The 115,343-nt window shown below is 68.6% G+C and carries 97 protein-coding genes and 1 riboswitch (2 of these 98 cut by a window edge); of the genes, 34 read left to right on the top strand and 63 right to left on the bottom strand.

Going from position 1 to position 115,343, the window contains the following annotated elements:
* Positions 1-7,643: the 3' end of a non-ribosomal peptide synthetase gene (locus NF4_RS21195; protein ID WP_063129102.1), read on the top strand. It extends 9,508 nt beyond the left edge of the window; the window shows 7,643 of its 17,151 coding nt (coding positions 9,509-17,151); its start codon lies beyond the left edge, outside the window; it ends in the stop codon at positions 7,641-7,643.
* Positions 7,618-8,340, top strand: coding sequence for a DUF6875 domain-containing protein (locus NF4_RS21190; RefSeq protein WP_063129101.1), 723 nt, complete (start codon positions 7,618-7,620; stop codon positions 8,338-8,340). The genes NF4_RS21195 and NF4_RS21190 overlap by 26 nt, the downstream gene beginning before the upstream one ends.
* Positions 8,341-8,374: 34 nt before the next feature.
* Here NF4_RS21190 and NF4_RS21185 read toward each other — a convergent pair whose 3' ends face one another.
* The 10 genes from NF4_RS21185 to NF4_RS21135 form a co-directional block, all read right to left on the bottom strand.
* The gene (locus NF4_RS21185) at positions 8,375-9,280 is read right to left on the bottom strand and encodes an SAM-dependent methyltransferase (protein WP_063129100.1); all 906 of its coding nucleotides are present in this window, start codon (positions 9,278-9,280) and stop codon (positions 8,375-8,377) included.
* Between the two features lie 301 nt (positions 9,281-9,581).
* The gene (locus NF4_RS21180; RefSeq protein WP_063129099.1) at positions 9,582-10,541 is read right to left on the bottom strand and encodes a helix-turn-helix transcriptional regulator; all 960 of its coding nucleotides are present in this window, start codon (positions 10,539-10,541) and stop codon (positions 9,582-9,584) included.
* Between the two features lie 55 nt (positions 10,542-10,596).
* A complete protein-coding gene (locus tag NF4_RS21175) occupies positions 10,597-11,817 on the bottom strand; it encodes a cytochrome P450 family protein (protein ID WP_198165397.1) in 1,221 nt (406 codons plus the stop codon).
* 403 nt (positions 11,818-12,220) lie between these two features.
* On the bottom strand, positions 12,221-12,607 hold the full coding sequence (locus NF4_RS21165; protein WP_063129096.1) for a hypothetical protein: 387 nt from the start codon (positions 12,605-12,607) through the stop codon (positions 12,221-12,223).
* Positions 12,608-12,691: 84 nt separating this feature from the next.
* A complete protein-coding gene (locus NF4_RS21160) occupies positions 12,692-17,407 on the bottom strand; it encodes a cation-translocating P-type ATPase (protein ID WP_063129095.1) in 4,716 nt (1,571 codons plus the stop codon).
* A gap of 148 nt (positions 17,408-17,555) precedes the next feature.
* Positions 17,556-18,857 (bottom strand): cytochrome P450, encoded by a 1,302-nt coding sequence (locus tag NF4_RS21155; protein ID WP_063129094.1) that lies wholly within the window; start codon positions 18,855-18,857, stop codon positions 17,556-17,558.
* 14 nt (positions 18,858-18,871) lie between these two features.
* Entirely contained in the window at positions 18,872-20,263 is a 1,392-nt protein-coding gene (locus NF4_RS21150) for an NAD(P)/FAD-dependent oxidoreductase (protein ID WP_063129093.1), read from the bottom strand.
* Complete coding sequence (locus tag NF4_RS21145) at positions 20,260-20,478, bottom strand: ferredoxin (protein WP_063129092.1); 219 nt, start codon at positions 20,476-20,478, stop codon at positions 20,260-20,262. The genes NF4_RS21150 and NF4_RS21145 overlap by 4 nt, the downstream gene beginning before the upstream one ends.
* 348 nt (positions 20,479-20,826) lie before the next feature.
* The gene (locus NF4_RS21140; RefSeq protein WP_063129091.1) at positions 20,827-21,495 is read right to left on the bottom strand and encodes a response regulator transcription factor; all 669 of its coding nucleotides are present in this window, start codon (positions 21,493-21,495) and stop codon (positions 20,827-20,829) included.
* Positions 21,492-22,667 (bottom strand): sensor histidine kinase, encoded by a 1,176-nt coding sequence (locus NF4_RS21135; protein ID WP_063129090.1) that lies wholly within the window; start codon positions 22,665-22,667, stop codon positions 21,492-21,494. The genes NF4_RS21140 and NF4_RS21135 overlap by 4 nt, the downstream gene beginning before the upstream one ends.
* 106 nt (positions 22,668-22,773) lie before the next feature.
* Between NF4_RS21135 and NF4_RS21130 the strand changes: the two genes are divergently transcribed.
* From NF4_RS21130 to NF4_RS21110, 5 genes are all read left to right on the top strand, one after another.
* Positions 22,774-23,247 (top strand): hypothetical protein, encoded by a 474-nt coding sequence (locus NF4_RS21130; RefSeq protein WP_198165396.1) that lies wholly within the window; start codon positions 22,774-22,776, stop codon positions 23,245-23,247.
* Positions 23,244-23,768: a hypothetical protein gene (locus tag NF4_RS21125; protein WP_063129089.1), complete on the top strand. Its 525-nt coding sequence runs from the start codon at positions 23,244-23,246 to the stop codon at positions 23,766-23,768. Before NF4_RS21130 ends, NF4_RS21125 begins: the two co-directional genes overlap by 4 nt.
* A gap of 118 nt (positions 23,769-23,886) precedes the next feature.
* Complete coding sequence (locus tag NF4_RS21120) at positions 23,887-24,318, top strand: SRPBCC domain-containing protein (RefSeq protein WP_063129088.1); 432 nt, start codon at positions 23,887-23,889, stop codon at positions 24,316-24,318.
* Positions 24,308-24,643 carry an ArsR/SmtB family transcription factor gene (locus NF4_RS21115; RefSeq protein WP_063129087.1) on the top strand — a complete coding sequence of 112 codons (336 nt, stop codon included), beginning with the start codon at positions 24,308-24,310 and terminating at the stop codon, positions 24,641-24,643. Before NF4_RS21120 ends, NF4_RS21115 begins: the two co-directional genes overlap by 11 nt.
* Before the next feature lie 489 nt (positions 24,644-25,132).
* Positions 25,133-26,515, top strand: a complete 1,383-nt coding sequence (locus NF4_RS21110; protein WP_084533299.1) for a lipase family protein — start codon at positions 25,133-25,135, stop codon at positions 26,513-26,515.
* A gap of 225 nt (positions 26,516-26,740) precedes the next feature.
* Here the strand turns inward: NF4_RS21110 and NF4_RS21105 are convergent, their stop codons facing one another.
* The 5 genes from NF4_RS21105 to NF4_RS21085 are packed head-to-tail and all read right to left on the bottom strand — an operon-like array spanning position 26,741 to position 31,494.
* Positions 26,741-27,859 (bottom strand): branched-chain amino acid ABC transporter permease, encoded by a 1,119-nt coding sequence (locus NF4_RS21105; protein ID WP_084533298.1) that lies wholly within the window; start codon positions 27,857-27,859, stop codon positions 26,741-26,743.
* Positions 27,856-28,740 carry a branched-chain amino acid ABC transporter permease gene (locus NF4_RS21100; RefSeq protein ID WP_063129205.1) on the bottom strand — a complete coding sequence of 295 codons (885 nt, stop codon included), beginning with the start codon at positions 28,738-28,740 and terminating at the stop codon, positions 27,856-27,858. The genes NF4_RS21105 and NF4_RS21100 overlap by 4 nt, the downstream gene beginning before the upstream one ends.
* A gap of 17 nt (positions 28,741-28,757) precedes the next feature.
* Positions 28,758-29,465: an ABC transporter ATP-binding protein gene (locus NF4_RS21095; RefSeq protein ID WP_063129086.1), complete on the bottom strand. Its 708-nt coding sequence runs from the start codon at positions 29,463-29,465 to the stop codon at positions 28,758-28,760.
* Positions 29,462-30,262 carry an ABC transporter ATP-binding protein gene (locus tag NF4_RS21090; protein ID WP_063129085.1) on the bottom strand — a complete coding sequence of 267 codons (801 nt, stop codon included), beginning with the start codon at positions 30,260-30,262 and terminating at the stop codon, positions 29,462-29,464. Before NF4_RS21090 ends, NF4_RS21095 begins: the two co-directional genes overlap by 4 nt.
* Complete coding sequence (locus NF4_RS21085; protein WP_063129084.1) at positions 30,259-31,494, bottom strand: ABC transporter substrate-binding protein; 1,236 nt, start codon at positions 31,492-31,494, stop codon at positions 30,259-30,261. The genes NF4_RS21090 and NF4_RS21085 overlap by 4 nt, the downstream gene beginning before the upstream one ends.
* Positions 31,495-32,491: 997 nt before the next feature.
* Between NF4_RS21085 and NF4_RS38690 the strand changes: the two genes are divergently transcribed.
* The 8 genes from NF4_RS38690 to NF4_RS21050 all read left to right on the top strand — a co-directional run bounded on the left by NF4_RS38690 (position 32,492) and on the right by NF4_RS21050 (position 39,815).
* Entirely contained in the window at positions 32,492-32,647 is a 156-nt protein-coding gene (locus NF4_RS38690) for a hypothetical protein (RefSeq protein ID WP_198165395.1), read from the top strand.
* A gap of 140 nt (positions 32,648-32,787) precedes the next feature.
* Positions 32,788-33,267: a hypothetical protein gene (locus NF4_RS21080; RefSeq protein WP_063129204.1), complete on the top strand. Its 480-nt coding sequence runs from the start codon at positions 32,788-32,790 to the stop codon at positions 33,265-33,267.
* Between the two features lie 116 nt (positions 33,268-33,383).
* Positions 33,384-34,157: a hypothetical protein gene (locus NF4_RS21075; RefSeq protein ID WP_063129083.1), complete on the top strand. Its 774-nt coding sequence runs from the start codon at positions 33,384-33,386 to the stop codon at positions 34,155-34,157.
* Positions 34,154-35,374, top strand: a complete 1,221-nt coding sequence (locus NF4_RS21070) for an adenosylhomocysteinase (RefSeq protein ID WP_063129082.1) — start codon at positions 34,154-34,156, stop codon at positions 35,372-35,374. The genes NF4_RS21075 and NF4_RS21070 overlap by 4 nt, the downstream gene beginning before the upstream one ends.
* Positions 35,371-37,077, top strand: a complete 1,707-nt coding sequence (locus tag NF4_RS21065; protein ID WP_063129081.1) for an ABC transporter ATP-binding protein — start codon at positions 35,371-35,373, stop codon at positions 37,075-37,077. The genes NF4_RS21070 and NF4_RS21065 overlap by 4 nt, the downstream gene beginning before the upstream one ends.
* Positions 37,064-37,624, top strand: coding sequence for an ECF transporter S component (locus NF4_RS21060; RefSeq protein ID WP_198165394.1), 561 nt, complete (start codon positions 37,064-37,066; stop codon positions 37,622-37,624). The genes NF4_RS21065 and NF4_RS21060 overlap by 14 nt, the downstream gene beginning before the upstream one ends.
* On the top strand, positions 37,624-38,439 hold the full coding sequence (locus NF4_RS21055; RefSeq protein ID WP_063129079.1) for an energy-coupling factor transporter transmembrane component T family protein: 816 nt from the start codon (positions 37,624-37,626) through the stop codon (positions 38,437-38,439). Before NF4_RS21060 ends, NF4_RS21055 begins: the two co-directional genes overlap by 1 nt.
* Before the next feature lie 95 nt (positions 38,440-38,534).
* Positions 38,535-39,815 carry an amidohydrolase family protein gene (locus NF4_RS21050; protein WP_198165393.1) on the top strand — a complete coding sequence of 427 codons (1,281 nt, stop codon included), beginning with the start codon at positions 38,535-38,537 and terminating at the stop codon, positions 39,813-39,815.
* 186 nt (positions 39,816-40,001) lie between these two features.
* On the opposite strand, the gene NF4_RS21045 is transcribed toward NF4_RS21050, so the two are convergent.
* Both NF4_RS21045 and NF4_RS21035 read right to left on the bottom strand, forming a co-directional pair.
* The gene (locus NF4_RS21045; protein ID WP_063129078.1) at positions 40,002-41,054 is read right to left on the bottom strand and encodes an alpha/beta hydrolase; all 1,053 of its coding nucleotides are present in this window, start codon (positions 41,052-41,054) and stop codon (positions 40,002-40,004) included.
* Positions 41,055-41,355: 301 nt separating this feature from the next.
* Complete coding sequence (locus NF4_RS21035; protein ID WP_063129076.1) at positions 41,356-41,730, bottom strand: VOC family protein; 375 nt, start codon at positions 41,728-41,730, stop codon at positions 41,356-41,358.
* Positions 41,731-41,797: 67 nt separating this feature from the next.
* Here NF4_RS21035 and NF4_RS21030 point away from each other — a divergent pair, with 67 nt between their 5' ends.
* Complete coding sequence (locus NF4_RS21030; RefSeq protein ID WP_063129075.1) at positions 41,798-42,166, top strand: winged helix-turn-helix transcriptional regulator; 369 nt, start codon at positions 41,798-41,800, stop codon at positions 42,164-42,166.
* Between the two features lie 266 nt (positions 42,167-42,432).
* Positions 42,433-43,014 carry an Rv1733c family protein gene (locus NF4_RS21025; protein ID WP_063129074.1) on the top strand — a complete coding sequence of 194 codons (582 nt, stop codon included), beginning with the start codon at positions 42,433-42,435 and terminating at the stop codon, positions 43,012-43,014.
* 106 nt (positions 43,015-43,120) lie between these two features.
* Here NF4_RS21025 and NF4_RS21020 read toward each other — a convergent pair whose 3' ends face one another.
* The 6 genes from NF4_RS21020 to NF4_RS20995 form a co-directional block, all read right to left on the bottom strand.
* A complete protein-coding gene (locus NF4_RS21020; RefSeq protein ID WP_157120480.1) occupies positions 43,121-43,375 on the bottom strand; it encodes a Fic family protein in 255 nt (84 codons plus the stop codon).
* Between the two features lie 279 nt (positions 43,376-43,654).
* On the bottom strand, positions 43,655-44,416 hold the full coding sequence (locus NF4_RS21015) for an ABC transporter permease (RefSeq protein ID WP_063129072.1): 762 nt from the start codon (positions 44,414-44,416) through the stop codon (positions 43,655-43,657).
* A 9-nt stretch (positions 44,417-44,425) separates the two neighbouring features.
* Complete coding sequence (locus tag NF4_RS21010; protein ID WP_063129071.1) at positions 44,426-45,235, bottom strand: ABC transporter ATP-binding protein; 810 nt, start codon at positions 45,233-45,235, stop codon at positions 44,426-44,428.
* A 9-nt stretch (positions 45,236-45,244) separates the two neighbouring features.
* A complete protein-coding gene (locus tag NF4_RS21005; protein WP_063129070.1) occupies positions 45,245-45,604 on the bottom strand; it encodes a DUF1048 domain-containing protein in 360 nt (119 codons plus the stop codon).
* A 2-nt stretch (positions 45,605-45,606) separates the two neighbouring features.
* Complete coding sequence (locus tag NF4_RS21000; protein ID WP_063129069.1) at positions 45,607-45,939, bottom strand: PadR family transcriptional regulator; 333 nt, start codon at positions 45,937-45,939, stop codon at positions 45,607-45,609.
* 503 nt (positions 45,940-46,442) lie between these two features.
* On the bottom strand, positions 46,443-46,727 hold the full coding sequence (locus NF4_RS20995) for a hypothetical protein (protein ID WP_063129068.1): 285 nt from the start codon (positions 46,725-46,727) through the stop codon (positions 46,443-46,445).
* Between the two features lie 428 nt (positions 46,728-47,155).
* Positions 47,156-47,367: riboswitch (cobalamin riboswitch) on the top strand.
* A 166-nt stretch (positions 47,368-47,533) separates the two neighbouring features.
* Between NF4_RS20995 and NF4_RS20990 the strand changes: the two genes are divergently transcribed.
* The 4 genes from NF4_RS20990 (at position 47,534) to NF4_RS20975 (ending at position 52,433) form a co-directional block, all read left to right on the top strand.
* A complete protein-coding gene (locus tag NF4_RS20990; RefSeq protein WP_439956766.1) occupies positions 47,534-48,529 on the top strand; it encodes a FecCD family ABC transporter permease in 996 nt (331 codons plus the stop codon).
* The gene (locus NF4_RS20985) at positions 48,529-49,299 is read left to right on the top strand and encodes an ABC transporter ATP-binding protein (RefSeq protein WP_063129066.1); all 771 of its coding nucleotides are present in this window, start codon (positions 48,529-48,531) and stop codon (positions 49,297-49,299) included. Before NF4_RS20990 ends, NF4_RS20985 begins: the two co-directional genes overlap by 1 nt.
* Positions 49,300-50,310: an ABC transporter substrate-binding protein gene (locus NF4_RS20980; RefSeq protein ID WP_063129065.1), complete on the top strand. Its 1,011-nt coding sequence runs from the start codon at positions 49,300-49,302 to the stop codon at positions 50,308-50,310.
* A gap of 173 nt (positions 50,311-50,483) precedes the next feature.
* Positions 50,484-52,433 (top strand): cytochrome c oxidase assembly protein, encoded by a 1,950-nt coding sequence (locus NF4_RS20975; RefSeq protein WP_063129064.1) that lies wholly within the window; start codon positions 50,484-50,486, stop codon positions 52,431-52,433.
* On the opposite strand, the gene NF4_RS20970 is transcribed toward NF4_RS20975, so the two are convergent.
* The 9 genes from NF4_RS20970 to NF4_RS20930 form a co-directional block, all read right to left on the bottom strand.
* Positions 52,422-54,707 carry a heavy metal translocating P-type ATPase gene (locus NF4_RS20970; RefSeq protein WP_063129203.1) on the bottom strand — a complete coding sequence of 762 codons (2,286 nt, stop codon included), beginning with the start codon at positions 54,705-54,707 and terminating at the stop codon, positions 52,422-52,424. The genes NF4_RS20975 and NF4_RS20970 overlap by 12 nt on opposite strands.
* Before the next feature lie 314 nt (positions 54,708-55,021).
* The gene (locus tag NF4_RS20965) at positions 55,022-59,266 is read right to left on the bottom strand and encodes an AMP-binding protein (RefSeq protein ID WP_063129063.1); all 4,245 of its coding nucleotides are present in this window, start codon (positions 59,264-59,266) and stop codon (positions 55,022-55,024) included.
* Positions 59,263-59,511, bottom strand: a complete 249-nt coding sequence (locus NF4_RS20960; RefSeq protein ID WP_232330581.1) for a phosphopantetheine-binding protein — start codon at positions 59,509-59,511, stop codon at positions 59,263-59,265. Before NF4_RS20960 ends, NF4_RS20965 begins: the two co-directional genes overlap by 4 nt.
* On the bottom strand, positions 59,501-61,027 hold the full coding sequence (locus NF4_RS20955; RefSeq protein ID WP_063129061.1) for an AMP-binding protein: 1,527 nt from the start codon (positions 61,025-61,027) through the stop codon (positions 59,501-59,503). Before NF4_RS20955 ends, NF4_RS20960 begins: the two co-directional genes overlap by 11 nt.
* The gene (locus NF4_RS20950) at positions 61,024-61,593 is read right to left on the bottom strand and encodes an FcoT family thioesterase (protein WP_063129060.1); all 570 of its coding nucleotides are present in this window, start codon (positions 61,591-61,593) and stop codon (positions 61,024-61,026) included. Before NF4_RS20950 ends, NF4_RS20955 begins: the two co-directional genes overlap by 4 nt.
* Positions 61,590-62,477, bottom strand: a complete 888-nt coding sequence (gene scoE, locus NF4_RS20945; protein ID WP_063129202.1) for a (3R)-3-[(carboxymethyl)amino]fatty acid oxygenase/decarboxylase — start codon at positions 62,475-62,477, stop codon at positions 61,590-61,592. The genes NF4_RS20950 and scoE overlap by 4 nt, the downstream gene beginning before the upstream one ends.
* 197 nt (positions 62,478-62,674) lie before the next feature.
* Positions 62,675-63,508 (bottom strand): ABC transporter ATP-binding protein, encoded by an 834-nt coding sequence (locus NF4_RS20940; protein ID WP_063129059.1) that lies wholly within the window; start codon positions 63,506-63,508, stop codon positions 62,675-62,677.
* Positions 63,505-64,569, bottom strand: coding sequence for a FecCD family ABC transporter permease (locus tag NF4_RS20935; protein ID WP_063814657.1), 1,065 nt, complete (start codon positions 64,567-64,569; stop codon positions 63,505-63,507). The genes NF4_RS20940 and NF4_RS20935 overlap by 4 nt, the downstream gene beginning before the upstream one ends.
* Positions 64,559-65,635: an ABC transporter substrate-binding protein gene (locus tag NF4_RS20930; RefSeq protein WP_063129058.1), complete on the bottom strand. Its 1,077-nt coding sequence runs from the start codon at positions 65,633-65,635 to the stop codon at positions 64,559-64,561. Before NF4_RS20930 ends, NF4_RS20935 begins: the two co-directional genes overlap by 11 nt.
* 197 nt (positions 65,636-65,832) lie before the next feature.
* On the opposite strand from NF4_RS20930, the gene NF4_RS20925 reads away from it, so the two are divergent.
* From NF4_RS20925 to NF4_RS20905, 5 genes are all read left to right on the top strand, one after another.
* A complete protein-coding gene (locus NF4_RS20925; RefSeq protein ID WP_063129057.1) occupies positions 65,833-66,435 on the top strand; it encodes a hypothetical protein in 603 nt (200 codons plus the stop codon).
* A 200-nt stretch (positions 66,436-66,635) separates the two neighbouring features.
* Complete coding sequence (locus tag NF4_RS20920; RefSeq protein ID WP_232330580.1) at positions 66,636-67,355, top strand: sigma-70 family RNA polymerase sigma factor; 720 nt, start codon at positions 66,636-66,638, stop codon at positions 67,353-67,355.
* A gap of 85 nt (positions 67,356-67,440) precedes the next feature.
* Positions 67,441-68,178, top strand: coding sequence for a DsbA family protein (locus NF4_RS20915; RefSeq protein WP_063129056.1), 738 nt, complete (start codon positions 67,441-67,443; stop codon positions 68,176-68,178).
* A gap of 626 nt (positions 68,179-68,804) precedes the next feature.
* Positions 68,805-69,998 carry a thiolase family protein gene (locus NF4_RS20910; RefSeq protein ID WP_063129055.1) on the top strand — a complete coding sequence of 398 codons (1,194 nt, stop codon included), beginning with the start codon at positions 68,805-68,807 and terminating at the stop codon, positions 69,996-69,998.
* 29 nt (positions 69,999-70,027) lie between these two features.
* Positions 70,028-70,789: a 3-hydroxyacyl-CoA dehydrogenase gene (locus NF4_RS20905; protein WP_063129054.1), complete on the top strand. Its 762-nt coding sequence runs from the start codon at positions 70,028-70,030 to the stop codon at positions 70,787-70,789.
* 71 nt (positions 70,790-70,860) lie between these two features.
* Here the strand turns inward: NF4_RS20905 and NF4_RS20900 are convergent, their stop codons facing one another.
* From NF4_RS20900 to NF4_RS20875, 6 genes are all read right to left on the bottom strand, one after another.
* Entirely contained in the window at positions 70,861-71,493 is a 633-nt protein-coding gene (locus tag NF4_RS20900) for a TetR/AcrR family transcriptional regulator (RefSeq protein WP_063129053.1), read from the bottom strand.
* Between the two features lie 58 nt (positions 71,494-71,551).
* Complete coding sequence (locus NF4_RS20895) at positions 71,552-72,412, bottom strand: enoyl-CoA hydratase-related protein (protein ID WP_063129052.1); 861 nt, start codon at positions 72,410-72,412, stop codon at positions 71,552-71,554.
* 5 nt (positions 72,413-72,417) lie between these two features.
* Positions 72,418-73,935 (bottom strand): class I adenylate-forming enzyme family protein, encoded by a 1,518-nt coding sequence (locus NF4_RS20890; protein ID WP_063129051.1) that lies wholly within the window; start codon positions 73,933-73,935, stop codon positions 72,418-72,420.
* 41 nt (positions 73,936-73,976) lie between these two features.
* Positions 73,977-74,843, bottom strand: coding sequence for an SDR family NAD(P)-dependent oxidoreductase (locus NF4_RS20885; RefSeq protein WP_063129050.1), 867 nt, complete (start codon positions 74,841-74,843; stop codon positions 73,977-73,979).
* A 208-nt stretch (positions 74,844-75,051) separates the two neighbouring features.
* Positions 75,052-75,843 carry an enoyl-CoA hydratase-related protein gene (locus NF4_RS20880; protein ID WP_084533294.1) on the bottom strand — a complete coding sequence of 264 codons (792 nt, stop codon included), beginning with the start codon at positions 75,841-75,843 and terminating at the stop codon, positions 75,052-75,054.
* Positions 75,844-75,874: 31 nt separating this feature from the next.
* Entirely contained in the window at positions 75,875-76,816 is a 942-nt protein-coding gene (locus NF4_RS20875; RefSeq protein ID WP_232330579.1) for a PDR/VanB family oxidoreductase, read from the bottom strand.
* Positions 76,817-76,962: 146 nt separating this feature from the next.
* On the opposite strand from NF4_RS20875, the gene NF4_RS20870 reads away from it, so the two are divergent.
* The 3 genes from NF4_RS20870 (at position 76,963) to NF4_RS20860 (ending at position 79,365) form a co-directional block, all read left to right on the top strand.
* A complete protein-coding gene (locus NF4_RS20870; protein ID WP_063129047.1) occupies positions 76,963-77,748 on the top strand; it encodes an SDR family NAD(P)-dependent oxidoreductase in 786 nt (261 codons plus the stop codon).
* Positions 77,749-77,770: 22 nt separating this feature from the next.
* Positions 77,771-78,643 (top strand): alpha/beta fold hydrolase, encoded by an 873-nt coding sequence (locus NF4_RS20865; protein ID WP_063129046.1) that lies wholly within the window; start codon positions 77,771-77,773, stop codon positions 78,641-78,643.
* Positions 78,644-78,714: 71 nt separating this feature from the next.
* Positions 78,715-79,365 carry a TetR family transcriptional regulator gene (locus NF4_RS20860; RefSeq protein ID WP_063129045.1) on the top strand — a complete coding sequence of 217 codons (651 nt, stop codon included), beginning with the start codon at positions 78,715-78,717 and terminating at the stop codon, positions 79,363-79,365.
* Between the two features lie 88 nt (positions 79,366-79,453).
* Here the strand turns inward: NF4_RS20860 and NF4_RS20855 are convergent, their stop codons facing one another.
* From NF4_RS20855 to NF4_RS20845, 3 genes are all read right to left on the bottom strand, one after another.
* Positions 79,454-80,947, bottom strand: coding sequence for an aldehyde dehydrogenase (locus NF4_RS20855; protein ID WP_063129044.1), 1,494 nt, complete (start codon positions 80,945-80,947; stop codon positions 79,454-79,456).
* Between the two features lie 15 nt (positions 80,948-80,962).
* Positions 80,963-81,787 carry a mycofactocin-coupled SDR family oxidoreductase gene (locus NF4_RS20850; protein ID WP_063129199.1) on the bottom strand — a complete coding sequence of 275 codons (825 nt, stop codon included), beginning with the start codon at positions 81,785-81,787 and terminating at the stop codon, positions 80,963-80,965.
* A gap of 179 nt (positions 81,788-81,966) precedes the next feature.
* Entirely contained in the window at positions 81,967-82,902 is a 936-nt protein-coding gene (locus NF4_RS20845) for a GNAT family N-acetyltransferase (RefSeq protein WP_063129043.1), read from the bottom strand.
* A 153-nt stretch (positions 82,903-83,055) separates the two neighbouring features.
* Between NF4_RS20845 and NF4_RS20840 the strand changes: the two genes are divergently transcribed.
* A complete protein-coding gene (locus NF4_RS20840) occupies positions 83,056-84,225 on the top strand; it encodes an aromatic ring-hydroxylating oxygenase subunit alpha (RefSeq protein WP_063129042.1) in 1,170 nt (389 codons plus the stop codon).
* A 106-nt stretch (positions 84,226-84,331) separates the two neighbouring features.
* The gene (locus tag NF4_RS20835; protein ID WP_063129041.1) at positions 84,332-85,501 is read left to right on the top strand and encodes an acyl-CoA dehydrogenase family protein; all 1,170 of its coding nucleotides are present in this window, start codon (positions 84,332-84,334) and stop codon (positions 85,499-85,501) included.
* A 79-nt stretch (positions 85,502-85,580) separates the two neighbouring features.
* Here the strand turns inward: NF4_RS20835 and NF4_RS20830 are convergent, their stop codons facing one another.
* From NF4_RS20830 to NF4_RS20825, 3 genes are read right to left on the bottom strand one after another with little or no spacing between them, the layout of a single operon-like run.
* Positions 85,581-86,453: an SAM-dependent methyltransferase gene (locus NF4_RS20830; RefSeq protein WP_063129040.1), complete on the bottom strand. Its 873-nt coding sequence runs from the start codon at positions 86,451-86,453 to the stop codon at positions 85,581-85,583.
* A complete protein-coding gene (locus NF4_RS37885; RefSeq protein ID WP_157120477.1) occupies positions 86,450-86,623 on the bottom strand; it encodes a hypothetical protein in 174 nt (57 codons plus the stop codon). The genes NF4_RS20830 and NF4_RS37885 overlap by 4 nt, the downstream gene beginning before the upstream one ends.
* The gene (locus NF4_RS20825; protein WP_157120476.1) at positions 86,613-86,861 is read right to left on the bottom strand and encodes a hypothetical protein; all 249 of its coding nucleotides are present in this window, start codon (positions 86,859-86,861) and stop codon (positions 86,613-86,615) included. Before NF4_RS20825 ends, NF4_RS37885 begins: the two co-directional genes overlap by 11 nt.
* 185 nt (positions 86,862-87,046) lie before the next feature.
* Between NF4_RS20825 and NF4_RS20820 the strand changes: the two genes are divergently transcribed.
* A complete protein-coding gene (locus tag NF4_RS20820) occupies positions 87,047-88,234 on the top strand; it encodes a helix-turn-helix transcriptional regulator (protein ID WP_063129038.1) in 1,188 nt (395 codons plus the stop codon).
* Between the two features lie 88 nt (positions 88,235-88,322).
* On the opposite strand, the gene NF4_RS20815 is transcribed toward NF4_RS20820, so the two are convergent.
* Positions 88,323-88,631: a putative quinol monooxygenase gene (locus NF4_RS20815; RefSeq protein WP_063129037.1), complete on the bottom strand. Its 309-nt coding sequence runs from the start codon at positions 88,629-88,631 to the stop codon at positions 88,323-88,325.
* Between the two features lie 361 nt (positions 88,632-88,992).
* Between NF4_RS20815 and NF4_RS20810 the strand changes: the two genes are divergently transcribed.
* On the top strand, positions 88,993-89,511 hold the full coding sequence (locus NF4_RS20810) for a DUF6879 family protein (protein ID WP_063129036.1): 519 nt from the start codon (positions 88,993-88,995) through the stop codon (positions 89,509-89,511).
* 230 nt (positions 89,512-89,741) lie between these two features.
* On the opposite strand, the gene NF4_RS20805 is transcribed toward NF4_RS20810, so the two are convergent.
* The 8 genes from NF4_RS20805 to NF4_RS20770 form a co-directional block, all read right to left on the bottom strand.
* Positions 89,742-92,339 carry a CaiB/BaiF CoA transferase family protein gene (locus NF4_RS20805; RefSeq protein WP_063129198.1) on the bottom strand — a complete coding sequence of 866 codons (2,598 nt, stop codon included), beginning with the start codon at positions 92,337-92,339 and terminating at the stop codon, positions 89,742-89,744.
* Between the two features lie 29 nt (positions 92,340-92,368).
* Positions 92,369-93,817: an aldehyde dehydrogenase gene (locus NF4_RS20800; protein ID WP_063129035.1), complete on the bottom strand. Its 1,449-nt coding sequence runs from the start codon at positions 93,815-93,817 to the stop codon at positions 92,369-92,371.
* A 28-nt stretch (positions 93,818-93,845) separates the two neighbouring features.
* Positions 93,846-95,030 (bottom strand): thiolase C-terminal domain-containing protein, encoded by a 1,185-nt coding sequence (locus NF4_RS20795; RefSeq protein WP_063129034.1) that lies wholly within the window; start codon positions 95,028-95,030, stop codon positions 93,846-93,848.
* Positions 95,027-95,566 carry a Zn-ribbon domain-containing OB-fold protein gene (locus NF4_RS20790; protein ID WP_084533292.1) on the bottom strand — a complete coding sequence of 180 codons (540 nt, stop codon included), beginning with the start codon at positions 95,564-95,566 and terminating at the stop codon, positions 95,027-95,029. The genes NF4_RS20795 and NF4_RS20790 overlap by 4 nt, the downstream gene beginning before the upstream one ends.
* Before the next feature lie 71 nt (positions 95,567-95,637).
* Positions 95,638-95,952 carry a hypothetical protein gene (locus tag NF4_RS20785; protein ID WP_063129032.1) on the bottom strand — a complete coding sequence of 105 codons (315 nt, stop codon included), beginning with the start codon at positions 95,950-95,952 and terminating at the stop codon, positions 95,638-95,640.
* 116 nt (positions 95,953-96,068) lie between these two features.
* Complete coding sequence (locus NF4_RS20780) at positions 96,069-97,556, bottom strand: acetyl-CoA acetyltransferase (RefSeq protein ID WP_063129031.1); 1,488 nt, start codon at positions 97,554-97,556, stop codon at positions 96,069-96,071.
* Entirely contained in the window at positions 97,553-98,590 is a 1,038-nt protein-coding gene (locus NF4_RS20775; protein ID WP_063129030.1) for an LLM class F420-dependent oxidoreductase, read from the bottom strand. Before NF4_RS20775 ends, NF4_RS20780 begins: the two co-directional genes overlap by 4 nt.
* A 45-nt stretch (positions 98,591-98,635) precedes the next feature.
* Complete coding sequence (locus NF4_RS20770) at positions 98,636-99,445, bottom strand: enoyl-CoA hydratase/isomerase family protein (protein ID WP_063129029.1); 810 nt, start codon at positions 99,443-99,445, stop codon at positions 98,636-98,638.
* 129 nt (positions 99,446-99,574) lie between these two features.
* Here NF4_RS20770 and NF4_RS20765 point away from each other — a divergent pair, with 129 nt between their 5' ends.
* Positions 99,575-100,411, top strand: coding sequence for a glucose 1-dehydrogenase (locus tag NF4_RS20765; RefSeq protein ID WP_157120493.1), 837 nt, complete (start codon positions 99,575-99,577; stop codon positions 100,409-100,411).
* A 280-nt stretch (positions 100,412-100,691) separates the two neighbouring features.
* Here the strand turns inward: NF4_RS20765 and NF4_RS20760 are convergent, their stop codons facing one another.
* The 10 genes from NF4_RS20760 to NF4_RS20715 form a co-directional block, all read right to left on the bottom strand.
* On the bottom strand, positions 100,692-101,456 hold the full coding sequence (locus NF4_RS20760) for an SDR family oxidoreductase (RefSeq protein WP_063129027.1): 765 nt from the start codon (positions 101,454-101,456) through the stop codon (positions 100,692-100,694).
* Positions 101,453-103,621 carry a molybdopterin-containing oxidoreductase family protein gene (locus NF4_RS20755; protein WP_063129026.1) on the bottom strand — a complete coding sequence of 723 codons (2,169 nt, stop codon included), beginning with the start codon at positions 103,619-103,621 and terminating at the stop codon, positions 101,453-101,455. The genes NF4_RS20760 and NF4_RS20755 overlap by 4 nt, the downstream gene beginning before the upstream one ends.
* Positions 103,622-103,624: 3 nt before the next feature.
* Positions 103,625-105,259 carry an FAD-dependent oxidoreductase gene (locus tag NF4_RS20750; RefSeq protein WP_063129025.1) on the bottom strand — a complete coding sequence of 545 codons (1,635 nt, stop codon included), beginning with the start codon at positions 105,257-105,259 and terminating at the stop codon, positions 103,625-103,627.
* A complete protein-coding gene (locus NF4_RS20745) occupies positions 105,256-107,487 on the bottom strand; it encodes a molybdopterin-dependent oxidoreductase (RefSeq protein ID WP_063129024.1) in 2,232 nt (743 codons plus the stop codon). The genes NF4_RS20750 and NF4_RS20745 overlap by 4 nt, the downstream gene beginning before the upstream one ends.
* Positions 107,484-109,634 (bottom strand): molybdopterin-containing oxidoreductase family protein, encoded by a 2,151-nt coding sequence (locus tag NF4_RS20740; RefSeq protein WP_063814656.1) that lies wholly within the window; start codon positions 109,632-109,634, stop codon positions 107,484-107,486. Before NF4_RS20740 ends, NF4_RS20745 begins: the two co-directional genes overlap by 4 nt.
* 99 nt (positions 109,635-109,733) lie before the next feature.
* Positions 109,734-111,272, bottom strand: coding sequence for a class I adenylate-forming enzyme family protein (locus NF4_RS20735; RefSeq protein WP_063129022.1), 1,539 nt, complete (start codon positions 111,270-111,272; stop codon positions 109,734-109,736).
* Positions 111,273-111,475: 203 nt separating this feature from the next.
* Positions 111,476-112,726: a CaiB/BaiF CoA transferase family protein gene (locus NF4_RS20730; RefSeq protein ID WP_063129021.1), complete on the bottom strand. Its 1,251-nt coding sequence runs from the start codon at positions 112,724-112,726 to the stop codon at positions 111,476-111,478.
* A complete protein-coding gene (locus tag NF4_RS20725) occupies positions 112,723-113,361 on the bottom strand; it encodes a PaaI family thioesterase (RefSeq protein ID WP_063129020.1) in 639 nt (212 codons plus the stop codon). Before NF4_RS20725 ends, NF4_RS20730 begins: the two co-directional genes overlap by 4 nt.
* 65 nt (positions 113,362-113,426) lie before the next feature.
* The gene (locus NF4_RS20720; RefSeq protein ID WP_063129019.1) at positions 113,427-114,200 is read right to left on the bottom strand and encodes an enoyl-CoA hydratase/isomerase family protein; all 774 of its coding nucleotides are present in this window, start codon (positions 114,198-114,200) and stop codon (positions 113,427-113,429) included.
* A 7-nt stretch (positions 114,201-114,207) separates the two neighbouring features.
* Positions 114,208-115,343, bottom strand: partial view of an aromatic ring-hydroxylating oxygenase subunit alpha gene (locus NF4_RS20715; protein WP_063129018.1) — the 3' portion only. Its footprint extends 49 nt past the window's final position; the window shows 1,136 of its 1,185 coding nt (coding positions 50-1,185); its start codon lies beyond the right edge, outside the window; it ends in the stop codon at positions 114,208-114,210.

The raw sequence follows: 115,343 nt of genomic DNA, 5'->3' as shown, positions 1-115,343 counted from the left end.
CGGAGCAGTCCGCCCTGCTCGATCACCACCACGTGGGCCTGACCGATATCGAACACGCCGCCGGACCGGGGGCGGTGTTCGACACGATGACGGTGTTCGAGTCCTATCCGGTCGACCGCGGCGGAGTGACCGCGCAGACCGATATCGCCGGCCTGCGGGTCGCCGACGTGACCGGTACCGACGCCGCCCACTACCCGCTGGCCGTGGTCGCACACACCGACACCCGGCTCCATCTCCGCGTCCAGTACCTGCCGGAACTCGTCGACCAGGACGCGGCGGCCGCGATATTGCGCCGGATCCTGCGCGTCCTGGACCTCCTCGTCGCAGACCCGGATCGGCCGCTGGGCCGGCTGGACCCGCTCTTCCCCGCGGAGTACCGCGAGCTGCTCTCGGTATCGGGTGATCCGGCGGTGACCGAGCGAGTCCTCCCGGACCTACTGGCCGCCGGCCGGGACCCGGAGGCGGTCGCGGTGGTGTGCGGCGATCGCCGGTGGACCTACCGCGAACTCGATACCGAATCGAATCGGCTGGCGCGGTGCCTGATCGCCCGGGGCGCCGGACCGGAGACCGGTGTCGCCGTGGGGTTGCCGCGGTCGGTCGAGTCGGTGCTGGCGCTCTGGGCGGTGGCCAAATCGGGGGCGGCGTTCGTTCCGGTCGACCCCGGCTACCCCGCGGGCCGGATCGAATACATGCTCGCCGATTCCGGTGTGACGGTGGGGATCACCTCGGCGCGGTGGCAGGATCGGTTGCCCGGCCGGGTGCGCTGGCTGGTCCTCGACGAACCGGCGACGGCCGCGGACGTCGCGGCCGCCGCGGCAGCGCCGGTGACCGATGCGGAGCGCACACTGCCGGTGCGGGCCGATCAGGTGGCGTATGTGATCTACACATCCGGTTCGACCGGGGTGCCGAAGGGTGTGGTCGTATCGCATCGAGGGTTGGCCAATCTGGTCGCCGAACTACAGTCGCGTTTCGGTATCGGGCCGGCCACCCGGGTCCTGCATGCCGCCTCGCCGAGTTTCGACGTGGCGGTCATGGAACAGCTGTGCGCGTTCGGGTCGGGCGGACAGCTGGCGATAGCACCCCCGGCCGCCTACGGCGGCGCCGAGCTGGCCCGGATTCTGCGCCGGGAGAATGTATCCCATGTCGCGCTCACTCCCACGGTGCTGGGGACGCTCGACCCGGCCGGGCTGGAGTGCGTCGAAACGGTCGTGCTGGGCGGCGAGGTACCTCCACCAGAACTGGTGTCGAAGTGGGCACGGGGCCGGACTCTGGTCAACAGCTACGGTCCGGCGGAGGCCACGGTCGAAACCCATACGTCCGCGCTACTGGTGGCGAACGCGGCGGTGACGATCGGTCGACCGCACCGCGGGGTCGGGCAGGTCGTCCTCGACACCTGGTTGCGACCGGTGCCGGTCGGGATCGTGGGCGAGTTGTACCTGGCCGGTCCGGGCCTGGCCCGCGGCTATCGCAACCGGACGGGTACGACCGCGGCGCGGTTCGTCGCCGATCCGTTCGCGGGACCGGGGCAGCGGATGTATCGGACCGGCGACCTGGTGCGATGGTCGCGGCAACCGGACGCGAGTCTGGCACTCGAGTATGTGGGCCGGGCCGATTCGCAAGTGAAGATCCGCGGTTTCCGCATCGAACTCGGCGAGGTCGAAGCGGTGCTGCGGGCCTGTACCGGTGTGGCCCGCGCCGCGGCGGCCGTACACCGCGACCCCGCCACCGGAGACCGGTTGATCGGATACCTGGTCCCCGAACCCGGCGCCGAACTCGATCCCGCCACGATTCTCGCCGATGCCGGCGAGCGGTTGGCCGCGCATATGGTCCCCGCACACGCGATGGTGCTCGACGCGCTGCCGCTGACCGCGACCGGCAAGCTCGATCGCGCCGCGCTCCCCGCGCCGGACTTCGCCGCGGCCCGGGCCGTTTCCCGGGCCCCGGTCACCGGGGCGGAGGAGACGCTGGCGCGACTGTTCGGCGAGGTACTCGGACTCGACGAGGTCGGTGCGGACGATTCGTTCTTCGCCCTCGGCGGCGACAGCATCATGGCTATCCAGCTGGTGACCCGGGCCAGGGCGGCGGGACTGGTGTTCTCGGCAGGCGCGGTGTTCGACCACCGCACGGTCGCCGGGCTGGCCCGGGTCGCGGTGCCCGAGAGCGGTTCCACGGCACCTTCCCGTCCGGCGGAACTGCCGGGCGGCGGCGTGGGACCTGTGCCGCTCACCCCGATCATGTGCTGGATGTTCGAGCGCGGCGGCTTCGACCGCTTCTGCCAATGGGTCGAGCTGACCCTGCCGGCCGGTATCGATGCCGCCGGAATCGGTGCCACCGTCCAGGCGGTACTCGATCACCACGACATGCTGCGGGCCCGGCTGCATCCCGATCCGGCGCATCCGTCGGGCCGGGCGCTGCGCGTGGAACCGGCCGCGGTATCGGCCGCCACACTCATCCGGCACGTGCCGACGGACGCGGCCCCCGGCAGCAGCGAGTTCGCCGCGCTCACCGAGGCCGAGGCGGATGCGGCGGCCGGACGCCTCGATCCCGCGGCGGGCGTGGTGCTGCAACTGGTCTGGCTGGATCCGGCCGGACAACCGGGCCGGTTGCTCGTCGTCGCACACCACCTGGTGGTCGACGGTGTGTCGTGGCAGATCCTGGTGCCCGACCTCGCCGCCGCCTGGGCCCAGGTGCGGGCCGGGCAACGACCGCGCCTCGCGCCCGTCGGTACCTCGATGCGCCGCTGGGCGGATGCCCTGCGCACCGCCGCCGGTGATCACAGCGAACTCGACTGGTGGCAGTCCACCCTGGGCACCGGCGATCCACCGCTCGGCCCACGGCCGATCGACCCGGCCGTGGATGTACAGGCCACCGTCGCCACCGCCGAGATCACGCTGTCCCCCGCGGTCACCCACGACGTGCTCACCACGCTGCCCCGGGCCTTCCGCGGCAGTGTGGACGACGCGCTCCTGACCGGGCTCGCGCTGGCACTGGCCCGGTGGCGGCACCGCCGCGGTGTCACCGGCACCGACACGCTGCTCACACTGGAGAGCCACGGCCGCCACGACACCGTGCTCCCCGGGGCCGACCTCACCCGCACTGTCGGATGGTTCACCACCACCTATCCCGTGCGACTCGACCTGTCCGGTATCGATATCGGCGACGCGTTCGCCGCCGGAGCCGCCGCCGGGTCGGCGGTCAAATCGGTCAAGGAACAGCTCCGGCGGGTACCCCGCCACGGAACCGGCTTCGGATTGCTGCGCTATCTCGACAGTGAGACCGCTCGCGTGCTGCGCGCACTGCCCACCCCGCAGGTGAGTTTCAACTACCTCGGCCGGTTCGACACACTGCCCGTGGCCGCGCAGGCCGACTGGATGCCGGCCGGCCCGCGAGCCGCCGGCGGCGCACAGAATCCGGAGGCACCCGTAGCCGCCCTGCTGGGCATCAACGCCGCCATCACCGACACGCCCGGCGGGCCGGCGCTCACCGCCGCCTGGGAATACCCCACCGGCGTTCTCGACCCGGTCGAGGTCATTGAGCTCATGGAGCTGTGGCGCGACGCGGTGACCGCGCTGGCCACGCACGCGGCCCGCCCCGGCAGCGGTGGCCCGACCCCTTCGGATATCGATCTCCTCGACCTGGACCAGGCCACGATCGACCGGCTCGCGGCCCGGCATCCGGGACTGGACGACATCTGGCCGGTCACCCCGCTGCAGGCCGGGTTGCTGTTCCACGCCCAGCTGGCGGCCGGCGACCTCGACGCCTACGTGGTGCAGCTCTGCCTGGAGCTCGGCGGGACCATCGACGCGGACCGTCTCCAGCGCGCCGGGCGGGATCTCCTCGGGCGGCATCCGAACCTGCGGACCGCCTTCGACCGTGACAGTGCGGGGAAACCGGTCCAGGTGGTGCATCGGCACGTCGACGTACCGTTCGGCCGGATCGGGCTGCCTGGGCGGGACGAGGCGGCGATCGAACTCGAACGGATCATGGCGGCCGATCGCCGCGCCGGTTTCGACCCGGCCGTCCCACCGCTGCTGCGACTTACGCTGATCGATCTGGCCCCGCAGCGATACCGGCTGCTGGTGAGCATGCACCACATCCTGATCGACGGATGGTCGACGCCCCTGCTCATCCGGGAGCTGCTGCAGCTCTACGTCGGCGACGGCGACCCCGCCCTGCTGCCGCCCCCGGTACGCCCCTATCGCGACTATCTGGCCTGGTTGCGGGCCCAGGACCGGAATGCGGCGGACGACGCGTGGGCCCGGGCCTTCGACGGCGCGGCCGAGCCGACCCTGCTGGCGCCCGCCGACCGCGGCCGCCGGCAGACCGCCGCCGGGCGTGAGGTCCTCCGGCAGCTGAGCGAAGACCGCACCGCGGCACTGGTCGCGGTGGCCCAGCGACAGGAGATCACGCTCAACACCATCGTCCAAGCCGCCTGGGCGATAGTGCTGGGGGCCGAGACCGGCCGCGCGGACGTGGTGTTCGGCGCCACCGTGTCCGGCCGTCCCCCGCAGCTCGAGGGCATCGAATCGATGGTCGGGCTGTTCGTCGATACGGTGCCGGTCCGGGTACGTCTCGCCGCCGAGGACACCCTCGCCCGGCTGCTCCGGCGGATCCGGACCGAACAGACTGCGCTGCTGGACCATCAGCATCCGGGGCTCGCCCGGATCCAGAACGTGGCAGGCCCCGGCGCCATCTTCGACACCGTGACCGTCTTCGAGTCCTACCCCATCGATCGGACCGGGCTCTCCGAGGCCGCCGATATCGCCGGGCTCCGTGTCCTGGGCGTCCACGGCCACGACGCCGCGCACTATCCACTCGGCCTGATCGTCGAACACGGCACCCGGCTGCGCCTCGGCTTCGAATACCTGCCCGAACTCTTCACCGCGGAACGGATCGAAGCACTCGCCGACCGGGTACTGCGGGTACTGGACGCCGTCGCCGAACATGTCGATCTTCCGCTCACCCGGCTCCGGCTGCTGTCACCGGACGAGCAGGCCGCCCTGGTACCCGCCCGGGGCAGGACGGGTGCGGCGCCGTCGGTGCTACCGCAGGTGCTGACAGCGGCGATGGCACCCGATACCGAAGCAGTGGCCGGCGACGGCGTGCGCCTGACCTACCGCGAACTCGACGAGCGCTCGAACCGATGGGCGCGGGTACTGCTGGACACCGGAGTCGGACCGGAGTCGTTCGTGGCATTGGTGCTGCCGCGTTCGGTCGACGCCGTCGTCGCCGTCTGGGCGGTCGCGAAAACCGGTGGCGCGTTCGTACAACTCGACCCCGCGGATCCGGACGACCGGATCACCCGCATTCTCACCGATTCCGGCGCCGCCATCGGGCTCACCGCGGCGGACGTCCGGCACCGGCTGCCGGACACGATCGAATGGCTCACCCTCGACAGCCCGTCCTTCACGTCGGCGACGGCCGCGGCCTCACCCGCCGCGATCACCGATTCCGAGCGCACGACCACGCTCCGTCCGGATCACCCGGCCTATCTCATCTACACCTCCGGCTCCACCGGCACCCCGAAAGGCGTGGTGGTCACCCATGCCGGAACCGCGAATCTGGCCGCCGAAGCACGGGAGCGGTTCGGTCTCACCTCCGCCGCGCGGGTACTGGCCGCCGCCTCCCCCGGCTTCGATGTCTCGATTCTGGAATGGCTCGGCGCCGCGGCCGCCGGAGCCACCGCGGTTCTCGCCCCCGCCCGAGTGGTCGCGGGCGCCGAGCTGGCCGCGGCGATCGACGCCGGACACATCACCCATGCGGCGCTCACCCCGACCGTGCTCGCCTCGCTGGACCCCGGCTCGCTCGGCACACTCGAGACCTTGGTTCTCGGCGGGGAGGCGTGCCCGCCCGAGCTGGCGGCCCGATGGACGGCGGGACACACGGTGATCAACACCTATGGAGCCACCGAGACCACGATCATGAGCTGCGCCGCCGCGCCGCTGCGCACCGCGCCGGAGGGTCCCCTCCCGATCGGCGGCCCGATCCGGGGCTTCACCGCCGTGGTGCTCGACCGCGGCCTGCGACCTGTCCCGCCCGGAGCGGTCGGCGAGCTGTACCTGTCCGGACCGGGCCTCGCCCGGGGTTACCACCGGCGCCCCTCCACCACTGCCGCCGGGTTCGTCCCGGATCCGTACGGACCGCCCGGCACACGGATGTACCGGACCGGCGACCTGGTCGCCTGGAACTCCGATGGGTCACTCCGGTATGCGGGCCGCAGCGACCGGCAGCTCGAGATCGCCGGCAATCGCGTCGAACCCGGTGAGGTCGAGGCCGCCCTGCGTAGCGGGCCGGATATCGCCCAGGCCGCCGTCACAGTCCACGACCGGGGTGACGGCACCGGCCGGCTCGTCGGATATGTCGTCCCCACCCCCGGCGCCACACCCGATATCCCCGCCCTGACCACCCATCTCGCGACACGGCTGCCCACCCATATGATCCCGGCGGCCGTCCTCGCCCTCGACCGGCTCCCGCTCACCGCCACCGGCAAGCTGGACTACCGGGCACTCCCCGCGCCCGACCGGCCGTCCGCGGTGTACCGGCCGCCGTCCACGCCGCTCGAGGCCACGGTGTGCGACGCCTTCGCCGGCATCCTCGAGCTGGAACGAGCCGGTGCCGACGACAGCTTCTTCGATCTCGGCGGCAACTCACTGGACGCGGCCCGGTTGGCCGCACGGCTCGGCGAAACGGCCGGTGCCGACGTGCCGCTCCACTGGGTGTTCACCGATCCGACGCCGCAGGCGCTGGCCCGCCGCATCGAGTCCGGCCACCTCGATGACGACGAGCCGGCACCCGAGGACGCGCTCGCGGTGCTGCTTCCGCTGCGCGGCGCCGGAGACGGTCCCCCGCTGTTCTGTGTCCACCCCGCCATCGGTCTGGCCTGGGGGTTCAGCGGACTGGTGCGCTATCTCGAATCCGATCGCCCCATTCACGGGCTGCAATCACCGGCGCTCACCGAACCCGATACGCAGTTCGCCACCCTGGATCGGCTCGCGGACCGCTATGTCCAGGAGATCAGGGCCGTCCAGCCACACGGCCCGTACCACCTGCTCGGCTATTCGCTCGGCGGCACCATCGCCCATGCGATCGCCGTCCGATTGCGCCGGGACGGCGAGCCGGTGGCGACGCTGGCCATGATGGACACGCGCGTCGTCACCGCCGACAGCGTCCGCGCGCCCACACCCACCATCGGAGAGATGCTGACCGAGGCCGGTGCCGCCGACCCGGACTCCGCCGAGCTCACGATGGCGGCCGCGGCCGAGCTGCTGCACCGGCAAGGGGGACTCGGCACCCTCCTGACCGCGGAACACCTCACGCGACTGCACCGCGACTACACCCGCCTGGTCGACCTGACCTGGCACCACCGGCCCGGGCTCTTCGACGGTGACCTGATCTATTTCAGCGCCGCACCGGAGGGCACAGACAGCGGCGCCGCCCCGGCTCTCGCCTGGGCCGACCACATCACCGGCCGGATCACCGAGCACCGTATTCCGATCCGGCACGAAAAGATGACCGCTCCCGACGCACTCCGCGCGATCGGACTCGCCCTCACCCAGCACTTCCACTCCGCCCGGACTTCTCCGTCGCCCGGCCCCGACTCCAGCAAGGACACCGATCATGACCACCGACCGAGCCATAGGTAGACGCTCCGGAATCGAGCCGGCCAGCCTGTTCGCGCCCGACCCGGTGAGCGCCGCCCTCGAGCACCCCCGCACCTCCGAACTCCGGCGGTGGACTCTCGATTACCTGTGCCGACCTCATCCGGACCTCGGCCGTCATGGTCCTGTCTGCCCGTATATGGGCCACGCCGTCGAGCGCCGGTTTCTCTGGGCGGCGTTCTTCGACGGACCCCGGATCGATATCGAGCGCATCGCCGCGATCGTCGACGACCTCTACGAACTGTTCCCCGTCCTGCAGCCCACCGAAGAGCCCCACGCCCGTTTCAAGGCTGTCCTCGTGGTCTTCCCCGATCTCACCGATTACACCGGTATCGAGGCCGTCCAACACGACCAGAAGACCCGTTTCGTCCACGACGGTCTGATGCTCGGGCAGTTCTACCCGGGCTGCACTGTCGCCGGGCTGCACAATCCGCACTTCCCGGCCCTCGATTCCCCGCTCCCCCTGCTCGCTGTCCGGCACATGGTGGCCAGCGACTTCCTGTTCCTCGACACCAGCCAGGAATGGATCGATATCTACCTCCATCTCTTCGCCCCGGCCATTCCCGAATTCATCACCTCGGCCATGGCCGACCGGCTCGTGCACGAACCCACTGTCCCGGAAAACGATCCGGCCGCATCCGAACCCGTGGCTGCGCACAACGCTGCTCCGCGGCCCCCCTGATCACCGGCCGCGCGCCCGCGGCCGGTCACCTGCGCTACGCCGCTCGGCCCGTATTCCGCACCGCGGACAGGTACCGCGGCCGTTCCCAGTGCTGTTCGAGTTCTTCGGGGAGATCAGGAAGAACCAGACCATAGGTGGCGGCCAGATCGTCGGGTGCGGCGGCCTGCACCGACCATCCGTGCCCGCTCAGCCACTGTTCCGGATCCGTTCTGTCGTCGGTGTAGAACAGCTCGGCCGGGTCGATGTCGCCGAACGGATTCTTGTCGAGGTACTTCGTTTCGATCTTGGCGAAATTTCTGCTCGCCGACCCGTCCGGGATGCTCTCCACAGCGATCCGGCTGCCGGCCGGGCTCAGTTCGCCGATATGCGTGAACAGTGCGTCCTGAGCCGCCCCGGGCAGGTACGGCAACAGCCCTTCGGCCGACCACGCCGTGGCCGCGGCCGGATCCGCTCCGGCCGCCGCCAGCGCGGCCGGCCAGTCGGCACGCAGATCCACGGCCACCGTGCGGCGTTCGGCGCGCGGTGTCGCCCCATGTTCGGCCAGTACCCGGTCCTTGAACTCGAGCACATCGGGTTGGTCGATCTCGTAGACAACGGTTCCCGGCGGCCAGTCGAGCCGATACGCTCGCGCGTCCAACCCGGCGGCGAGTATCACCATCTGCGCGATTCCGTCCGCGGCGGCCGACAGGAAGAAATCGTCGAAGAATTTGGTCCGCAACCCCATGAATCCGGGGACGAGCGGAGTGCCGGCGAGGGTCGGCGGATCCGCCAGTATGTCCAGAAAGTGCGGCTCACCGGCGGCGCGGACGAACAGTTCCGCGTAATCGTCGCGGATGAGCGGCTCCGCAAGAGCGGATTCCAGCGCTCGGAATGTCGCTACCCCCAATGCGGTGAGTCCGACACCGGTGACGATATCCCAGACATCTCCTTCGGATCGCACCACGGAACCTCCCGATCGAACGGTGGATACGGACAAGACGATCACGCGCGAAAGAGCACAGCATTTCTGTCGCGGCCCCGAAGAAGAACCGCGAGCGGGTGAGACCGGCCACCGACGATTCTACGTCCGGAAAGGGGAGGTCGCGCTGTCCGACCAGCTATTACTCCGGCACCGCCCGCCCCGGCCCGTCGCGGCGAGGAACGTCCGCGTGTTTCGCGCAGCACCGGTAGAGACCACGGTGCCCCGGAGCGCTACCGCGGCCGGGCCGGCCTCAGGTGCGTACTTCCGCGACGACAGACGATCATCGAGCCTTGTCGCCGACGGCCCGCGCGGCGAGTTCACTGCGCCGGCGCTGCCGGTACTCCCGCGGCGTCTCTCCCGTCGCCTCCTTGAACGCAGTGGAGAACCACGAGGCGTTGAACCCGCACCGGGCGGCCAGATCACCGATCGGCACCTCGGAGTAGGCGGGATCCCCGAGGAACGAGCACGCGGCACGCAGGGCTTCTTCGCGCCGCAGATCACGGAAGGTGATCCCACTGCGGTGCAGGATGGTGCGCACCTGACGGGGCGACCAGCCCAGCGCCGCGGCGACCGCGGGCAGGCGGACGTCGCGGTGACCGATATGGGTGCGCACATACCGCCGCACCTGTTCGGTCACCTCGCCGTGCTGGCCCCGCTGCGGGCTCACCTCACCGACCGACAGCATGCACAGCAGTTCCCCGATCCGACGGCACACCGCGTCGAACTCGCCCGCCGACAGGCCCGCCTGCTCGGCATGGGTGCTCCGGATGAGGGTCCGGGTGATCCGCCCGAGACCGGACGACATATCGAGTTCCGTGGTGTGTGTCCCGAAAGAACCGGCGTGGTCCTCTATTTCGTCGCGCGGCACCTGGAACGCGTAGGCGGACGACCGCGGGATGTGGAGATGACACACCGTATCGAGTACGGTGACCGCTCCCTGACCGGGGCCGGCACCGGTGACACTGCCGTCCCGGTACCGGACGGTGTACGTCCCCTGCTCGGGAAGCACGACCCAGTAGAAATCGTCGCCCGCGACCCGGCGGATATGCGGCCGGGTCCGGCGCGACGTCCGCGATCCGCGTTGATCCCAGCGCAGTAGCCGATAGCCGGTGCTCTCCTGCACCGACATCGTCGCACTCCACCGATCGGGTTCGTGGTAGTCGTGGTCCATCGGCATCAAACTATCGGCGATGGTGGTCCACGATGCCGAACTCCGCGCGGTCACACTGTAGAACTCCACGGTCCCGTCCTGGATGATGCTCCGGCCGGACCGGCCGGCCGGTGGGCTGCTGCGGTCACCGCGGCTCGCCGAGCGAGATCGGGATGGACAGCGGCCCGATGGTGAAGAACGAGGGCGTGTAGGGGACCTCGTCCGGATCGATGGCGAGTCGCAGATCCGGCAGCCGTCGATACAGCGACGCCAGCGCCAGCCGCCCCTCGAGCCGGGCGAGCCCGGCACCGATGCAGTAGCGCGGGCCGTGCCCGAAGCCCAGATGACCGGCCCGCTGGGTGCGGGTGATATCGAATTGGTCGGCCGTTTCGCCGTACTCCGCGGGATCGATTCCGCACGCCTGGTAGACCACGCCCACCGCATTGCCCTTCGGAATCGCCACACCAGCTATGGTCACATCTGTCAGGGTGAACCGCCAGCTGGTCATCATCACCGAATGGCGGTAGCGCACGGTCTCTTCCACCACATCGGCCCACCGATCGCCCGCTTTCGCCAGGCGGAGCTGCTCGGGATCCCGGGCCAGCGCGAGGATGGCATACCCCAGCATATGCACGGTGGTCTCGTGACCGGCGACGAGCATGATCCACAAAACCGCCACCAGTTCCTCGGTGGTGAGCTTGTCGTCCCGCTCCCGCGCCTGCACCAGGCCCGAGGTCAGATCGGTCCCCGGCTCCCGCTCCTTCCGCTCGACCAGGTCGTACAGGTAGGCCTGCAGCCCGTTCTGCGCGGCGAAGGCCTGCTCCGGAGAACTGTTGTGCGCCAGCAGGGTTGCCGTCCAGCCGCGCAAACGGCCGCGGTCCTGTTCGGGGACACCGAACAGTTCACAGATCACCGCCATCGGCAGCGCTTCGGTGAAGGCGGGCACCAGATCGACCCCGTCGCCGGCGGCGACCACCCCGTCGAGAAGTTCATCGATGATCGCCTGGATGCGCGGCTCCAGCGCCAGCACCCGGCTCGGCGTGAACGCCTTGCCGATCAAACCGCGCAGCCGGCGATGGTCGGCACCGTCCTTGGTCGACAGATGTTCACCCTGGACCACCGCGCGCAACGGCCAGTCCTGGGGAATCGCTCCGTTGTGCAGGGCGGGCCAGTGCCGGGGATCCCGGGCGAACGTGGTGTTGTCACCGGCGAGGACCTCGCGTACGGCCGCGTAGGTCAGCGCCAGGTAGCCGGGTACCCCGCCCGGGAATTCGACCTCGACGACGGGCGCGGTCTCCCGCAACCGGCGGCATGTATCGAGCGGATTTTCGTTCACAGCGGGGAAAGCGGGAAGTGTGGTCGACACGTGCATTCCTTTCGACAGGCCCGGGCGTCACCGGATGCTCGCCGAGGAGTATCGCGCTCCGGCGCCCCGGCCGACGACCACGCGGCCCGACTGTGCCCCGAACCCGAAGAAGATGGGCGGTAACCCGAAATACGCAGCCGCCGAGACGGATACCGCCCGGCGCCGGCCGGTTGTCCGCACCGCGACGCGCGGTCGGCGCGACACCGGCGATGCGAACACCGATTACTCCTTCCACGCCTCGACACGGCGTGACGCACGAAACGCCGCTTCCTCGGCGACCGTGTCGTACCGGTGAACTCGGTACCGTGCGGTGATCACGACCGGCTCGACTCCGGCGGGGATATCGGCCGGCGCCGATCGCTCGACATGGTGATCCACCCGGGTCGCCGCTATGACGCCTCCGCTATGACGCGGCCGCGTCGGCGCCCACGCTCTCGGGCCGCGAGGCGGGTTTCCGGAAACGGCCGACGATCAGCCCGGTCGCCGCGAGCGCGCCGGCGATGGGCCACTCGACCGCTCCCGCGACGGTGAGCGCGCCGAGCCCGCCGTAGTAGAGATAGCGGGTGGGCAGGGACAGCTCGACCGGCCCCGCCTTCATCTTGATGCCCTGGCCGGGAATCGCGACCTTGGCATCGAAGAAGGGCAGGGTCAGTGTGGCCGCGGGTGCGGCCTCGGCGGTGGGCTGCCCGGCCGGTTTCTCCTGGGAGCCGGAGGTCTTCTCGCGGGCCGAGCCGCCGGCGTCGGCCGCGGCGGCCCGGGCGGGACTGTTCGCTTTACCTTGTGAAGGCACAGGACACGATCCTCTCGTCGTCGAGAATTACCGGTTCCGGGCTCCCCGGCGCGCGCCGGAGAGGTGTGACAGCGAGCGTGAACGTCATCGATGATCGCGCTCCGGTGGGGTGGGAGGCAACCGATCGACACGATCGATCAGCTCCTCGGTGTGCCGGGCGAACCAGGCCGGGGAGAGCACGACCAGCGCGGTGGCGGCGGTGACCGCCGTGAGCACACCGGCCCAGGCCACCGGACCCAGCGGCGTGCACCCGAAGAACTGGCTGACGCCGGGTATCTCGACGACGGCCACGAGCACCGCCGCGCTACCGACCGCCGTGGCCACCACGAGCGGATCGTCATGCCGCAGTACCAGCGTCTGGGCGAGTTGGGCGCCGACCAGTGCCGTCAACCCCATGGTCGCGGAGCGCCGCCGGGTACCCGGCGTCCATCGGCCGATCGCCCATGCGGCGGTCGCGGCGGCGGCGGTCGCCGCACCACGACGGACTATCGCCTCGACCAATGGGCGGCCGAGCGAAGGAGCGGGTGCGGACAGGACCGAATCCGGATAGCCCAAACCGGTCGCGGCCGGCCCCGCCGCGGCCGAGGTACTCGGCGGTGACACGGCGATGGCGAGCGCCGGGAACATATCCGTGAGCAGGTTGACCAGCAGGAGCTGCCGGGTACTCACCGGGGCGCCGCCGCGGCCGAGGGCGGTGCCGAGGACGGTGAACACCACTTCGCCCGCATTGCCCCCGAGCAACAGAGTCAGGGCATCGCGGACCCCGATCCACATATTGCGGCCTTCGACGAGAGCGTCGAGCAGGGCGGTGAGGTTCTCGCCGGTCAGGACCAGATCGGCGGCCTCGCGGGCGGGTGAGGAACCGCGCCCGGTCACCCCGATACCGGCATCGGCCATCCGGATCGCGGCGGCGTCGTTGGCGCCGTCGCCGACCATGGCGACCACCCGCCCGCATTGCTGCAGGGCCGCGATCACCTGCACCTTCTGTTCCGGGCCGACCCGCGCGAAAACCTGGGCCGAGGCCGCCAGTTCGGCGCGGCCGTTCTCGTCCGCGGCGGCCAGTTCGGCACCGGTGACGACCCGGGCGCCGGGCGGGAAACCGAGCTGGCGCGCGATGGCACGGGCGGTGACGGGGTGATCCCCGGTGATCAGCGCGACGGCGCAGTGGGCGGTGGCCAACTGCTGCAGGAGGGGGCGCGCCGAATCGCGGACGGTATCGGCGAGACCGACGTAACCCGTGATGGTCAGATCGGTGGCCAGTTCCTCGATCCGGTCCTGGTCGAAACGCGTCCCGTCTCCCAACGAGTCGAGTTCGCACTGGGCGACGGCGAGCACCCGCAGGCCCTGATCCGCCAGGTGGTGGACGAGAGCGTCCGCTGCGTCCCGGCCGGAGGATCCGCTGCCGAACCGGCAGCGCGGCACGATCACCTCCGGGGCGCCCTTGAGCACCAACCGTGCCGAGGTGCCCGGTCCGCCGTCACCATCGACGATGACGGCCGCCGCGTAACCGCGGCACGATTCGAAGGGCAGCTCCGCGATCACGATCGGATCGGGGCCGTCCGCCGGCAGGCGGGCGGCCGCGGTGAGGACGGCCTCGTCCGTGGCATGTGTATGCCCCTCCCCCGTGTGCGGGCGGGGGCAGGCCCACCCGGCGGCCCGCACCACCGCGGCCGCCGACGGGTCGGTGATTTCCGGACAGCCCGCACCCGGCGGGAAATCCGGCGGCACCGCCGTCACGACAGCGAGCCTGTTCAGTGTCAACGTGCCCGTCTTGTCGAAGCAGACGGTGTCGACCCGGCCGATGGCCTCCAGCGCCCGGGGCGCCCGGACCAGCACCCCCAGTTTCGACAGCCGGCGGGCAGCGGCGAGCTGGGCCATGGTCGCCACCAGCGGTAGCCCTTCCGGAACGGCTGCCACCGCGATGGCCACCCCGTCGGCCACCGCCCGGCGCAGCGGTCCACGACGCACCAGCGACAAACCGGTGACCACCGCGCCGCCGGCCAGCGTGAGCGGCAGCACCCGGCCGGTGAGATCACGCAGCCTGCCCTGGACTCCGGTGGCCGGTGCCACGCCGGACACCGTGGAGATCGCGCGATTCGCGACCGTGGCCGGACCGGTGGCCACGACGATCGCGCGGGCCCGCCCGGCGACTATCGTGCTGCCCTGGAACAGCATGCTGGCGCGTTCCGCGGCGTGGCCGGCCACCGGCTCGACGTGTTTGAGCACCGGCACCGACTCGCCGGTCATCGACGACTCGTCGACCTCGAGATCCTCGGCGACCAGCAGCCGGGCATCGGCCGGTACCACCTCCGGCGCCCGCAGCTCGAGGACATCACCGGGCCGCAGCCGGGTCGCGGAGACGACACTGAACCGGTCCGAAGTCCGCGCCGCTTCCAGTCGGTTCTCCGTGGCCGCCTTCGGAACGACGACCCGGCGGACAGCCTGTTCCTGTTCGGCGAACAGGGCCGCCGCGGCGTCCTCGGCGCGCAGCCGCTGGATACCGCTGACCAGCGCGTTGACGCTCATCACGCCCGCGACCAGCAGCGCATCGACATTGCTGCCCAAGATCGCGGCGGCCGCGGCGCCGATGGCGAGAACCGGCGTGAGCGGATCACTCAGTTCCCGGCGCGCCGCCCCGGCCAGCCGGCCCAGCAGTGCTGTGGGTACGCGCAGTCGTTCGCCCACCACGCTGTGCGACAGGACGGAGACCCTCCGGCGCCAACCCGGCGCGGGGTTCGGAATCGGGGCCCGCCGGCCACGGAGGACGCGCGCGTACACGATCGCGGGGTCGAGGGCGTGCCAGGCGGTGAGCGGTTGCGGCGGCGGGTCCGGTGACCGCACCACCCGCTGCGCGGCCAGCCCGCACAGGATCCAGGCGGTCGCCCCCGCGGCGTCGACCGGAGCGAGCCACCGGCCCAGCCCGAGTCGGCTCCGCCGGCCGGTTTCCCCGGTCACCACGAGCAGGCCCGCCAATGTGCTGCCCGCCTTTGCCAGGCGCACCGCGGAGTCGATCGCCGGGCGCGCGGCCACGACCGCCGCAAGCACCCGGACAGCGTCGGCGAGGTCGGCGCCGGTGACGAGGTCGGCGGTCCAGGGTGCCGCCGCCGCGGGATCGTCGACGGCGACCCCGATATCGGCGAGCGCCAGGGCGGACAGGGTGTCCACCGCGTCGGCGTCCGGATGCAACGCCGAGATCAGCAGTACCGGGCCCCGGTCGGCGCGCAGTTCCCGGACGAGGTCGAGCAGACCGGTACCGGGGTCGTACGCGGCGGTGACGGAGGCGCCGAGTTCCTCGGTGCCGGCCACATTGCGCAGCACCACCCGCGCACCGGTACGCCGGGCGGTCTCGATCAGCGGAACGGCGCAGGGGTCGAGCTCCCACCCGATCGTCACGGTGGCGACCACCGCGCCGTCGGCGAGCAGGTCGGCACGGTCGGTCCCCGGCATCGTGGAATCCGGAGGTTCGTGCCACTGCAGGGCGGCGCCGGCGAAACCGGTCTCGTCGGCGGACGCGGGGATCTGCTCACCGTGCAGCAGGGCATCGGCGATCTCGAAGATCCGTCCCCGGCGCCACCCCGGCGCCGAGACCTCGACCTCGAGCACGGCCCGGGTCTCACCACGCAGTGCCGCGCCGTCGATGACGACCACCCGGACCCGGTCGAGCCGGCGCAACACCCCCGGGTCCAGCACCAATGAGCCCGCCTTGGCCAATCCCCGGCCGAGGACGAGTGCGTAGGCCTCCCGGCCCATATGCGCCGCCTTCGGAATTCCGGCCAGCAGCGTATCGGCGATATCGTCGGCCGTACCGCCCCCGAGCAGGGTGCCCGCGGCCGCCACCAACGACCCGTTCGCGGCCTGTTCGGCGTACTCCTCGACCGGGCCGGTCGCCGCGGTGACGACCGGGTCCTCCGCCACAGGGCGGGGATCCGAGCCGGCCTGTTCCGCCGCGAAGATCGCCGCGGCAGTCGGGCCGCGCGGCCGGGCGGCGGCCGCGAGCCCGGGTTCACGCTCGCACCAGGTCTGCCGGCGCGTTAGTGCCTCGGAGATCTGGGCGGTTCGCGCGACGAGATCCAGCAGCGGCGCGGCGGGCGCCAGACCGAGCCCGTGCGCGGTGGCGGAGAACATGGTCGTCAGCAGATCGGTGCCGGCTCGTCCGAGCTTGGACTCCAGCAACGCGACGATCCGCGGCTGATGGTTGATCACCGCCGCGGCGGCCCGGGCGGCCCGCGGGGCCCGGGGAAATCGACCCAGCCATCCGATCACCGAGGTACCGATGGCCAGGACATCGGCCACCGCGGCCACCACCGGAACGGCGACCGCCAGGGGGTCCCCGGGATCGGTTGCCGGCCCGCGGTAGTGCGCTCCCGGCTCCTGCCCGGCACTCGGCAGGCCGGCGGCGGGGCGGATCATCCGGCGGATCTCGTCCGGATCGGCGGCCTCCGCCAGCTCGATCACCAATCGTCCGAGTATGTCCTCGACGTGCGCGGACACGACACCGGGTCCGGCGGCGACCAGCCGTTCGAGCTCCGCGGCGCCCTCGGCGGCGTTCGTCCCCGGCAGGATCCGGTCGAGATCGATGTGCAGTCTGCGTCCGGACGCCCACGCCGGCGGGACACCCACCTCGTCCGCGCCCCCGCGCGGTGGACCGCCGAGTACGACGCGGGCCCAATCGCGAACCGGCCCGACTGCCGGACCCACGAGCGCCGGCGCCACCAGCGCGGTAGCGGATCCGATGCGGACGGTCGACGCCATCGCCCCTGCCGCGAGCCGCGCGAACCCACCGAGATCGATACCCCGCATGCGCTCAGGCTTCCCGAGTGATCGGTCGATGCATTCGGGCGAGTGTAGGCGGGGAAAAGGACAGTCCGGGATGCGCGCGCCGCACGTTGCGGTATCGGGACCCAACTGTGCGCGCAGCACGCGGATCACCGATCAGCGCCGATTCGTCTCATCCCTCCGGCCGCAGCCCCGAACCGTCTCGATCGGTGATGTGGTCGAAGTGGACGAGCAGGTGCCGGGGTCCGCGGAAGATCTGGCTGCGCCGGTAGGGCGGCGGATCGACGACCAGGCCGGGAGCGACCATGCGGCGTACGAGAGTTTCCAGTGCGAGGTTGACTTCCAGTCGGGCGAGCGGGCCTCCGACACAGGTGTGGATGCCGCTGCCCCAGCCGAGATGCTCGTTGTCGGGGCGTTGCATATCGAAGCGGTTCGGGTCGGCGAAGCGGGCCGGGTCGCGGTTGGCGGCGGCGTAGACCAGGTGCACCGCGGCCCCCTTCGGGATGGTGATGCCGGCGATATCGATATCGGCGGTGGTGCTGCGGCTGGGGAAGAACTGCACCGCCGCCTGTAACCGCTGCACCTCTTCGATCGCGCGCGGAATCAGCTCGGGCCGGCTGCGTACGCGTTCGTAGGCCCCCGGATTACGCAGCAGGGTCAGCACACAATTGGAAATCGTATTGACCGTCGAGTCGTGGCCGGCGACGAGTAGCAACCTCGCGTTGGACAACACCCGCTCGACGGGCATGGGACCGCCGGGGCCGTCGTCGTGGATCATCGCGGACAACAGACCCGGCCGGGGCTCGCGCCGTACGCACTCGATCAGATCGGTCAGATATCGCGTGAGCGCGACACGGCCGGCGCGGGCCTTCTCGGCGCGCACTTCCCCCTCCGCGGTGGATGCGTCAGGACCCAGATCCGTACCTGTCAGCATGTCGTGGATCCAGACATGGAAGGTGGGCTCGTCGGCGATCGGGATCCCGAGGATCTCGCAGATCACCGTCACCGGCACCGGGTAGGCGTAGTCGTCGACCACGTCCAACCGGGTCCGGCCGCCGGCGGCGATACCGTCGAGCAGTTCGTTGCACAGCGCGACGATGCCGGGTTCCGCGCCCGGGATGACATCGGGTGCATGCGGTGGCCCGAAATGGCGCATCACCTGCCGGCGTGCTCGATCGTGCTCGGGGGGATCGGTCACGATGATGCTCGGTACCTGGTCGTACGCCGGCCTGTCCCGGGCGCCGGACTCCTGGCCGGGGCCCGCCGCGAGGGCAGCGCCCACGGGACTGCGGGAGATATCGGAGCTGACCCGAGGGTCGTGCGCCAGGGCCAGCACTTCCCAGTAGCCGGTCACCACGTACTGATCGTCGGCCACTCGCGCGACCGGGGTGCGGCGCAGCTGGTCGAAGAACGGATATGGGTCGGCGCGGTGTTCGTATTTCATCGCCTCTGCCCAGGCAGTTGCGGCAGTCATGCCTGCTCCCTTGCTCACTGGAACTCGGCGCACCGGGAAGTGGGATCGTGGCCGGTCAGCACCACATCGGGGATTTCGGTCGGCACGCGCGGGTCGGGGAAGCGGGCCGGCACCGGGATCGGGTCGGCGGCCCGGTCGTAGCCCGGCGCCGGTGGCGGGAAGGGCGCTGAGCGTTCGATCATCGCCGCGTAGTACTGCAGCCATTTGCCGTGATCGAACGTCACCGCCCCGACGGTGCGGCCCCGGTGACCGTAGGCCGCGGCGAAACGATAGTCGCCGGGGGAACCCTGGGTGAACACGATTTCATCGGCGAAGGAGCACACCCCGACCCCCTTGATGTTGACCCCGAATTGGGCCGACCAGTACGAGGGCAGCGGCAGATGCGGTCGCCGCTCGGTCTCGAGGCTCAGCATATTGTTCGCCGCGACCTGTGCACCGCACACGGCGTTGTCCCAGTGTTCCATCGAGATGAACTGGTACTCGTACAGCACATGCGGCTGGCGCGCGACGTCCCCGGCCACGAAGATGTTGTCGGTCACCACCCCGTTGATATCGAAGGCGCGACAGCCCGCGTCGCAGCCGACTCCCCAGAAACCGGCGGCCAGCCGCGCGCCCGCCAGCCATTCGACGTTGCGGATCGACCCCAGCGACGCCACCACCACGTCGGCTTCCACCGTGGTCCCGTCCGACAGCCGGGCACAGCGCACTTGCCCATCGGCGTCGCCGTCGAGCGCCTGCACCGACACTCCGGTACGGAGGTCGACGCCTGCGTCGCGCTGCATCCGAGCGGTGATATCGGCGACGACCCCGCCCAGCGGCCCGGCCAGCGGCCCGCCGCCGCGTTCGGTGACTGTTACCGGGAGCCCCAGCGCACAGCACACCGAGGTGATCTCCGAGCCGACGAATCCCGAGCCGACGACCAGCACCCGCTTCGGGCCCTGACGCAACGCCGCCTGTAACCGGGCGGCGTCATCGCGGGTGCGCAGGGTGAACACCCCCTGCAGGGCGCGCTCGGCCGGGTTGGGCCACGGCCGGGCCCGAACACCGGTGGCGATCAGCAGCCGGTCGTAGGGCACCGTGTCCCCGGTGGCCAGCAGGACCTGCCGGTTCACCCGGTCCAGGCCGGTCGCGGCCACACCCAGCCGCCAGTCGGCATCGACGGCGCGCATCCGGGGCAGCTCGGTGTGATCGGCGCGGACCCGGCCCCCGAGGACTTGTTTGGACAACGGCGGCCGGTCGTAGGGCCGGTGCGATTCGTCACCGATGAGCGTCAACGGCCCGCGGAAACCTCGCTCCCGCAGTGCCTCCGCGGCGCGGAGTCCGGCCAGTGAGGCCCCCACGATCACGATGCGGCCCTCGGCCCGGAACGCCCTGACCAGGTCTGCGACCAGCGACGCGGTGCTCACGTCGCCGGCTCCGGCCCGTCGGGGGCGTAGGTTTCCACCAGGATCGCCTGTACCGGGCACGCCGCGGCCGCCCGCAGTACGCGGAGGCGCTGCGCGTCATCGGGGTTGGGGTCGTACGCCAGCGCCTCTTCGCCCAGCAATTCGAGTACTTCCGGCGCCAACGGGACACACTGCGCGTACCCCTGGCACCGGTTCAGGTCGACGACGATGCGCATGATCGAGCTCTCATCCGAGCCGTGTCCCGATATGGCCCTCGAAAACGCCGCGGGCGGTAGAAATGCGCACGCCCGCCGAGTCGACGTGAATGTCCGGTGGACGCTCACGCCCGGATATCAGTGCCGGATGGATACCTCAGCGAGCATTCGAACACCCGATACCGCGGTCCTGTCGATCCGCCGACCGGCAACCACCCGCTACCCACAGTCTCCCACACACCGCTCTGTTCGAAGCCGCCTTTCCAGCTATCCCGCGCACCGGGGCGCACCGCGGTGATGTGGGAACGAGGCGATACTCGACGGCGCGGCGTGGGCGGCGGCGACCACTCACCGCCGATGATCGCCGGTCTACCGGGCCGGATATCTTCCAGGGGTGAGCAGCCCGGACTCGTAGGCGAGGACGACGAGCTGCGCGCGATCCCGGGCGCCCAGCGCCGCCAGCAGACGGCTCACATAGGTGCGGGCCGTGGCCGGGCTCAGGTGCAGGCTCGCACCGATCTCGCTGTTGCTCTCCCCCATACCGACGCGCGCGAGTACTTCCCGTTCCCGTTCGGTCAGCCCGGCGATGAGCTCGGGACGGGTCGAGCCGAGTTCCCGGGCCACGCGGTCGACGAGGGTGCGGGTGATCGACGGCGAGAGCAGCGAGTCACCGGCGGCGACGGTGCGGATCGCGGCGCGCAGTTCGGCGGGACCGATGTCCTTGAGCAGATAGCCGACCGCGCCCGCCCGGATCGCCGCGAAGATATTGTCGTCCTCGTCGAAGGTCGTCAGCATCACCACTCGCACACCGTGCAGCGCGGTATCGGCGGCGATCTGCCGGGTGGCCTGGATACCGTCCGATACGGGCATGCGGAGATCCATCAACACCACATCGGGCCGGTGGCGGCGCACCGCGGCCACTCCGGCCGTGCCCGTCGCCGCCTCGGCGACGATGCCGATATCGCCGTCCCGTTCGGCCAGCGCCCGCAGGCCGGTGCGGACGAGTTCCTGATCGTCGACGACCACCACGCGGATCATTCGCTCACCTCGATCGGGATGCGGGCCTCGACACGGAAACCGGAGCCGGCGTCCGGGCCCGCGGTGAGGGTACCGCCGAGCAGCCGTACCCGTTCCCGCATTCCGGCCAGCCCGTGACCGCGCCCACCGCGGGCCGGTGCCCCTGCCGCGACTGTGCCGTTGTCCCTGATCGTGACACGCAGTAGGCCGTCTTCGATATCGGTCGCGACCTCGGCCCGGGTGGCCCGGGCATGGCAGATCACATTGGTGAGCGCCTCCTGCACCACGCGATACGCGGTCGCGTCGAGCTGTGGCGGCAACCGGCCCGGCTCCACGCGCAGTTCGCATCTCGTATCGATACCCACGTCGCGGGCGGTCCGGACCAGATCGGGTACCGCGGCCAGTGACAGCACGCGCGCCGGATCCGCCTCCTCTTCGCCGCGCAGCAGCCGGACCATGGACCGGACATCGCGCAGCGACCGCCTGCTCGTATCCGCGATGTGGCCGATCGCCAGCCGCGCTGCCTCGTCGTCCCGGCCCACGGCCTCCGCGGCCACCCCGGCCTGCAGCGAGATCACCGACATCGCGTGACCGACCGTATCGTGCAGATCCCGCGACAGGCTCGTCCGTTCCTCCCGGATGCGCGATTCCGCTTGCCGCGCCGACTGCTCCGCGAGCAACCGCATGATCTCCGCCTGCTGCGCCAACCGGTCTCGCCGTGATCGCACGGCATAGCCGAGCGCGATCGCGGTCACGATGAGGGCCGCGTTCGCCACACCTTCGTACCCGAGCAGGTACGCCGCGGATTCACCCTCGTGGATACGGAAGGCCAGTGAGACAGCGAAGACCAGTGCCCCGGCCACCCCGGCCCACCACGCCGAACCCGCGTCGGCCGCGGCGAAGAGCGCGGCGACCAGCGGGACCGCCACACCGATCGGCGGATAGTCCAGGGTGTAGTAGCCGAAAGTGCCGAGTACGGTGGCGACCAGCATGGTGCGCGGAGCGCGGCGGCGCGCGAGCATGAGCGCACCGAAAGCGATGGCGAACAGATACGCCGGCGCGTCCGGAGTCCGGTAGCCGTCGCGGCCGAGCGAGATCACCAATGCGAGCGCGCCCGCTACGGCGGCCCCGAGCAGGGCGTCGTGCGACCACTGCGGCACAGTGTCGCCGCGAAGGTCGGCCCAGGCCCTCATGGCACGATCCTACGAAGACCCGGCCCGGCACCGCATGGGTCCGGAGGCGACAACGCCTGTCGCCTCTCGACGTACCCGGCTGTCGCCGGAACGCGAGGTGAATCGCGTGCCCGGACGGATGCCGGGGCTCGGCACGATCCATACCGTCGAGGACGTGAACGCCCGTATCGCCTCTCCGCAAACCACCGACCGGCCCCTGGTGCTCGGCCTCGGCGCATTCGCGCTGGTCCGTCCCGCGATCCGTATCGTCGAAGACCGGGCCGGACTCGACCTCTCGCCCGCGGCGCCGATCGCGGCGACGATCGCCGTCACCGTCGTCTGGACAGCCGCCGCCGTGCTCACCCGCGTCCGGGACCCCCTGACGACTCTTCTGTACACCGGACTGACCTACGGCCTGCTGTCGATCGTGCTCAGCGCGGTCCTCTCCCCGCTCCTGCTCGGCCATCTCGAAGGTCCGCTCGCCCGGCCCCGCACCATCGTTCCGGTACTGATCGTGAACGCCATCTGGGGGCTGATCGCCGGCACGATCGCGCTGATGATCCAGCGAGCCCGCCGCGACACCACCGGAGGGACACGGTGAAGCGCTTCACTGTTGCGGCGACGGTGCTCGGTGGCTACGCCGTCGTCGCGTCCTTCGTCTTCGCCGCCACCGCGACCGAGACATGGTTGCTGTATCCCAATATCTTCCGTGATGTGCCCGCCTCGCTCGAGCTGACCCAGGAATTCATGAGCGTCGTCGCGGTCGGTGATGTGATGCGTCCACTCGGCGCGGCGATGCTGGGCACCGCACTGATCGCCGGCGCGGTCGCGGTCCGGTACCGCATCGCCCGCCGGTGGCTCGCCTGCTCACTGGCCGCTCTGGTCAGTGGCCAGTTCCTGCTGTCGGTGAGCTACCTGTGGCCCCGCGCCACAATCCTGTTCGACGGCCGCGACGAACACACGCTGGCCGAGATCGAACGTGCCGCAGCAGAATTCGAGGTGGGCCAGTATTTCAGAATCGCCGCGGCCGGGCTGGCGGCGGTGTTCGCGGTACTCGCCGCGCTGGAATGCTACCGAGCGCGGCTGACCGCGCGCCTTCTCGCCGGGACCGTGTCCGCCTGAACACACCACTGCGCCCGGCGGCAGGGCTCGATTCATGGGAGACCGAGCCGCTATTGACGCAACCATTCGGTTGCAATAATCTTATTGCAACCAACTGGTTGCAATAAAGGAGAACGCAATGGGATTCCCCGATCAGATCGTCCGCACTATCGAACTCGCACACCCGCCCGCCAAGATCTGGGCCGCGATCACCACCGCCGAGGGGCTCGCTTCCTGGTTCGGCAACACGGCGACCATCGACCTGCGTCCCGGTGGCGCGGCGCGGATGACGTGGGAGGGTGGGCACACCGCGAATATGCGGGTGGAGCGGGTGGAGGAGCCGAGCATCTTCGGATTCACCTGGCAGATCTCCGGATTGCCCGAGGGCGACCCGCGACGCACCTACGTCGAGTTCACCCTCGAGCCCGTCGACGCGGGCACGCGGCTCACCGTGGTGGAGACCGGTTTCGCGCAACTCCCCGCGGACGAGCATCGGATCGCCTTCGGCGGCAACACCGACGGCTGGGCCAGCGAACTCGCCGAACTCGTCCAGTACCTCGATGCAGCCTGACCAGGAAACCACCGCCGAACGGGTCTTCGTCGCTCTCGCCGATCCGAGCAGGCGATCGGTCCTGGCCGCCCTCGCCACGGGCGGCCCGGCCACCGCGACCGATCTCGCCGATCGACTGCCCATCACTCGACAGGCGATCGCCAAACACCTCGCTCTGCTTTCCGACACAGGCCTGGTGATCGCGGAACCCGGGGAACGGCGGCGCGTCCGGTACCGCCTCGATTCCGCACCCATGCAAGTGGCGCAGCAATTCCTGGCCGCGATGGCGCGAGACTGGGACGGCCCACTCGACGCATTACGTAGACAGCTGGACAACGGGGAATGAGTAGCGGAGCTCATTCAACCCACAGGTAGCCGGCCGCTGCGAGCAGGTCGGCGACCCCCGGCCGGATCGCGGTGGCCGGGAGCCGGGGCCCTCGAGGATGCCGCGGCCGGCACCTTCCGGCTCGGGTCGGTCTTCGAGGGCCCTTCCTGCTGGATCGGCGGTGGTGACTCCGGGAGCTGCGTGCGCCCTCACTCAGCACGAACCGGATGTCCGGGTCGTGCGATTCGCACCACGCGGTGAACGAACGAGTACGTGGCACATCCGAGGTGTTTGTGGCGGATTCACACGGCATCGCGAGACCGTGGTGAAAAGTCCGAACCTGACGCTCGGTGATCGGGCCACCGGCCGGAACGTATATCCTCGAGTCACCCGACCAGCGTGCACACCAACGCATTTCGCCGAGACGAACTGCGGGCGCGCGGCGGGTTTCTGCGTGTCTTCGACGGCGATGACCCGAAGACAGATTCACCGATCTCGAGAGGTAGCTCTATGAATTGGGTCCGTGCGCGAACAGGTCTCGCGCGGGCGCTGACGGGTGTGACCACGGCATGCTGCCTGCTCCTTGCGGGACAGCCGGCGGCGGTCGCCGAGGAGGTGCCGACCCCACCGGTCCCCTCCGGCCTGCAGCGCGGTATCGACGATGCCCTTCCCCCGCCGGCCCTGCCCGCCGCCCCCACACCGCCCATCGGCGATCTGCCGCCGCAACTGGCAGCACTGTGGCACGCGGTGCAGTCGCCGCCGACGGGCGACCCGATCTTCGACACCTGGCCGGCCGGACTGGACCCGCTGGCCGCCGGTGCGGTGATCGAACAGCGGGACATCACCGCGATCGCCGCGCCGCGGATCGAGGCACCGGTGGGCCGCGTCGTGTTGATGAAGTTCCGATCGACGGCCGCGGCGGGTGCACCCTCCTTCGGGACGGCCACCCTGGTGGTTCCGGCGGCGGCGTGGACAGGTCCCGGCAGCCGGCCGGTCCTGGTGGACAACAAGCCGATCAACTCCCTCGGCCTGCGGTGTACGCCCGGGTATGCGATGGCGCACGGCGAGGACGGCACCAGCAGCAGTGCCATCGATGCGCTGACACCGACGACCGCGTCGGCGGTGGACCGTGGGTACGCGGTGCTGATTCCCGATCACGAAGGCCCGTTCATGGCCTATGCGGAACCGAACGTCGCCGCGCACATCATCCTCGACAGCATTCGCGCCGTGCGCTCGCTGCCCGGATCCGAGTTCGGTCCCAGCCGTTTCGCACTGACCGGCTACTCCGGGGGCGCGATCGCCTCGTACGCGGCAGCCATGCTGCTCGACGACTACGCGCCGGAACTGGCCGATGTGGTGGTGGGCGCGTCGATGGGCGGACTCGTCACCGACAACAGGGTCGTCGCGAACAGCTTCGACGGCAAGTTCGCCTCCGGAGTGCTGCTGGCGGTCGTGCTCGCCTATGCCCGCGAACACCCCGAAATCCTCGCCAACATGAACCATCTGGCCCAATGGGTGGCCACATCGCCGCTCAACAATGTGTGCGGTGAGGCGCTCGGCCCGCTGGGTGTGGTCGGGATACCGCTCGAAATCGCCGCGAATATCCCCCATCCGCTCGACAGCGCCGTCGCCGACGATATCTTCGCGCGCACCGATCTCAGCGACCGGACGTCGGCGGTGCCGCTGTACATCTACCACGCCACCCACGACCTCTGGATTCCGCTCGAGGGGGCGCAGCAGCTGCATCGCACTCAGTGCGATCGCGGTGTCCCCGCAGTCTTCCGCAGCGAGCCGGGTGAACACGTGACCGGTCTGACCACGGGATTCCCCGGTGCGTTCGACTGGCTCGACGCGCGCCTACGCGGCGAGCCCGCACCGAACGAGTGCGCCTAGAACAGTCGTCGACGACAGTGGGTTTCGTTCGGCAGAGCCGCGCCGGCGGCCGGCGCGGCTCTCCCGAAGCGGATTCGGCCTACTGTCGATTCGGGCGCGTGACCCGCTGGGCGAAATACGTACGGTCGGCGAGATCCAGGCGAAGCACCCCGGACGATGACTGCCGGCCCGGATACCGCAGCCGAAACCCCGGGGTGACGGCGGCGGCCGGCCGAGCGAGCGTGCTCACAACGTGCGCAGCTGCGTGGCGGCGGATTCGTCGACCTCCCGTTCCTCCACGACCTCGGGTCCGCCGCCCGGCGTGGACGGTCGTGCGGCGCCCGCCGCGGCAGGGCCGCCGCGGCGGCGGCCTGGGATGCGCGCGACCACCGGCCCGAATCCCTGCCGTACGAGGCTGATCACTCCGTAGGGCAGGACGAAGATGAACAGGATCAGCGCCACACCGTAGGTGATTCCGGCGGCCGACTGGTTGATGTCGGCGGTCCACTGCGGAACGTACACGACGAAGAAGGCGCCGAACACCACCCCGGGCACCGTGCCGAGCCCACCGACGACGATCATCGTGATGAAGGCGATCGCGAGCGGCAGCCCGAAGGCCTCCGGGCCCACGTACTGGACCACGAAGCTGTAGAGCACACCACCCACCCCGGCGAGCCCGGCACTGAACGCGAAAATCGTTGTCTTGGTCCGGGTCGCGGGCACACCGAGGGTGGTGGCGACCGCTTCGTAGTCCCGGATCGCGATCAGCGAGCGCCCGATCCGGCCGGTGGCGAGGCGGCGCACCACCAGGTACGCGACGAGCGCCACGACCAGGCACAGATAGTAGACCCACTGGTCCCGGGCCAGTCCGGTGAACTCGGGGGCCTCGGCACCGAAGATATTGATACCCGCCTGCCCGTCGGTGACGTGTTCGAACCGCTTGATGACCGCGGGCGTCACCAGCGCGAGACCCAGTGTGGCGAGCGCCAGCCGGAGACCGTGCAACCGCAGCGCCGGCAGCCCGAACAGATAGCCCACGATATAGCCGACCGCGAACGCGATCGGGATCAGGATCAGATACGGCACCCCGTGGTTCTCCACCAGCACGGCGCTCAGGTACGCGCCGAGCGCGAAGAAGAAGCCGTGGCCCAGAGAGATCTGGCCGGTGTTGCCGGTCAACAGGTTCAGTCCGAGCCCGACGACGATGTACACCAGCACCATCGAGCGATCGAAGTTCACATACGGCGCGGACACCAGTGGCGCCACCGCGGCGACGAGCACGACCAGGATCATCGTGGCGCGAGAGAGCCACACCGGCGCGTCGAGTTCGGCGCGGGGGCGGCGGAGTAGTTCGAACATCCTCATACCCGTGCCACCTTCCGGGCGCCGAACAGCCCTTCGGGCTTCAGCAACAGCACGCCGAGAATGAGGACGAGCGCGACCGCCTGCTTGAAATCGTGGCCGATCCAGGAGATATAGGTACCGGCGAGGTTCTCGGCCACCCCCACGCACAGACCGCCGACGATCGCGCCGACCGGGCTGTCGAGCCCGCCCAGGACAGCGGCCGCGAACGAGTAGATCAGCGACGCCACGAGCATATTCGGCTGGAGGAACAACTGCGGCGCCGCCAAGGACGCGGCGAGCGCTCCGATGGCGGCGGCCAGCCCCCAGCCGATCATCAACATCCGGCCGACCGGCACGCCGATCAGTTGCGCCGAGTCCGGGTTACCGGCGGCCGCCCGCATCGCCAACCCCACCCGCGTCCGTTGGAACAGCACGAACAGCAGCGCGGCGACCACCACGACCGCGCCCACGATCACCACGGACTGCCGGGACATCACGACCGGGCCCAGCGTGATCACCGGCCCCGACACCATTGCCGGGAACTCCCTGCTCTGCACTCCCCAGATCCAGCCGGCGGCACTGTTGAGCAGGAGCATCAGTCCGAGCGTGATGATGACGAGCGGCATATGGTCCGGCGACCCGGCGAGCGGCCGGATCAGCACCCGCTCGGTAGCGGCGCCGGCGAGGAATGCCACCACCATGGCACCCACGATCGCGAGGTACAGCGGGGCACCCCACTGGTGGAACTGCCACGCGAAGAACGCCGAGACCATCGCCATCTCGCCCTGGGCGAAGTTGACGATCCCGGACGCCCGGTAGACCAGGACGATACTGAGCGCGAACGCGGCGTACAGCGCGCCCCACGTCAGCCCGTCCACCACTTGTTGCGCAAAGACTTGCATGAACAGATCTCCTGTGCTCAATAGCCGAGATAGGCGCGCCGCACCGATTCGTCACGCGCGAGGCTCTCCGCCGGGCGCTGGGCGACGACGCGACCGGCGTCGACGAGTACCGCCGAGGTGCCGATGTCGAGCGCGAGGTGGGCGTTCTGCTCGACGACGACAATCGTGGTGCCGGTGTCCGCGTTGATCCGGGCGAGCGCCCGGAACACCTCCTGGGTGATGCGGGGCGCCAGTCCGAGCGAGGGCTCATCGAGCAGCAGCAACCGCGGTCCGGCCACCAGGGCCCGGGCGATGGCGAGCATCTGCTGCTCGCCGCCGCTGAGCCCGGCCGCGGGCCGGCGCCGCCGCTCTCGCAGCCGCGGGAAGAAGTCGTACCACCGATCGATCGCCCGGTCGGTGGCCGCGGTGGAGGTCGTGTATCCGCCGATCCGCAAGTTCTCCTCGACGGTCAGGTCGCCGAATGTTCCTCGTCCCTGCGGCACGTGCGCGACGCCGAGGCGGGCGATCCGATCCGTGCGCAGGCCGGAGATATCGCGCCCGTCGAACACGATCCGCCCGGTGGTGTGCACCATCGCGCAGATCGACCGCAGGATGGTGGTCTTCCCGGCCCCGTTCGCGCCGAGCACCACCGTCACCTCACCGGCGGGCACCGCGAAGTCGATGCCGTGCAGCACTTCCGCGCTGCCGTAGCGGGCGTGCAGCCCCTCGACGTCGAGCAGGTTCACGCCGCACCTCCCAGGTACGCTTCGACGACCTCGGGATGCGCTGCCACCTCGGCGGGTTCGCCCTCGGTGACCTTCTGACCGAAGTTGAGCACCACCACCCGGTCCGAGATCGACATCACCATGCCCATGTGGTGCTCGACGAGCAGCACCGAGAATCCCCATTCGTCGCACAGGGCGCGGACCGTGGCGGCGAGCTCGAGCACCTCCTCGTGGATGAGCCCGTTCGCCGGTTCGTCGAGCATGAGCAGCCTCGGTTGCTGCATCAGTGCCCGGGCGAGCTCGATCCGCTTGAGGGTGCCGTAGGGCAGGTTCCCCGCCGGCTCCAGTCCGACCTGCGCGAGCTGCATCGAATCGAGCAGCGACCACGCCTGTTCGCGTTCGCGACGCTCCTCCCGCCGGGTCACCGGCAGTCCGAGGGCGGTCCGGACGAATCCGGCCCGGGTGCGCGAGTACGCACCGGTGAGCACGTTCTCCACCACCGACATCGTGGGGAACAGCCCGATGTTCTGGAAGGTGCGCGCGATCCCGGCCTCGGCGATCCGGGCCGCGGGCAGGGCCAGCAGATCGGTGTCACCGAAGGTGATACGTCCCGAATCCGGTTGATAGAGGCGGCTGATGCAATTGAACAGTGTCGTCTTACCCGCACCGTTGGGGCCGATGAGCCCGACGATGTGGCCGGGTTCGATGGTGAACGAGGGCCCGTCGAGCGCGACGACGCCCCCGAAGCGCAGGCGCACCTTCTCGACGCGCAGTGCGGGTACCGCCCCGGCGGCAGCTACGTCCGGCACGGTCGTCATCCCTCGGTGCCGCGCGTGATCACAGCGTCGTAGTGCCAGCTGCCGTCGCGGAACGTCATCGGTGCCATGGAGGTGATCACGTACGGGTAGTCCGGCGTGGTGTCGAAGGTGACGCCTTCGATGGACAGGTCGGTGGTGACGCCCCGCATGTTCCCGACCGCGTCGAGGAGGTCGGCGCGCGTGCAGCCCTTCATCTGTTCGAGGGCGGTGACGAGCAGCTGGGCGGTGTTGTATCCGGTGGCCGCGATGGTGTCGGTGGTTTTCACCTTGCCCGCGTTGCGCTCGGCGAACGCCCGCCAGTTCCGCACACCCGGATGGGCGTCGTGCTCGGTGCTGCTGACGTCGTAGATCCAGTAGAAGGAGTGGATCCCTTCCGCGGCACCGGGGCCGGCCGGCGCGAGCACGAAATTCGTGTCGGTGGCGCCCGAGTAGATGTAGGTGTCGGGCTTCCAGCTCAGCTCGTTCGCCTTCTTCAGCGATTGGGTCACGAAGCTCGCGGTCGCGAAGTTGACGAAGACGTCGGCGCCGGAACTCGCGAGGTTGACGATCTGCGAGTCCACCGACGGCGTCGTCTGCTCGTAGGACTGCTCGGCGACGATCCGGGTTCCACTGCCCTCGAGTGCGGACTTCAGTGCGTCGAGGCTCCCGACGCCGAGGCTGTCGTTCGGGTAGAGGACCGCGATCTTCGCCTGCGGATGGTCGCGCCGGATCTGCTCGGCTCGTTCCGACACCTCCCATCCGGTCTGCGGATTCACCGCTCCGGCGACGACGGGACGTTTGTCGCGCGTGGTGAGGAGTTCGTCGGTGCCGGTCATCGGGAACACCAGCGGCACGTTCTTCTGGGTCAGGTAGTCGACGACGGCGAGGATCGAGGCGGTGCCGATCAGATTCTGGATGGCGAACACCTGATCCTGTTCGACCAGCGCCCGCACATTGCCGACGGTGCGCGCGGGGTCGTAGCCGTCGTCCATCGCGGTGTACACGATCGTGCGGGACTTGCCGTCGCCCATCGCGACTCCGCCCGCGGCGTTGATCTCGTCGAACAGCGCGGTCGCCGCGGTGGCCTGCGCACCGGCGACGGACTGCATGAGGCTGGTACCGAACCTGATCTCGGTATCGGTGATGCCGGGATCGCAATCACCCGACACGGTCGCGGTGTCGCGACCCGAACAGGCGGTGAGGGCGGCGGTGGCGCACAGGGCTGTCAGGCCCACGGCGAGAGTACGTTTCATGGTCGCTCCCAGGGTGTGAGGAGATGCGGACGGCAGGGATGATCGCCGCCTCGCAGGCGGTGTGATCGAAGATTCGGGCGAGCCGGGCCGGTGCTTCAGCGACGCGCGATCCGGGCCGGTCGTTCGTCCTCGCTCCCCCGGCGAACCCGATCGCCCGCGTGCCGACCCAGCTCGCATATGTCGGTTACGGATGCGGTCATGCTGCCTCCTCGGCACTTCCCTATCTGACGTGACAGTCATGTCAACTTGGGGAAGTGTGACCGGTAACACGAGACCTGTCAACCACCAGGCGACGGTTCGGACCGCCGACGCGAACGAACACTGCCGACACGGCAGTACGGCTGGGGTACCGACGTCGGGCGCCACCGCTCATCGGCACGCTCCCGCGCAAACCGATCCGCATTCCCCCGACAGAATCGGAGTTCTGGGTGCGGCGCGGCCGAGCATGTTCCATTTGGCTCGGACTGATTGTTATCTGCGACGAGCACCGGACTCGACCCTATGATGATCATTGCGTTTCGGGGGACGAAATCGAGCTGAAAAATCCCGAGCGTGAAGCATTCGCGTGACAGCAACCCATCCTTCACCCAGAAAGAACAATGACTACCTGTTGCCTGCCTTCGCCCGTGCGGAGTCCGACGCCCCTGCCGCCTTCATGTCGTAACAGCAAAGATTGTTTCTGATTACTTGCGCCCCGCCCCATGGCACGGGGCGAAGGAATCGTACTGTCGGCGTCGAATTGCGCAGTTCCTATTTCTCTCGGCGCCGGAGAACGGCCGTCACAACGTCGGAGGAAGACGGGGGCGCGAGCGAAAGGTTCAGGTGGACAACCCTCTTGATGGTCTACGTAAGGCGCTACTCCAGCGAATGGTCGACGCCGCTCGAAGCATCGGAGCGGGCGCGAGCAAAGCGACAAAGGACACCAGTGGTAAAGTTCGCGGCGGGGTAAATCATATTGCCGACGATACGGACTCGAACGCCAGTAAGGGGATTTCACATGAGCGACCCGATTCCGGAACTGGATCGATCCGAGCGCGAGGAGTTCTGGAGAACCCTGGGCTGGAAACCGGATCTTCCGGAGCCGGAACGTCGGCTGATCGAGGAGCGCTGGACGGACGAGGCGATTCACATGGCGAAGTTCTACGGGTTCTGAATTTCGGCGACCGCGAGATCCGTCCCATTGCGGAACATACCCTCCCGGATGATTACGCCGCATTTCTTCGTGAACACGGCCGGAGCACGCCGAAGCTGTACGAATTGGATCCCGCCGACGCCGATTATTTCCGGAGTCAGATGCAAGCGCTGAAGGACGGCAGTCGCTATTCCGCCTCGGTCAATGTGCACAGCCTGGAGGAATACCGCGATATGCGGCTGTTCGTCACAGACGACGGGAAGGCCGGCGGCGCGCTGCGGGGTGACGAACTGTTGTCACTGTGGGCGCACAAGGACGGTGCACACCCACATGTTTCGAGCGCTCTGCTGGGCCTTCGCGTATCCCTGGGTGGACGGATCCTCAACTGCTTCGACACCGTACTACCCGACCTGTACTCCTTTTGTGGCTTCAAGCCGGTCGCACGCCTGCCATGGGACGACCGCTATGCGCCGGAGGGGTGGGATTACGACACCTACAGCCGCTACAACGGGGGGCGGCCCGACGTCGTCTTCATGACCTACGACCCCGATCGTCTCGGCTCGAGATACGAACCGGGCAGCGGAAGCATCGTCGAAAGCTACGACGACGGCGTCGAGGCCGCCCGCCGAGCATACGAATGACCGGCCGTACGTTTCCGGTCAACCTGAGCTTAACCATCGCGGTAGGTTTTCGCCGGGAGCTATAACGAACCCTTGTGCCAGGACACCGATTTCGTGCTCCAAGTCTCCACCGGGCAGTGACCCACCTCGCAGACCGCAAGGACCTCGCCGAACGTCTGCGATATCCGGTCGCCGCTGCCTCGATCGATGCCTCCACCGCGGCCTCGATCGAGGCGCTGTGGTCCCAACTGACGCACTCGGGTGCGCCGACCACACCCGGGCGTACGGAGGAGTTCCTCGTCGGGGACGAGATCTTCGCTGCCTCGGTGGTGCTCGGCCGGTTCGAGACGTGGGCGTGGGCCGATCTGATACTGAGCTCCCTGGCCCGGGAGACGAACCTGTTGCTGCCCGGTACCCGCATCCTGCTGCTGGGCACCGGCACTCGCGCCGACGCGCTGGCGAGTGCGGTCGCGCGCTTCGGCGGTCGGCTCGAAGTCGCTGCCCAGGACCCTGTCGGACTGATCGATATCGCGGGCCGCCACGGCGTTCCGGTATGGACCGTCACGGACGGGGAAATCGTCTCGAGCGGTATCGATATCGTCCTGGTCACCGGACGAAATCATCCCTCGTTGGTTCGTGAGGCGATCGCGCCTGCGCAACGACCGCTGGTGGCCATCGATGCCACTGCTCCCGGGTCGACGGGCGGGTTGACCACTGTCGGTGACACGGTGGGTACGGTCCGCGGCCTGACCGAGTTGTCCGGGGCGCGGCCCATCTTCGTGGTGCCGCGGCCATCGCCTGCCGCTCTGGGCAGTGTCGGCGGGGATATCAGGGCTCTGTACGCGGTATTACGGTCCGCCCTGGAGCCGAGCGATGCCGACGTCGCCTTGGCGGAGGTGTTGCTGGCATGAACTCGGCCGTACGGACGCCCGGTGCGTGGCGGCACGGGCAAGAGAAGATCGACTGGGCACGTCGGTTCATGCCGGTGACCGAAACTCTCGCCGGCGAACTCCTCCGCGCACGGACCCTCGCCGGGCTGCGGGTGGGATTGTCGCTGGTGCTGGAACCGAAAACCGCCAATCTGGCATTGCGGTTGGCCGAGGCCGGCGCCGATGTGTCGGTGGTGTGTCGCGCGGTGAACACTCGTGACGACGTGGCAGCCGCGCTGGACCGGGCGGGTATCGCCGTTTTCGCTCGTTCCGACGCGTCCGCCGCGACCGAGCAGCTGCTCCGGACCGAGTTCCTCGCGCGCCGCCAGCAGATACTCGTCGACGACGGCGCGCGCTCGATCCGCCTGGCTCATTCGGCATCCGCCGATGTCCTCGATGCTCTCCGTGGCGCGTCCGAAGAGACCACCAGTGGTCTGCGCCCATTGCGAGCGATGGCCGGAGCGGGACGGCTGCGGTTTCCGGTGGTCGCGGCCAATGACGCCCGCAGCAAGACCCTGTTCGACAACGATCACGGTACCGGGCAGTCGACAGTTCTCGCCGTCGCCGATCTCCTCGGCACGGTGCTGACCGGAAAGTCGGTCGTTGTCGCGGGTTACGGGTACGTGGGACGTGGCGTGGCGCGTTCGGCGCGCGCCCTCGGCGCGCGGATCACCGTGGCCGAAATCGACCCGATCCGGGCACTCGAGGCGCTGCATGCCGGCTATCGGGTCGCGCCGCTCGTGGAGGCCGCGGCCGCCGCCGACATACTGATCTCCGCGACCGGCTTCGCCCACACCGTGGATGTCGAGCACCTCTCGGCGCTGCCGGATGGCGCGGCTGTCGCGGTGGCCGGTGGTGTCGACCAGGAAATAGCCCTCGAGGCCGCGTTCGCGGCGGGGGCGTCGACGCGGCGCACCGCCGATCGCATCGATGAGATCGACCTGCCCAACGGACGAACCGTCCTCGTCCTCGACAACGGTGGTTGCATCAACTGCACGGCGGGAGAGGGCAATCCGATCGAGATCATGGATCTCTCGTTCGGTGTCCAGTTACTGGCGGTCGAATATCTCGCCCTCGAGGGCAGCGGACTCGCCGCCGAGGTCCATGCGCTCCCGGCCTCGGCCGATACCCGGGTGGCCCACGCCAAGCTCAGCAGTGCGGGGATCCGGATAGACAACACCGGGGAGGCGGTTCGATGAACCCGCTGATCGCGCTCGACGATGTCACCGTCACGTACTCCTCATCCGCGGTGCCCGCGCTGGACGGAGTGAGTTTCCGGATCGATCCGGGAGAGTTGGTCTTGATCACCGGCCCGTCCGGATGCGGTAAGAGCACCTTGATGCGTGTGATCAACGGTTTGGTACCCCATGCCTACAGCGCCGAGGTCACCGGCGCGGTCACCGTGGCCGGTACGCCCGCCTCGACGCTGAGCGTAGGGCAGATCTCCGAAACCGTGGGGACGTTGCTCCAGGATCCGGCGAAACAGGTCGTGGGTCACTCGGTGACCGCCGATATCGCTTTCGGGCCGGAAAACCGCCGGCTCGATCCGGGCGAGATCCGAGCGCGCGTACAACGGGTCGCAGAAACACTGGGGTTGCCCGCGGAGCTGCTCGCCGCGGGAACACACGAATTATCCGGCGGCCAACTGCAACTGGTCGCGTTCGCCGGCATCCTCGTACTGGAACCGCGCGTCATCATCGTCGACGAGCCGCTGGCCAATCTGGACCCCGACGCGGCAGTACAGGTCCTGCGTGCCCTGCGCGAGTATGTCGATCGCGGTGGCGCCGGTGTGGTGATCGAACATCGGGTGGACGAGGTTCTCCCCGTGGAACCGGATCGCGTCGTGTTTCTCGACCGCGGCCGGATCACCTACTCCGGTGATATCCCGGGATTCCTCCGAACAGCCGATCCCGAGGTGGTGCGGTTACCGTTCGACACCCTGGTCGCACGCGCCGACGCCCTCGGCCCCCAGCACCGGCCGGGCCGACGTCCCACCGGCGAGTCGCGCCTGCGATACACGAACGCCCGGTTGGGATACGGGGCCACCACTGTTCTCGACGCTGTCACCGCCGATCTGCTGGCGGGGGAACGTATCGCCGTCCTGGGGCACAACGGCGCGGGAAAATCGACGCTGCTGCGCGCCGCGGTGGGTCTGGTCGAGGTGTCGGCCGGTGCCGTCGAATTGGACGGCCGCCCCGTCGACAGCTACCCGGCAACACAGCTGGCCGCCGCGACCGGATACCTGTTCCAGAATCCGGCGCTGGCGTTCTTCGCCGCCACCGTCGCCGACGAACTGGCCTTCGGTCCACGCAACCTGGGTGTGGCGGCCGGCGAAATCGAGAAGATTTCGGGGCAGGTGCTGGAAATGGTCGGTCTGGCCGACGAGCCGGACATTCTGACCAGGCCTCCGCGCACACTGTCGTTCGGTCAGCAACGCAGACTCGCACTCGCCCTGGCACTGACCCTGCGTCCCCGCACCCTGATACTCGACGAACCCACCGCGGGGCAGGACCTGCGCTCGGCTGCCCGCTTTCTCGATGCCATTTCGACCCTGCCGAGCGTGGACAGCATCTATCTGATCACCCACGATGTAGACCTCGCCCTGTGGCGCTCGGACCGACTGCTCGTCGTCGCCGGCGGGCGGATCCTCGCCGACGGTACTCCGTACGAAATCGTCCACGACGCGTCGCTGTGGCACAGCGGTAGCCCCTCCACCGAGCGCGCGGTACTCCGCGAAACCGATTATGTCCGGGCCGCGCGTAGTTCTCGTTCGGCACCGGGTTCGATACCGCCACCGAACATTCTCGCCCGAGAACTCGGCTCGGCTCGTTCGGCAGAAGAAACCATTTCCGCGGGAAACTCCGCACAGACGAAGAGGAGCACAGCGCATGACCGCGGTTAGAGATGTGATCGGCCGACCCTGGCATGTCGATTCGCGAACCGTGGTGTTCGGAGCGGTCGGCGCGGCACTCTACGGTGCGCTCGGGATATTCAGCTTCATTCTGCCGGGCACGGCGAATGTCGCGATCCGCCCGGCGCTGGCTCTCGTGCCCTTCGTCGGTATCAGGTTCGGGCCGGTTGCCGGTTTCTTCACCGGTGTGGTGGGAACGGCGATCACCGATCAGATCCAAGGATTCGGTTTTCTGACCTTCTGGAACTGGAGCCTGGCCAACGGCCTGATAGGTGTGATCGCGAGCCTGCTCTCCCACTACCTTCCCAAGGTGAAGCGTAAATCGTTCCAGGCGGTTCGCCTGGCGGGACTGACCTTCGTCGCGGTAGCGGCCGGTCTGGCGTTCACCATCACCGAGGTCCTCCTCGGACATACTTTCGTCTACTGGTTCACCGGCGCCTATCTCCCGGCCGTCGCTACAACGGCCACGGTGTCCCTGCTCCTGGTGCCCGTGCTGGACCGGGCGTGGCAGCCGCTGGCGAACCGTGCGGGGCGATAGTGGAGGCTGCTCGTTATCTCGCCGGAGAATCGTTCCTCGGCCGCAGAGACCCGCGGGTCCTGATCGTCGTTCCCGCCCTGACCGTTGTCCTCGTCACACAGATCCGGGATTTCCGGCTCATGGCAGCGGCGGCGGTACTCGCCTTCGCCTTCTACGCGTCCGCCCGGATCCCGTTTCGTGCCGTCCGTTCCAATTGGTTCTTCGTCGGATTTTTTGTATTGATATTCGCGAGTATCAACGGCATCATCGTCGGCGCCAGAAAATATGGTGACACATCGATCGAGCTGTTCCAGATCCCGGTTATCGATGTGAGTATTTCGACGGCGTCCATCTCGTACACGCTCAATATGGCGACGCGCTTCCTGGCGATTGCGATGACCGGTTTCCCCCTGGCTTTCGCCGTACGGCCGGGAGACCTCTCGGTCGCTTTCGCCCGGTTGGGCGTCCCCGCCCGTTTCGCCTACGCCATCGACCTGACGTTCCGCTTTCTTCCGACCACGTCCGCCAATCTGCGGGAAACAATCGCCGCGCAGCGGTTACGCGGCTACGAACCCGCACCGACCCGCAATCCGGTCCGGCGGATCCGTCAACTCCAGCCGTTGATCGTTCCGGTGACCGTGGGTGCGTTCGTCGACGCCGAGGACGTCGCCGATGCGCTGGAGCTACGCGGCTTCGCCAACGGCCGGCGGACCTGGCTCCGGACCCTCCGGTTCGACACTGCCGACCGGACTGTTCTGGCAATATTCGTCGCCGTGGCGGCCGCCGCCACGGCGGCGAATATCAGCGGCGCCATGCCGGGGCTGTGGTTGTGGTGAAGCCGGCCGCAACGGGTGCCGCGGAAACGCGGATACATACCGCCCCGTGGGTTCTCGCCGGAAGCAATCTCGCATTCCGCCACGGGGCCGTTGCGGTGGCTCACGGGAATATCGTGCAGGTGGGCCGGTTCGACGATGTGCGCCGCGACCTGAGTGCCGGATGCACTGTCGTCGAATGGCCCGGCGCACTGATTCCGGGGCTCGTGAACGCCCATACCCACCTGCAGTACACCGATATGTCGGAGCTGGGCACTCGTTCCTACCCCAGTTTCGAGGCCTGGTCGACGGTTTTCGCCGCCGACTACGCGAACCGTCGTCAATGGCGGCAGTCCGCGGAGCGCGGCCTGGACGCGGTACTACGCGCCGGTACCACGGCCGTCAGCGATGTGGTCACCCACGTCGAAGCCCTCGATGTGCTCTGGACGGGCGGCCTGCACGGTATCGCCTTCTGGGAGGTGATCGGCATGCGCTACACCGACTGGACCGATCGCGGCCGACAACGAACGGTCGAGATTCTCGACAGCGCGGCCGCGAGCAGCTACGGCGCTGTCGGTCTGTCGCCGCACGCACCGTATTCGCTGGACGGCCGGGTACTCGCCGAGGTGAGTGCGCTGTCGCGCGCCCGGCGGCAGCGCAGTCATATCCATCTGGCCGAATCACGTGCCGAATACGAATACGTGGTCCGGGCGGCGGGGCCGTTGGCCGATTTCTGGCGCAACCGCGGATACGGCGATTTCTCGCTCCTCCGCCAGGGCGGCGCCGGAACGAGTCCGGTTGCCTACGCCGCGTCGGCCGGTGTTCTCGATTCGTGCACACATGTCGCGCACGGTGTCTATGTCGACGACGACGATCGCGAAATCTTGCGCAGGACAGGTACGGTCGTTGCCCTGTGTCCCCGCTCGAATGCCGTGCTCGGGCTGGACGAGGCCCCGGTGGCCGACTACCTCCGCGAGGGCAACCACATCGCGGTGGGTACGGATTCCCTGTCGTCCAGCCCCTCGCTGGATGTCCTGGCCGATACCGCGGAGTTGTACAGAATCGCCCGTCGCCAGGGCTACCACCAGCGTGATCTACATTGCCGGCTGTTCCACGCCGTGACCGCGGGTGGCGCCGAGGCCATGGGTCTGGCCGACCGTATCGGCAGTCTGGAGCCGGGACGGTCGGCCGATATGGCGGTGATCGACGTCAACGCGTCACGAGCGCACGACATATGTGCCGCAATCGTCGAGGGCGGCGGCGGTATGACCGAGGCGACGATAGTGGCCGGCGAAGTACGCTTCCGGCGTGCGCGGCGGCGAACCGCTACAGCGACGGCCGGCGGTGCCGGCCCGCCGGGTTCGCTGCCCGCGGCTGCCCATACCGATCGCGCCGGCTGACGCAGTACGCCGGTGCAGCGGTCCGCAAGCGCGCTATTCGCTACCCTTCGTGGGAAGGACATATCTGCGCACCGTGATCCGATTGCCACGCTCGCCCTCGTATGTGACCCGAGGTAGAAGTGGGGCTGCTCCGGCGGTGCGTGCGGCCCGGCCTCACTGCATGGCGCGGGCCGTACAGCACGTCTCCTATTCAGGTATCCCGAGTCCCTCGGCGAGGAGCGGCCAGGACCTGTAGAACGCGTCACGCCAGTAACCCCAGGAGTGCGTGCCCGACGGCGCGTAGTCGAAGGTGGCCGGGATCCGGAGCTGCGCGAGCCGGTCCTGGAGGTTGCGGGTGCACCAACCGGTGGCGGCCTCGATGACGCCGCCGACCAGGAGCTGATTGGCCAGGCCTTGCGGTCCCGGCAGCGCGTAGTCGCCGTCGACGGTGTCCCACTGCCCGGGCAGTCCGTTGCCGGTCGAAACGAACAACCTGGTACCGCGCAGGGCCTCGGCGTTCACCACCGGATCGTTGGCGACCCATGCCGGATCGTCGTCTTCGCCGTACATGTTGCGGACATCGCCGCCACCGTAGAGTTCGACGACGAGTTTGGTGAACTGCCGCCCGATGGGGTCCGCGATCTGGGCGCAGCCGCTGTACCCGGCGACGCTCCGGTAGAAGCCGGGGGCGGCCTCGGCCATCTGCAGAATCGCGGTGGCGGTCATCGAGTTCGCGGCGATGGCATTGACCCCGTTGGCGCCCAGTGCTCCGTCGACCAGCGGCGGCAGCTCGTCGAGGAAGAAGGTGCGCCATTTGTTGCGACCGAGCACTGGATCATCGTGCTTCCAGTCGGTGTAGTAGGCGAACGCGCCACCGACCGGCATCACGACATTGACATCCTTGGTGGCCAGGAAATCGCCGACATCGGTATTGGCCCACCAGGTCGCCGCGTCGGTACCCCCGCCGGCCCCGTTCACGAGGTAGAGCACCGGCCGGGGTTGTGAGGCGTCGCGGGGCCGCTGCACCCGAACGGTGATGTTCTCGTCCATCGCCGCGGAGTGGACCAGGATGGTCAGGCTGCGGCCGTCGACTCGACTGGCGACGATTCGCGAGCCGTTCGGAGAGACCGGATCGGCGAGCAACTTCTTGGTGTCGACGATCGGATCGCCACTGTCGGCCGAGCCGTTCCCGGCGCCGAACACCGTGACAGATGCGGCGAACATCGCAGCGGCAACAGCGACCAGCAGTGCGGGCCTCATTCGTCGGCGTATCACATCGAACCCCAGGTCTCGACTCACGACAGACAGTGCGTCGGCCGGGAATGGAAATCTACCCGATGCCGCTGTTGGGCAACCATTCCCGGCCGGGGATCGGGCCCGACGAGGCGGCGAGTCGTCCGCGTACCTGTTCGCCGCGTGGACCGAATCCGTCGCGACCGAACGGGTTCCGAGAAACCCTGCCGTCGGTGACGAGTGCACTCCGCGGCACGGCACCGGAACCCCCGGCCCCGCGACCGCTCGGCACATGCGAATCGAGCACGGCCGGGGCGACCCTCCGGCGTCAACCGAGCACGCGGGCCCGTATCTCCGACGACCATTCGACGTACTCGACGTCGGTACCGTCGGGATGACGAAGATAGGCGAACCGGCCGGTTTCGCTCGGGAACGGACCACCGGTCACGACGGCCGCCGCGGCCGTGAGTCGAGCGATCAACCCGTCGAGGTCGTCGACGATCACCGGCCCGACAGTCGAGCGATACCGGTCGATATGTTCGGGTGGGCCGGCGATGAGCAGGAAATCGCCGACCGCCGCGAGCTCCGCCTGCTCGAACCCGAAGCGCAGATCCGCCGGGGCGCCGACAATTCCCTCGTAGAACGGCAGCGCGGTATCGAGGTCGGCGACGAACAAGCGGGCGTAGGTCTTCAGGATCTGCATGGTCGTGACGCTACGGTGAGACGACCGGCGGCAGCAGTACGCACTCGAAGGTGAGCGGTGGTTCCCGATGCTCGGCGATGACGACGAAGAACAGCGCGCCCGCGCGATCGCGCAGCGGGTGTTCGCCGTGGTATCGACGAAATGGGGCCTGCGTGTGCTGGAGGAGATCGGAGCCGGCCACCACCGGTTCCGGGAGCTGCACCGCGCGGTGGACGGCATCAGCTACAAGATGCTCACCCGGACGCTGCGGGAACTCGAGCACCACGGTCTGATCTCCCGCTACGACCACGGCACCGCCAATCCTCGCGTCGACTACTCCCTCACCGCGGCCGGAACGAGGCTGGTCACCACCGTCCACGCGCTGTGCGATTGGTCGCGCGCTCACCTCGACCGGCTGCTCGAGGCACCCGCGCACCGAGGCGAACCGTTCGCATGACGCCGCCCATGTGAAGCCGGTGCGACAGCACGTCACCCGGGCCACGGCCACGCCCTGCCGGACTCCCGGCCGAACGATCATGCGGGTATCGACGGACGCGCGGCTCGGTGCGACTCCGAGCGCGGCATTCGCCCGCAGGCGATTCGGTTCGTGGCGAGCGGCGATCCATGAGACGTATCACAGGCGCCCGGCACCGGCATTCCGGGCACAGCCTGAGATGATCGAAGGAAACGATACCGACCCGATTCCTCTCCCGGACAGAACAAATGATCTCCCCACCGACCGGATACCCCACCGCCGCGACACGGCTGTGGAACCTGCGTCCATGGCGCGACAGTCCGCTGCTACGCCGCGAGGATCGGCTCCTCGCCTGGCTCGTATGCGGCGTGCTGCTCGTCGCCGCGGCGGCGATCCCGATAGCGGCAGCGGTCGGGATCCATACCCATCGAGTGCTGAGCGGGGCCGCTGCCGAAGCGGCCGCCGAACGGCACCGCGTGCCCGCCACGCTCCGGGACTCCGCGCCCACCCCCAACGAATACGATCTCTACCCGACGACCCCGGCGACATGGTTCGCCGCCGGCGCCCAGCACACGGGCAATGTGTACGCCCCGGCCGGATATCGCCGCGGTGAGGTCGTCGATATCTGGGTGGAGCGGGACGGCACGCACACCACGGCCCCTCCGACCGGTTCCTCGGTTCTGTTCGACGCGGCTCTCGTCGGATTGTTCACCTGGAGTGCGCCTGTCCTGCTCTGCTGCCTTCCGACAGCGATAACCGCTCACCGCCTCCGAATGCGCCGAATGGAGCAGTGGGATATCGAGTGGGCTCGACTCCACGCCGGGTTCTGAGCTCCCCGCCTACACCGCCGTGCTCCCTGGTATCGCCCGACTCGGGCAGCGCCGGGGCCGTCCGCACTCACTTCGACACAGAACCCGGCCGTCGCCGGGTGCGCCGTTACGACTCCCGGCGCACCGCGTAGCGCACGGCCGGCCGCCCGGCACCACTGCCGACGGTGCCGACCGGCGGCGCCAGACCCAACCGTTCGAGATGCTTCAATGTCCGGCTCGCCGAACGTCGTTCGATACCCGGCGCGGCGGCGATATCCGCCGCGGTGACCTCGCCACCGGAGTGGGCAGCGACCGCGGCCGCGAGTTCTGCCAGTGTCGCCCGAGACAGGCCGGCCCGGTGGGCAGCGACGTGCGGGCTCACCGGCTCCTCGGCCAGGTCGTACACCGACCGGACACAGGTGATGGCGACCGCAGCTCGCCGACGCCCTCACCGCGATGGGCGCGGGGATCATGGCACAGCGAGGCGGCCACTGAGCGACGCGCACGGCCCGGCGAGTAGCTACTCGCCGGGCCGTGCTTCGGACCGGGCCGGTGTTCCGCCCTGAGCGATGGATCGGGCGCGGACCCGATCACGCTCGGCCGCGGAACGGGTGATCTCTCAACGCTGCGCGGCCGCACGGACGATCTCGGCCGCCGCGGCTCAGGAGATCTTGCGGCGGTAGGTGTTCATGGCGAAGAGATAGGCGACGACCAGGATGCCGACGCACCATCCGAGGGCGATCCAGATGTCGTTGCCGACCGGCTGCTCGGAGAACAGGGCGCGGATGGCATCGATGATGGAGGTCACCGGCTGGTTCTCGGCGAAGGCGCGAAGCGGGCCCGGCATGGTGTCGGTGGGCACGAACGCCGAGCTGATGAACGGCAGGAAGATCAGCGGGTAGGAGAACGCGCTCGCACCGTCCGGGGTCTTCGCGGAGAGGCCGGGGATGACCGCGATCCAGGTCAGCGCCAGAGTGAACAGGACCAGTATCCCGGCCACCGAGAGCCACGACAGCACTCCCGCGCCGGAGCGGAAACCCATGAGCAGAGCGACGAGCACGACGACCACGACAGAGATCAGATTGGCGACCAGCGAGGTCAGTACATGCGCCCACAGCACCGACGACCGCGCGATCGGCATCGACTGGAATCGCTCGAAGATCCCACTCTTCATATCGAGAAACAGCCGGAACGCGGTGTAGGAGATACCCGATGCGATTGTGATGAGCAGGATGCCGGGTAGCAGATACTGGACATACGAATCCGACCCCGCGTCGATCGCGCCGCCGAAGACATAGACGAACAGCAGCATGAATGCGATCGGCATGATCGTGGTCGTGATGATGGTGTCCACGCTACGCGTGATATGACGCAGGGATCGTCCCAGCAGCAGGGTGGTGTCGGCGAAGAAATGCGTAGTCATCGTAATTCCTTATTTCGTCCGAACCGCGCCGCGGTCATTGCGGGGGGTACCCTCGTCGTCATCGCCTCCGACGAGAGCGAAAAAGATGTCCTCGAGGCTCGGCTGCTTCTCGACATATTCGACTCGGGCAGGTGGGAGTAGCTGTTTGAGCTCGGCGAGGGTCCCGTTGACGATGATCCGGCCGCGGTGCAGGATTGCGATCCGGTCGGCGAGTTGTTCGGCCTCGTCCAGGTATTGCGTGGTGAGCAGCACCGTCGTGCCCTGCTCGGCGAGTTCCTTCACCGCGTCCCACACCTCGACACGCGCCTGAGGGTCGAGCCCGGTCGTGGGCTCGTCGAGGAAGATCACCGGCGGGTTCCCGATGAGGCTCATGGCGATATCGAGGCGACGGCGCATACCACCGGAGTACGTCGACACCTTCCGCGTGGCCGCGTCGGTCAGTGAGAAACGCTCGAGCAGGTCGTCGGCGATGGTGTCCGCGTTCTTCAGGTGCCGCAATTTGGCGATCAACACGAGATTTTCCCGGGCGCTGAGGATTTCGTCGACGGCGGCGAACTGCCCGGTGAGACTGATGGACTCCCGCACGTTGCCCGGTTGCGTAGCGACGTCGAAGCCGTTGACGCCGGCTGTTCCCGCGTCGGCCGCGAGCAGGGTGGACAAGATCCGCACGATCGTCGTCTTGCCGGCGCCGTTCGAACCGAGCAGTGCGAAGATGCTGCCCCGTTCGACGTCGAAGTCCACGCCGCGCAGCACCTCCACCTTGTTGTAGGACTTCTCCAGACCCTGCACGCGGATCGCCGGAGCTTGCTGTGTCGTCATCGAAAGTCCCTACTTTCCTTCTGCGGCGGCGCGCTCGATAGCGCTGTTCAGCCGAGCCCGTTCCCGATTGAGCCAGGATTCCTCCTGGTAGTTCCGCGCGAAGGTCTCGATGAACCCCACCGGGTCGCCTCCGACGACTTCGCGGATAGGGATTTCATCGGCCGCGCTCTGCTCGAACAGATCGATGAGGTCGTCGAACATCGCCACGCCGCCGCCTCCCGTTCCGCCGTACATCAGGTACCGCTCGAAAGCCTCCACCGCGGTGCGATAATTCGGTGGCAGCTGTTTGGACCGCGTTTTGTACTGCCGCCACCGCTTCTTGTCGCCCAGGTCGCCGATCACCTTCGAGGCGAGATCCGATATGTCCATGGCTATTTACCTCCCTGTACACGGAGCTGTTCGATACGTTCAGCGAGGAAGCTCCAGGTCCTCCAGAACTCGTCGAGATATTCCTGTCCTGCGGCGTTGAGGGAATACACCTTGCGCGGGGGTCCCTTCTCCGAAGGAACCTTTTCCACGTCCACGAATCCGCGCTTCTCGATCCTGACGAGCAGGGCGTAGACGGTTCCCTCGGCGATATCGGAGAAACCCTGCTCCCGCAGCCATGCGGTGATCTCGTAGCCGTACGCGGGACGGCCGAGCAGAATCGCCAGCACGATGCCCTCCAGCGTTCCCTTGAGCATCTCCGTCTCCTGTTTGCCCATGAACACCCTTTCAGCTATTCAGTGTCACTTACTACCACTAGATAGTAACACTAAGTAGTACTTCTGCAAGTTCCCTCGGCCACCCCACGCGACCGCGGGCCGAACCGGCCGAGAGATGGACATGCCCGTGCCGGTCGGCGCAACCCGAGCGATCGACTCCGGCACGACTACAGGCTCATCATAAGTAGATGTATACGTACACGCCCGAAACTGAATATACGTATAGCTGCACGTATACGCAAGCCCCAGGTGACAAAGCGTTTCGATGCCTCGTCCGCAGCAGGTCGCGCGACGCCCGGCTCGTCGCGACTGCGCCCGGGCACCTGGGCACACTCGCCGACCATGGCCGGACGAGCGAGCGCACCACCGGTCGATGTCAGCACTTGCACCAGGACGGCGCGCACGGATTTTCGCGCCTTCGATGGCTTGTGCACACCGAGAACGCGGCCGTGGCTGCCCCTGCTCCGAGATAGCCAGCTGCGGCGCCGTCCGGCCAGAGGCGTCTACGCGGCCCCGCTTGTCGCCGCGTAGACCAGCAACGTCATCATCAGCGCGACGACTCCCAGCACCCCGCCTATGAGGGCATCCGTCCGATTGGTCGCGATACCACGATCGACGCGATCCCAGCCGATGAAACCCGCGATCACAGCCGCCAACCCGGCCGGTGCCGTGAAAATTTCGCTCGCGAAAGGAATGAATGCGAACGCGACCGCGAAGATACCGAGCAGCAGAGCCGCCAACCCGGCACCGTTACGGGCGGGCGGGGTGTCGTCCGGATCCGGTGCCATATCGGCGAGCCTAGACCGGATCCGTTCATCGATCCCGGCTCCTATTTCTGCACAGGAGCGGCGGTTACGCTCGATCGGCCGGGAGTCGATTTATAGAAAAGGACGCGTGGTCTTCGGTTCGAGGTGGGCGATGACGGATGGGTGAGGCGGGACCAACCCTGGCGGAGGCCGGATTTCGGGCCGGTAGACCGCCTCTGACACGTAGGTTCGCGGATCGCATCGCACGACAGGCGCTGGGATCGTGGCGCCCATGACCCCTGCTGCCGATAGTCCGCCGTCGTACGTCCGTATACGAGAAGACGTCGACGAAACCCGCGCGCTGCGCCCACACACAACAGGCACTCGGCCGGAAGCCCGAACATCCGGTCTCCTGGCCGAGCCGGCGAGCATCCGGCCCCTGATCGGATTTCGGATGCCCGCCGCCGATGCTACTGTGACCGGGCGCTGGTTACCGTTTGTCCACAACAGGCGGTTCGTAAGAGGGAATCCGGTGGGAATCCGGAGCTGCCCCGCAGCGGTAAGTGGAAACGACCGCGGTCATCAGCACTGGGCTCGCAGCCCGGGAAGCGACCGTCAGTAGGTGACGTCGTCCGGCGTCGTGTCCACGAGTCCGAAGACCTGCCCGCGTGACCGAGCCGCCGGCGCGGTCTCCTGTCGACTCCGAGGGAGCGGTTGACGAGATATGGGTCATGTGGTGTTCGCTTGCCTACGCACAGTCGATCCGGGCAGGTGCGCGTAGAGCCGGACCGATGAGAACTGTCGGCGGGCGGCGGCTACCCGTCACCGCGCTGGTCAGCGCTCTTATCATGGCGCTGACGGTGGTATCGGTACTCGCTCTGGCGCTGGGTGCGGCTCATATCCCCTGGCGCGACACGGTGTGGTTCCTGTGGGCCGAGCTGACCGGGGACACGGTGGTCGCCGCGGAGGTCGCCAACTATCGGATCGTCGTCGAGTCACGCCTACCGCGCGTGCTTCTCGCGGCCCTCGTCGGGGCCGGACTGGGCGGGGCCGGACTGGCGGTCCAGGCGATGGTCCGCAATGCACTCGCCGACCCATACGTCCTGGGTATCTCCTCGGGTGCGTCGGTAGGCGCCACTGCGGTCGTCCTCTTCGGGGTCTTCGGTGCGCTCGGTATCTACGCCCTCTCGACGGCGGCCTTCACCGGGGCACTGGCCGCCACCCTGCTCGTCTATCTCATGGCGCGCTCGGCCGCCGGGCTGGTACCGCTGCGGCTGGTGCTGACCGGTACCGCCGTCGGCTACGGCTTCTCGGCGGCGACAACGGTGCTGGTGTTCCTGGCCCCGCACGGGGACGCCGCCCGTTCGGTGATGTTCTGGCTGCTCGGAAGTCTGGCCGGCGCGACCTGGCAGATGGTTCCCCTGGTCGCCGCCGTGGCCGCGCTCGGGCTGACGGTGATCGCCGCTTATGCGCGACACCTCGACGCGCTGGCGATGGGCGACGAGGTCGGTGCCGCACTCGGGTTGAACGCGTCCCGGTTCCGGCTGCTCATGTTCGTGGTGTCCGCCGCGATGACAGGCTGTTTCGTCGCGGTCTGCGGTGCGATCGGCTTCGTCGGCCTCGTGGTTCCGCACGTCGCCCGATTGCTGGTGGGGGCCGGCCACCGGCGACTCACCGTTGTGACACCACTACTGGGCGCGGTGTTCCTGGTAACCGCGGACCTGGTGGCGCGAACCCTCATACCGCCGCAGGAGCTGCCACTGGGCGCGATCACCGCAGCGGTGGGAGTCCCGGTATTCATCCTGTTGATGCGCCGCCGCGGCGCCCTGATGGAACGTGCCTGATGCGCGTCGACTACCAGGACGTCACAGTCGAGTTCGACGGCACGGCGGTTGTCCGGACGGTGACCCTGGCCGCCGGACCGGGCGAATTCATCGGCATCGTGGGGCCGAACGGCAGCGGGAAATCCACCCTGCTGCGGTGTCTGTACCGCGCGCTGTCGCCGGTGGCCGGGCGCGTCCTGGTCGACGGACGGGATGTATCCGCGATCAGCATGCGGGAGAATGCACGTCAGGTCGCGGCGCTGACCCAGGATTCGAGCACTCCGTTCGATTTCACCGCCGCCGAGGTCGTCGCCACCGGACGCCTGCCGTATACCGCACTGCTACGCGGCACACATCGGCGTGACCGGGAGATCTGCTCGGCGGCGATGGCATCGGCCGATATCGGCCATCTCGCCACGCGCGGTTTCCTCTCGCTGTCCGGCGGGGAACGCCAGCGCGTCCTGATCGCACGAGCCCTGGCCCAGCAACCGCGGGTGCTCGTCCTGGACGAACCGACCAACCACCTCGACGTCCACCACCAGTACAGCGTTCTGTCCGCAGCCCGGGGGCTGGGTATCACGGTGATCGCGGCGCTGCACGACCTCAATCTGGCCGCCCAGCACTGTGACCGGATCTTCGTCCTCCACGCGGGCCGGCTCGTGTGTTCGGGCGATCCGCACGAGGTGATCACCACCGAGGTGATCACTCGCTGGTTTTCGATCGGCGGCCATATCGTCCCGCACCCCCGGCTGGGCGTCCCGCAGATCATCTTCGACGAGAAGGAACAGTAGATGAGATCATTCCGGCCGCTCTCTGCGATCGCTCTCGCCTGCGTGGTGCTCGCGACCGCGTGCGGCGCCGAAATCCAGGAGGCTTCGAAGAACGCGGCCGGAGGGTCCGTGACGGTCACCAATTGCGGCGCACCGCTCACCGTCGACGGCGTACCGGAGCGGGTGGTCACCAACGACACCGGCATCACCGAGATGATGCTGGCCCTCGGCCTGACCGATCGACTGGTGGGTTACACCAGCTACCCCGGCAAGGAACGCGATATCGCCACGTCACCGTGGCGAGCCGAGTTCGAGCGCGTACCGCCGCTGGGTGATGCCTTCACCCGCGAAGTCGTCCAGGCGGCCGCCCCCGATTTCGTCTTCGCCGGCTGGAACTACGGGTTCAAGGAATCCACCGGCCTGACCCCGGACTGGGTGCGCTCGATCGGGGCGGTGCCGTACCAGTTGACCGAGGCATGCCGGCAGCCGGGCACCACGCGCCGGGGAGTGATGGAACCGCTGGACGCCCTCTACGCCGACCTCCTCAACCTCGGCGAGATCTTCGATGTGCGTGAGAAGGCCGACCAACTCGTCGCGCAGTACCGCGCCCAGGTCGCGGAAGCGGCGGGTGGTGCCCCGGCCGGAAAAGATCCGGCCCGGGTGTTCCTGTTCGACAGCGCGACACCGGAACCGTTCACCTCGGGCCGCACCGCGGCACCGTCGCAGATCATTCGGAAAGCAGGCGGTAGGAATATCTTCGATGACCTGAACGACTCGTGGACCACGACCTCTTGGGAGGCGGCGGCACAGCGGGATCCGCAGGCGATCGTGGTCGTCGACTACGGTGCGGGACCGCAGAACTCGGTACAGGCCAAGATCGATCAACTGCGCGCCCAGCCGCTGATGGCCGGCACCACAGCCGTTCGCGAGGACAACATCATCGCCCTGCCCTACGCCGCGCTCGTCGAAAGCCCGCGCAACCCCCGAGCGGTGGTCACCGTCGCCGGCTTCCTCCGTTCCAAGGGCTACTGACCCGGGCCGATGGTCATCGCGTGGTAGACCGCCGGTCCCTCCGCGCTCGTCGCAGTCGACGCGAAGGAGAGCCGCGCCACATCTGCGGCGATCAGGGAACCGTCCGGCCGATCCGTACGACTACCGCTCGGCAGCGAACGGACCGGACGCTCGGCGGTTCGCGGAGAGACAGGATGGGCATCGGGATGATCTCGGCGCGGACAGTATGGGTCGGTACGGCGGCACTTTCGGTGGCCGCGGTGGCCGGTGCCGCGATATCGGCCGGAGAAATGCCCTACGCCGCGGCGGGTACCGCTTTCCCGGGCCTCGCCCAGGCGATCTGCCACACCGTGCTGCGGGCGCTCGCCATGGTGGCCGGCGCGGTCACGCTGGGCGCGCTGGTGTTCACCGTGTGTTGCACCGAGACCACCGGCCGCGGACGGGTCGGCGTGGACGGGTACGCAGGACTTCGCGTCGGCGAACGGGCCGCCACGGTATGGGCGGTGGCGGCGGTGACATTGGTCCCGGTCACGGCGGCGGATATCGGCGGTTCCACGACTCTGGCGTTGTTGCGCGACGGCACCCTGGGCCCCTTGCTGGAGGCGAGCGAGAAGCCCAAGGCATGGGTGGTTGTGGCGCTCTTCGCCGCCGGGGTCGCGCTGATCTCCCGGTTCTCCCTGTCCTGGCTCGGCGCGGCGATGGCGCTGTTGTTCGCCGCGATCGGGATACTGCCGCCGGTGGTCGTGGGCAATGCCGGCGAAGGGCCCGGCCACGACTACGCGACCGGTGCGGTGTTGCTGTTCCAGCCGGCCCTCTCGGTGTGTTGCGGTGTGCTGTGGTGCGCCGGCGCGCATCTGCGGCGCGCCGGCGCGCACCGGGACGCCGTGATCCGGCGGGTCCGGCTACTGACCGGGGGGTGTCTGGTAGTCGCCGCGCTCACCGGCGGGCTGCTGATCGCACTGCTGCTGCCACCGGATCTGCTGGTGACCACCGGTTATGGGCGCCTCGTGCTCGGCGCGGCGGTCTGCGGCGGCCTCGCCGCCGCGCTCGTGTGGCAGGCCGGCCGGATGCGGGCGCATGCCGCGGCGCTGTTCACTACGGCCGGAGCCGCGGCACTGGTCGCGGTGGCGTTGCCGGCCGCCGCGGGAGTGCGGCCGGCGCCGGCCTTCGCGGGCCGCCGGTTCAGCGCGCACGAAGCGTTCATCGGCTTCGATATCGTGGCTCCGCCGACCGCGTGGCGGCTACTCACCTTCTGGCGGTTCGATATCGTCCTCGGCGGCGCGGCGCTGGCCGGGATCGCGCTCTACGCGGTGGGTGTCGTGCGGTTACGTCGCCGGGGCGACGCCTGGTCGGCGCGACGCACCTTCTCCTGGGTCCTGGGTTGCCTGAGCCTGCTCGTGGCGACCTCGTCGGGTATCGGCGCGTACGGGTACGCGATGTTCAGCCTGCACATGATCACCCATATGGCGTTGAACATGGTCGTACCGGTGCTGCTGGTACTGGGCGCGCCGATGACGCTGCTGCTGCGGGTGGTGCCGGCGGCGGGCCGCGGCGAATTACGCGGGCTGCGTGAAGGGTTGCTCGAGGTGTTGCATTCCCGGGCGAGCGCTGTCCTGGCGCATCCGGGCTTCTCCATTCCCGCGTTCGTGGTGACCCTGTACGGGCTGTACTTCACCTCGCTGTTCGAGGACCTCATCAGCTATCACTGGGGGCACGTGCTGATGAACGTCCACTTCCTGATCGTCGGCTACCTGTTCTATTGGGCCATTATCGGTATCGACCCCGGCCCGCATCGGCTCCCCCATCTCGGGCGGCTCGGCATGTTGTTCGCGATCATGCCTTTTCACGCGTTCTTCGGCGTGGTCGTGATGTCGACTGCGTCGGTCATCGGCGGGCGGTTCTACACGAACCTGCAATTGCCGTGGGGTATCGATCTTCCGGCGGATCAGCACGCGGGCGGCGGTATCGCCTGGGTGGCCGGGGAGGTCCCGGTACTGATCGTGGTCGGCGCCCTGCTGACCCAGTGGGTCGCTCAGGACCGGCGGACCGCCGTACGTACCGACCGCAAGCACGATACGTACGGCGATTCCGACCTCGCGGCCTACAACGCGATGCTGGCGGAGCTGGCGCGCTCACGCAGATGACTCGCCGACCCCGCGCCCGTTCGTACCCGACCGGCGCCGGCGCAACCGCAAGCTGTTGGTGACCACGAAGAACGACGAGAAGGCCATCGCCGCGCCGGCGATCAGCGGGTTGAGCCAGCCCAGCGCGGCGACCGAGATCGCGACCACGTTGTAGCCGAACGCCCACACCAGATTCGCCCGGATGGTGCGCAAGGTGGCGTGCGCGAGTTCGACGGCGTCGGGCACCGTGTGCAGGTCGGGCCGCACCAGGATCACGTCGGCGGCCGCGAGGGCGACATCGGTACCGGTGCCGATCGCCAGCCCGAGGTCCGCCGTGGCCAGCGCGGCACCGTCGTTGATGCCGTCACCGACCATGGCCACCCGGTGCCCGGCCGCCCGCAACTGCGCGATCCGGGTCACCTTGTCCTGTGGCAGCAGCTCGGCGAACACCGCACCGACGCCCACCTCGTCGGCGACGGCCTGTGCGGCGAAGGCGTTGTCTCCGGTCAGCATGACGGTCCGCAGACCCAACCGGTGCAGCCGGGCGACGGCGGCGGTCGCCGACTCCTTGATCGTGTCGGCGACCGCGATCACCGCCACCACGGTCTCGTCCACGGCGACGAACACCGCGGTGCGCCCGGCCCGGGCGTGCCGGTCGAGGTCGGCGGCCAGCGCCGCCGGCGGCACACAGCCGAACTCGGCCATCAGCCGAGGACGCCCGACGAGTACCTCCCGACCCGCGACGCGCCCCCGGGCCCCGAGGCCGGGCAGCGCCGCGAATGCCTCGGTATCCGGGAGTTCCCCCGCCCGCCGCGCGGCCTGCGTCACCGCCGCCGCGACGGCGTGCTCCGACGCGGCTTCCACCGCACCGGCCAGCCGCAACGCTTCCGCCTCGTCGATTCCCGTGGCGGTGACGCCGACCACGCGCATCGCACCGTTGGTGACGGTCCCGGTCTTGTCGAAGACGACCACGTCCACATCCCGGGTCGCCTCGAGCGCCCGATGGCCCTTGATGAAGATGCCCGCCTGGGCGCCGCGGCCCGAGGCCACCATCAATGCTGTCGGGATGGCCAGGCCGAGTGCGCACGGGCAGGCCACCACCAGCACCGCGATCGCCGCCGCACCCGCCGCGTCGGCCCCGTGGCCGAGCAGTAGCCACGACGCGAAGGTGGCGGCGGCGGTCACGAAGACGAACGGGACGAACACCGCGCAGACCTGGTCCGCGACGCGCTGCATCCGCGCCTTGCCCTGTTGCGCCTCATCCACCAGCCGGATCATCGCCGACAGTGCGGTATCCGGGCCGACCGCCGTCGCTTCCACGACAATGCGCCCGGTCAGCGAGACGGTGCCGCCGGTCACCCGGTCACCGGAGGCGATCTCGACCGGTATCGATTCGCCGGTCATCGCACTGGCGTCGAGGCTGGTGGCCCCGCCGATCACCGTGCCGTCGGCGGCGACCGTCTCCCCGGGCCGGACGAGAAACCGCTGGCCCGTGCTCAGTTCGGAGACCGGCACGGTGATCTCACGGCCGTCCCGGGTCAGGACGGTGACCTCGTGGGCCGCCAGTGCGGCCAGCGCCCGCAACGCGCCACCGGCGGCGCGTTTGGCCTTGGCCTCGAAGTAACGACCCGCCAGGACGAAGGTGGTGATACCCGCGGCCACCTCGAGATAGATCGAATCGCTGGACCAGATCGCCGCCCAGACGCCGTCCGGGGTTTCGGCACGGGCGGGGCTCAGGTACATGGTGTGCAGCGACCACAGTGTCGCGGTGAGCACACCGACGGAGACGAGCGTATCCATGCTCGCCGCGCGATGCCGGGCGTTGGCGAGCGCGCGCCGGTGGAACGGTGCGGCCGCCCACAGCACCACCGGGACCGCCAGTACGGTGAGCACGAGCTGCCAACCGTCGAAACGAGCGCTCGGGATGAACGCGAACATCACCGACAGATCGGCCAGCGGGAAGAAAGCCAGCAGCGCGACGAACAATCGCCGGCGCAGATCCGTCACCTCCGTGTCCTCGGCGCCCGTTTCGCCGAAGGCGGGACGCTCCGGCGGGGTCGGCTCGGCGGAGTACCCGGCGGCAACCACCTCTTCGCACAGCCGGGCGGGGGTGATCACCGGGTCGGCATCGACGGTCGCCGTACCGGTCGCGTAGTTGACGGCCGCGGTGACGCCATCGATTCTGTTGAGCCGGCGCTCCACCCGGGCGGCGCAGGCCGCGCAGCTCATGCCGCCGACAGCGAGGCGGATTCGGGCGGTGCGGTCGGGCGCGAGGGTATCCGGTGGGGACGGCATCACCGTGCCGTTCCACAGAGACGGCACGGGCCGGGCAACGGACGGATGATCGGTGGTTTCGGCACGATCGATCAGTCGGATGACGGGAGCGCACGGTTCCCGGCCACCGGGGTGATCCCGGCGACAGCACGCGATCCGGTGGTGCGAGAATCGGCGCGTAGCATGCTCGGCGGCACGGGAATCGCTATCCGCTCGGCGAGGGCGGACGGGGACCGGATACGGACCGCCGCGGGTACTGCCGTCCCTGGCCGGTGCCGCTCGGCTCGCTGCGGGCGCGGACCGACTCGCTCGCGGATAGCCGGGACCCGGACCGCTCATCCGATACGCAGCCCGAGGAGCCCGACTACTTCGGCGGCGCTCCGTGCGGGCAGGGGTACCGCGTGGTCGGACACCCAGTCACGGTCGAAACCGGCGAGCTGGATATCGCACCAGCGGAGCACGGCGGTCCGATGCGGCGCGGGCAGCGCCCCGGATGCCGCGACCAGCCCACGCCAGCGGTCCAGGGGGACGGACCCGGCCGAGATGACGGCGCCGAGCACCTCGGTGAGACCGACCGGTTCCGGCCCGAACAGGTCGAGAATGCGGGGCGAGCGGGTGGGTTGCGCGGGAGCGGAAGCGATCACGAGACGGGCGACGTCGTCGGCGCGGACCATCGGCTCGCGCAGCGCGGTCCGCGGCACCGCACCCACGGCCTCGGCCGCCGCGACCAGCTCGTGCAGGAAATCCCTGCGCCCGCCCCGGCTATCCGCCGGATGCGGCAGTATCCGGCCCGGGCGCGCGATGGTGGCCGCGATACCGAACTCATGCGCGGCCGTCGCGAGCAGATGTTCGGCGACCGATTTGCTCTGCGCATAGCCGGTGGGCAGCGTGGACGGTTCCGCCAGTACCCCGCGCCGCCCGGCGGCGGTGGCAGTGGACACCAGGGTGAGCGCGGCCCCGGTCCGGTACGCCAGGCGCACCAGCGCGGCGGTGGACTCCACATTGGCCGGCCGCAGGCCGCTGTAGGCCCGGACCGCGCTGATCTCGGCCGCGCTGTGCACGATCCGGCTCGGCGCAGGGAACGAAGCCGCGCCCGTGGCGTATTCGAGGAGCGGCGTGGTCACGACGCGCATGCGTCCCGATTCCCATGCGGCATCGAAGATTTCCGGAGCGACGACAGCTGTGCAGGCGGTGCGCAGCCGATGGCGGGCGTGCGCGGGATCCCCGGCGCGCACCGGCACCACCACATCGTCTTCGGTGGTGTTCAGGAGTTCCGCGAGCAGATAGGCGCCCAGGAACCCGGTTCCGCCGGTCAGCAGTACCGGACCGGCTGTTGCGGGCATGGGCGGCGCGGTGGTGCGACCCGCCCGCAGAGCAGCACCTTCACCGGCGGAATGCACCCGCGGAGCGCCATGTTCACCGGCGGAGTACACCCGCGGAGCGCCACGTTCACCGGCGGAGTACACCCGCGGAGCGCCACGTTCACCGGCAGGATCCACCCGCAGGGAATCGCCTTCGGCGGCGAGATCCGCCCGCAGACCGGCACGTTCGGCGGCGAGGTCCGGGCCGTCGCGCCGACCCCGGTCCGCCGGTGCGGCCAGGGCCGCCGCGGTGGGCCGGGCGAGCACATCGTCGACCTCCACCGGGACGCCGAGCGCCACAGTGAGCCGGTTCGCCAAGGCGATGGTCTGCATACTGGTGCCGCCCGCCGCGAAGAAATCGTCGGCCGCGGTCAGATCCTCGCGGCCCAGGATCTCGGCGAATACCGCCAGCACCCGCGCGGTGGTATCGCCTGGCGCCGGATCGTCTGCGGTACTCGCGGACCGGTCCGCTTTCAGGTTGCGGGTGCGCGGTAGCTGCTCGACCACGCGCACGCGCGCCGGAACCCAGGCCGGCGGCAGCCGCTCGGCCAATCGCCGCCGCACCGCGGCGCACCAGTCCGGCGGCCGGGGCGCGGTCACGGTGACCAGCGCGTGCAGGGCGAACTCACCGTGCCGGGTGATCACGGCGTCCCGGATGCCCGGCTCGCGGCGCAGCAGGTCTTCGATCGCGCGCACGCCGACCCGCTGTCCGCCGACCTTCACCGTGCCGTCGACCCGCTCGACGAATTCGAGTGTGCCGTTGTCGAGTACCCGGACCCGGTCGCCGGTGCCGAAGGCACGCACGGTGGTCCCGGCGACCGTGATCTCGCGGAATCCGTCGCCCGGCGGCAGATAGCCGTCGGCCAGTGCCGGCCCGTAGAGATGCAGCAGCCCGCAACGGGGGTCCGGGTCGGCGGCGAGCCTGTCCACCGCCAGCGCGGCACCGATACCGGGGAAGAGGGTGCCCAGCGGGACCGGTGGCACCGAACCCGGGACGAGTTCGGTACTCGCGCAGACGATCGCCGCCTCGCTCGGACCGTAACTGTTGTGCAGCGGCGGTCCGCCGCGGGCGTACCAGCGCGATACCAGGTGCGGTGACGCCTCCTCACCGCCGATCACCACGAGCCGCACCGACGGTGGGACGGCGAGCGTGCCCGCGTCCACTGCCACCGCCAGTTCGTGCCAGAACGCGGTGGGCAGGTCCAGGACGGTGGCGCCGGTGCGGCCGGCCAGCGCGAGCAGGGCAGCCGGTGAGCTGCGGTCGGTGGCCCGGGCGGCCACCAGCGCGCCGCCCGCGGCCAAGGTCACGAAGATCTCCTCGGCGCTGGTGTCGGCGTGCAATGGCCCGAACTGCACCACTCGGTCGCCCGGCCCCCAGCGGTAGCGCCGGATCGCATGGGTGACGAAAAGGGCCAGGGCGCCACCGCCGACTCGGACGGCCTTGGGCCGGCCCGTCGAGCCCGAGGTGAGCACCGCATAGCCCGCGCCGGGCGGCAGTGGTCCACCGGTGATCTGCTGCGGCGTAGCGCTTTCCGGCGCCAGGACCACAGCAGGTACCCTGGGCGCCACCTCGGCCGCCAGTGCGGCGAATCGGCCGTCGTGCACCAGCGCCGACGGTTCGAGCGCGGTGAGCAGTTCTCGTAGTCCGGTCTCCGGAAGCGTGAGATCCAGCGCGGCGTGTGCCGCGCCCGCGACCGCGATACCCAGCACAGTGACAATATCGTCGGGTTCGCCACCCGGCGCGACGGCGACCAGATCGCCGGGTGCCACGCCGTGCGTGGTCAATACGCGCGCCCGGGCCAGCGCGGCGGCCAGCAGTTCACCGCGCGTCACGAGGTGGTCGCCGTCGATCAGTGCCGGAGCATCCGGATCGCATCGGACGTGCCGGGCGAACAGCTCCAGCGGATGATCCGGGGGCGCCGTCGCGGGGGACTGTAGTAGCACATAGTCGATTCCGAGATCGGCGACGGCCCGCCCCGCTCCCGTCGCCACCGCCTCGATCATCCGGACCACAGCGTCGGCGTGGGTGTCGAGCTGCGCCGCGCTGTAGCGCCCCGGGTTCGCGTCGACGATCAGTTCCGCACTGCCGCCGCGCAGGTACACATTGATCGACAGATCCTCGACCGGGCCCGCGCTCAGGTTCCGGGCCGTCGTCTCGATACCGGGCAGACCGAGCTCGTAGTCGAACGGCATGATGTTGACGATCGGCCCGAGCAGGCTGCGGCCGGCGCCGATCAGCCCGAGTTCGGCACGCAGCCGTTCGTGCCGGTATCGCGAATGCCGGCGAGCGGCGCGCAGGAACTCCCCGATCTTTCCCGCCAGCTCGGCCACGGTCTCGGCCGCATCGATGCGAACCGGTACGGCGACCGCGTTGAGCACCATGGTGGGTACCGTGGCGGCGACCGACCCGATCCGGTTCATCATCGGCACACCGAGCACTATCTCGCGTTCGGCGAGGTGGCGGCCGAGGTGGATCGCCACCGCGGCCAGTATCGACTCCCCCACCCCGTAGCGGGCGCCCGCCGGTGGCCGCCACCGCGGTAGCGCGCGCCGGGTCCGCATCCGCCGGGAGACCGGGGGTAGCGGTTCGGTCGCCGGGGTGGGCGCGCTGCGGTGCGGCAGCACCGATCGCCAATATGCGCCGTCGGCGTCGTGCCGGGCCGACCCGGTATAGGCCAGATCCTCGGCGATCACCTCGTCGAGTCCGCGTTCGGGCGGCGGCACCGGTGGGCCGCCGCACAGCGCCCGATAGTGTTCGGCGACCCGGCGGGCACACTGGGCGAAACCGTAACCGTCGAGGGCCACGTGGTGGGCCCGGTGGTACCACAGCAGTGTCCCCGGGCCGGTGATCAGTACCAGATGAGCGGTGGTGACTCCGGCGTAGGGATCACACGGTTGCCGCAGAGCGGCCTCCATGCGCGACCGCGCCGCTTCCTCCGGTGCGGGCTCCGCGGAGAGGTCGGTGACTGTCACCGGTACCCGGTCCGCCGGGTCGATGATCTGTCGCGGCCCGGAATCGGTGTGGATCAGCCGGATTCGCTGTGCTTCGGTATCGGTGATCATGCGGCGGACGGCGGCAGCCCACAGGTGCGGGTCGACCTGCCCGCGCACCGTCAGGTATTCGGCCAGGGCGAACGCCCGCCGCTGTGGCCAGAGGCGCAGGGCATCGGCTATCCCGCGTTGCGCCGCGGTGAGCGCACGCCCCGACGATGCCGTCACAGGCCCAAACGCGTGAACCATGCCCCGAGCACCGGTTCTTCGGCCAGTTCGGCGAAACCTATCCGAGCGCCGGCGTCACGCCAGCGCTCGACCAAGGTGGTGAGCCGCAGCGAATCCAGTCCGAGATCCGCCAGATCGGTGTCGGCGGCCAATTCGGCCGGTTCCACGAACAACACCTCCGCGAGGTCGTCGATCACTCGCCGCCGCTCGAGCCGCGACCCGCGGCCCGGCACCTCAGTTGACACGTCGATCACGATCGGCCCAGAACCGTTCGCGCAGTTCGCGGCGCAGTATCTTGCCACTGGGATTGCGCGGGATCGCCTCGACGAAGTCGTAGCGCGAGGGCACCTTGAAACCGGCCAGCCGTCCGGTCAGGAACCGCATCAGGTCCCGCGTGGTGAGCCCGGTGCCGGGTCGTGCGACCACAAAGGCGTGCACCCGCTCTCCCCAGCGGTCGTCCGGTGCGCCGACCACCGCGCAATCGTGCACATCCGGGTGCGCCCCGAGGGCCTTCTCCACTTCCGCCGGGTAGACGTTCTCACCCGCGACGATGATCAGATCCTTCACCCGGTCGCGGATCACGAGATATCCGTCGTCGTCGAGATATCCGGCGTCGCCGGTGCGCACCCAGCCGTCCTCGGTCACCGTGGCCGCGGTGGCCGCCGGATCGGCGAAGTACTCCACCATCCGAGCCGGACTGCGCAACAGCACCTCACCGGATTCACCCGGAGTGGCGGCCGTCCCGTCGGGGCGCCGGATCTGTATACCGACGCCCGGGTACGGCCGACCGGCCGCATGCAGCAGCCCGCGGCCCGGCCGGTGGTCCTCGGGCGGCAGGCAGATCGCGGTGTTGCCGGTCTCGGTGAGCCCGTAGATCTGGGCGAAATCGCATCCGAAGGTGTCCACCGCGCGGGCGAGCAGGTCCGGGCCGATCGGCGATCCGCCGTAGACGATTTTGCGCAGCGACCCGAAATCCGCCGGACCGGTGCCCGGCTCGGACAGCATGAGCAGCAGCATCGCGGGGACGAAACAGGAGGTGGTGACGCCGTGGTCGCGTACCGCGGCGACGGCGGCCGCGGCGGTGAACGCCGGCAGCACGACCGTGGCCACGCCGGAATTCACGCCTTGGACGACCCACCACATTCCACCGATATGGAAGGACGGGAGCGCGGCCAGGCTCACATCCCCGTCGCGCCAATCGATCCAGTCCAGCCCGGCCTCGTCCAGCAGTGAACGGACCGCGAAGAACGTCCGGTGCGCCAGCACCACGCCTTTCGGCCGCCCCGTCGTACCGCTGGTGTACATCTGCACGACCGGGGTATCGGCGGTCGCCGGGCACGGTTCCGGGACCGTGCCGCGGGCCCCGTCCCGCCACTTCGGAAAGTCCGGCAACTCCACCACCGTGGCGGGGTACGCGCCGAGCCGGTCGGGGATATCGGTGACCACGAGCCGGACGGCGCTGTGTTCGAGGATGTAGCCGATCTCCGCGGCGGTCAGTCGCCAGTTCATGGGTACGAGGACCGCCCCGATGCGGGCACAACCGAACAGCAGTTCGTAGACCGCGATCGTGTCCTGCGCCAGATAGAGCACGCGATCACCCACGTCGACACCCGCCGACCGCAGTGCGTGCGCGACGGCCGCCGAGCGGTCGTCGAGTTCGGCGTAGTCCACCGTGCCGGAGGAATCGATGAGCGCCGGCTGCTGTGCTCTGGTGACGGCGTTGTGCGCCAACGCCGTCACCAGAGTGTGCGGGCCCCTCATCGGGCCGCACCGGCCGCGGGATGCCCGGGTGGGTCCAGCAGCACGATCTCGATATCGCCGACGGCGCTGCCGCCGGCGGCGTCGGCGAATTCCACACCGGTCTGCAACGCGTACAGCGGTCGCGACCGGTTCCGGAACGTGACCTCGCCGATAGTCAGTTCCGCAGTGTAGGAACGGGAGTCGATCGGACGGCGGTGCCGGCTGCTGAACCTGCTGATCAGCACCGACGGCAGTTGCCTGGTCCAATAGTCGTCCATCGACCAGTCCGCCAGCTCGGGGATCAGCCGGTCGCGGATGGCGACGGCCAGGGTGTAGTAGACCAACTGGTTGTAGGAGATCGTGAACTCCACGGCGTTGAAATGACCGGTGTTCTCGATATAGCAGCTCCGGTCGATCGAGAACTCGCCCACGCCGGCCACGGATTCGCCGCGCCGCACGGCATGCGCGCGCTCGAGGTAGACCGTGCCCTTGCTCGCGTACGGGCGCACGGCCCGGGCCAGCAGCGCGATATCGCCCGCCGTCGCGTCGGAGACGGCTACGGCGCTCGCCGGGTCGGTGGCGGTCATCCGGCTTCCTGACCGGTGAGCGGGAATTCGTCGAGTACGGTCACCCGGTAGGACTCGGTGCGGTCGTTACCGGGGTTGTGCAGGGCACGGTGGATGAGGGTGCGGTTGTCCCAGAGCACGAGATCACCGGGTTCATAGGACTGGAGGAAGATATTGGGGTGCGAACAGCTGTCGTCGAGCTGGCCCGATTCGGCCAGCAGATCCGAGAGCAGGGCGCCGGGTAACGCCTTGCCCGAGGCGTCTTCGATCGCATAGGTGAACGCCTCGGAGATGTAGAGCAGGCGCTCGCCGGTCACCGGATGCCGTAGCACGGTCGGATGGCGCTGCGGTGGTGTCCGGTGTTCGACCTCCGCGATCACCTCACCCAGCGGGCGGAATACATCGTCCGGACGAATCTTGACGTAGCGGCGCGCACTGTGGCGGCAGTAGGTGTTGTCGATCGCGGTACGTAATCGTGGGCTCAGGCGCCGGTACGCCTGGGCCATATCGATGAAGTGGGTGCCGCGGCCGGCGGCCGGCAATCGCTGCGGATAGAAGCACGTGACCGCGAACGGCTCCGGCATGAACTGATAGTCCGAATGCCAGAACGCGCCGGTTTTCGGTACGCCCACCCGGCCGGTGTCGCGGTCGATGTTCGACGAGACGAAAACGTATTCGCTGTCGGGATGGTGGTACATGGGCTCGTAATAGGCGACCGGGGTCCCGAAAGCCGAACCGAGCGCGACGAACTCCGCGATGCCGAGCGCCTGTTGCGCGAGAACGACGATCTTGTCGTGGTAGAGGTGCCGCCGTAGTAGCGCCACCTCATCCGCGGTGGCCGTCACCGCCGAGAAATCGCGCACTTCGATACCACGAACGCCCCCGGTCCGGGTGTCGATCCTCATATGTCCTCTGTCCAGCTGCGCGGTCACGGAATTGCGCCCCTACGACCGCGGGGGGTGAATGGAGCCGACGAGCCGCCCCGGCAGGAGCTGTTGCTGTCGTGATCAGTAGTCGGATGCGACGGGTGCGCGGTTCCCGCAGCGCCTGAACCGTGACGGCCGTCTCGCAGTGCCGCTGGGCACCCGCCGGGTATCGGTATTCAGCGCGCGGTATCCACGGCGCGGGAATCGACTTCCTCCGGCAGACCCAGCAGCACATGCGGGCGGCCGGTGAGCGGATCGGTGAGGATCTGGGCCCGCACCCCGAAAACCTCGAGCAGTAGCTCCGGTGTGAGGGTCGTGACCGGGTCCCCGGCGGCAGCGACCCGGCCCGCCGCGAGCACCACGACGTGATCGGCGTACGCCAGTGCCTGCCCGATATCGTGTATCGCCAGCACGATCGTGGCGTCGAGTTCCCGTAGCAGCCGCAACAATGCGAGTTGGGCGTGTACATCGAGATGGTTGGTCGGCTCGTCGAGCAGAATCACCGGCGCCTGCTGGGCCAGCGCTCGCGCCAGCAGCACCCGCTGCCGCTCCCCACCCGACAGCCCGGCGAACGGCCGGTCTGCGAAGCCGTCGACACCTACCCGGTGCATGGCCGCCAGCACGATCTCCCGGTCATGGTGCGAATCCGGCTCCAGGTACTTCTTGTGCGGTGACCGCCCCATCGCCACGATCTCCCCGACCGTGAAATCGGCAGCCGCACCGTGGTGCTGGGTCACCACCGCCCGGATCCGCGCCATCTCTTTGGCGGACGAGCGCCAGACGTCGTGGCCGTCGATCAGGGCCACCCCGGCTGCCGGTTTGCACGCCCGGTAGACCGCCCGCAACAGCGTGGACTTCCCCGAACCGTTGGGCCCGACCAGCGCGGTGACCCGCCCCGGCGCCGCGGTCAGCCCGACGGCATCGAGAAGGGTCGTGCCGTCGATATCCACCCGCAACCCGGCCACCTCTACGGATGCGCCCGGGGATGCCGTTTCCCGGTTACCGGTCATACCGCGCCCCCGGACCTGCTGCGCTGGAGCAACCACAGGAAGAACGGCCCGCCCAGGGCGGCGGTGAAGATGGTCAGCGGATACTCGTCGGGCGGGTCGATCGCCCGCGCGGCGAGGTCGATGAGCACGAGGAACGCCGCCCCGAGCGCCGCGGTCACGGGGAGCAACCGCCGATAGTCCGAACCCGCCGCGAACCGCGCGATATGCGGAATGATCAGCCCCACGAATCCGACCCCGCCCGCGACGCTCACCGCCAGACCGGTGAGGACCGCGACGATCACGATGAGCTGGATCCGCAGCCGGTTGACGTCGATGCCGAGCGCCACCGCATCGTCGTCCCCCATGGACAGCGCGCTGAGATTACGCCCCTGCACCAGCAACCAACCCAGGCAGGCCACGGCCAGGACCGCGGGCACGGCCAGCGCACCGAGTTCGGCCCCGGCGACACTGCCCATCATCCAGAACAGGATGCCCCGGATCTCCGCGGGTTCGGAACGGAGCTGGATCAGGCTCGTCCCGGCCGCGGCCACCTGCCCGACCGCGACTCCGGCCAGGACGATACGCGGGCCGGTGAACCGGCCCTGATGTTGGGCGAACACCAGGACCAGCAGCAGCGCCCCGATCGCGCCGAGGAACGCCGCGACCGGTACGCCCAGATTGCGGATCCACAGGGCCGAGACCGAGGACATGACCGCGACCGCGGCCAGGGAAGCGCCGGAGGAAACCCCGAGCACGAACGGATCGGCCAGCGGATTGCGCACCATACCCTGCAGTACCGCGCCCGCGACCGACAGTGCCGCGCCGACCAGCACCGCGGCCAGTACCCGGGGAACCCGTAACTGCCACACGATCATCGCGTGCAACGCGTCCGGCACCGCGCCGAATCCCAGTATCTGGTAGCGGAGGGTGGCCCAGACGTCGGTGACCGGGACATTCACCGACCCGAGCGCGACACCGGCCAGACACGCCAGCACGACCGCGATCGCGCCGCCGACGAGTACAGGCCCGAAAGGAAGCCGCCCGGAACTCTTCCAGCGCGTGCGGGCGGCGTCAGAAGGCATCGGGGTGGGCGACGCGGGCGATCTTGTCGATCGCGTCGGCGTTGGCGGGCCCGAGATAGATGCCATCGGAAACCTTCACATAGGTCTTGTTCTTCGAGGCGTTCCACTGCGGATACGCGGCGAACAACTTCTCGGCCTCCGCGTCGAGATCCTCGCCCGGCCGGTACGCGCCGATCACCAGGACATCCACCGGCGCGGCGGCGAGCTGTTCGGCGCTGAGGTTGCCGGTGAGATCCCGGCCACCGTCGGCGAAACTCGGTTCACCGCCCGCGGCGCGCACCACGGAGTCGTAGATGGTGCCCGAGAACACGGCCGGCAGGCCGTTGGCGTTCATCACACTCATATCCGGGAAAGCGATCAGCATTCGCTTCGGTTCCCGGCCCGCGACGGCCGATTTCGTCGCTTCGATGCGATCGCGCAGGTGTGCGGTGAGGTCGGTGGCCCGGTCGGGGACACCGAACACCTCGCCGATCAACTCGATGAATTCGAGCGAGGACTCGGTGGACCCGGTGCGGTACTTCTGTTCCTCGGCCGGCGTCACGTTCTCCGGTTTGCCGTAGGCGCAGTTGACCGGGTTCACCAGCGTGCGGATCCCGGCGCGGTCCAGCATGTCCCGGCTCGCGAAACCGAACTCGGGGTCGAAGCCACCGGACCAGGTGGATACGACCAGATCCGGACGCAGCGCCAGTGCCTGCTCGGCCGGGACATCGGCGGCGGCGTTGAGGGTCAGATCCCCCTTGGGCAGCGCATCGACTTCCGCCGCCATACCCGGGATATCGGAGACACCGTAGAACTGGGTGTTCGCGGCGATCGCGTCCGCGAGCCCGAGCGAGACGAAGGTCTCCGCCTCCCCTACCGACGCACCCTGCAGGATCAGCACGCGCGACGGCGGCCGGTCGAAGGTCTGCTCGAATCCGCAGTTGTCCACGGTCACCGGGTATCCGGCCGGTATTTCTCCCGCGCTCGCGGACTCGCCGGTGCCCGAGGTGCCGCAGGCACCCAGCAGCCCGGTACCCGCGAACAGCAGTCCGCACAGCGCCAACCGCGAAAGCCGTCGTACCTTCATGCCGCGTATCCACCTTTCGTGGTTCGCCGATCGCGGGCCGAGCCCACTCCTCGCAGTAGTCGCGCGCGAGGTACCGGCGGTTCCCGCACGGTGACTCGAACTTCGGCGCCGGCCGCGGCGGCATGCGCACAGCGCACCGGCCGACCCGCGCCCCACCCCGCCGCCGGTCCCGCAGAGGTGCGACGATAGACGGCACCATGACCAGTCCAGCGCACCGTTCGCCGCTCGCCCGGGCGTGCCGTGCGTGGGTCTTCGCGCTGATCTGTGTGCTGTTGTCGGCATCCGGGCACGCACTGACTTCGGCGCACACCATCTCCCTGTCGTCGCTGGCTCTCGCGGTCGCCTTGCTCACGGCTCTGGCCTGGTCGGTCGCCGACCGGCAACGCGGGCTGCTACCGATCACGACAGGATTGCTCGCCGGCCAGGGCCTCCTGCACCTGTGGTTCGCGGCCGACCCCGCCGGTGGGCACACCGGCCACGCCGAGGCCGTCGGCCGGCTGGCCGAGACACGGACGCCGGCCATGCTGCTGGCGCACGGTCTGGCGGCCCTGTTGTGCGGTGTCTGGCTGTGGTGCGGGGAACGCGCCGCGTTCTCACTCGCCGCGGCCCTGTACACGCGAATCCTGGTACCGCTCCTGCTGCTGCCGCTGCCGGTCACCCGGCCCGCGGTGTCCGCGCAACCGGCCGACGGAGCGGACGAACCGGCGGTAGCAGTCGAGTTCCTGCGGCACGCGCTGGCACGACGCGGCCCACCCGGACGCGAGATCGTCCTCTTCTCACAATCCGCCGCGACGGTGTGACCGCCGGTCTGCCTGCTCCGTGGAACTCCGCGGGCGGTCGGCGCTTCCGTGGTGCGCGGCGGGTAAACCGTCACCGGCGCAGCACCGGCGGTGACGTGATCTCCTGATGTCCGTGCGCACCCTCTCGGTGCATGCATACACGGAGATCGGTGCGATCGCGATGCCGTCCACGTCTGCGTCCCGATCAGAAGCTTGCTGTGATGGACACCTTGCACTTCATGCTGCCCGGATACGGGCGATTACGCTGCACCCCACCCGACCCGGCGCCGTCTTCCGGCCGTCGCCCGGCGGGCGACCATACCCCGGACGAGCACCTGACCGCGCTGGCCCTCGCCGCGGGGGCAGGCGACCGAACCGCGCTGGCGGAATTCGTCCGGTGTACCCGGGCCGATGTCTGGCGCTTCGTCGCGCACCTCACCGATGTGCAGTCGGCCGACGACCTCACCCAGGAGACCTTTCTGCGGGCGATGGTCAGTTTGCCGCGTTTCGCCGGACGCTCGACCGCGCGGACCTGGCTGCTGTCGATCGCCCGGCGGGCGGTGATCGATCGGCTGCGCAACGCCTCGGCACGGCCGCGAACCGCCGGCGGCGCGGACTGGGAGACAGCGATCGAGCAGCGGCGCGACCGCCACGACAGTGATGTGGGTGAGGAGATGGTGGTCGCCGATTTTCTGCGTCATCTTCCCGAGGATCGCCGTGAGGCGTTCGTGCTCACCCAGATCCTCGGGTTGACCTACGCCGAGGCCGCCCGGGCCGCCGACTGTCCGGTCGGCACGATCCGTTCCCGGGTCGCGCGGGCGCGGGAAACCCTGGTCGAGCTGTGGCGGGGTGTCGACGCCGATTCCACGGTGGTCTACGCCTTCCCCCGGGACGCCCGGCACTCCGGCACATCGTCGGTCCCGCTCGCACACGCGCGGTGACGCTATCGCGTGCGGTCCGGCCGCCACGCGGTGGCTCGGACGGCAAACCCCATCGACCCAACCATGTCAAGGCAAGGAACTCTTGATGAACAAATCAGCGAAGCACAAGAACTCGCTGTCCTCGGTGCAGCAGGTGGACCGCACCCGCCGGATCCTGGTTCAGGTAGCGGTGGCCGCAGTATTGATCGGGCTCATCGCGGCCATCGGAATCAATGTGGCACTGAAGAAGGCCGAGCGCGACGATCCCGGGCCGACTCCGGTCATCGGCGCGCAAGCGGGCGCCGCCGGTGTCACCGCGAGTATCACCGAGTCCGGCGCGATCAGGATCGGCGCACCATCCGCAGCGCGGACCGTCCGAGTCGTCGCCGACCTGCAGTGCCCGGCCTGTCAGCGCTTCGAGGCGAGCTACGGATCGTTGCTGACCGACGCGGTGAACGCGGGGACGGTGGCGGTCGAGTACGACATCATCGCTTTTCTCGACCACGCCTCGTCCACCGAGTACTCGAGTCGGGCCGCCAACGCCTCGTTCTGCGCCGCCGAATCCGATCCCACCGGCTACCCGAACTGGTTGCAGACCATGTTCGAGCACCAGCCCGCGGAAGGCGGTGACGGCCTGACCGACGACACGATCGTCGAAATCGCCGAGGGCGCCGGCTATTCGGATCCGGAATTCGCCCACTGCGTGACAGACCAGACCTACCGCAAATTCGTCCGGGCTCATACCCTGGAGGTTCTCGACAGCGGAATCCGGTCGACACCGTCGGTCTTCGTCGACGGCAAGCCGATCGACCCCGGGCAGCTTCCCGGCGCGATCGGCTCCTGATCCGGTATCCGCTGCGGCCGGACTCGGCACCGCTGCCCCGGACGCGGCGCCGACCATCCTCGGCCCGTGGGGTCCGGTGGCCCCGGACCCCACGCACCGGGCCGCTCGGCAGTCCGGCTGCGAGTCCGCCGGCCACCACGATCACGGCCGAGAGGCGACCTCGTGTTCGGCTACCGTCCAGGCCCGTGCCTGCTCACTGAGAGTGAAGCCGAGCCCCGGCCGGGCGGAGACATACATGCGGCCGTCGCGGATCTCCAGGCTTTCGTTGAACAGCGGCTCCAGCCCTGGTTCGCGTCGACCATCAGCGGGACGTCGTCGCCGATATGCGCCCGCACACACCCTGGCGGCCGGGCGCCGACACAGCACAGAACGTGCGCCCCCTGGACAACCGAACACCGAAGACGCGTACCACCCGACCGGACATCGGGTGGTACGCGCGTCAAGGCGGTCGACGCCGATCGGCTCACCGAGGTCGCTCGCGTCGACTCGCCGTTGACCAGAAAACCTAATGGTGATAGATATCTAAAGGTTCGCCCGCCCGCCGGACCAGGGGAATGCGTCCGCGTCCGGCGGTTTGCCGGGTATGCGGGCCGATCCCCGGGCCGCAGTCGCCGAAAGGAATCGATATGCCGAACGCGGTCATCGTGGACGCCGTCCGCCTCGCCTCTGGCAAAGGGAAAATGGGCGGAGCGTTGTCCGCCACGCATCCGGTGGAGTTACTGGCGCATGTGTTGCGCAGTCTCATCGACCGCACCGGAATCGATCCGGCCCAGGTCGACGATGTGATCGGCGGGTGCGTGCAGCAGGTCGGCGCGCAGGCTCTCAACATCTCGCGCACGGCACTGCTCTCGGCCGGTTTTCCCGACTCGGTACCGGCGACGACCATCGACCGGCAATGCGGTTCCAGCCAGCAGGCGGCGCATTTCGCCGCCCAGGGTGTACTTGCCGGGGCCTACGATATCGTCATCGCCTGCGGTGTCGAGTCGATGAGCCGCATACCGATGGGCACTTCACCGATCGGCCAGGACACCGCCGGCCCCGGAATCGCCGCCCGCTACCCGGACGGCCTGGTGCACCAGGGCATCTCCGCCGAACTCATCGCGGCAAAATGGAAGCTGGACCGGGAAACGCTCGACCAGTATTCCGCCCGATCACACCAGCGGGCCGCGCACGCGATCGCCCAGGGATGGTTCGATCGCGAGATCGTGCCGATCGATGTGGCGGACGCCGCCGGCGCGACCGTCTCGCACATCGTGGACGAAACCGTTCGTGCCGCGACCACCGTCGCGGGCCTGGCCGGACTGAACTCCTCGTTCCGCACCGACGAGTTCGCGGCGCGCTTCCCCGAGGCGCAGTGGCACATCACCCCCGGCAATTCCTCACCGCTCACCGACGGAGCCTCCGCCGTCCTGATCATGAGTGAAGAGGCGGCCGCCCGGCTGGGGCTGCGCCCCCGCGCGCGTTTCCATTCCTTCGCGGTCGCCGGCGACGATCCGGTCTTCATGCTCACCGCACCCATCCCCGCCACCCGTAAGGCACTGGCCAAGGGTGGGCTCGGCATCGACGATATCGACGCCTACGAGGTCAACGAAGCGTTCGCGCCGGTGCCGTTGGCCTGGGCACACGAATTGGCCGCGGACCCGGACAAGCTCAACCCGGCCGGCGGTGCCATCGCGCTCGGCCATGCGCTCGGCTCGTCCGGTACGCGCCTGCTCACAACCCTGGTGAATCACCTGGAGCGGACCGGCGGCCGCTACGGCCTGCAGACGATGTGCGAGGGCGCCGGCATGGCCAACGCCACCGTGATCGAACGACTCTGAATCACGACGACATCCGGATAGGAACAACCATGCGTATCGAAGACACTGTTGCCGTCGTCACCGGCGGCGCCTCGGGGCTCGGTCTGGCGACGACGAAAGCGCTGCTCGCCGAGGGCGCCCGCATCGTCGTCGTCGACCTGCCCTCCTCCCCCGGCACGAAGGTCGTCGCGGAACTCGGCGACCGGGTCCGGTTCGCCCCCGCCGACGTCACCGATGAAGCGGCGATCGCCGCGGCACTCGATACCGCGGAATACCTGGGCTCCTTGCGGATCGCGGTGAACTGCGCCGGGATAGGCAACGCCATCAAGACGGTGGGTAAGAACGGCGCGTTCCCGCTGGCCGAGTTCACCAAAGTGATCGATGTGAACCTGGTCGGCACCTTCAATGTGCTGCGTCTGGCCGCAGAGCGTATCGCGAAGAACGAACCGGTCGGCGAGGAGCGTGGCGTCATCGTCAACACCGCCTCGGTCGCCGCGTTCGAGGGGCAGATCGGGCAGGCCGCCTACTCCGCCTCCAAGGGCGGCGTCGTGGGGATGACCCTGCCCATCGCCCGCGATCTCGCCTCGCTACTGATCCGGGTCAACACCATCGCGCCCGGGCTCTTCCGGACGCCGCTGCTGGGTTCGCTGCCGGAGGAAGCCCAGCAGTCGCTCGGGGCGCAGGTTCCGCACCCGTCCCGGCTGGGCGATCCGGCCGAGTACGGCGCGCTCGTCGCGCATATCGTTTCCAACCCGATGATCAACGGTGAGACCATCCGCCTCGATGGGGCGATCCGGATGGCACCGCGCTGATCGGGCTCCGGCCGCCGGCCACGTCGGCGGACACGCCCGCCGCGGGCCCCCGAAGCGTTGGGCGCTACACGTCAGATACCGGCGCGGGCCGCGGCGTCAGGGGTGACGATGCCCGGTAGCAGGAATTTCGTCAGCATCCGCCGATGGTCGGGGTCGGAGTCGGAGCCGAAGTCCATCCGGCCCACCAGGATCAGTTCCACCAGGGCGATCCACTGACAGATCTCGGTATCGGTGCGGTCCTCGCGTACCTCACCGCGGGCGCGTGCCTCCTGCAGAACCGGCGCCCACATTTCTTCGGTGAGCCGGGCGGCCAATCCGGAGCTGCCGACCAGCGCGGTGGCCAGATCCATATGCTCCGGACTCACGATGAGCCGCACCACCGGATCCTTCCGGCCGATGTTCACCAGATAGATGAGGCCGTCGACGACCTGTTCGGCGAAGGTTTCGCGTTTGCGCAGGAAGGTCCGGGCGCGGGTGAACATGGCCCGCGCCCGGACCTCGATCAACGCGGTGATCAGGCTGTCACGGTCGCCGAAGTAGCGGTAGACGGTGGGCCGGGAGACATTGGCTTCCTTGGCGATATCGTCCATGGTGGTCTTGGCGACGCCGTAGCGCTCGAACACCGCCTCGGCGGCTGTGAGAATCTGACGGCGTGCCTCATCGGGGTCCTCGCTGAGGACGCTGCCGGTGCGCCGTCGAGCCATCTCCGCCTACCTCCTCTTCGCCCACCCGGCCGGACGCCGAGCCCGGTGATCGTAGCAATCAGCTCGCCGGCGCGGCGGCACCGAACAGGTCGGGCAGGCCCGCGGAGACACGATCGGGAAACCGGGGGTCGCGTTTGGCCAGGAAGGCCTCGACCCCCTCCCGGACATCGTCGGAGGTTCCCCGTAGGTAGATACCGAGGGAATCGGCGCGGTGGGCCACCTCGGGGGCTTCCGCACCGAGCATCCGCCACATCAGGCCACGCGTGAGCGCGACGGACACCGGTGCTGTTCCGCCGACCAGGTCGCGGGCGAGTTCCAGCGCACGCTCCAGCACCTGACCGGCGGGGACGGTCTCGCGCACCAGACCACGTTCCAGGGCTTCGTCCGCGCTGACCATACGTCCGCCGAGGGCCCATTCCAGCGCGGTGGAGATACCGACGATTCGTGGCAGGAACCACGAGGAGCAAGCCTCGGGTACGAGGCCCCGCCGAGTGAAGACGAAGCCGAATTTCGCGGTGTCCGAGGCGATCCTGATATCGGCCGGCAACGTCATGGTGACGCCGACGCCGGCCGCCGGGCCGTTGATCGCGGCGACGATCGGTTTGGTGGACCGGTAGAAGCGCAGGGCCACGAGACCACCCTGATCCGCCGGCGCATCGCCGGTAACCGGGTCGCCGCCGAGTACGAAGGTGTCGCCGCCCGCGGCCAGGTCCGCGCCGGCACAGAACGCCCGTCCCGACCCGGTGAGCACCACGGCACGCACGGAGTCGTCGGCATCGATCTCATCCATGGCGGCGAGCAGTCGCTCGCACATCTCCTCGGTGAAGGCGTTCAACCGCTCGGGCCGGTGCAAGCGCAGGATCGCGATCTCACCGTCCCGCTCGAGTAGTACCGGGCAGCTGTCCGAGGTTTCGGTCATCGGACTCACCGCACCTTCTCGAATCGTCCGGTGACATCACGGTATTCCTCGCGCACGGCAGTCTTGGACAGTTTGCCGTTGGGGAGGCGGGGCAGCGGTTCGGATCGGATCACCACATAGCGGGGAACCTTGTAGTCGGCCATCAATCGCTCGCAGTGCGCCACCACTGCCGCCGCGTCGATATCACCACCGGCGGTGACGATGGCGGCCGGTGTTTCCCCGAAGCGTTCGTCGGGGGCGGCGATCACCGCGACCTCCTCGACGCCGGCGAGTTCGCCGATCGCCCGTTCGATCTCGACCGGGGAGACGTTGATCCCGCCGGTGATGATCAGGTCTTTCATCCGGTCCACGAACTTGATCCGGCCGCCCTCGTCCCGGGTACCCAGATCGCCGCTGTGCAGCCAGCCGTTACGCAGCGCCTGTGCCGTCGACTGCGGATCGTTCCAGTAGCCGGGGGTGACGCCCGGTCCGCGGAGCACGATCTCGCCCTCCTCCCCCGGTGCGGCCTCGGTGCCGTCCGCGCGGATCACCTTCAGTTCGCTGAAGATCGATCCCGTGCCGCAGCTGTCGGGGTGTGTGAACGTCTCGGCGCGTTTCGTGGCGGTCGCGACGCCGCCCGCTTCGGTCATCCCGTAGATCTGGCGCAATTCCACGCCCTTGTCCGCCCATGCCTTCAGGAGTGCGGGCGCGACGGCCGCGCCGCCGACGATGGCGGTGCGCAGCGACGAGACATCGGTCTCGGCGAAGGCGGGAGTGCGGGCGATCGCCTCGAAGACCAGCGGCACGCCGAACAGTGTGTTCACCCGGTGTTTGCCGATGAGCGCGACCGCGCGCTCGGGCCGCAGCTCCTTCTCGACCACCAGCGTGTTACCCAGGACCACCGCCATGACGAGCCCCCAGACCACGCCGGGTGTGAACACCAGCGGAAGCAGCAGCAGCGATGTCGAACCGGGCCGCAGGCCCTCCTCGGTGAGAGTGGCCTCGAAAACGATATCGAGCAACGTCCGATTGGTGCAGACGACGCCCTTCGACAGACCGGTCGAACCGCTGGTGAACAGGAGCGCGACCGGGTCGTCGCGGTCGACGTCGACACGGAAGTCGTCGCGGCCGCCGGCCCGCAGGCCGGTGAACTCGTCGAAGAACTTCGCCGCGAAATCGCGGCCGAGTTCCCGGGTGCGCGCGATGGTCTCGGCGAATTCGGCCGGGGCGATGGCCAGGACCGCACCCGAATCGTCGAGCACCTTACGCAATTCGGCCGGTTTGAGCCGGGGGTTCAGCGGGACCAGCACCGCGCCCGCCTTGAGTACTCCCAGCGCCAGCACCGGCCAGATCAGCGAGTTCGGGCCGAGTACCCCGACGCGTTCACCGGGCGCGATACCGGCATCGGCCAGGTGCCGCGCCACCCGGCTCGACCAGTCCTGCAGTTCCCGGTAGGTCAGCGCCTCGTCTTCGACGATCAGTGCCCGCTGATCTCCTTTGGTATCGGCCCACCAGCACAGGGCCGACCCGATTGTCGCAGCCATCGTTGTCCTTACTTCTGTGTACGGCGTCGGATCCCGGCGGCTCAGGAGGCATCGGTGAAGCCGCGGTCCTCGTCGAACCACATCGCGACCCGCGACAGCGTGCCGCCGTCGGTGGCGGGCAGGGTGACCCCGGAGATGTAGGCGGAATCGTCGGAGACCAGGAACAGCGCGGCGCGGGCATTGTCCAGCAGCGACGGCGGCCGGTTCAGCTTCAGCGGGATCGGGGAGACGGCCGGTTCCCATGGACCCGCGACCTCTTCATAGGATTTGCCGACCACCGGGGTTCCGGCGGGGGCAAGGAAGTTCGGTGACATCCCATGGGTCGGGGCGATGGCATTGACCCGGATACCGCGCTTGCCGAGGTCCAGGCTCAGGCCGCGCACCAGGCCGTTGACGCCGGCCTTGGTGGCCGAGTACATGGCGATGCTGTGATAGGCGGCGATCGAGGCGGCCGAGGAGGTCGCGAGGATGACTCCGCCGCCATTGGCCTCGAGTGCCGGTACCGCGGCCTGCGCGGAGTACACGACACCGCTGAGGTTGACGCCGAGAACTTGGTGCCAGTCGTCTTCGGTGAGATCTTCGAACGCGACCTGCTCGCCGCCGGCGACCGACGGGACACCGCCGCGGGAGACGATGCCCGCGTTGGCGAACATGATGTCGAGTGTGCCGAATTCGGCGACGGTCCGGGCCACCGCCTCGGTGATCTCGGCTTTCTTGCTGACGTCGGCGACCAGGGCAATCGCTTCGCCGCCCTGCTCCCGCACCAGTTCGACAGTGCCCTTGGCGCGTTCCGGGTCGATATCGACCACACCGATCCGCGCACCCTCGGTGGCGAACAGCTGGGCGGATTGCCGGCCGAGGCCGGAGCCGCCACCGGTGATGATCGCGACCTTGTCCTGGAGTTTCATCTGCGAGCTCCTTTGCCCGTGTAGCGACGACCGGGCCGCCGGCGTCGGTGATTCTGGATGATCGAGTCGAATGCACCGGTTCGAGTCACGGTGCGAAGTCGGGGGCTTCCGGAGGAGACCGGTCGCCATGTGATCCACGCTACAGCGGTAGCTGTGATACGTCAATCAAGATTTGTATTTTGATAAACAGCGCGTTCCGGGTCTACGATCATCGCCCGGTCCATCGAGGCTTCCGCTTTTCCGCGAACGCGCGCGGCCCCTCTTTCGCATCCGCGCCGGCCATCACCGCCTTCGTGGCCACCCGGTTCACCGCCCACTCCGCCGACGACCACCCGGTGTCCGACGCGGCGCTCTCGTGCAGCACCGTCTTGCTCTGCTGCACCGACACCGGCGCGTTCGCGGCGATCACGCCGGCCAATTCCAGTGCGGCCGGCAGCGCCGTGCCGGTGGGAGCGATCTTGTTGACCAGACCCAGCTCGTAGGCTCGGGCCGCCGAGATGGGTTCACCGGTGAACGCGATCTCGGCGGCGACCTTGGCGGGCACCTGGCGGTGGATCCGCAGCAGCCCACCGGCGGCGGCCAGCAGACCGCGCCGCACCTCGGGCAGCCCGAGCGAGGCATTCTCGTCGATGACCGCGAGATCCGCGGCGAGCACGATTTCGGTGCCGCCACCCAGGGCGAACCCGTTGACGGCGGCGATCACGGGCTTGGGAATCCAGTGCCGCACGATTCCGGCGAAATCCCACTCCCGGTGATCGGGATCGTAGATGCTGCGACCGGCGGCGATCTCCTTCAGATCCGCGCCCGCGCAGAAGCCCCGGCCGGCACCGGTGATCACCACGACGCGGACTTCCGGGTCGGCCGCGGCGCGCTCCAGCGCCGCCCCCGCCGCCGCCGACAGCGCCGAGTTCACGGCGTTCAGGGCGTCGGGCCGGTTCAGCGTGATAACGGCGATGTGATCGCGCACTTCGTACAGCGCAGCGGATTCGGATGGGGACACAGTGCCTCCTGAAGGAACGGGCAGGGCAGGGTCAGAGATCGAGCACCAGGCGCGGTGTACAACTCCGGGAAACGCAGATCATCATGGCGTCGTTCGCCGCCTGCTCGTCCTCGGTGAGGACCGAATCCCGATGCTCCGGACGGCCGGCCAGCACGGCGACCTCACAGGTTCCGCAGGTGCCTTCCCGGCAGGAGAAATCGACGTCCGCGCCACTGCGCTGCAGGGCGTCCAGTACCGACTCCGATTCCCCGACCGTCACCACCACGCCACTGCGCGCGAGTTCGACCTCGAATGCACCGGTGGATGCCGGAGCGACTTCTTTGGGAGCAAATCGTTCGACATGCAGGGCGAACCGGTCACGTTCACGGCAGGCGTTCTCGATCGCGCGCAGCAGCGGTTCGGGACCACAGCAGTACACCGCGGTACCCGAGGCAGCGTCGTCCAGCGCGGTCGCCAGGTCGAGCAGGCCGTATTCGTCCTGCGGGTGCAGGCGGACCTGCTCGGGATACGCCGACGCCAAGTCGTCGGCGAAGGCCATACTCCCCCGAGACCTTCCCCCGTACAGCAGTTGCCACGGCTCCCCTCGTTCGGCGAGGGTCCGCAGCATCGGGAGCAGCGGCGTGATGCCGATACCACCGGCGACGAACAGATACGAAGAGGCCGGCGCCAGCGCGAAATTGTTGCGGGGACCGCCGACCTCGATCAGATCGCCGACCGCCAGTTTGTCGTGGACATACACCGAGCCGCCGCGGCCGTTCGATTCCCGCAGCACCGCAACACGCAGCGCGGACCGGTCCGCGGGATCGCCGCACAGTGAATACTGCCGGGTGACGTCGCCGAGCTCGAGGTCGATATGCGCGCCGGGCTCCCACTCCGGCACCACCCCGCCGTCCGGATCGGTGAGCGTCACCGTGACGACACCGTCCGCGGCGGAGTCCTTACCGGCCACCCGCATCGTCCGAGTATCGACCATCACCTCACCATCCCTTCATATCACTGCTCATTAAATCTTATGCTTTTAGGTAAATGACAATCAAGGGCCACGTGAGGCGATCACCCGAGAATCCCACTCGACTGGTAAAACTAATGTGGTTAGCTAACGACGAGAGGATGCGGTGGATGGATACCGTAGTGCCGCCGAGCGGATCGGTGCTCGATCTCTTCCGCCTCACCGGCCGCGTGGCCGTGGTGACCGGGGCTGGCAGCGGGCTGGGGGCAGGGTTCGCGCGGGCTTTGGCGGAGGCGGGCGCCGATATCGTGGTCGCGGGGCGCCGGCGAGACAAGCTCGAACAGGTCGCCGACAGCGTGACCGTACTGGGGCGACGATGCTCGGTAGTGCCGACGGATGTCACCGACCCCGACCAGTGCGAAACACTCGCCCGCGCGGCGATCACGGAATTCGGCCGGCTCGATGTACTGGTCAACAATGCGGGTATCACCCATACGGCACCGGCCACCCGGGAAAATCCCGGCGACTACCGCAACGTGCTCGAGGTCAATCTCTTCGGCGCGTACTGGACGGCGCAGGCCTGTGCACGGGTGATGCGGCCCGGCTCGAGCATCGTCAATGTGGCGAGCATGCTCGGACTGATCAAATCGGTACTGCCCCAAGCCGCCTATGCGTCGAGCAAGGCGGGGCTCATCGGGTTGACACGCGACCTCTCCCATCAGTGGGCGGGACGAAAAGGTATCCGCGTCAATGCCATAGCGCCCGGCTTCGTTGACACCGACATGATCGGCGAGATGTCCCCGGACACCCTGGACGAATTCCTGCGGGACTGTTCCCTCGGCCGCACCGCCACCCAGCGCGAGATCGACGCGGCCGTGGTGTTCCTGGCCGGCCCCGCCTCGGGCTATATCACCGGCTCCACGCTCGCCGTCGACGGCGGCACATCCGGCCACTGAACCGTAGAGGAGATCACCGATCATGACCTCGACCAGTACCGTTACCCGACTGCCCGGCGCGGGCGTCACACTCGTCGCCGACCGCTTCGCCCCCACGGACGACACCGACCGCGGCACCGTGTTACTTCTGCACGGCGGCGGCCAGACCCGGCATTCCTGGCGGCGCACCGGACTGAACCTCGCCGCGAACGGATGGTGCGCCCTGGCAGTGGACGCTCGCGGCCATGGTGACAGCGACTGGGCCGCGGACGGCGACTACTCGCCGGCCGCCCATGCCCGCGACCTGGTCACCGTGGCAGCCGCACTCGACCGGCCGCCGGTCGTGGTCGGCGCCTCGATGGGCGGAATGGCCGGACTTCTCGCGCTGGGTACCCACCCGGACCTGGCTCGGGCACTCGTGCTGGTCGATATCACGCCGGTGGCCGAAGCGGACGGTGTGGACCGGGTCGCCGCCTTCATGCGCGACGGCCTGTCCGGTTTCGATTCCCTGGACGCGGCCGCCGCGGCGGTCGCCGCCTACAACCCGCATCGGCCGCGCCCGCCCCGGCCCGACGGACTCCGCAAGAATCTGCGACTACGCGACGGCCGATGGTATTGGCACTGGGACCCGCGGATGATCAGCCATCGTGAGAACGGCCCCGACCAGGCCTCACTCCGCGAGCAACGGGCTCGTGCGGCGGCGCAGCGGATCACCGTCCCCACGCTGCTGATCCAGGGGCGGGAATCGGATGTCGTGGGGCCCGAGGGCGTCCGCGATCTACTGGAACTGATCCCGCATGCCCGCCATATCGCCGTCGACGGTGCGGGACACATGGTCAGCGGTGACGACAACGATGTGCTGACCGAGGGGTTGATCGCCTTCCTCGACGAGTCGGTGCCACATCCGCAGTCCTGACCGGCCGCGCGATACGATCAACCTCACGTCGCTAGGTAAAAACCTGATGTCACCCGAGTGGAAAGCCGCAAATGCCTCGTCCGTCGCAGCCTCTGATCAGCCGCTCCTCGGTGGTGGCGGCCTCCATCGAGATCATCGACACCGAGGGCCTGGATGCGTTCAGCCTGCCCCGGCTGGCCAAGTTCCTCGGTGTGCGGGCCCCCTCCCTGTACCACCATTTCGCGGACAAATCGGAGATCTTGGCTGCCGTCGCGCGCCAGATAGCCGGAGCGGGCAGCATTCCGCGCCGCAAACCCGGCCCCGACTGGCCGGAATTCTTCGTCGCCCTGGCACTGAACCTGCGCCGCTCGATCCTGCGGCACCGCAATGCCGCACCGATCCTGCTCCAGTACCTGCCCCGGGACCTGCTCATCAGCACATACGAGGAAACGGCACGGTTCCTGGCGGATTCGGGGGTGCCGGCGCACCTGCACGTGCAGATCCTGGACGGGATGGAACGGATCACAGTGGGTGCCGCGCTCACCGAGGCGATGCGCGGGCCCAGTTCCCGGACGACCATATTCCCGAATGTCGATCCGGAGTCCCAGCCGGTGCTGGCCACCGCACTGGCGGAGAACCGGATGACCTCCAAGCAGCTGTTCGAGGAAATGGTGCGGAGTTTCCTGCACGGTGTGGTGCGCGACGCAGAGATCGCCGTGCCCGAAACCGTGGCCTCCCGCTGAGCGATAAACGAATCCGGCCGGTACGAGGGGGGCATCCTCGTACCGGCCGTTCCGGCGCAGTGTCGGTTCCTGCGCGGGTACTTCCTCGCTAGTTCGCGGGGGCGGGCATATGGACCGTCTTCGTCTCGAAGAACTCCGCGAGCCCTTCGGCGCCACCTTCCCGGCCTACCCCGGACTGTTTGTATCCGCCGAACGGCAGCGTGAAATCGATGACCGAACCGTTCACGCTCACGGTCCCGGTCCGGATCCGCTGAGCCACCGCATAACCGCGTTCCAGATCCTCGGTGTACACCGCGCCGGACAGGCCGTAGATCGAATCGTTGGCAATGGCTACCGCGTCGTCCTCGTCCTCGTAGGTGATGAGCGAGATGACCGGGCCGAACACCTCTTCCTGGGCGATGCGCATATCGTTGCGCACCCCGTCGATCAGCGTGGGGGCGACGAAGTAGCCCTGATCGAGACCCTCCGGGCGGCCGCCACCGACGAGTACGGTGGCACCGTCGCGCACCGCGGTGTCGATATATGCCTGGACGCGTTCCTGATGGCGCGCTCCGGCGAGCGGGCCGAGGAAGTTCTCCGGCGCCCACGGATTGCCCATGGGCAGCGCCGAATACGCCGCCGACAGTGCCGCGGCTACCTCGTCGTGGCGCTTGCGTGACACCAGCACCCGGGTCAGCGCGATACACGCCTGCCCCGACTGCATGCACCCGCCCATCGGCAGCGACTGCAGGACGTGGTTCAGATCCGCGTCGTCGAGAATGATCGCCGCGGATTTGCCACCCAGTTCCAGGGAGACGCGGGCGATCCGCTCACCGGCGAGCGCCGCGATCCGGCGCCCGGCCATGGTGGAGCCGGTGAAGGTGATGTGGTCGACACCGGGGTCGGTGACCAGTGTTTCCGAGACCTCCCGGTCGGCGATGAGCACGCTCACCACACCTTCCGGGATCCGGCCCTCGGCAACGAGTTCGGCGATCACATCGGCGAATACCGCGGGCGACAGCGGCGCGTCCGGCGCACCTTTGAGGACCACCGAACAGCCCGCCGCCAGCGCAGGCGCGACCTTGAACGCGATCGTGCCGATGGGGCCGTTCCACGGAATGATCGCCGCGACGACACCGGTGGGTTCGGACAGGATCCGGGAGATCCCACCGTCGGCGCGGGTCCGGTCCTCGCGGACCGTGAAATTGCGGGCTTCCGCGGCGACCGCGCGGAACAGGCCGGCGGTCATCTGCTGGGTACCGGCGCTGACGGTGACCGGTATACCCACCTCGAGGACGCCGATGGTGGTGAGTTCGTCCTGCCGCTGGTCGAGCCGGGTCGCGATCTCGTCGATCACCTCGGCCCGTTCGGCCATGGATTTCCCGGCCCATGTTCCGGAGTCGAACGATTTCCGGGCGGCGTCGACGGCGCGCCGGACATCCTCCGCGGTGGCGCTGCGGATACGGGCCGCGGTCTGTTCGCTCCACGGATCGACCAGTTCGATCCAGTCGTCGCCGGTGGAGTCGGTCCAGCGGCCCCCGATGAAGACCTGCTCACGATCGGCGACCGCAGGTGCGGCCAGGGTGGTGTCGGTGGTGGTCATGGCGTGATGCCTTTCTCAGCGATTGTTGTAGCCGGCGTCGACGGGCAGGGTGACGCCGGTGATGTAGCGGGCCTCGTCGGACGCGAGGAAGACCAGGGCGTTGCTGATATCGACCGCCTCGATCAACTCGACCGGCATCGGGTTCTTGTACGCGTCGTCGTTGGCGACCTCAGGGTTTGCGTTGACGAAAGCGCCGTACTCGGCATTGGCGACCATCGGAGTGTTCACCCCGGTGGGGTGGATGGTGTTGACCCGGATGAAGTGCTTGGCGAGCTGTTTGGAGTACAGCCGCATGAGCCCGACGACTCCGTGCTTGGCGGCGGAATATCCGGCCTGCCCGGGGAAGGTGCTCAGGCCGATACTGCGCAGACCCGCGGCGGAACTGGTGATCGCGATGGACCCACCCTCCCCGCGCTCGATCATGCCGGGCACGGTCACCTCCAGCGTGTGCCACACACCGGTGAGCATGGTGTCGAGGGCATCGTGCCAGGCCTGGGGCTCACTGCCCTTGTCCAGCACGGGCATGATGCCGGCATTGGCGACGACGGTGTCGACGTGGCCGAACTCGGCGATACCGGCGTCGTAGGCGCGCTGGATATCCGCACGCTCCCGCACGTCGCCGAGGGTCGTGACGATCCGGCCGCCCACCTTCTCGACCAAGCGAACGGTTTCGGCGAGATCTTCCCCGGTGGCCATCGGGTAGAACACCGACGGGATCTGGGCACAGATATCCATACCGATGATCGCGGCGCCTTCCTCGGCCAGCCGGACGGCGTGCGATCGCCCCTGGCCCCGCGCCACACCGGTGATGAACGCGACCTTGCCGTCGAGACGCTTCATGAATTTCTCTCTCTCACTGAGGCTTTGGAAATGAACGACGCCGGGACGAAATTTCCGGATCTGCGGTCGCTCGCCGCCACTCCGGATGAGACCCATTGCCGAATGGCTGTGAGTGGCGTCACAACAAAGTACTGCGGACCGATCAGTTCGTCAACATAGAACAAAAGTCGTTCTTTATCTCATGTTGCACCGATACCGAACAGCGTATGGGTCTCCTCCTGCTCGAAGGACAGCAGGCGCAGTACCCGCACGGTGCGTTCATCGACGGGATCCGCCCGGATCAGCGCCACCTGCGCGCCGGCGTCCCGCATCTCCTCCAGGGCGCGCGTCAGCAATGCCGAACCGAGTCCGCGCCCGCGGGCTCGCGACGCGACGGCGGCGATCCGGATCCAGCCCCCGCGGAATTCGCCGTAGGGAACCGTGCACACCTCGAAGCGGACCAGCCCGGCCGGACCCGCCGAGTCACCGACGGCGATCACCCGAGTGGACCCGGACGCAGAGGTCGCGTCGCACGGTCGCGACAGCACGACCGGCTCGAACTCGGCCACCGACGCCCATTCATCGGCAGATTCGGATGCCGGTATGGCAATTCCGGCGTCGAACTCCTTCAACGGAAGCGACCAGGGGCCCGACAGATGCCGCACCAGGGTCCACTGCCGATCGACCGCGGCGATGCCGAATCGGGCGGCGAGCCGCTCGGTCGCCGGGTGGGTGCCGTACGCCCAGGCGCGCAACATCCGCGCACCGGTCCCGCACCATCCATCCGGCGCGGCCACATCCAGGCCCAGTTCCTCGACGAGGAGGGTGACAACTCCGCGCGACCGATAATCCGGATGCACCACGAATTGCACAGCCCCCTCCCCCTCCGGATCCACCCGCAGATTCAGGTAGGCCACGGTTACCCACGGCGCGTCCGGGTGCACACTCAGATCGCGACGGGCCCGGATGGGTAGGTGAGCGATACGAACACCGCCGCACGAACGTTCGGCGGGCACGCGCGCGTCGATGGTGGAGAAACCGGCCTCGGCATCGTATTCGGCCGCCGCGCCGATCAGGGCGGTTACCTGGGCGAGTTCCTCGGCATCCAGTTCAGGACGCCATCGGTAAGAGATCATCCATACTCCTCGACGAGCGGAATCTGGTTCTAAATCTAACGGCAGTCGGTTTCCGGGGCAATGCCCGGAGCTTTACAGCTAAAACTAACTCGTTTAGATTTAAGCAAGGATCGGCAGCGGTCACGCCGCCGAGTACAGATTGGAGGTAACCCGATGACCGAGGTCGGAGCACCCCGCGAGGAACGTATTCGCCGCACCCTCGACCACCTGCGCAACGACACCACCGACGAGTTCGCGCACACCACCTGGTTCGAACCGGAGGAGTTCACCGATACCGCGGTGGCCAAGCGCGAACGCGATCTCGTCTTCGGCCGGGTGCCCAGTATCGTCGCGCACGGTTCCGAGATCCCCCGCGCGGGCGATTTCTTCACCCTGCAGTTGCCCCGGAACAACGTGATCGTGGTCCGCCAGCGCGACGGCAGTGTCAAAACCCTGGTCAACCTGTGCCGGCATCGCGGAGCGATGGTGGAGAAGGAGGAGAAGGGCCGCTGCCGGCTGTTCTCCTGCCCCTACCACCGCTGGTCCTACGACACCGACGGCAGCCTGCGCACCATCACCCGCGACAACACCTTCGGCGAGGCCGAACGCGCGGAGATGGGCCTGATCTCACTGCCCACCGAGGAGCGGCACGGCTTCATCTGGGTGATCGACGACGCCGATGCCGAGATCGACGTCGCGAGCTGGCTCGGTCCCGAGATGGACGCGGTCCTGGCGTCCTACCGCCTCGAATCGCTGGTCACGGTACGCGGCGAGGGTTTCGACGAACCGGTGAACTGGAAGATCATGCAGGATGCCTTCCTCGACGGCTACCACATCCAGTACGCGCATCCGAACACCGCGGCCAAGCACATCCACACCAATGTGCTGGCCTTCGACGATTTCGGCCGGCACTGCCGTTTCATCGCCCCGCGTAAATCGATCGACCGCTGGATCGAAGAGGATCCCGGCGACCGCAGTCTCGCCAACCACGTCACCGAGACCCATTTCCTGCTGCCCAACAGCACCCTGCTGCGCCAGCCGGACCACTTCCAGCTGCTCACCTTCCGGCCGCACCCGACCAATCCCCAGCGCAGCCACATGGAGATGCGGCTCATCGTGCCGAAGGTCGAGGACACCGAGATGACCGAGGAGCGCTGGACCCGGCTCTGGGACAAGAACTGGGAGATCCTGCTGGCCGTCCTGCACGCCGAGGACTTCCCGCTGCTGCGCGATTCGCAGGTGAGTATGGCCAGCGCCAACGCCGGACGAATGATCCTGGGCCGCAACGAGGTGGCCAATCAGGTGTTCCGCCGCGGCGTCCAGGAACTGCTCGCTCAGCACTGAGCCGGAGGCGCTCGCCCAGTACCGAGCCCGAGGCGCTCGGCCGGCGCTGACCCGGAACTGCTCGGCGGCACCGAGCCGGGCGCACGATACGAAGGAGAATCCGACAGTGGAGAGCGATCTCTTCGACAACGACCACGAACTGTTCCGCGCCTCGGTGCGCGGGTTCGTCGACAAGCATGTCACCCCGAATCTCGAGAAATGGGATGCCCAGCGGCTGATCGACCGCGAGATCTGGCTCGCCGCCGGCCGCCAGGGCATGCTCGGGCTCCCCGTTCCGGAGGAGTTCGGCGGACCCGCGGAAACCGACTACCGATACCGGGTGGTCATCCAGGAGGAGATCGCCCGGGCCGGCGCCTCGGCGCTCCAATCCGGCTTCTCCACCAACGACGACATCGTGCTCAACTATCTGCTCCGGCACGCCGACGAGGCGCAGCGCCGGCGGTGGCTGCCCGGGTTCGTCACCGGAGAGACGATCGGTGCGATCGCCATGAGCGAGCCCGGCGCGGGCAGCGATCTACGCGCCATCACCACCACCGCGGTCCGCGACGGCGACGGCGACGGCGACGGCGACGACTGGATCATCAACGGCGCCAAAACCTTCATCACGAGCGGAATTCTCGCCGACTTGGTGATCGTGTTCGCCAAAACCGACCCCGACGCCGGCTCCAAGGGTTTCAGCCTGCTCGTCGTCGAAGACGGCACCCCCGGCTTCTCCCGCGGCCGCAAACTCGACAAGGTCGGGCTGCACGCCCAGGACACCGCCGAACTGTTCTTCGACAATGTCCGGGTGCCCGCCAACAACCTGCTCGGCGAGCGTGGCGCCGGCTTCGCCTACCTGATGCAGTCGCTGCCCCTGGAACGCCTCGGCATCGGTATCGCCGCCCAGGTTTCGGCCGAGGCGGTCTTCCGCTGGACCATGGACTACGTCCGCGAGCGCTCCGCGTTCGGTAAGCGCATCGGCGAATTCCAGGGCATGGGTTTCACCCTGGCGGAGCTGCGCTCGGCGATCGAAGTCTCCCGCGCCTATATCGACCGCTGCGTCCGCGCCCACAACGCGGGCACGCTCACGGCAGTGGATGCGGCCAAGGCCAAGCTGTGGGCCACCGAACTCCAGGGCCGGGTCATCGACGCCGGCGTGCAGTTCCACGGCGGCTACGGCTACATGATGGAGTACCCGGTGGCCCGCGCCTATCTGGATCACCGCATCCAGCGGATCTACGGCGGCACCAACGAGATCATGAAGGAAATCATCCACCGGGATCTCATGAAGTCCTGAAACGCCCGCAAAAGGCGGCTCCGCCACGGCTACACGTATCGGCTGCACCGGCCGCGTTCGGCCATCGGGGCCGAGATCGTCACGGCTTCCACCCCACGCCCACCGTCACCAGCCGTTCCGCCACGGATTTGAACCGGACCGGCGGACCGTACGGCCACCACTGGTCCGGCGCGACCAAACCAGGATCGGCGCCGACCGACGGTGCGAGTATTTCCATCCCGTCGAAGAATCCGGTGATCTCCTCGCGGCTCCGGAACCAACCCGAGCCCAGCGCGCACAAGTACCGGTCCTGACAGGCGGCTGCAAAAGGGTGCAGGGGGTGGCCGGAGCCTGGGTCGAACAGGTGGGTGAGCGCCAGAAAGGACCCGGACGGCAGCACCTCGACCCAGCCGCGAACAATCCCACCCGGGTCGAGGTCTTTTTCGAAGTGGTGCAGAACACCGCACAGCAACACGCCGATCGGCGCATCCGCGTCGAGGTACGTGCTCACTGTCGGGTCGCGCAGCAGAGCTGGATCGGTGAGGTCGCCCATGACGTAATGCGTTCGGTCGTTGTCCGCCATCAGCGCGCGACCGTGCGCATTGCACAGCGGATCGTTGTCGATATAGACCACGGTCGGCCGGTCGGCCTCGCCCCGCGCGCCGAGGCCGGTGATCTGGTGCGTGTTGGGGATGGCGGAGGGTGCCGGGAGACCGGCGCCGAGGTCGAGGAACTGCGTTATCCCGACTGTGCTTGCGAGGTACTGCAAGACACGCTGCTGGAATTCACGGCTCCGCCGTGCTGCCGCGCGCTGTCCTGGTGCGGCTTGTTCGAGCTGCGCGACGACGTGATCGTCCGGCTGGTAGTTGTCCTTGCCGCCGAGCAGCCTGTTGCAGACCCGCGCAAGACTCGGACGGTTCACGTCGACGCCGACCGGCGTACGCCCCACGGTCCGCGACACGGCCTTCGTCATGTGCGGACCTCTGTCGTGTGGTGCAGGGCGTCGAAGTAACGCCGGCACGAATGCCCGGCGTGGAGGGCGAGCAGGCGGTGCGCGTGCGCGTTGCCGCGGATCGGCGCCTGACTGCGGCACTCCGACTCCGCAGCCAGAGAATCCTTCTCGGGTGTCTCGTCAGCAGGCACGGCGCACCTCGCGCTCGGCGCGCCAGCGGGCGATCACACCGTCGACTTCCTGCTGAACGATGGACTGCTCGACGGCCATCGGCGCATCCAAAGCACGTAACGCCTCGAGACAACGTTCGATGGTCGCGCGGTCGTAACACTCGCTCTCGCTCCATAGCGTCAACGTCGCGGACATGGCCTGGTTCGTCGCCCGCCTCGGCAACGGTGGTCGGGATCCCTCACTCTGCTCGCTGTGCATCAGTTCTCCTGGTGTGTTCCCGCTGAGAAGCATCCGACGATAAAGCTGGCTGACCAGCCCAGACGCCGGGGTGACGAGCTCGAATGTAAGCCCGGTCCCCTCCACGCAGCAGGTACCGGAGGTACCCCTTTCCCGGTCATTTCGGCGGTACTCTCGGACCTATACGGCCACACCGAAGGGCAACCATGGACATCACCATTGGCCAGCAGATCAAGAAGTTCCGCGGTAGCGCCTTGACCCAACAAGGCCTCGCGGACAAGTCCGGCGTCAGCTATGAGACGATCCGCAAGCTCGAACAAGGCAGAAAAGGTGCCAGCGTCACCACTCTCAAGAAGCTGGCGCGCGCCCTGGACGTCGACCTCGCAGACCTCGTCGGCAACAGGTACGGAATGCCGACCGAAGACCCCGGCGCCGGAGTGGTCGCGATCCGGGAGGCACTGACATCCGTCGACGATCTGATCGGCGACCGTCCCGCGGAGCCACCCGTGTCGTTGACCGATGCTCGCCGCACCGTCGACTACGCGTGGGGTGCCTACTGGAACGGTCGATACGAGACTCTGGCCTCGATCCTGCCGCCGGGGATCGCGCAACTACGGGCGACCGCTCACGCCGCTCAGAACAACGAAATTTCCACCGCGCACGAACTTTTGGCTCGTATGTACTGGGTCACCGGGTGCACATTGGTGCATCTCGGCCACGCAGATCCGGCTTTCGTCGCGATCCGCTCGGCGCTGTCGGCATCCGAGCGCGGCAACGATCCGTTGCTCGCAGCCACATTGCGCGGGTCGGTCGCCTGGCAGCTGCTGGTGCAGGGCCGCTATGAAGAGTCGCACAAGGTGGCTCTGCGAGCTGCGGCATCCGTAGAGCCGGCCGGCCAAGTATCCGAACAGCAGTTGTCGGTGTACGGATCCCTGGTGCTACAGGGAGCGACCGCCGCGGGCCGGGACCAACGCGTTCGGGAGGCATTGGATACGGCTGCTGCAGCTCGAGAGGTGGCAGCGCGGCTGCCCGGCGACACGAAGTGGTACGAGTGCAACTTCGGCGCCAGCCAGGTAGTCATGCAAACAGTCGATATCAACGTGTCGAGCGAGCGGTATCCGGAAGCCATCGCGGCGGCAAAGGATATGCCGAACCGCGGCGCAGGATTGACGCAGGTCAGTCAGGCTCGGCATCTGCTGGACCGGGCGCAGGCGTTGACACGTCTCAGGAAGTATCGGGAGGCCCAGGACCTGCTGCTCACTGCGGAGCGTGTGGGTGGCCGAGACTGGTCGCGGTACCAGACGCTGATGAAGCAGATCGTCCAGGAGCTGCGGGAACAGGAGCGCAACCCGGCGCTGGCCGGTCTCGCCGAGCGGATCGGCGTACGGCGCTAGATTCCCGTTCTCGGGCAGGCCGACAGGAAGTCGATACAGTCACCAGCTTGGCCGTGTGGCGCGGAATTGCCCACCGGCTTTGAACCTTTCAGGCTGGCAACCCTTTGGTCGCGACAGGGGCGAGGAACTCGACTCTGAAATCGGAGGTGTAGTTCCTGCGCTCGTCGAGGAATTTGCGGGTATGCGCCTGCCGTTCATGTTCCTCAAATGCCTCCCGATCCCGGTACACCTCATAGAACACGCGGGACAAGGGCGCGTCGGCAACGGTATGAGTCGCGTAGACAAGTGTCCCAGGTTCGAGTTCGCTGATTCCCTTGGCTGTTTCTTCCACCAGCCGATCGAACCCTTCGGCTGCCTCGGCGTCCTTCAACTCGAACCTCACCACGAGCGCGAACACTGAATCCTCCCATTCCCCTGGGTCATCCGGACGGCCCAGTGTCTCACGCCTTGCGTGCTGGATCGGCTCGAACAATTACTGCAAGTCGGAGATACATTTCGCGGGTCCGGAACTCATCCCCGGTGGTGGGCGTATTACTGCCGAGGACTCGAGCAGGAATGATGAGGTCCTGGACAGTTCGCATCCACTACTCGCATTCCTCGAACCGAGTAGCGCCTGGGCGTGTTGCTCCCGAACACGGGTCACGGCACGTTCTTGCTCTCCGGCGAGGCAGTGATCGACTCGGAGACATTGTCACAGACGGATATACCGGATCACGAGACCTGCTTCGAGGTGCCGGTGGGACAGGAGATCAGGGGCGATGCAGCTCTTACGCGGTGAGGCGTTCGACGAATTTTTCCACACGTTCGAACGGACGGCCTACCACTTGGAAGTGCTCGACACCTACGAGACACCGGAAGAGTCCGAGCCGTTCCAGCGGTTCTTGGCCGGCGAACCCGATGATTACGAGTGGTTCAAGGACTGGGCCGACAACGTGCACGCGATCGCCTCGAGTGGGAAGCGGATGCGGCGTGCCCGGGTGGTCACCGAGCCGCATACCGACTACACCCGGTGGTCGCTGGTCGTCGCCCACCAGAACATCGAGGCGGGCGAGGATATCCGGTATCTGCCTCGGCACCTGATAGATCCGTCCGAGCTGACGACGGACGACTTCTGGCTATTCGATGACGACCTTGTGGCATTCACCGTATTCGAGCCCTCGGGGCAGTTCATGGGCGGGGCCCTCACGAGAGACCCCGTGATCGTTGGGCACTGCCGGACGGTGTGGAACCGAGTGTGGGACAGGGCCGTGCCGCACGCTGATTACCTCGAGAGCTGACTACTACCCCGAAAGAGGCGCGCGAGGCGACCCGCATGGTGCAGGTCGAGACCATCTCTGCTGAACTGACCATCACTCAGCCCAGCGAGATAGCCGTGTACGAGAAGGCTTTCCACACCATGAAAGCCAGGCGGTCCATAGGTAGGACGTGAGGGCGATGATCACGGAGGCAATGAACGGCTCGGCGACGCCGTGACGTGTTCGGACCATCCGGGTGACCGCGCAGCAATTCAGGCTCTCCGGGACTGCACCGCTCGACTTTCCCGTGGGCTGCTCGCGATCGGCGTTGCGCCAGTAGCCGAGGTCTGCAGGACCCTGGACCCGATCAGCGCATCTATCTCGGCGCTGTCCATGCCGAGCTCGGTGCAGATCTCCCGGGTGTGCTCCCCGGCAAGCGGCGCCTGACGGGTCGGGGGGTCGGCTATGCCGGTGAATACGGCCGCGCGGGCCGCGGCGGGCAAGCTCATGGGTAGCTGGTCGTGTTCGACCTGCGTGTAGGACCCCCGTGCAGTCAGGTGCGGGTCGGTGAGCAGTTGCGGGAGTCGCAGCATCGCGCCGGCGGGGACACCTGCTTCCTGCAATTCGGCGGCGGCCCCCTGGGGGTCGCGGTCGTGGAGCCAGGCGGCGACGATCCGATCGAGTTCCGGTCTGTTCGCGATGCGGTCCGCGGCGGACGAGAGCCGAGTGTCCGACAGGAGGTCCAGCCGGTCGAGTACCCCGCACAGCGCGGCCCACTGGTGGTCGTCATGCACCGTGACGACGCACCATTCGTCGTCACCCGCGCAGGCGTAGACGCCGCTCGGCGCCGTGTACGGATCGGCGTTGCCGGGCGCGGTGACCGTGCCCGGCAGCAGAGCCTCGGTCACCAGTTGGGTGCCGAGGTGGACGAGGGCCGTATCGGCCTGTGCCACTTCGATATGCGTACCGCGGCCGGTGCGGCGGCGGCCGATCAGGGTGGCGAGGACCGCGACCGCGGTGACCTGGGCGGCGATATGGTCGGGGTAGACGGTCTGGCCGTCGCACAGCAGTTCCGCGTCGTCCGGGTAGCGCCAGAGGGCGGAGACACCGCACGAGGCGCGGACCAGGGGGCCGTAGCCGAGGCGGGTTCGCCACGGGCCGGTGCTGCCGAACGCGCTGGATTCGGAGACGACCAGGCGCGGGTTGAGTTCGGCGAGCACGTCGTAGGACAGGCCCATCGAAGCGAGCGTGCCGGGTTTGAAATTGGCGAGTACCACGTCGGCGTCGGCGGCCAGCCGCCGGAAGACCGCGATACCGTCGGCGCTGCGCAGGTCCAGGCCGAGGCTGCGTTTGTTGCGGTGTCCCCAGGCGACGGAGGCGGCGAGGGCGGAGCCGCGCCGGGATTGGCGCAGACCGTCCGGGAAGTTCGCGTTCTCGATCTTGATGACGTCGGCACCGTAGTCCGCGAACTGCCGGCTCAGCTCGGCCCCGAAGACGATGACCCCCAGATCCAGTACTCGCAGGCCCGCGAGCGGAGCCGAGTCGGCGGCCCCGGTGCGGGCTGACTCGCGGTCGGGTCCTGCGGAAGCCAGTGCACAGGAGCCGGCCTCGCCACTGCCCCTACGGATCGATTCGCTACCCGCGGTCATGGATTCCGGCACGCCGACGCCGGTACCGGACGATTCGCGGTCGTCCGTGGCGCCGCCGGTGCGGGCGGTCGCGGAGTTTACGGAACCACCCCGCAGGGGTGCAGCATCGTCATGTTCGCCGAGTTCGGGTGCCGGCGTGCGGAATCCGGCTCGGCGGCCGTCGAACGAGACGTAGCCCGAGGGAACCCGCGCGCGCAGGCCCGCGCCGATTTCGGTGTCCACGAGGGCGCCGGAGGCGGCGAAGTGTTCCGTTTCGAGTACCTCGGTCAGCGTGTGTACTCCGCCGACCGGAACACCGCGCCGGGATCCCTCGGCCACGAGTTCGGCCTGGGTGTGCTCGGCGAAGAGTTTCTCGATCAGCGGGTGCAGGGTGTCGGCCGCGGCGAAACGGGCGGGGATGGTGTCGTACTTCGGATCGGCGAATTCCGCAGGTGAACCGAGCCATTCGAACATTCCGCGCCATTGCCGTTTCGCCAGCATGCATATCCGGACCTGACCGTCGCGGCACGGGAACACCGGATAGAAGTTCGCCGCGTCGGGACGGCCGCGCGGGAAATCTTCTGACCGTCCGGCCGCCGCGGACCCCTGCGTGCCGAATCCGGGATCGAAACCGTGCACGATCGCTTCGAATGCGGAGAGATCGACGGTGTCACCCGCACCCGTGTCGAGGCGCCGGTGGTAGGCCAGCAATGCGGCCCAGGCGGCGTGGACGCCCACCGTTTCCTCGATCAGTCCGGCGGGCGGCAGCAGTGGTTCCTCGCCCGGCGCACCGGACCGGGACAGCACACCGGACATGGCGTACAGGACGGGTTCGGTGGCCTGCCAGTGGCGATACGGTCCGTCCTGGCCGAAACCGCTGATCGATACCCACACCAGACCCGTTGCGCCGGAATGTATCTCGGCCGAGCCGACGCCGAGGCCGGTCAACCGGCCGGGCGGCTGGGATTCGATGAGGATATCCGCGGTACCGGCCAGTTCGCGCAACCGCTCTCGGCCGGCCTCGGTGGTGAGGTCGGCGGTGATCGCGTGCTTGTTCGCATTGCGCAACGCGAAGGGGATACTCACCCCGTCCACGACGGGTTCTGCGGACCGTGAATACGACCCGCCGGGTTGTTCGATACGGACAACCTCCGCACCCAGGTCGGCGAGGTAGCGTCCGCAGGATTCGCCTAGCCCGTCGGTGAGGTCGAGGACACGGACGCCGTGCAGCGGCAGGGACATCGTCGGCTCCGATCGTTCTGCCATGGCGCTCACCGTGTTCCGAAGTAGACGGATTTCGCGGTGTAGTAGGGAGCGAGTCCTTCCGGACCCAACTCGCGGCCCAAGCCGGAATCCTTGACGCCACCGAACGGTGCGTCCAGGTCGAGCTGGTAGTGATTGACGCCGACCGTGCCCGACTCGATTCGGTCGGCAATCGCCAGCCCGCGTTCCTCGTCGGTGGTCCACACGGTGCCGCCGAGTCCGTAGCGGGAATCGTTGGCGATTTCGATCGCGTCCGCTTCACCGTCGTAGGGAGTGATGGTCAGTACCGGACCGAAGATCTCCTCCTGGGCGATCCGCGCGGCACTGTGCACGCCCTCGAATACCGTCGGCTCGACGTACCAGCCGGTGGGCAGGTCGGCGGGGATGCCGCCACCGGTGGTGATCCGATAGCCGTCCCATCGTCCCGATTCGATGAAACCGAGGACCCGGTCGCGCTGGGCGGCGCTCACCAGCGGCCCGATCTGGGTCGCGCGGTCCAGTGGGTCGCCGATCCGCAGGCCGCGTACGGTTTCGGTGACCGCCTCCACCACCTCGGCGTAGCGGCTGCGGGGTGCGAGAATGCGAGTGCCGGCGTGGCAGGTCTGCCCGTTGTTGACCAGCGACACCTCGAGCAGGTTCGCCGCGAATACCTCGAGGTCGGCATCGGCGGCGACAATCGACGCGGATTTGCCGCCGAGTTCGAGGGTGACCGGCCGCAGCAGCCGCCCGCACACTTCGCCGATAGCGCGACCGGCCGCCGTGGAGCCGGTGAAGGCCACCTTGTCGACACCCGGATGCTCGACCAGATGGGCTCCGGCCTCTCGCCCGCCCACGACAATGTTCAAAACCCCGGGCGGGAGCCCGGCCTCTACCGCGGCGTCGGCGAAAACGTAAGCATCCAAGGCTGTTTCGGGTGCCGGTTTCAGAACCACCGCGCAACCCGCGGCCAGTGCGGGAGCGAGTTTCATCGCCGCCAGCGACTGCGGGTAGTTCCACGGCGTGATCGCGGCGACGACTCCGACCGAGTCCCGGCGCACCACCGTGCGACCGCCGAAAGCGCTCGGCCGCACCTCGTCCCGTTCGGTGCCGCGGACCGCGTTCGCGTAATAGCTCATCATGAGGCTCGGGGCGTACCCGTTGACATTGATCGACAACGCGATGGGCATACCGTTTTCCCGGCTGGCCAGGGCGGCGGTGTCCTTCGCCCGGGTGCGCAGCGCGGCGGCGAATCGGTCGAGGTGCTCCGCGCGGTCGGTCGAGCTCAGCGCCCGCCAGGCCGGCAGCGCGCGGCGGGCGGCGGCTACGGCGGCATCGATATCGGCTGCCGTGCCCGATGCCGAAGTGCCGAGTACCGTTTCCGTGGCCGCCTCGATCACCTCGACGGTTGCCTCGGTCTGCGGCTTCTCCCATTCGCCGCCGATGAACAGGGCGCGGCGGTCCAGAGTGGTGGTGTCCATATCCGTCCTCGGTTGGTGCGGAGGTGGTTCAGAGGGTGTCTTCGCGACCGAACAGCGTGGAGCTGACCAGCGGTGCCATCGGCCCGCCGATGAACAGCGAGATACGCGCGTCGGCAACGGGGTTGGTCGACGTGCCCCGGATCTGGCGGACGGCTTCGACAGCCAGTCCCATGCCGTTGACGAACGAATCCGCTATGTTCCCGCCGCTGGTATTGACGGGCAGTTTCCCGATTCCCGCGGTGAGGTTGTCGACCGTGAGAACCTCGCCCGCGGCCGGGCCCGCCGGGGCCAAGCCGTGATCGATAAGGGCGGCCACCGCGGGGCCGCTGAAGTTCTCGTAGACCTGCACGACGTCGACATCATCGGGCCCCAGACCCGCTGCGGCCCAGAGGCGGTCGGCAACTCCGTGGCGGCCCGGCCGGCCCGCGAAACCCGCGCTCGTGTAGAGGTCGTCGTTGTCGATGATCGAGGAATAGCCGCCGGGCGCCCCCTGGGCGCCCGCCAGGACGTATGCGGCGTCTGGGCGTATCGCCTTGGCTCGCTCGCCCGATACCAGCACCAGCGCTACCGCGCCGTCGCTTTCCCGGGAGCAGTCGAAGAGGTGGAACGGTTCGGTGATCATCCGGGAGGCTTCGTAGGTCCGCTCGTCGAGCGGTTTGCCGTAGCCGGCGGCCTCCGGGTTGTGCTGAGCGTGCCGGTACGCGGCGAGCACCAGGGCCCGCATCGCCTCGCGCGGTACGCCGTCGTGTTCGAGCAGGCGCTGGGTGCGCAGGGCACATACCTGGGCGGGCGAGCCGACACCGTGTGCGAGATAGTGCGGCCCGTAGAAGTATTTCGCGTAGCCGAGGCGTCCGGTGTCCTGCTGGGCCATCGACCGGAACACCACGACGCATTCGGCCTGGCCGGTCGCGATGGCGACCGCCGCATTGTTGATCGCGGCGGCGACGGTACCGCCACCACCGCCCCACATCATGTTCGACCAGCGCACCTCGTCCACGCCCAGTGCCCCGCCGAGTATCGCGCCGTCGTGGCCGCCACCGGCGTAGGACACGAAACCGTCGAGTTCACGCGGCGAGATCCCGGCGTCGGCGCAGGCCGCGACGATCGCCTCGAGGGTCATCCGCAGTTCACCGTGCGGCGCCGCGCCGCGTGTGTAGTGGAGATCCGCGACGCCGACCACCGCGGCCGCTCCGCGCAGCAACGAACCGGTCACGACGGTGCTCCTTCTGTGGTTTCCCGCCGCCACCGCAGCAGCGGCCAGGTCGCGCCCTCGTCGAGCTCGATATGCCCGACGACCCGCTCACCGATCCGGACGGCCTCGGCATCCTCGCCGGTGAGAATTCCGAGCACCCGGCGATAACCGGCGGCGGGTAGCTCCACCAGGACCGTCACGTACGGAATCCGGTCGGCGAGTTCGGTGATGAACGGGTAGTGGCTGCGCGCCCAGCTGTAGACGATGCCCACCGGTTCGACTACCTGCCAGCCGGGGTCGAAGGTATGGCAGGCACCGCAGATCCACTGCGGGCCCCAGATCCACACTCCGCACTGCCCGCAACGCTGCAGGCGCAGCTCGCCCGCGACCAGACCGTCCCAATACGGTTGGTCCAGCCCGTCCTCGGCGGGGCCCCAGGGCAGGTCATGGGGCGGCGCCGTCTCCGGCCACGACCCACTCGTGCTCTGTCCATCGGGCACGACCGGGGGGCTTGCGGAATTGCGCTCCGCTCCCGACTCCAGACTGGACCCGCCCATGCTGTGTCCATCGGGCACGAGCGGGGGCCTTACGGGGTTACGCTCCGCTCCCGCCTCCAGGCCTGAGCCGCTCATGCGGGGTCCCCGGGGACCGGGAAGTTCTCCAGCGCGGCGGCCTTCCAGACGCCGTCGTGCAGTTCCCAGATCGAACGCAGGCCGATCATGCCGTCGGGGGTGTCGTAGACCGTCTCCCCGATCTGCTTCCCGTCCTCGGCCCGGACCGCCTTGATCTCGTGGCCGTTCACCGCGCCCCGGGGCACGGTGACGCCTTCGAAGACTGCCGGCAGATTTTCCTGGACCATATCGGCCAGCGCGGCCTTCATATCACCCGCCACGACATGGCCGACGTGCCGTTCGTACAGCGCGCGGAAATCTTCTGCGGACATGCTTTTCTCCTTGCTCCCCCAAGAGGCCCCGCCGACGGCTCGGGCATCCTTGACTTTTACCTTATGTCGTTAGGTATTTTTGGTCAATGGCCGAGTTCAGGACTCTGCTGGTTCACTCAGCCGGTAATGAAGTGAAAGCTTCCGTCGCCGGATATCCGGACGGCTTCTCCCGCGGTCTCGGCGGTCACCAACCGAGCGACGGCATCGGGCTCGATCGTGCTCGCGAGGGTCCGGCCGCCACCCGGTGTGCGCGCGGCGAGCAGGCCGCGTTCCGGCTCTCCCGAGCGGTCGTAGACCACGGTCCACGATTCGGTGGTGGCGGGCCCCGCGTACTCGGGTTCCGCGCGGACGGTCGGCTCCCGGTCCACCGCTGCCTGAACATCGTCGCGGCGGAAGCCGGCTCTGGGCGGTTCGGTGCGGTACACGCCGAAAGCGTGTTTGGTCAGGTAGCCGCTGTTCGCGGTGACCAGACCGTAGGTTCCCGGGTTTTCGCGCAGGCGGGTCGCCATGGCCGCGATCGCGTGGGTGCTGTAGTTGTTCCACGGGCCACCCGCGAACGTCAGCCCACCGGTGACCGTCGGCGGCCGGCTCGGGTCATCGGCCGCCAGCCCCAGTTCCCGGGCCGCCACCTGAACCGCCGAGGGGAAACACGAGTACACGTCGATATGGGTGAGGTCGTCGAGCCCGACCTCCGCCAATTCGAGCGCGCGGGCACCGGCGAGGCGGATGGCCGGTGATCGGTCCAGTGCGCCGCGAGCGGCGATATCGTCGGTGTCGCGGGCCTCGGTACCGGACTGTGGGAACACCCAGTTCTCCCGGTCGATACCGAGTCTCGTGGCCGTCTCCACCGAACACAGCAGCAGCGCGGCACCCTGCTCGACCATATTGTTCGAGTTCATCAGCTTCGTATAGGGCGCGGCGATCCAGCGGTTCGCGGCACTGGGCGTCGTGATCTCGGCGGCGGTGTGCACACGCGGTGTCCAGGCATACGGGTTGCTCGCGGCGACCTCGCTGAACCGGGCCCACAACGCACCGATCGTGTCGCGGTGCTCGGCGATGGAGCGGCCGGCGCCGAGCCGCAGGGCCTGTTCGAAGAGCGGGTAGATATAGGCGGGCCGGTCGAATCCGGCGCGCATCTCGGTAGCCGAGCGCATCGGCACTTCGGGGACGAGGATCGGCGCGGCCGGTACCGACTCGTCCTGCACCGTCCACTGCGGGCGGATTCCCTCGCCGCGCAGCTTCATCCGGGTCCGCCACGATTCGGCGCCGCCGATCAGGACCACATCCGCCCGGCCCGCCGCGATGTCTTCGGCCGCCGTATTCACCAGCACCTGCGGGACACTGCCGCCGCTGCCGGTGTATCCGGTGCGCCGGGGTTCGGCGCCGATCCGGGCAGCGACCAGCGCACCGGGATCCCGGTAGCGCCACGAGAGCAGGCCGACGATTCGCACCGAGTCGACCAGCTCGAGCAGCTTCGCGCTCCCCGCTTCGTCGGCGGCACGGAAGGCGGCGGCGGCGATGAGCTCGACCGGTTCGCGACCACCCGCGCGATCGCTGATCTGGCCACCGCCGACGAGTACCGGGGTCCGGGGATCCACTGTCACGACCGCACCGCCTCGAGGATCCGCTTCCAGGATTCGGGCCGCGGCCGGCCGCCGAGTATCAAGGTGGTCAGGCAGGTGGGTTTCCAGCGATTCACGATGTCCTCACAGATCTTGTCGACCGGTCCGATGAGCGCGACGTCTTCCACCATTTCCGTCGGCACCGCCTGTGCCGCCAGCTCGGAACGCCCGCTCAGGTACAGCTCCTGGATCTCCGCACACGCTTCGCCCCAGCCCATCCGGACGAACACGTCGTTGTGAAAGTTGGCTTCTTTCGCGCCCATACCGCCCGCGTACAGCGCGATCACCGGTTTGAGCCGGGCCGCGGCGCGCTCCACGTCGTCGTGCTCGACCAGCCAGCACACATTGGCCACCTCGAAATCCGCGGCCGTGCGGCGCGATCCGGGCCGGGCGAATCCTTCGGCGAGTGCGGCGCGGTAGAACGCATCACTTTTCGGAGAGAACCACAGCGGTGTCCAGCCGTCCGCGATCTCGGCCGCAAGGGCCACATTCTTCGGCCCTTCGGCTCCCAGGTAGACGGGGATATCGCGGCGCAGCGGATGCACGATCGATTTCAGCGGTCTTCCGAGTCCGGTGCCGCCCGAGCACGGGAGCTCGTAGTGCCGACCCTGATATGTCACCGGCGCTTCCCGCGCCCATACCGCGCGCATGATCTCGATGTACTCGCGGGTGCGTTCCAGCGGGCGCGGGTACGGCCGGCCGTACCAACCCTCCACAACCTGCGGGCCGGAGGCTCCGATACCCAGAATGAGCCGGCCGCCGCTGAGGTGGTCGATGGTCTGTGCGGCCATCGCCAGTGCGGTGGGGGTACGGGCCGAGATCTGGCATACCGAAGTGCCCAGCGCGATCCGCTCGGTTTTCGCGCCCCACCAGGCCAGCGGCGTCAGGGCGTCGGAGCCGTAGCTTTCCGCAGTCCAGAAGCTGTCCACTCCCAGCGCCTCGGCCTCGGCGACCGTCTCTTCCATCCGCCGCGGTGGACCCGCGCCCCAGTACCCGGCGGTGATGCCGACCTTCATCGTCGCCACCCGCCGTTCGGTCGTTTCGTCACAGCTGTCGTCCTATCAGTGATTGCGATAGACCGGCGGGCGCTTCTCCAGGAAGGAGTGCACGGCTTCGCGATGGTCCTTGGTCATGGCACCGAGAATCTGGGTGCGGTTCTCCAGATCGATCGCGGCGCGCAGACTCGCCACCTCGAGGTTGGACCACATGACCTCTTTCGTCATCCACACACCGAACGGGCTGTTGGCCGCGATGACCTCCGCGGTGTCCAATGCCGCGTCCAGCAGCCGGTCCGCGGGCTCCACCGACGAGACGATCCCGATCCGCTCGGCCTCCGCCGCATCGACCGAGCGGCCGGTGAGCAGAATCTGCGCGGCCCGGGAGAAACCGATCATCCGCGGCAGCAGCCAGCTCACCCCGATATCGCAGTTCGACAGCCCCCGCTTGATGAACGACGCGTGCAGCGCAGCGGTATCGGCCATGATCCGGATATCCGCCATGAGCGCCAGCGCCATACCGCCACCCGCGGCTGCGCCGTTCACGGCGGCGATCACGGGCGCCCGCACACCCCGGAACGCCTCGACGAGCGAGGCGATGTGCTGCTGCACCCGCAGGCCGGCCTGTGGCCGCCCCTCCCCCTCCGCCGCACCGGGCGGCGTGCCGTAGCCGCGCAGATCCAGCCCGGCGCAGAAGGCCTTACCGTTCCCGGTGAGCACGAGGGCACGGACCTCGGAATCGTGGCGCACCTCGGCCAGTACGGCGTGCAGCGCCTCGATGAGGTCGGTGTTCATCGCATTGAGCGCATCGGGGCGGTTCAGGCGCACCAGCAGCACACCCGGCCGCGGGCGCTCGGTCTGGATCAGGTCGGACATATCTGGCATCACCTCGGATGGTCTGGCGCAGCCCGTCGAGACGAGTGGGCATCGACATCTAAAGCTAATGCCATTAGGTTAATTACTCAAGGAGACACCGCTCGCGAATCGAGGAAACCAATGGCCGACGTGCACGAACTGCAAGGGAAGGCCACCATCGTGACCGGCGGCGCGAGTGGTATCGGCGCCGCGACCTGTGCCCTGCTGGCCCAGCGCGGCGCCCGCGTCGTGGTCACCGATATCGATGATGACCGGGGCGAAACGGTGGCGGCCGGCCTGGGCGACCTCGGCTGCTACCTGCACACCGATGTGACCCGCGAGGACCACCTCGTCACCGCCGTCCGCACCGCCGTGGACCGATTCGGGCGACTCGACGCGATGATCAACAACGCCGGCCGGGTCGGCGCGTGGACCTACCTCGCGGATACCACGGCCGAGGAGTGGGACAGCGCATTCGCGGTCCTCGCCCGTAGCGCCTTCCTCGGCACCAAGCACGCGGCACAGGTGATGCGCGAGCAGGGCTTCGGAGCCATCGTCAACGTCTCGTCGGTGGCCGGGGTGCGCACCGGCTTCGGCCCACATCCGTACGGTGCGGCCAAAGCGGCCGTCCTGCAGCTGACCCGCAGCGCGGCACGGGAACTCGCCGAATACCGCGTCCGGGTCAATGCCGTCACCCCGGGCGGGGTCGCCACCCGAATCGTGGGTCACGGCGCCGGTTTGGCCGGCGTGGACCTCGACGCCAGCGTCGACGAGGTCCGACGCGGGCTCCGGAACTTCCAGCCGATCCCCAGAGCCGGCGAGGGTGACGATATCGCCGCCGCCATCGCCTACCTGATCTCCGACTCGGCCTCGTTCGTCACCGGCCAGAATGTCGTGGTCGACGGCGGGTTGACGCTCGGCAAGGCGTGGCCGGGCAACTATCGCGCCGAAGCCGAGGCGGCCGCAGGGCGATCGCAGACCGGCTGAAGCAGCGGATACGACACCCGGACACCCCATGGGCCGTCGGTCTTACCTCCTCGCGGACATCCCGCCGGCCCGCTCACCGATGCCGAGGTGAAGGTCCGCGCGACAAACATGACAGAGCTCGACATGACCGAGGCCGTCTCGCGTGCGGGCCGAATTTCAGCGACCCGCTACCACCACAGTCGGCACCATTGCACGCCGCCGGTCCCGGGGCGCTGACAGTGAGCGCACCCAGGCCATGGAGCAGCCTGACCACCCCCTGAAGCGGCCGAGTATGCGCCGCTCACACCGGACCACCCAGCCAGACTCCTACCTCTTCACCCGACACATGCCGCCCCTCGTCGCTCACCAGGAACGACACCGTCGCGGCAATCGACTCCGCCGGTATCCGGGGCCAACCGGCCGCCAGCGTGTTCGCCGCGTCCGGGCCGCCTGAGGCGATGATGTCGGTGTCGACGAATCCGGGCATGACCGCGTTGACGGTGATCCCTCGGCGGGCGACTTCGAGAGCGAGGGTGCGGGTCATGCCGATCAGGCCGGCCTTCGCGGCGCCGTAGGCGCTCATACCGGGAGCGGGTTTGCGCCCACCGGACGGACTGCTGACGAATACGACTCGGCCCCAGCCGTTCTCGTACATGCCGGGCAGAGCGGCGTGGGTGCAGTAGAACGCCCCGCTGAGATTGACGCCGATCACCCGGTCCCAGTCCCGCGGCGACTGCTTGCGCGCCGAACCGGCGAGGTTCATCCCCGCGTTGTTCACGAGTACGGTCGGCGCGCCCAGTTCGGCAGTCGTCGCGGCGATCAATGCCGTGGCCTGTTCGGCATCGGAGATATCGGCACGCAGGGCGGCCGCCCGGCCACCAGAGGAGATGATCTCGCCGACCACGTCTTCGGCGTGCTTCGCGCTCGACGAATAGTTGACCGCGACCGCGAACCCGTCGGCGGCCAGGCGCCGGGAGATCGCGGCTCCGATGCCTCGGCCACCGCCGGTGACGACCGCGACCCGCGGGCGTTGCGCGGCTTCGATTGCGCTGCCCTGTCCTGTCATTCGCTCGTCCTCGGTTCCGCCGGCTCCTGGTCCGCGGTCCGGGCTGTGCGCAGCACCTCGACGGGGATCCCGGTCAGGTGGGATTGATTGCTGAGCGGGTCGTAACCGTCCCGTCCGGTGGGCGCCAGGTGGTTCGCGTTCACGCCGGCCTTGTGCCGGGCCACGCCGAGTCCGCGGGCGCGGTGCTGCCCCCAGCCGTGGGTCATGGCGACGACGCCGGTGCGCAGTGATTCGTCGTACTGCAGCTCCGCCTCGACCGCGCCGTATCGATTCCGGATCACGACGGGGTCGCCTTCGACCAAACCTCGGTGCCGCGCGTCCGCCGGATGCATCCACAATGGGTTGCCCCGATGGATCTCCCGGTCGAATACCGGGAGATTGTGCAGCCAGCTGTTGACCATGTGATGGGTCCGCCGGGTGATCAGTTTCAGCTGACCGGGGCTTTCGGCCGCCAGCTCGGCAAGAATCGTTTCCGCGGTGTCGTAGGCGCGGCGGAACAGTTCCGGGCAGCAGTCGAGGAGACCGTCGTCGTGCTGTACCGCGATATCGAAGACGTGGGCCGGGTCGGCTTCGGGGAGGACCTGGGTGGCGCACGGCAGGGCCGCGAGCCGGTCCAGGCTGGTTCCGGCGTCGCGCAGGGCGGCGTCGATGGGAGCGAAGGGGTCCGGGTCGGGGTCGTCGAGCAGGGTCGGGACGCCGAGTTCCTGCTGGATGCGCGAGAGGATCCACCAGTCGTCGCGCCGTTCGCCCGCGGGCTCGACGACCGCGGGCGTGTACTGCACGTACGGTTCCAAGGCCACGCCCAGGGTGTTCAGGAAGTTGACATCGGCGCGTTCGAGCCAATCGGTCGCGGGTAGAACGTAATCGGCCATCTCGCCGGTGACGGTCCGGTACAGATCGATCGTGACGATCAGCTCGAGCTTCTCGAATGCCCGCCGCAGCCGCTGTTCGCCGCCCACCGACAGCAGCGGGTTGCCCGAGACGACGATCAGGGCGCGGACCGGTTCACCGGACTGTTCGATGAAATCCGGGAGAAGTGCCGCGGGAAGATCGCCGCTCACGGTGCGGAGCTCCCCGAGCGGGCTGCCGAAATACGGGTCCACGCGCCGGCGTTTCGAACCGCGCACCGCGTCGGCGATACCGCGGGAGTAGATATTGCCGCCGCGGCGGCCGAGGTTGCCGGAGAACAGGCTCACCATCGTGAGCATCCAATAGGCCAGGGCGCCCAGCCGGCCTTGGTTGACGCCGGTGGCCATGTAGACGCTGGCGCTGGGCGCCGCACAGAACTCGTCGGCGACCCGGCGGATCGTCTCGGCCGCGATACCGGTCACCGCACTCACCCGGTCAGGCGGATAACGCCGGACGAAGTCGAGCAGACCGTCGATATTGCGGGCGTGCTCTTCGATGGCGGCGCGGTCGAAGCCGATCCGGAAGACGATCTCGTGCAATAGTGCGGCCAGGAAGAAGAAATCGGTGTCCGGCTTGATCAGCAGCACCTCGCCGGTGTCCGGCGTCGAGGATTCGATTTGGCGCGGGTTCACGAAGAGCACCGTGCCGCCGCGGGCGCGCACGGCCCGGATCTTGGCCATCGGATCCGAGATGTGCAGCAGGGTCATATGCGAGACGGTGGGGTTGCTGCCGAGACACAGGAAATAGTGGGTGTTCAGCAGGTCCGGAATCGGGTGGGCCATCGAGGCGCCGTAAATGGCCTCGCTGGCCGCGTATTTGGCGGAAGTGTCCTGGGTTCCGGCACTGAAGCGCATCCGGGTGTCGAAACCGCGCGCGATCCGGGCCGCGTTCGCGTAATAGGCGCCGTTGAACGCCGACGGGTTTCCCTGATAGACGGCGAGGGCATTGCGGCCGTAACGGCCGCGGATTTCCTGTATGCGATCGGCGATATCGCGCAATGCGCTATCCCAGTCGACCGGTTCGAAGTCGCCGGATTCCGCCGCGCGGGGAGCGCGCCGTCTCAGCGGGCGATCGAGGCGGTCGGGGTCGTCGTGCACCTGGAGGTAGTGCACACCCTTGTGGCAGCAGAAGCCTTTGTGCACGGGGTGTGCCGTGTCCGGCCGCAACCGGGCGACCTTCCCGTCGCGTACCTCGGCCAGCAGACCACAACCCGGTTCGCAGATACGGCAGAAGGTATGAACCTGTTCGGACGCCACTGCTCACCCCTGGGCCCGATCGACGGCGGCTACCCGCGTGGCGACCGCGGGGTCCACGATCTTGACGCGCGGGCGCCCCGATTCCTGTCCGCGCTGCCGCTCGTGCCGGTCGATCGCACGCCAGTCCGCGCCGCTCAGCGCGTCCGGGCACCGACGGCGGATCAACGCCGGGAAGTCCGCGGGCGCTGCCGAGGGCGTGGGCAGAAGGCCGCGCCGATGATCCTCCACCAGCGTGGCCACCGTTTCGGCCGCGCAGTACCGGTTCGTTCCGATCACCCCGGTGGCACCGCGTTTGATCCACCCGGCCACGTACTGGCCCGGGACGGGTTCGCCATTCCCCGGGTCGGTCACGCGTCCCGCGATATTGGCGACGGTTGCCGTGTGCTCGTCGAACGGCAGGCCGGTGATCGGCAGGCCCCGGTATCCGGCGGCGCGGATCACCAGGCCGCACCGAATCGACTCCGCCGCGCCGGTCGTGGTGCCGCGCACCCTCAGCGCTTCAACACGCTCGCTGCCTTCGACCGCCACGGGTGTGGCCCCGAAACGCAGCACGATCCGCTTGTTCCCCGGAGTCGGCCGCCGGCGGGCGTACTCGGCCAGGATCCGCAGTTTCATCGGCGCGTCCGGCCCGGCGGTGACCGGGCCGCCCACCAGCACATCGACCCCCGGCAGTGAACCCAAGGCCAGCAGTTCCGGGGTCGTACAGGCGGCATGTTCGGGGCCGCGGCGGCCCAGCACGAGCACCTCCTCCACCGCACTCTCCGACAGGGCCGCCAGCGCATGATCCGCGATATCCGTGCCGCCCAGCCGCTCCCCGTCCATGACCAGGATGCGTGCCACATCGAGGGCGACATTGCCGGTGCCGACCACCACCGCACGGCGCGCCGACAGATCGAAGCGCCGGCCGGCGTCATCGGGGTGGCCGTTGTACCAGGCGACGAACTCGCGCGCGGAATGACTGCCGGGCAGATCCTCACCGGCAATACCGAGCCGGCGATCCCCGGCCGCGCCGGAAGCGTGCACCACGGCGTGATGGTGGTCCAGTAGCTCCGGCACGGTCACATCACGACCCACCTCGACTCCGAGATGCATGGTGAACCCGGGGCGGCGCGCGGTCCGCGCGAAGACCCGGTCGACGGTTCTGGTGCGCCAGTGGTCGGGCGCCACACCGAACCGCACCAGCCCGCCGGCCACGGGCAGCCGCTCCAGCATCGTCACCTCGGCGGCGATATCACGGCGGGCCAGCAGTTCCTCGGCCGCGTAGAACGCGGCGGGCCCGGATCCGACGACGGCCACTCGCAGCGTCGTGGGTTTCGCGTCGGTGGCGGTCGCGATGGACAGCGGCAGCGGCTGTACGTGGGCCCCCGGCGCGGCTGCTCGAGGGTGACGGTCGAAGTATTCGGCGTTCAGGTCGCGGTAGCGCTGCTGTTCGGGACGCAGGGAATCCGCGGACGCGATGGCGTCCACCGGGCAGACATCGGCGCAGGCACCGCAGTCGATGCACGCACCCGGGTCGATGTAGAGCATTTCGGTGGTCCGGTATTCGCGTTCGGCCGGTGTGGGATGGATACAGTCCACGGGGCAGACCGCGACGCAGGTGGCGTCGTTGCAGCAGTTCTGGGTGATCACATGGCTCATCGGGTGCGCTCCTCGCGGCAGCGGGTGACGGTGACGGGCACCCCGTTGAAGATCGGGGCGGCGGTCAAGGGTTCGAGGGCGTCGGTATCGTCCACCAGCGCGTTGTAGTCGGCGCCGGGTGCGGCGGCCGAACGGGTGGTGCGCAGCCCGGGGCCTTGGTGTCCCCAGCCGTGCGGCATGCTCACCACCCCGGGACGCAGCGCGTCGTCGAGACGTAGTTCCGCGGTCACCGTGGCGACCGGTGAGCCGACGGTCACCCGGTCGCCGTCGACCAGAGCGCGCCCGGCCGCGTCCGCCGGATTCATCAGCAGCGCGCACTGGCCGTCGTCGGGTTGCGGCAGGGCGTTGTGCAGCCATGAGTTCATGGCCCGGCGCTGCCGCCGGTTGATCAGCAGCAGCTCCGGCACCGGCCGGGTGAGACTGTCCCGCAGGCGGGCCACATCGGCGACGATCGGCTCCGGGGCCAGGTCGATCCGGCCGTCCGGGGTGCGCAGAACTTCGGGAAGGCGCGGGCGCAGTGGCCCGTAGTCGATGCCGTCCGGATCGGCCTCCAGCAGCGCGAGCGTCAGTCCGCCGGGTTCGCTGCCGAAGCGGTCTCCGTAAGGGCCGCTGCGCAGGCGCAGATCCAGTAGCCGCTCCGGCCCGCGCCGGTCCCCGGTCGCCGCGAAAACGCGATCGGGATCGGCACCTGCCAGCTTCGCGGCCCGGCGCGCGGCGATCGCGGCGATATCGTCGTCCAATTCCTCTGTCGTCCGGTGTGTTTCGCCCTTGGCGATAGCGGCCAGGCGCAGCAGGATCTGCCATTCGGCCAGTTCGCCGTCGGCGAGATCGATCAGCGGGGGCGTGTAGCGCGCGACGTTGCGTATCTGGAAATGCGCGAGGGTCACGTCGTGATGCCCGCGGGTCGCCAGCGGTGGGGGTGGCAGGATCACATCGGCATGCCGGGTGGTTTCGTTGATGTAGCAGTCCACCGAAACCATGAATTCCAGTTCTTGCAGGGCTTTTTCGACTCGGCCCGTGTTCGGTAGCGACCGCGCGGGATTGCCCGCCACGGTGAGCAGGGCGCGAGTACGTCCCGGCCCGGGAGTCAGGATCTCCTCGGCGAGGCAGACCGCGGGCAGTTCACCCATGGCCTCGGGCAGCCCGCGCACCCGCGACCGCCACCGGCCGACCATCGGGCGCACGGTGGATATCGGCCAGGTATTGGGACCGCCGGCGGGTGGCAGCGCGAACATCGCACCGCCGGGCCGGTCCAGATTGCCGGTGACGACGGTGACCACCTCAACCAGCCAGTTCGCGAGAGTGCCGAATTCCTGCATACAGCTGCCCATCCGGGAGTGCGCCACGGCCGCGTCGGCCGCCGCGAACCCGCGGGCCACCCGGCGCACGAGATCGGGCTCGATACCGCAGGCGAGGCCCACGACTTCCGGTGGGAATTCACCCGCCAGTTCCAGGACTTCGGCCACCCCGCGCACCTGCTCCGGGATCCGATCCGGGCGGGTCGCGTGCTCGGTCGCGATCACCGACAGCACACCGAACAGAAACAGCGCGTCGGTGCCGGGACGGATCGGCACGTGCAGGTCGGCGAGTGCGGCGGTATCCGTGCGCACGGGATCGACCACGACGAGGGTGCCACCGCGGGCACGCAACCGGCGCAACCGGTCGGCCATTCCGGGCGCGGTGACCGTACTGCCGTTCGACACCACGGGATTCGAGCCGAGGATCAGCAGATACTCGGTACGGTCGATATCCGGCAGGCTCAGTCCCAGCCCGGTACCGTACAGCAGGATGTGCGCGAGGTTTTTGGGCCAGGTGTCGACACTGGCGGGCGAATAGATATTGCGAGTGCCGAGCGCCGCGATCAGTTCGCCCAGGTAGAAGGTCGTATCCAGATGGTGCGCGCCGGGATTTCCGTGGTAGATCGCGCAGCTGCCCGGATCACCGGTCACGAATTCGGGTAGCCGGCGGGCAATCTCGTCGAACGCTTCGTCCCAGGTGGCCGGGCGGAAGCCACCGCCGGAGGTCCGCAGTAACGGTGTCCGCACCCGGTCCGGGTCGGATTCCAGCGCTCCCAGACCGAGTCCTTTGGCGCAGCTGTGCCCGGCGCTGAACACATCGCGCGGGTTGGCGGTGATCCGGCTGATCCGCCGGCCGTCGATATCGACGAGCAGGCCGCAGGTCGATTCGCACAGCGGGCAGATACGGTGGGCGCCGCGCAAGGTCGTCATTTCGCCTCCGGGGTTGTTCGCGGCGCCGGTTCCACGGCCACCGGGACGGCCGTCAGGGTCGGCATCGCATTGATCGTCTGCGCCCCGGCGGCGCCGGTCAGCGCGTTGACGTTGACGCCGAGTTCCGCGCCCGGGTCGAGGGAGCCGAAGCAATGGGTCATCGTGACGGTGCCCGGCGCAACGGTGTCGTCGGCACGCACGGTCGTGCGGACCCGGCCTGCCACGGAACGCACGGTGACCACCGCACCGTCCACGAGACCGTAGGCGGTGAGATCGTCGGGGTGCAGTGCGGCCGGATTGCCCTGTCCCGGCACCAGGCCGGGCACCTGGATGCCGGTCGAATTGACCGCCTCTCGTATCCGGCGGACCGTCAGGCGTAGCGGAAATCGGTTTTCCACAGTGCGTTCGGAAAGTGCGGCGCGCAGTTCCGCGCGAACGTCGCCGGGCATCAGCCGCAAACGGTGACCGGCCGCGGCGGGGTTCGGTGGACCGACCACCGCGCCACCGGTATCCGCCGGGTAGCCGTGCGGTGCGGTGACGAGTTCGCCGAACGGGACCCGTCCGCGCTCGGTCATCATGGCCAGCAGCTCGTCCGCGGTGGGCGGACGATCCGGATCGAGTATCCTGCCGGCGAATTTCACCGGTTGCCCGGAGGCCGCCGCGAGGTCGAAGAAGAACCGCCAGTCGTCGATCGTGCCCGGCGGTGGATCCAGTACCGCGGGTGTGTACTGGGCGAAGGGCCGGGGGAAGAACGGTTCCATGATCGCGGTGTGATCGGCGCGCTCGTACATGGTCGTGGGGGCGATCACGTAGTCGGCCAGCCGGGCGGTATCCGAGAACCGGGGGTCGACGCAGACCAGCAGGTCCAGTGAACGCAACGCACGCAGCGTCTTCGCCCGTCCGGGAAGCGCGGCCGCCGGATTGCCGCCGGAGACGATCAGCGCACGCACCCGGCCGGGGCCCGGCGCGAGTATTTCGTCCGCGAGTATCCCGGACGGCAGTTCACCCCGGATCGCTCGCACCGAGCCGATCCGGCTGCGGAATCCGTGTTCATAGGACCGCGCCGGTGGCACCACCTCGGCGCGGGCGGGTACCGGGCGAGTGAGGACCGCCCGATCGTCGGCGCGTTCCCCCTCCCGCAGGTACCGGCCACACACCACGTTCAAGGCGGCTACCAGGTGCTCGGCGAGGTTGGAATGCGGTCCCATGCACAGGCCGGTGCCGGTGGTGGCCATCCCGCGCTTCCCGTCGGCGAATATGCGGGCGGCGGTGACCAGCTGTGTTTCCGACACACCACAGATGGCCCGGACCACCGCGGGCGTCACCGGCGCGACGGCCGTGTCGAGTTCGCTCAGGTCAGCGACATACCGGGCGCAGAATTCCGCATCGTGGCGTTGTTCGCGCAGGATCGTCCGCAGGACGCCCGCGAACAACACGGCATCGGTACCGGGCCGGGGCGCCAGATGCAGGTCGGCGAGGACAGCGGTTTCGGTGCGGCGCGGATCCACCACGATGAGCTGCAAACCACGCGCGCGGGCGGCGCGCAGGGTGACCGACGGATTGTGCACCACGGCACCGTCACCGTCGCCGCCGTTCCCGGAGACCACCGGATTCGTCCCGGCCAGCAGCCACACATCGGCGTCCTCGAATCGCTGCCGTCCACCGAGGTAGCTGCCCATGCGTTCGGCCACCACCCATTTCGCCGACTGATCGATCGTCATGGTGGAGAACAACTTGCGCGAGCCGGTACCGCGGAACCAGGCCCGTGCCAGCATCGGGGTGAGGGCCGCGAAGTTCTGCTGTGTCCCCATGAACAGGGCCACAGCGTCCGGCCCGTGCCGCTCGACGATGCCGCGGAGGCGCTGCGCGATCTCGTCCACCGCCACGGCGACCGGCACCGGGGTGTGGTCGCCCGTGCCGGTGCGGCGCAGCGAACTGGTCAGCCGGTCCGGTCCGTGCGCGAGATCACCGGCTCGCCGGCCTTTCGGGCACGTGTAGCCAACGGAGATCGGGTGTTGGGCGTCCCCGAGAACCCGCGTGATCCGGCCGTCCTCGATATCGAGCAGCACTCCGCACGAGGAGGCACACAAACGGCAGTACGAAACGCAACGCCGGGCGGAGGTGCCGGTTTCACCAAGAGCGGCCACCGAGGTTCCTCTCGCCGGCGTCCGGGCGGGACGGCCCCTCATCGCGCCGTCCCGGCCGGATTCGCGCACACCGGACGACGGCCGGCCACGGGCGGAACCTCATGCGCCGGCAGGCCGGCCCTCGACCACGACCGCTTCGGCGGGCACCTCCGGGAACCGCTTGCGCAGCAGCGGTTTGGCGAGCTTGCCCGAGAAGGTCCGCGGCAACGGCTCACCCAGGGCCACGGCATGTTTCGGGCGTTTGAACTTGGCGAGATCGGTCGACACGTGGGCGATATCGGCGATGATCTCGGCCGCGGGTCGCTCACTGTGGAAAACCACCATGGGCACCTCACCCCACCGGTCGTCGCGTACCCCGATCACCGCGAGATCGACCAGACCCTCGATCGCGTGTAGTGCCTGTTCGATCTCCGCCGGATACACATTGAGGCCGCCGGAGATCAGCATGTCCTTGCTCCGGTCCACGATCTTGAGGAACCCGCCCTCGTCCTGCAGGCCCAGGTCGCCGGTGCGCAGCCAGCCGTCGACCAGGGTGGCCGCGGTCGCTTCCGGCTTGTTCCAGTACTCGCGCATCACGTGTTCGCCGCGCACCAAGATCTCACCGACCTCGCCGGCCGGTGTGTCCACACCGGGATCGCCGATCTTAACCTGCGTGCCGACCAGCGCCAGCCCGGCGAACCCGGGGCGGGTGCGGGCATCGGCGAAGCTCAGCGTGGCGACCATGCCCGATGCCTCGGTGAGGCCGTAGGCCTGGGTGAGCGGAATCCCGTGCGATCGGTAGAACTCGACCAGGTCCAGGCTCACCGGGGCGCCGCCGGTGCCGGCGAAGGTGAATTGCGCCAGCTTGCGGGAGCCGAAATCGGGCAGTGTGGTCATCCGCTCCCAGATCACCGGCACCGTGGTGGTCGCGGTGATCTGCTCGCGTTCGAGGGTGTCCAGCGCGATCTCCGGGTCGTATTCGCGCAGCAGCACCATGGTCGCGCCCGGGACCACCACCAGCTGCATGAAGATCGACAGCACCGACCCGGTGTACACCAGGGGCGCCGAACACAGGACCCGGTCGCGGGCGGTGAACCCGTGGCTGACGGTCTGCGAGATACCCGGAGCCATCGCACTCCGATGAGTGACCAGGGCACCCTTCTGGACCCCGGTGGTGCCCGAGGTGTAGCAGATGAATGCCGCATCGTCGCCGGCGATATCCACCCGCACCGCCGGACCGGGGTCGAGCAGGCCGTCGTACGGGCGGTGCGCGTCGCCACCGATCGCGAAGGTCTCGAATTCGGCCTGTTCGGCGGCGACCTCCAGCAAGGGAGCGAAATCGTCCTCCACGATCACCACCCGCGGCGCCGAATCCAGCACCATCGGAGCCAGTTCCTTGGCGGTGAGCCGGAAGTTCAGTGGGACGCTGATGGCGCCCAGTTTGAGGGTGGCCAGGATGAGGTGCGCCAGTTCCGGGCGGTTGAGCATCATGACCGCGACCCGGTCGCCCTTGCCGACCCCGCGAGCGGCCAGACCACGCGCGAGCGCGTCGGTCACCGCGTCCACCTCGGCCCAGGTCTCGGCGGAATCGCCGAACACGATGGCCTGCTGGTCCGGACGGGTCTTGCCCCAATAGCGAGTCAAGTCCGCAAGATTCATCTGAGCTCCTCGTGATCCGCCGGAGACGCCGGCCATAGACAGGGGCGATGTGATCGCGCTCACTGCGTGCCGTAAACCTAACACCTGTAGATAGCTGGGGCAATACCCGATTTCGGCGATATGCCCGGATCCGCCCGCACGCACGCCGACGACGCCCGCGGTGCAATGCGCACCGGGGCGTCCTCATCGGCGGTAGTGCTGGATCAGCCCGCCACCGGAGCTCCTTCACCCACCGGTTGCCCACCGATAGCCGTAGCGATCCGTTCATCGTCGTATCCCGCGACTTCGCGCAACACCCGCGCGGTGTCGGCCCCCACGGCCGGGGGAAGAGCGGGCGCGAACTTCTCCCCCGCCACCCGGACGGGGCTCACCAGGAATTCGAGTTCCCCGGCGCCCTCGTACTCGATGCGATAGGTGTTCTCCCGCGCCCGGAAATGCGGATCGACGAGCATCTCGGACACAGTATTGACCGGGCCGCCGGCGATCTGATGTTCGAGGAACAACTGCACCCACTCGTCCCTGGTGCGCTGGGCGAAGATCTCGGTCAGCGCCCGCCAGACGAGATCCGCGCGCGCGGGCGCCTCGTCGTCGGTACCGGTCAGATCCACCTCCACGAGATCGTCCCGTCCCACCGCGACCAGGAAATTGCGCCAGAACTTCTCCACATGGGACCCGAAGAGTATCGCCGCGCCGTCCTTGGTCCGGTATGCCTCCAAACGTGGCCAGTCGGGCAGCCGCCCGTCCGGCAGCCAGGTGGGCCGGGGCACAGAACGGTCGCGGTTCAGCTCCGCGTCCGCCAGATCCGGCATCCACGCCGCCGCGATGTCGATCCCGGACACCGCCACCCGGCATCCGGCACCGGTGGCGCGGGCCCGGTGCAGGGCCGCGAGCAGTCCCATCGCCCCGTAGGCGCCGAGCGCGTACATGGCGATCGGCGGACTGGTCGAGCCGGCGATACCGGTGACCGGCGGCTCGTCCGGAGTGGTCACCTCGCGCAGTCCCGCATAGGCGTCGAACACCGGGCCACCGGTGCCGAGCGTCCGGTAGGGGCCGTCGGTGCCCATCCCGGAGACGGTGCACAGGACGATCTTCGGATTCGCGGTTCGCAGTGCGTCGAAGCCGATACCGAGCCAGTCCAGGTACCCGCCGCGCATCCCCTCGATCACGGCGTCGCAGGAGCTCGCCAGATCGAGGAACGCCTGTTTTCCCGCGGGCGTCCGCAGATCGAGTACCACGGACTTCTTTCCCCGGTTCCAGCGCAGATGCATGAATGCCGGTCCGTCCGGTGCACCGACCGCGCGGCTGCCGCCGACCCGCACCGGATCACCCGCCGGCGCCGATTCGATCTTGATCACCTCGGCGCCGAGATCGGCCAGATGCCCGCCCAGTGAAGAGGGTGCGAGCTGGGCCACCTCGAGTACCCGCACGCCGTCCAGCAGCGAGAAGCCGCTCATCGCCCGGCTCCTTCCTGTCCATCGGAGATATTGTGTGTCTGTCCGGGTTTCAGCTCGATCCACAGACCGTCGGCTTCGGCGAGCAACAGATCACCGTGGTGGAGAGCACCGCGCATGAAACGCTTCCGGCCTTCCTGCCGGACGAAACAGCCGGTCACCGTCAGTTCGGTGTGTAAGGGCGCGGGCGCCCGGAAATCGACGGCGAGATGCGCGGTCCGCGCCCACAGCCGGCCGTGATTGGCCAGCCGGGCCAGGAGCTCGTCGAAGATCAGCGGGGTCACGCCCCCGTTCATCGCGTACCGCCCGGAATGGAATCGACCCACCGTGACCCGGCCCCGAGCCGAGGTCGCGGTGATCTCGTCGAGATGCAACGGCGGCGCCAGCGCATGCCCGCGCCCGGCCAGATCCCAGCGCTTACCAGCGGTCTGCCTGTCCTCGTCGACTTCGAATTCCCGCATCGCGGTGGCGATCTCGGACAGGCACGCGCCCGCCGCGTCGGCCACCGCCGGGGTCGGCCGACTCCTGGTGACCGCCTCCTGAACGGCCCGCAGGGCCCGGACGAGCTCAGCGTATTCGTCGACGGACTCGCAGGTCGGCAGGAAGGGATCGTCCCAGCCCAGGTCCGACTCACCCACACCGAGTCCATCCGGCGGAGGCCCTACCCGGTCGGGCGGCGCTACCGTCTCCGGTCCCGGCCCGCTCATACCTCGACCTCCGGATCCCGGCTCCGGGTCGCGAAGAAGGACGTGAACATCTCGGAAATCGGCTGGTCCGCCAGGTTGGACCGCACCGCGGTGTTCTCCCGGTCGAACCGGTCACGCAGGCTCCGCCCGGCACCTTCCAGCAGCAGCGCCTTGATCTCACGCAACCCCTCGGCCGGCCGCTCCGCGATCAGCTCCGCAAGACCCACCGCGGCCCCCGCGACATCGACCGCGTAGCGATGCAGCAACCCGATCCGATGCGCCTCGGTGCCGCGCACCTCGCGCGCCGTCAACAGCAGGTCACGGGTGTGCGCCCCGCCGATCATCGAGTCGAGCAACCAGGTGAGGTTCACACCACCGTATTTCGCGGCGGATACTGCCATCGAGGTGCTCGCGCCACCGACCCGCAGATCCGAGCACACGGCCAGCATGGTGCCCGCACCGTGTGCCGCGCCCTGCACGGCCGCCACGGTGGGCTTGGGAAACGTGACGTAACGCCACAGCAGGTCCTCGCGCTCGGTGGTCGCCGCCACGGCCTGCGCGGGCGTCATCGCGGCGAGTTCGACAAGGTCGTACCCGGCGCTGAACGCCCGGTCTCCCGCCCCGGCGAGAACCACCGCGCGCACCGAGTCGTCCGCCGCGGCCGCGGACAGCTCGTCGTCCATCCGCCGGTGCAGGGCCAGGGTGATCGCATTGTGCACGGCGGGCCGGTTCAGGGTCAGCCGCAGCACCCCCGGAGCCGGCCGGTCCACGCGCAGATCGGTATCGCTCACGACGCCGCTACCGGCTGGGCACCGGCCGAGCCGTGCGCTCCTGATCGAGCGTGGCGACATCGGCGGCGACCATATTGTGGAACATCTGGCCGGGCAGTTCGTTACGTCCGTAGATCAATTCACGCACCTGGCCGTGCGCGGCATTGTCGGTGATCGTCTTGGTGACGAACCAGTCCTCGGCGTGGAGGGTTTCCATGAGCAGTTCCCAGTTCTTCTCCAGGACCCGCTCCTCCCGCGGCGTCTCCGGCCTGCGGGGTGACAGCAGCCGGATGGTGCAGTAACTGATGTTGGGGTCGTCCTTGTCCGGGACGATGGTCCAGATCTCGAAATGGTTCGGCTCGGTGACCAGCATGGTGCCCGGGTAGACCGTGTAGTTCGCCAGCGAGTAGTCGCGCACATCGAAGCTGTCCGGATCGGCGTCGCGTACCTCCGTGATCGCCTTGCGCGCCACCACCAGCCGCCAGGACCGGCCCACCGGATCGAAGGCGGTGATGTTGCCCTCCAGGTAGTTGCAGACCGTCTTGGTGTGCAACTGACAGAGGTGATAGGAGTCCTGCACCCCGTCCACGGCGATCTTCCAGTTCATGCCCAGCCGCCAGGTCTCCTTGCGGACCTGATACGAGCCGGCCAGCCCGGTATCGGTGACCTCGGCGTCGTGCTTGGGCCCGAGTACCGCGGCGATATCCAATTCCGCGCCCACGGTCGGCACCACCCAGATCAATCCGTGCCGCACCTCGCACGGGAATTCGACCAGTCCGTACTCCGAACGGTCCATACCCTCGAATCCGTCGGCGTGCGGTAGCCCCCGCAGCGACCCGTCCTTGCCGTAGGACCAGTTGTGATACGGACAGGAGAAGACCCGCTTGCAGCCCGACTCACCGAATTCGACCCTGGAACCACGGTGCCGGCACACATTCGAGAAGGCCTTCACGCTGCCGTCGTTCTGTTTGACCACCAGCAGCGGGGTGCCGATCAGCTCGGTGGTCAGGAAGTCGCCGGACTTCTGTAGCTCGTCGACGTGCGCCACGATATGCGGGAATCGGCGCACCACCTCGCGTTCCTTGGCGGCCAGCTCCGGATCGTCGAACACCGAGAAGGGCACGCGGAGCAGATCGTCCGCATAGTCGGTGGTGTTGTTGTCCA

Source organism: Nocardia fusca NBRC 14340, assembly GCF_001618425.1.
In the GTDB taxonomy this organism is placed as follows: Bacteria; Actinomycetota; Actinomycetes; order Mycobacteriales; family Mycobacteriaceae; genus Nocardia; species Nocardia fusca.
This window is presented reverse-complemented; position numbering and strand designations above follow the sequence as displayed.

Excerpts from the sequence above, each read along its gene's own strand:
- NF4_RS21190 (WP_063129101.1), top strand. The coding sequence starts at position 7,618 with ATGACCACCGACCGAGCCATAGGTAGACGCTCCGGAATCGAGCCGGCC.
- NF4_RS21160 (WP_063129095.1), bottom strand. The coding sequence starts at position 17,407 with ATGCGGGGTATCGATCTCGGTGGGTTCGCGCGGCTCGCGGCAGGGGCG.
- NF4_RS21155 (WP_063129094.1), bottom strand. The coding sequence starts at position 18,857 with ATGACTGCCGCAACTGCCTGGGCAGAGGCGATGAAATACGAACACCGC.
- NF4_RS21145 (WP_063129092.1), bottom strand. The coding sequence starts at position 20,478 with ATGCGCATCGTCGTCGACCTGAACCGGTGCCAGGGGTACGCGCAGTGT.
- NF4_RS21140 (WP_063129091.1), bottom strand. The coding sequence starts at position 21,495 with ATGATCCGCGTGGTGGTCGTCGACGATCAGGAACTCGTCCGCACCGGC.
- NF4_RS21135 (WP_063129090.1), bottom strand. The coding sequence starts at position 22,667 with ATGAGGGCCTGGGCCGACCTTCGCGGCGACACTGTGCCGCAGTGGTCG.
- NF4_RS21120 (WP_063129088.1), top strand. The coding sequence starts at position 23,887 with ATGGGATTCCCCGATCAGATCGTCCGCACTATCGAACTCGCACACCCG.
- NF4_RS21115 (WP_063129087.1), top strand. The coding sequence starts at position 24,308 with ATGCAGCCTGACCAGGAAACCACCGCCGAACGGGTCTTCGTCGCTCTC.
- NF4_RS21110 (WP_084533299.1), top strand. The coding sequence starts at position 25,133 with ATGAATTGGGTCCGTGCGCGAACAGGTCTCGCGCGGGCGCTGACGGGT.
- NF4_RS21105 (WP_084533298.1), bottom strand. The coding sequence starts at position 27,859 with ATGAGGATGTTCGAACTACTCCGCCGCCCCCGCGCCGAACTCGACGCG.
- NF4_RS21100 (WP_063129205.1), bottom strand. The coding sequence starts at position 28,740 with ATGCAAGTCTTTGCGCAACAAGTGGTGGACGGGCTGACGTGGGGCGCG.
- NF4_RS21090 (WP_063129085.1), bottom strand. The coding sequence starts at position 30,262 with ATGACGACCGTGCCGGACGTAGCTGCCGCCGGGGCGGTACCCGCACTG.
- NF4_RS21085 (WP_063129084.1), bottom strand. The coding sequence starts at position 31,494 with ATGAAACGTACTCTCGCCGTGGGCCTGACAGCCCTGTGCGCCACCGCC.
- NF4_RS38690 (WP_198165395.1), top strand. The coding sequence starts at position 32,492 with ATGAGCGACCCGATTCCGGAACTGGATCGATCCGAGCGCGAGGAGTTC.
- NF4_RS21080 (WP_063129204.1), top strand. The coding sequence starts at position 32,788 with ATGCAAGCGCTGAAGGACGGCAGTCGCTATTCCGCCTCGGTCAATGTG.
- NF4_RS21070 (WP_063129082.1), top strand. The coding sequence starts at position 34,154 with ATGAACTCGGCCGTACGGACGCCCGGTGCGTGGCGGCACGGGCAAGAG.
- NF4_RS21065 (WP_063129081.1), top strand. The coding sequence starts at position 35,371 with ATGAACCCGCTGATCGCGCTCGACGATGTCACCGTCACGTACTCCTCA.
- NF4_RS21060 (WP_198165394.1), top strand. The coding sequence starts at position 37,064 with ATGACCGCGGTTAGAGATGTGATCGGCCGACCCTGGCATGTCGATTCG.
- NF4_RS21045 (WP_063129078.1), bottom strand. The coding sequence starts at position 41,054 with ATGAGGCCCGCACTGCTGGTCGCTGTTGCCGCTGCGATGTTCGCCGCA.
- NF4_RS21035 (WP_063129076.1), bottom strand. The coding sequence starts at position 41,730 with ATGCAGATCCTGAAGACCTACGCCCGCTTGTTCGTCGCCGACCTCGAT.
- NF4_RS21030 (WP_063129075.1), top strand. The coding sequence starts at position 41,798 with ATGCTCGGCGATGACGACGAAGAACAGCGCGCCCGCGCGATCGCGCAG.
- NF4_RS21025 (WP_063129074.1), top strand. The coding sequence starts at position 42,433 with ATGATCTCCCCACCGACCGGATACCCCACCGCCGCGACACGGCTGTGG.
- NF4_RS21015 (WP_063129072.1), bottom strand. The coding sequence starts at position 44,416 with ATGACTACGCATTTCTTCGCCGACACCACCCTGCTGCTGGGACGATCC.
- NF4_RS21010 (WP_063129071.1), bottom strand. The coding sequence starts at position 45,235 with ATGACGACACAGCAAGCTCCGGCGATCCGCGTGCAGGGTCTGGAGAAG.
- NF4_RS21005 (WP_063129070.1), bottom strand. The coding sequence starts at position 45,604 with ATGGACATATCGGATCTCGCCTCGAAGGTGATCGGCGACCTGGGCGAC.
- NF4_RS21000 (WP_063129069.1), bottom strand. The coding sequence starts at position 45,939 with ATGGGCAAACAGGAGACGGAGATGCTCAAGGGAACGCTGGAGGGCATC.
- NF4_RS20995 (WP_063129068.1), bottom strand. The coding sequence starts at position 46,727 with ATGGCACCGGATCCGGACGACACCCCGCCCGCCCGTAACGGTGCCGGG.
- NF4_RS20990 (WP_439956766.1), top strand. The coding sequence starts at position 47,534 with ATGGCGCTGACGGTGGTATCGGTACTCGCTCTGGCGCTGGGTGCGGCT.
- NF4_RS20985 (WP_063129066.1), top strand. The coding sequence starts at position 48,529 with ATGCGCGTCGACTACCAGGACGTCACAGTCGAGTTCGACGGCACGGCG.
- NF4_RS20980 (WP_063129065.1), top strand. The coding sequence starts at position 49,300 with ATGAGATCATTCCGGCCGCTCTCTGCGATCGCTCTCGCCTGCGTGGTG.
- NF4_RS20975 (WP_063129064.1), top strand. The coding sequence starts at position 50,484 with ATGGGCATCGGGATGATCTCGGCGCGGACAGTATGGGTCGGTACGGCG.
- NF4_RS20970 (WP_063129203.1), bottom strand. The coding sequence starts at position 54,707 with ATGCCGTCCCCACCGGATACCCTCGCGCCCGACCGCACCGCCCGAATC.
- NF4_RS20955 (WP_063129061.1), bottom strand. The coding sequence starts at position 61,027 with ATGAGGGGCCCGCACACTCTGGTGACGGCGTTGGCGCACAACGCCGTC.
- NF4_RS20950 (WP_063129060.1), bottom strand. The coding sequence starts at position 61,593 with ATGACCGCCACCGACCCGGCGAGCGCCGTAGCCGTCTCCGACGCGACG.
- scoE (WP_063129202.1), bottom strand. The coding sequence starts at position 62,477 with ATGAGGATCGACACCCGGACCGGGGGCGTTCGTGGTATCGAAGTGCGC.
- NF4_RS20940 (WP_063129059.1), bottom strand. The coding sequence starts at position 63,508 with ATGACCGGTAACCGGGAAACGGCATCCCCGGGCGCATCCGTAGAGGTG.
- NF4_RS20935 (WP_063814657.1), bottom strand. The coding sequence starts at position 64,569 with ATGCCTTCTGACGCCGCCCGCACGCGCTGGAAGAGTTCCGGGCGGCTT.
- NF4_RS20930 (WP_063129058.1), bottom strand. The coding sequence starts at position 65,635 with ATGAAGGTACGACGGCTTTCGCGGTTGGCGCTGTGCGGACTGCTGTTC.
- NF4_RS20925 (WP_063129057.1), top strand. The coding sequence starts at position 65,833 with ATGACCAGTCCAGCGCACCGTTCGCCGCTCGCCCGGGCGTGCCGTGCG.
- NF4_RS20920 (WP_232330580.1), top strand. The coding sequence starts at position 66,636 with ATGGACACCTTGCACTTCATGCTGCCCGGATACGGGCGATTACGCTGC.
- NF4_RS20915 (WP_063129056.1), top strand. The coding sequence starts at position 67,441 with ATGAACAAATCAGCGAAGCACAAGAACTCGCTGTCCTCGGTGCAGCAG.
- NF4_RS20910 (WP_063129055.1), top strand. The coding sequence starts at position 68,805 with ATGCCGAACGCGGTCATCGTGGACGCCGTCCGCCTCGCCTCTGGCAAA.
- NF4_RS20905 (WP_063129054.1), top strand. The coding sequence starts at position 70,028 with ATGCGTATCGAAGACACTGTTGCCGTCGTCACCGGCGGCGCCTCGGGG.
- NF4_RS20900 (WP_063129053.1), bottom strand. The coding sequence starts at position 71,493 with ATGGCTCGACGGCGCACCGGCAGCGTCCTCAGCGAGGACCCCGATGAG.
- NF4_RS20895 (WP_063129052.1), bottom strand. The coding sequence starts at position 72,412 with ATGACCGAAACCTCGGACAGCTGCCCGGTACTACTCGAGCGGGACGGT.
- NF4_RS20890 (WP_063129051.1), bottom strand. The coding sequence starts at position 73,935 with ATGGCTGCGACAATCGGGTCGGCCCTGTGCTGGTGGGCCGATACCAAA.
- NF4_RS20885 (WP_063129050.1), bottom strand. The coding sequence starts at position 74,843 with ATGAAACTCCAGGACAAGGTCGCGATCATCACCGGTGGCGGCTCCGGC.
- NF4_RS20875 (WP_232330579.1), bottom strand. The coding sequence starts at position 76,816 with ATGGTCGATACTCGGACGATGCGGGTGGCCGGTAAGGACTCCGCCGCG.
- NF4_RS20870 (WP_063129047.1), top strand. The coding sequence starts at position 76,963 with ATGGATACCGTAGTGCCGCCGAGCGGATCGGTGCTCGATCTCTTCCGC.
- NF4_RS20865 (WP_063129046.1), top strand. The coding sequence starts at position 77,771 with ATGACCTCGACCAGTACCGTTACCCGACTGCCCGGCGCGGGCGTCACA.
- NF4_RS20860 (WP_063129045.1), top strand. The coding sequence starts at position 78,715 with ATGCCTCGTCCGTCGCAGCCTCTGATCAGCCGCTCCTCGGTGGTGGCG.
- NF4_RS20855 (WP_063129044.1), bottom strand. The coding sequence starts at position 80,947 with ATGACCACCACCGACACCACCCTGGCCGCACCTGCGGTCGCCGATCGT.
- NF4_RS20850 (WP_063129199.1), bottom strand. The coding sequence starts at position 81,787 with ATGAAGCGTCTCGACGGCAAGGTCGCGTTCATCACCGGTGTGGCGCGG.
- NF4_RS20845 (WP_063129043.1), bottom strand. The coding sequence starts at position 82,902 with ATGATCTCTTACCGATGGCGTCCTGAACTGGATGCCGAGGAACTCGCC.
- NF4_RS20840 (WP_063129042.1), top strand. The coding sequence starts at position 83,056 with ATGACCGAGGTCGGAGCACCCCGCGAGGAACGTATTCGCCGCACCCTC.
- NF4_RS20830 (WP_063129040.1), bottom strand. The coding sequence starts at position 86,453 with ATGACGAAGGCCGTGTCGCGGACCGTGGGGCGTACGCCGGTCGGCGTC.
- NF4_RS20825 (WP_157120476.1), bottom strand. The coding sequence starts at position 86,861 with ATGCACAGCGAGCAGAGTGAGGGATCCCGACCACCGTTGCCGAGGCGG.
- NF4_RS20820 (WP_063129038.1), top strand. The coding sequence starts at position 87,047 with ATGGACATCACCATTGGCCAGCAGATCAAGAAGTTCCGCGGTAGCGCC.
- NF4_RS20810 (WP_063129036.1), top strand. The coding sequence starts at position 88,993 with ATGCAGCTCTTACGCGGTGAGGCGTTCGACGAATTTTTCCACACGTTC.
- NF4_RS20805 (WP_063129198.1), bottom strand. The coding sequence starts at position 92,339 with ATGTCCCTGCCGCTGCACGGCGTCCGTGTCCTCGACCTCACCGACGGG.
- NF4_RS20800 (WP_063129035.1), bottom strand. The coding sequence starts at position 93,817 with ATGGACACCACCACTCTGGACCGCCGCGCCCTGTTCATCGGCGGCGAA.
- NF4_RS20790 (WP_084533292.1), bottom strand. The coding sequence starts at position 95,566 with ATGGGCGGGTCCAGTCTGGAGTCGGGAGCGGAGCGCAATTCCGCAAGC.
- NF4_RS20785 (WP_063129032.1), bottom strand. The coding sequence starts at position 95,952 with ATGTCCGCAGAAGATTTCCGCGCGCTGTACGAACGGCACGTCGGCCAT.
- NF4_RS20775 (WP_063129030.1), bottom strand. The coding sequence starts at position 98,590 with ATGAAGGTCGGCATCACCGCCGGGTACTGGGGCGCGGGTCCACCGCGG.
- NF4_RS20770 (WP_063129029.1), bottom strand. The coding sequence starts at position 99,445 with ATGTCCGACCTGATCCAGACCGAGCGCCCGCGGCCGGGTGTGCTGCTG.
- NF4_RS20760 (WP_063129027.1), bottom strand. The coding sequence starts at position 101,456 with ATGACAGGACAGGGCAGCGCAATCGAAGCCGCGCAACGCCCGCGGGTC.
- NF4_RS20750 (WP_063129025.1), bottom strand. The coding sequence starts at position 105,259 with ATGAGCCATGTGATCACCCAGAACTGCTGCAACGACGCCACCTGCGTC.
- NF4_RS20745 (WP_063129024.1), bottom strand. The coding sequence starts at position 107,487 with ATGACGACCTTGCGCGGCGCCCACCGTATCTGCCCGCTGTGCGAATCG.
- NF4_RS20735 (WP_063129022.1), bottom strand. The coding sequence starts at position 111,272 with ATGAATCTTGCGGACTTGACTCGCTATTGGGGCAAGACCCGTCCGGAC.
- NF4_RS20730 (WP_063129021.1), bottom strand. The coding sequence starts at position 112,726 with ATGAGCGGCTTCTCGCTGCTGGACGGCGTGCGGGTACTCGAGGTGGCC.